The 112,829-nt window shown below is 55.7% G+C and carries 111 protein-coding genes; 102 read left to right on the top strand and 9 right to left on the bottom strand.

Going from position 1 to position 112,829, the window contains the following annotated elements:
* The first annotated feature begins 216 nt into the window (after positions 1 to 216).
* From KW843_RS25065 to KW843_RS24970, 20 genes are all read left to right on the top strand, one after another.
* On the top strand, positions 217 to 651 hold the full coding sequence (locus KW843_RS25065; RefSeq protein ID WP_121944217.1) for a lytic transglycosylase domain-containing protein: 435 nt from the start codon (positions 217 to 219) through the stop codon (positions 649 to 651).
* On the top strand, positions 648 to 4,421 hold the full coding sequence (locus KW843_RS26875) for a hypothetical protein (protein WP_255594941.1): 3,774 nt from the start codon (positions 648 to 650) through the stop codon (positions 4,419 to 4,421). Before KW843_RS25065 ends, KW843_RS26875 begins: the two co-directional genes overlap by 4 nt.
* A 151-nt stretch (positions 4,422 to 4,572) precedes the next feature.
* The gene (locus tag KW843_RS25055) at positions 4,573 to 5,178 is read left to right on the top strand and encodes a hypothetical protein (RefSeq protein WP_218297835.1); all 606 of its coding nucleotides are present in this window, start codon (positions 4,573 to 4,575) and stop codon (positions 5,176 to 5,178) included.
* On the top strand, positions 5,175 to 5,453 hold the full coding sequence (gene traL, locus KW843_RS25050; protein WP_121944218.1) for a type IV conjugative transfer system protein TraL: 279 nt from the start codon (positions 5,175 to 5,177) through the stop codon (positions 5,451 to 5,453). The genes KW843_RS25055 and traL overlap by 4 nt, the downstream gene beginning before the upstream one ends.
* A complete protein-coding gene (locus KW843_RS25045) occupies positions 5,450 to 6,256 on the top strand; it encodes a type IV conjugative transfer system protein TraE (protein ID WP_218297834.1) in 807 nt (268 codons plus the stop codon). The genes traL and KW843_RS25045 overlap by 4 nt, the downstream gene beginning before the upstream one ends.
* On the top strand, positions 6,256 to 7,371 hold the full coding sequence (locus tag KW843_RS25040) for a type-F conjugative transfer system secretin TraK (protein WP_218297833.1): 1,116 nt from the start codon (positions 6,256 to 6,258) through the stop codon (positions 7,369 to 7,371). The genes KW843_RS25045 and KW843_RS25040 overlap by 1 nt, the downstream gene beginning before the upstream one ends.
* The gene (locus KW843_RS25035; RefSeq protein WP_218297832.1) at positions 7,368 to 8,924 is read left to right on the top strand and encodes a TrbI/VirB10 family protein; all 1,557 of its coding nucleotides are present in this window, start codon (positions 7,368 to 7,370) and stop codon (positions 8,922 to 8,924) included. The genes KW843_RS25040 and KW843_RS25035 overlap by 4 nt, the downstream gene beginning before the upstream one ends.
* The gene (gene traV, locus KW843_RS25030; RefSeq protein ID WP_218297831.1) at positions 8,918 to 9,433 is read left to right on the top strand and encodes a type IV conjugative transfer system lipoprotein TraV; all 516 of its coding nucleotides are present in this window, start codon (positions 8,918 to 8,920) and stop codon (positions 9,431 to 9,433) included. Before KW843_RS25035 ends, traV begins: the two co-directional genes overlap by 7 nt.
* A 22-nt stretch (positions 9,434 to 9,455) precedes the next feature.
* The gene (gene traA / locus KW843_RS25025) at positions 9,456 to 9,836 is read left to right on the top strand and encodes a TraA family conjugative transfer protein (RefSeq protein WP_255594940.1); all 381 of its coding nucleotides are present in this window, start codon (positions 9,456 to 9,458) and stop codon (positions 9,834 to 9,836) included.
* Between the two features lie 34 nt (positions 9,837 to 9,870).
* A complete protein-coding gene (traC, locus tag KW843_RS25020) occupies positions 9,871 to 12,324 on the top strand; it encodes a type IV secretion system protein TraC (protein WP_255594939.1) in 2,454 nt (817 codons plus the stop codon).
* A gap of 3 nt (positions 12,325 to 12,327) precedes the next feature.
* Positions 12,328 to 12,792 (top strand): TrbI F-type domain-containing protein, encoded by a 465-nt coding sequence (locus KW843_RS25015; RefSeq protein WP_218297830.1) that lies wholly within the window; start codon positions 12,328 to 12,330, stop codon positions 12,790 to 12,792.
* Positions 12,793 to 12,801: 9 nt separating this feature from the next.
* The gene (gene lepB, locus KW843_RS25010; protein WP_255594938.1) at positions 12,802 to 13,368 is read left to right on the top strand and encodes a signal peptidase I; all 567 of its coding nucleotides are present in this window, start codon (positions 12,802 to 12,804) and stop codon (positions 13,366 to 13,368) included.
* A 166-nt stretch (positions 13,369 to 13,534) separates the two neighbouring features.
* Positions 13,535 to 14,515 carry a TrbC family F-type conjugative pilus assembly protein gene (locus tag KW843_RS25005; protein ID WP_255594937.1) on the top strand — a complete coding sequence of 327 codons (981 nt, stop codon included), beginning with the start codon at positions 13,535 to 13,537 and terminating at the stop codon, positions 14,513 to 14,515.
* A gap of 5 nt (positions 14,516 to 14,520) precedes the next feature.
* Complete coding sequence (locus KW843_RS25000) at positions 14,521 to 15,663, top strand: TraU family protein (protein WP_218297828.1); 1,143 nt, start codon at positions 14,521 to 14,523, stop codon at positions 15,661 to 15,663.
* The gene (locus KW843_RS24995; RefSeq protein ID WP_255594936.1) at positions 15,660 to 19,622 is read left to right on the top strand and encodes a conjugal transfer protein TraN; all 3,963 of its coding nucleotides are present in this window, start codon (positions 15,660 to 15,662) and stop codon (positions 19,620 to 19,622) included. Before KW843_RS25000 ends, KW843_RS24995 begins: the two co-directional genes overlap by 4 nt.
* Positions 19,623 to 19,856: 234 nt before the next feature.
* Entirely contained in the window at positions 19,857 to 20,135 is a 279-nt protein-coding gene (locus KW843_RS24990) for a hypothetical protein (RefSeq protein ID WP_218297827.1), read from the top strand.
* Complete coding sequence (locus KW843_RS24985; RefSeq protein WP_218297826.1) at positions 20,132 to 21,112, top strand: hypothetical protein; 981 nt, start codon at positions 20,132 to 20,134, stop codon at positions 21,110 to 21,112. The genes KW843_RS24990 and KW843_RS24985 overlap by 4 nt, the downstream gene beginning before the upstream one ends.
* Positions 21,100 to 22,089 carry a conjugal transfer protein TraF gene (traF, locus tag KW843_RS24980; RefSeq protein ID WP_218297825.1) on the top strand — a complete coding sequence of 330 codons (990 nt, stop codon included), beginning with the start codon at positions 21,100 to 21,102 and terminating at the stop codon, positions 22,087 to 22,089. Before KW843_RS24985 ends, traF begins: the two co-directional genes overlap by 13 nt.
* Positions 22,089 to 23,600, top strand: a complete 1,512-nt coding sequence (locus KW843_RS24975; RefSeq protein ID WP_218297824.1) for a conjugal transfer protein TraH — start codon at positions 22,089 to 22,091, stop codon at positions 23,598 to 23,600. The genes traF and KW843_RS24975 overlap by 1 nt, the downstream gene beginning before the upstream one ends.
* 12 nt (positions 23,601 to 23,612) lie before the next feature.
* The gene (locus KW843_RS24970) at positions 23,613 to 27,182 is read left to right on the top strand and encodes a conjugal transfer protein TraG N-terminal domain-containing protein (RefSeq protein WP_218297823.1); all 3,570 of its coding nucleotides are present in this window, start codon (positions 23,613 to 23,615) and stop codon (positions 27,180 to 27,182) included.
* Here the strand turns inward: KW843_RS24970 and KW843_RS24965 are convergent.
* Positions 27,179 to 27,349 (bottom strand): hypothetical protein, encoded by a 171-nt coding sequence (locus KW843_RS24965; protein ID WP_158605798.1) that lies wholly within the window; start codon positions 27,347 to 27,349, stop codon positions 27,179 to 27,181. The genes KW843_RS24970 and KW843_RS24965 overlap by 4 nt on opposite strands.
* 181 nt (positions 27,350 to 27,530) lie before the next feature.
* On the opposite strand from KW843_RS24965, the gene KW843_RS24960 reads away from it, so the two are divergent.
* The 5 genes from KW843_RS24960 (at position 27,531) to KW843_RS24940 (ending at position 33,412) form a co-directional block, all read left to right on the top strand.
* Positions 27,531 to 28,406 (top strand): tetratricopeptide repeat protein, encoded by an 876-nt coding sequence (locus KW843_RS24960; RefSeq protein ID WP_218297822.1) that lies wholly within the window; start codon positions 27,531 to 27,533, stop codon positions 28,404 to 28,406.
* Between the two features lie 21 nt (positions 28,407 to 28,427).
* On the top strand, positions 28,428 to 31,274 hold the full coding sequence (locus tag KW843_RS24955) for a fibronectin type III domain-containing protein (protein WP_218297821.1): 2,847 nt from the start codon (positions 28,428 to 28,430) through the stop codon (positions 31,272 to 31,274).
* A 14-nt stretch (positions 31,275 to 31,288) separates the two neighbouring features.
* Positions 31,289 to 31,978 (top strand): hypothetical protein, encoded by a 690-nt coding sequence (locus tag KW843_RS24950; protein WP_218297820.1) that lies wholly within the window; start codon positions 31,289 to 31,291, stop codon positions 31,976 to 31,978.
* A gap of 73 nt (positions 31,979 to 32,051) precedes the next feature.
* On the top strand, positions 32,052 to 32,837 hold the full coding sequence (locus KW843_RS24945; protein WP_218297819.1) for a DsbC family protein: 786 nt from the start codon (positions 32,052 to 32,054) through the stop codon (positions 32,835 to 32,837).
* Positions 32,838 to 33,067: 230 nt separating this feature from the next.
* A complete protein-coding gene (locus KW843_RS24940) occupies positions 33,068 to 33,412 on the top strand; it encodes a hypothetical protein (protein WP_218297818.1) in 345 nt (114 codons plus the stop codon).
* A 27-nt stretch (positions 33,413 to 33,439) separates the two neighbouring features.
* Here KW843_RS24940 and KW843_RS24935 read toward each other — a convergent pair whose 3' ends face one another.
* Genes KW843_RS24935 through KW843_RS24925 form a run of 3 tightly spaced genes read right to left on the bottom strand, consistent with a single transcriptional unit; the run spans position 33,440 to position 36,399 of the window.
* Positions 33,440 to 34,408, bottom strand: a complete 969-nt coding sequence (locus KW843_RS24935; RefSeq protein WP_218297817.1) for a hypothetical protein — start codon at positions 34,406 to 34,408, stop codon at positions 33,440 to 33,442.
* Positions 34,398 to 35,096 (bottom strand): hypothetical protein, encoded by a 699-nt coding sequence (locus tag KW843_RS24930; RefSeq protein WP_218297816.1) that lies wholly within the window; start codon positions 35,094 to 35,096, stop codon positions 34,398 to 34,400. The genes KW843_RS24935 and KW843_RS24930 overlap by 11 nt, the downstream gene beginning before the upstream one ends.
* Before the next feature lie 7 nt (positions 35,097 to 35,103).
* A complete protein-coding gene (locus KW843_RS24925; RefSeq protein ID WP_218297815.1) occupies positions 35,104 to 36,399 on the bottom strand; it encodes a GspE/PulE family protein in 1,296 nt (431 codons plus the stop codon).
* Positions 36,400 to 36,631: 232 nt separating this feature from the next.
* On the opposite strand from KW843_RS24925, the gene KW843_RS24920 reads away from it, so the two are divergent.
* From KW843_RS24920 to KW843_RS24905, 4 genes are all read left to right on the top strand, one after another.
* Positions 36,632 to 37,018 carry a hypothetical protein gene (locus tag KW843_RS24920; protein WP_218297814.1) on the top strand — a complete coding sequence of 129 codons (387 nt, stop codon included), beginning with the start codon at positions 36,632 to 36,634 and terminating at the stop codon, positions 37,016 to 37,018.
* 2 nt (positions 37,019 to 37,020) lie between these two features.
* Positions 37,021 to 37,890 carry a hypothetical protein gene (locus tag KW843_RS24915; protein WP_218297813.1) on the top strand — a complete coding sequence of 290 codons (870 nt, stop codon included), beginning with the start codon at positions 37,021 to 37,023 and terminating at the stop codon, positions 37,888 to 37,890.
* Positions 37,891 to 37,912: 22 nt separating this feature from the next.
* Positions 37,913 to 40,372 (top strand): hypothetical protein, encoded by a 2,460-nt coding sequence (locus KW843_RS24910; RefSeq protein ID WP_218297812.1) that lies wholly within the window; start codon positions 37,913 to 37,915, stop codon positions 40,370 to 40,372.
* Positions 40,373 to 40,596: 224 nt separating this feature from the next.
* Positions 40,597 to 41,121: an AAA domain-containing protein gene (locus KW843_RS24905; RefSeq protein ID WP_218297811.1), complete on the top strand. Its 525-nt coding sequence runs from the start codon at positions 40,597 to 40,599 to the stop codon at positions 41,119 to 41,121.
* Here the strand turns inward: KW843_RS24905 and KW843_RS24900 are convergent.
* Positions 41,118 to 41,672, bottom strand: coding sequence for a helix-turn-helix domain-containing protein (locus KW843_RS24900; protein WP_370628537.1), 555 nt, complete (start codon positions 41,670 to 41,672; stop codon positions 41,118 to 41,120). The two genes, KW843_RS24905 and KW843_RS24900, sit on opposite strands and share 4 nt — an antisense overlap.
* A gap of 111 nt (positions 41,673 to 41,783) precedes the next feature.
* Here KW843_RS24900 and KW843_RS24895 point away from each other — a divergent pair, with 111 nt between their 5' ends.
* The 3 genes from KW843_RS24895 to mobH are packed head-to-tail and all read left to right on the top strand — an operon-like array spanning position 41,784 to position 45,362.
* Complete coding sequence (locus tag KW843_RS24895) at positions 41,784 to 42,077, top strand: hypothetical protein (RefSeq protein ID WP_147455736.1); 294 nt, start codon at positions 41,784 to 41,786, stop codon at positions 42,075 to 42,077.
* Positions 42,078 to 42,092: 15 nt separating this feature from the next.
* Entirely contained in the window at positions 42,093 to 42,569 is a 477-nt protein-coding gene (locus KW843_RS24890; RefSeq protein ID WP_121944246.1) for a FlhC family transcriptional regulator, read from the top strand.
* Between the two features lie 3 nt (positions 42,570 to 42,572).
* Complete coding sequence (mobH, locus tag KW843_RS24885; RefSeq protein WP_218297809.1) at positions 42,573 to 45,362, top strand: MobH family relaxase; 2,790 nt, start codon at positions 42,573 to 42,575, stop codon at positions 45,360 to 45,362.
* 43 nt (positions 45,363 to 45,405) lie between these two features.
* On the opposite strand, the gene KW843_RS24880 is transcribed toward mobH, so the two are convergent.
* The 3 genes from KW843_RS24880 to KW843_RS24870 are packed head-to-tail and all read right to left on the bottom strand — an operon-like array spanning position 45,406 to position 48,608.
* Positions 45,406 to 45,846, bottom strand: a complete 441-nt coding sequence (locus tag KW843_RS24880; protein ID WP_218297808.1) for a transcriptional regulator — start codon at positions 45,844 to 45,846, stop codon at positions 45,406 to 45,408.
* Positions 45,847 to 45,906: 60 nt separating this feature from the next.
* Positions 45,907 to 47,619 carry an ATP-dependent helicase gene (locus KW843_RS24875; RefSeq protein WP_218297807.1) on the bottom strand — a complete coding sequence of 571 codons (1,713 nt, stop codon included), beginning with the start codon at positions 47,617 to 47,619 and terminating at the stop codon, positions 45,907 to 45,909.
* Between the two features lie 14 nt (positions 47,620 to 47,633).
* Positions 47,634 to 48,608: a hypothetical protein gene (locus tag KW843_RS24870; RefSeq protein WP_218297806.1), complete on the bottom strand. Its 975-nt coding sequence runs from the start codon at positions 48,606 to 48,608 to the stop codon at positions 47,634 to 47,636.
* A 1,076-nt stretch (positions 48,609 to 49,684) separates the two neighbouring features.
* Between KW843_RS24870 and KW843_RS24865 the strand changes: the two genes are divergently transcribed.
* From KW843_RS24865 to KW843_RS24640, 47 genes are all read left to right on the top strand, one after another.
* Positions 49,685 to 49,852, top strand: a complete 168-nt coding sequence (locus KW843_RS24865) for a hypothetical protein (protein WP_158605800.1) — start codon at positions 49,685 to 49,687, stop codon at positions 49,850 to 49,852.
* Positions 49,853 to 50,070: 218 nt separating this feature from the next.
* Complete coding sequence (locus KW843_RS24860) at positions 50,071 to 51,003, top strand: PD-(D/E)XK nuclease-like domain-containing protein (RefSeq protein ID WP_218297805.1); 933 nt, start codon at positions 50,071 to 50,073, stop codon at positions 51,001 to 51,003.
* Positions 51,004 to 51,095: 92 nt separating this feature from the next.
* Positions 51,096 to 52,316 (top strand): recombinase RecT, encoded by a 1,221-nt coding sequence (locus KW843_RS24855; RefSeq protein WP_218297804.1) that lies wholly within the window; start codon positions 51,096 to 51,098, stop codon positions 52,314 to 52,316.
* A 217-nt stretch (positions 52,317 to 52,533) separates the two neighbouring features.
* Complete coding sequence (locus tag KW843_RS24850) at positions 52,534 to 53,193, top strand: hypothetical protein (protein ID WP_218297803.1); 660 nt, start codon at positions 52,534 to 52,536, stop codon at positions 53,191 to 53,193.
* Positions 53,194 to 53,297: 104 nt separating this feature from the next.
* Positions 53,298 to 53,828, top strand: a complete 531-nt coding sequence (ssb, locus tag KW843_RS24845) for a single-stranded DNA-binding protein (RefSeq protein ID WP_218297802.1) — start codon at positions 53,298 to 53,300, stop codon at positions 53,826 to 53,828.
* A gap of 165 nt (positions 53,829 to 53,993) precedes the next feature.
* The gene (locus KW843_RS24840) at positions 53,994 to 55,136 is read left to right on the top strand and encodes a toprim domain-containing protein (protein ID WP_121944255.1); all 1,143 of its coding nucleotides are present in this window, start codon (positions 53,994 to 53,996) and stop codon (positions 55,134 to 55,136) included.
* Between the two features lie 600 nt (positions 55,137 to 55,736).
* Entirely contained in the window at positions 55,737 to 58,637 is a 2,901-nt protein-coding gene (locus KW843_RS24835) for an adenosylcobalamin-dependent ribonucleoside-diphosphate reductase (protein ID WP_255594934.1), read from the top strand.
* A gap of 252 nt (positions 58,638 to 58,889) precedes the next feature.
* On the top strand, positions 58,890 to 59,321 hold the full coding sequence (locus tag KW843_RS24830) for a hypothetical protein (protein WP_218297801.1): 432 nt from the start codon (positions 58,890 to 58,892) through the stop codon (positions 59,319 to 59,321).
* A 287-nt stretch (positions 59,322 to 59,608) separates the two neighbouring features.
* Positions 59,609 to 60,496, top strand: coding sequence for an ArdC-like ssDNA-binding domain-containing protein (locus KW843_RS24825; RefSeq protein WP_218297800.1), 888 nt, complete (start codon positions 59,609 to 59,611; stop codon positions 60,494 to 60,496).
* A 117-nt stretch (positions 60,497 to 60,613) separates the two neighbouring features.
* On the top strand, positions 60,614 to 60,808 hold the full coding sequence (locus KW843_RS24820; RefSeq protein WP_218297799.1) for a hypothetical protein: 195 nt from the start codon (positions 60,614 to 60,616) through the stop codon (positions 60,806 to 60,808).
* A gap of 74 nt (positions 60,809 to 60,882) precedes the next feature.
* Positions 60,883 to 61,284, top strand: coding sequence for a hypothetical protein (locus KW843_RS24815; RefSeq protein ID WP_218297798.1), 402 nt, complete (start codon positions 60,883 to 60,885; stop codon positions 61,282 to 61,284).
* Between the two features lie 423 nt (positions 61,285 to 61,707).
* Positions 61,708 to 62,028: a hypothetical protein gene (locus KW843_RS24810; protein ID WP_218297797.1), complete on the top strand. Its 321-nt coding sequence runs from the start codon at positions 61,708 to 61,710 to the stop codon at positions 62,026 to 62,028.
* Positions 62,029 to 62,098: 70 nt separating this feature from the next.
* Positions 62,099 to 62,626, top strand: a complete 528-nt coding sequence (locus KW843_RS24805) for a hypothetical protein (RefSeq protein WP_218297796.1) — start codon at positions 62,099 to 62,101, stop codon at positions 62,624 to 62,626.
* 237 nt (positions 62,627 to 62,863) lie between these two features.
* Positions 62,864 to 67,741 carry an SNF2-related protein gene (locus KW843_RS24800; protein WP_218297795.1) on the top strand — a complete coding sequence of 1,626 codons (4,878 nt, stop codon included), beginning with the start codon at positions 62,864 to 62,866 and terminating at the stop codon, positions 67,739 to 67,741.
* A 237-nt stretch (positions 67,742 to 67,978) separates the two neighbouring features.
* Positions 67,979 to 69,085 (top strand): phosphoadenosine phosphosulfate reductase family protein, encoded by a 1,107-nt coding sequence (locus KW843_RS24795; protein WP_255594933.1) that lies wholly within the window; start codon positions 67,979 to 67,981, stop codon positions 69,083 to 69,085.
* Between the two features lie 262 nt (positions 69,086 to 69,347).
* Positions 69,348 to 70,241 carry a hypothetical protein gene (locus tag KW843_RS24790; protein ID WP_218297794.1) on the top strand — a complete coding sequence of 298 codons (894 nt, stop codon included), beginning with the start codon at positions 69,348 to 69,350 and terminating at the stop codon, positions 70,239 to 70,241.
* Positions 70,242 to 70,301: 60 nt separating this feature from the next.
* Entirely contained in the window at positions 70,302 to 70,652 is a 351-nt protein-coding gene (locus KW843_RS24785) for a hypothetical protein (protein ID WP_121944262.1), read from the top strand.
* A 102-nt stretch (positions 70,653 to 70,754) separates the two neighbouring features.
* Complete coding sequence (locus KW843_RS24780) at positions 70,755 to 71,105, top strand: hypothetical protein (protein ID WP_218297793.1); 351 nt, start codon at positions 70,755 to 70,757, stop codon at positions 71,103 to 71,105.
* A 243-nt stretch (positions 71,106 to 71,348) separates the two neighbouring features.
* Positions 71,349 to 71,936: a hypothetical protein gene (locus KW843_RS24775; RefSeq protein ID WP_121944264.1), complete on the top strand. Its 588-nt coding sequence runs from the start codon at positions 71,349 to 71,351 to the stop codon at positions 71,934 to 71,936.
* A 9-nt stretch (positions 71,937 to 71,945) separates the two neighbouring features.
* The gene (locus KW843_RS24770; RefSeq protein ID WP_218297792.1) at positions 71,946 to 72,434 is read left to right on the top strand and encodes a hypothetical protein; all 489 of its coding nucleotides are present in this window, start codon (positions 71,946 to 71,948) and stop codon (positions 72,432 to 72,434) included.
* Positions 72,435 to 72,867: 433 nt separating this feature from the next.
* Entirely contained in the window at positions 72,868 to 73,200 is a 333-nt protein-coding gene (locus tag KW843_RS24765) for a hypothetical protein (protein ID WP_121944266.1), read from the top strand.
* A gap of 240 nt (positions 73,201 to 73,440) precedes the next feature.
* Positions 73,441 to 74,889, top strand: a complete 1,449-nt coding sequence (locus tag KW843_RS24760; protein WP_121944328.1) for a DNA cytosine methyltransferase — start codon at positions 73,441 to 73,443, stop codon at positions 74,887 to 74,889.
* Positions 74,890 to 74,993: 104 nt separating this feature from the next.
* A complete protein-coding gene (locus tag KW843_RS24755; protein WP_218297791.1) occupies positions 74,994 to 75,410 on the top strand; it encodes a hypothetical protein in 417 nt (138 codons plus the stop codon).
* A 264-nt stretch (positions 75,411 to 75,674) separates the two neighbouring features.
* On the top strand, positions 75,675 to 76,640 hold the full coding sequence (locus KW843_RS24750; protein WP_218297790.1) for a hypothetical protein: 966 nt from the start codon (positions 75,675 to 75,677) through the stop codon (positions 76,638 to 76,640).
* Between the two features lie 120 nt (positions 76,641 to 76,760).
* The gene (locus KW843_RS24745) at positions 76,761 to 77,036 is read left to right on the top strand and encodes a hypothetical protein (protein WP_218297789.1); all 276 of its coding nucleotides are present in this window, start codon (positions 76,761 to 76,763) and stop codon (positions 77,034 to 77,036) included.
* Between the two features lie 48 nt (positions 77,037 to 77,084).
* Positions 77,085 to 77,216, top strand: a complete 132-nt coding sequence (locus KW843_RS26870; protein ID WP_255424930.1) for a hypothetical protein — start codon at positions 77,085 to 77,087, stop codon at positions 77,214 to 77,216.
* 321 nt (positions 77,217 to 77,537) lie between these two features.
* Complete coding sequence (locus KW843_RS24740; protein WP_218297788.1) at positions 77,538 to 78,293, top strand: hypothetical protein; 756 nt, start codon at positions 77,538 to 77,540, stop codon at positions 78,291 to 78,293.
* Positions 78,294 to 78,389: 96 nt separating this feature from the next.
* Entirely contained in the window at positions 78,390 to 78,602 is a 213-nt protein-coding gene (locus tag KW843_RS24735) for a hypothetical protein (RefSeq protein WP_218297787.1), read from the top strand.
* Positions 78,589 to 78,807, top strand: a complete 219-nt coding sequence (locus KW843_RS24730; protein WP_218297786.1) for a hypothetical protein — start codon at positions 78,589 to 78,591, stop codon at positions 78,805 to 78,807. Before KW843_RS24735 ends, KW843_RS24730 begins: the two co-directional genes overlap by 14 nt.
* 102 nt (positions 78,808 to 78,909) lie before the next feature.
* The gene (locus tag KW843_RS24725; RefSeq protein ID WP_218297785.1) at positions 78,910 to 79,377 is read left to right on the top strand and encodes a hypothetical protein; all 468 of its coding nucleotides are present in this window, start codon (positions 78,910 to 78,912) and stop codon (positions 79,375 to 79,377) included.
* A 232-nt stretch (positions 79,378 to 79,609) separates the two neighbouring features.
* Positions 79,610 to 79,963, top strand: a complete 354-nt coding sequence (locus tag KW843_RS24720) for a hypothetical protein (RefSeq protein ID WP_147455745.1) — start codon at positions 79,610 to 79,612, stop codon at positions 79,961 to 79,963.
* An 11-nt stretch (positions 79,964 to 79,974) separates the two neighbouring features.
* Positions 79,975 to 80,286 (top strand): hypothetical protein, encoded by a 312-nt coding sequence (locus KW843_RS24715; RefSeq protein WP_147455746.1) that lies wholly within the window; start codon positions 79,975 to 79,977, stop codon positions 80,284 to 80,286.
* Positions 80,287 to 80,357: 71 nt separating this feature from the next.
* Positions 80,358 to 80,906, top strand: a complete 549-nt coding sequence (locus KW843_RS24710) for a thymidine kinase (protein WP_255594932.1) — start codon at positions 80,358 to 80,360, stop codon at positions 80,904 to 80,906.
* Positions 80,866 to 81,963, top strand: coding sequence for a hypothetical protein (locus KW843_RS24705; protein WP_255594931.1), 1,098 nt, complete (start codon positions 80,866 to 80,868; stop codon positions 81,961 to 81,963). Before KW843_RS24710 ends, KW843_RS24705 begins: the two co-directional genes overlap by 41 nt.
* Positions 81,964 to 82,200: 237 nt before the next feature.
* Complete coding sequence (locus tag KW843_RS24700) at positions 82,201 to 82,884, top strand: hypothetical protein (protein ID WP_218297783.1); 684 nt, start codon at positions 82,201 to 82,203, stop codon at positions 82,882 to 82,884.
* On the top strand, positions 82,881 to 83,138 hold the full coding sequence (locus tag KW843_RS24695; RefSeq protein WP_218297782.1) for a hypothetical protein: 258 nt from the start codon (positions 82,881 to 82,883) through the stop codon (positions 83,136 to 83,138). Before KW843_RS24700 ends, KW843_RS24695 begins: the two co-directional genes overlap by 4 nt.
* Before the next feature lie 103 nt (positions 83,139 to 83,241).
* Complete coding sequence (locus KW843_RS24690; RefSeq protein WP_218297781.1) at positions 83,242 to 83,829, top strand: hypothetical protein; 588 nt, start codon at positions 83,242 to 83,244, stop codon at positions 83,827 to 83,829.
* Positions 83,830 to 83,891: 62 nt separating this feature from the next.
* Positions 83,892 to 84,128, top strand: a complete 237-nt coding sequence (locus tag KW843_RS24685; RefSeq protein ID WP_147455747.1) for a hypothetical protein — start codon at positions 83,892 to 83,894, stop codon at positions 84,126 to 84,128.
* A gap of 255 nt (positions 84,129 to 84,383) precedes the next feature.
* Complete coding sequence (locus KW843_RS24680) at positions 84,384 to 85,154, top strand: hypothetical protein (protein ID WP_218297780.1); 771 nt, start codon at positions 84,384 to 84,386, stop codon at positions 85,152 to 85,154.
* A gap of 126 nt (positions 85,155 to 85,280) precedes the next feature.
* The gene (locus KW843_RS24675; protein WP_147455748.1) at positions 85,281 to 85,730 is read left to right on the top strand and encodes a hypothetical protein; all 450 of its coding nucleotides are present in this window, start codon (positions 85,281 to 85,283) and stop codon (positions 85,728 to 85,730) included.
* Between the two features lie 228 nt (positions 85,731 to 85,958).
* Positions 85,959 to 86,561: a hypothetical protein gene (locus KW843_RS24670; RefSeq protein ID WP_147455749.1), complete on the top strand. Its 603-nt coding sequence runs from the start codon at positions 85,959 to 85,961 to the stop codon at positions 86,559 to 86,561.
* A 368-nt stretch (positions 86,562 to 86,929) separates the two neighbouring features.
* Positions 86,930 to 87,241: a hypothetical protein gene (locus KW843_RS24665; protein WP_147455750.1), complete on the top strand. Its 312-nt coding sequence runs from the start codon at positions 86,930 to 86,932 to the stop codon at positions 87,239 to 87,241.
* A 60-nt stretch (positions 87,242 to 87,301) separates the two neighbouring features.
* On the top strand, positions 87,302 to 87,583 hold the full coding sequence (locus KW843_RS24660) for a hypothetical protein (protein WP_147455751.1): 282 nt from the start codon (positions 87,302 to 87,304) through the stop codon (positions 87,581 to 87,583).
* A 312-nt stretch (positions 87,584 to 87,895) separates the two neighbouring features.
* Positions 87,896 to 88,804: a hypothetical protein gene (locus tag KW843_RS24655; protein WP_218297779.1), complete on the top strand. Its 909-nt coding sequence runs from the start codon at positions 87,896 to 87,898 to the stop codon at positions 88,802 to 88,804.
* Positions 88,801 to 89,187 (top strand): type II toxin-antitoxin system RelE/ParE family toxin, encoded by a 387-nt coding sequence (locus KW843_RS24650; RefSeq protein WP_121944284.1) that lies wholly within the window; start codon positions 88,801 to 88,803, stop codon positions 89,185 to 89,187. The genes KW843_RS24655 and KW843_RS24650 overlap by 4 nt, the downstream gene beginning before the upstream one ends.
* Positions 89,184 to 89,504 (top strand): helix-turn-helix domain-containing protein, encoded by a 321-nt coding sequence (locus tag KW843_RS24645; protein WP_121944285.1) that lies wholly within the window; start codon positions 89,184 to 89,186, stop codon positions 89,502 to 89,504. The genes KW843_RS24650 and KW843_RS24645 overlap by 4 nt, the downstream gene beginning before the upstream one ends.
* A gap of 636 nt (positions 89,505 to 90,140) precedes the next feature.
* Positions 90,141 to 91,958 (top strand): hypothetical protein, encoded by a 1,818-nt coding sequence (locus KW843_RS24640; protein WP_218297778.1) that lies wholly within the window; start codon positions 90,141 to 90,143, stop codon positions 91,956 to 91,958.
* Positions 91,959 to 92,022: 64 nt separating this feature from the next.
* Here the strand turns inward: KW843_RS24640 and KW843_RS24635 are convergent, their stop codons facing one another.
* Positions 92,023 to 92,808: a hypothetical protein gene (locus tag KW843_RS24635; RefSeq protein ID WP_121944287.1), complete on the bottom strand. Its 786-nt coding sequence runs from the start codon at positions 92,806 to 92,808 to the stop codon at positions 92,023 to 92,025.
* A 454-nt stretch (positions 92,809 to 93,262) separates the two neighbouring features.
* Between KW843_RS24635 and KW843_RS24630 the strand changes: the two genes are divergently transcribed.
* The 23 genes from KW843_RS24630 to KW843_RS24520 all read left to right on the top strand — a co-directional run bounded on the left by KW843_RS24630 (position 93,263) and on the right by KW843_RS24520 (position 112,124).
* Positions 93,263 to 94,450 (top strand): hypothetical protein, encoded by a 1,188-nt coding sequence (locus KW843_RS24630; protein ID WP_147455752.1) that lies wholly within the window; start codon positions 93,263 to 93,265, stop codon positions 94,448 to 94,450.
* A 664-nt stretch (positions 94,451 to 95,114) separates the two neighbouring features.
* Positions 95,115 to 95,894 carry a hypothetical protein gene (locus KW843_RS24625; RefSeq protein ID WP_218297777.1) on the top strand — a complete coding sequence of 260 codons (780 nt, stop codon included), beginning with the start codon at positions 95,115 to 95,117 and terminating at the stop codon, positions 95,892 to 95,894.
* Between the two features lie 284 nt (positions 95,895 to 96,178).
* Positions 96,179 to 96,946: a hypothetical protein gene (locus tag KW843_RS24620; protein ID WP_147455754.1), complete on the top strand. Its 768-nt coding sequence runs from the start codon at positions 96,179 to 96,181 to the stop codon at positions 96,944 to 96,946.
* A gap of 188 nt (positions 96,947 to 97,134) precedes the next feature.
* A complete protein-coding gene (locus KW843_RS24615) occupies positions 97,135 to 97,524 on the top strand; it encodes a hypothetical protein (protein WP_218297776.1) in 390 nt (129 codons plus the stop codon).
* 133 nt (positions 97,525 to 97,657) lie between these two features.
* A complete protein-coding gene (locus tag KW843_RS24610; protein WP_218297775.1) occupies positions 97,658 to 98,338 on the top strand; it encodes a site-specific integrase in 681 nt (226 codons plus the stop codon).
* A gap of 306 nt (positions 98,339 to 98,644) precedes the next feature.
* Complete coding sequence (locus KW843_RS24605) at positions 98,645 to 98,803, top strand: hypothetical protein (RefSeq protein ID WP_158605802.1); 159 nt, start codon at positions 98,645 to 98,647, stop codon at positions 98,801 to 98,803.
* Positions 98,804 to 99,354: 551 nt separating this feature from the next.
* Complete coding sequence (locus KW843_RS24600) at positions 99,355 to 99,663, top strand: hypothetical protein (protein WP_218297774.1); 309 nt, start codon at positions 99,355 to 99,357, stop codon at positions 99,661 to 99,663.
* A 16-nt stretch (positions 99,664 to 99,679) separates the two neighbouring features.
* Positions 99,680 to 99,877, top strand: a complete 198-nt coding sequence (locus tag KW843_RS24595) for a hypothetical protein (protein ID WP_218297773.1) — start codon at positions 99,680 to 99,682, stop codon at positions 99,875 to 99,877.
* 18 nt (positions 99,878 to 99,895) lie between these two features.
* Positions 99,896 to 100,099, top strand: coding sequence for a hypothetical protein (locus tag KW843_RS24590; protein WP_218297772.1), 204 nt, complete (start codon positions 99,896 to 99,898; stop codon positions 100,097 to 100,099).
* A gap of 16 nt (positions 100,100 to 100,115) precedes the next feature.
* A complete protein-coding gene (locus KW843_RS24585) occupies positions 100,116 to 100,313 on the top strand; it encodes a hypothetical protein (RefSeq protein WP_218297771.1) in 198 nt (65 codons plus the stop codon).
* A gap of 14 nt (positions 100,314 to 100,327) precedes the next feature.
* Complete coding sequence (locus KW843_RS24580; RefSeq protein WP_218297770.1) at positions 100,328 to 100,474, top strand: hypothetical protein; 147 nt, start codon at positions 100,328 to 100,330, stop codon at positions 100,472 to 100,474.
* Positions 100,475 to 100,490: 16 nt separating this feature from the next.
* Positions 100,491 to 100,685: a hypothetical protein gene (locus tag KW843_RS24575; protein ID WP_218297769.1), complete on the top strand. Its 195-nt coding sequence runs from the start codon at positions 100,491 to 100,493 to the stop codon at positions 100,683 to 100,685.
* A 1,309-nt stretch (positions 100,686 to 101,994) separates the two neighbouring features.
* On the top strand, positions 101,995 to 102,753 hold the full coding sequence (locus KW843_RS24570; RefSeq protein ID WP_218297768.1) for a hypothetical protein: 759 nt from the start codon (positions 101,995 to 101,997) through the stop codon (positions 102,751 to 102,753).
* Positions 102,754 to 102,772: 19 nt separating this feature from the next.
* Positions 102,773 to 103,909 carry a toxic anion resistance protein gene (locus tag KW843_RS24565; RefSeq protein ID WP_121944298.1) on the top strand — a complete coding sequence of 379 codons (1,137 nt, stop codon included), beginning with the start codon at positions 102,773 to 102,775 and terminating at the stop codon, positions 103,907 to 103,909.
* Positions 103,910 to 104,007: 98 nt separating this feature from the next.
* The gene (locus KW843_RS24560; protein WP_147455756.1) at positions 104,008 to 104,721 is read left to right on the top strand and encodes a hypothetical protein; all 714 of its coding nucleotides are present in this window, start codon (positions 104,008 to 104,010) and stop codon (positions 104,719 to 104,721) included.
* 399 nt (positions 104,722 to 105,120) lie between these two features.
* Positions 105,121 to 105,543: a hypothetical protein gene (locus KW843_RS24555; RefSeq protein WP_218297767.1), complete on the top strand. Its 423-nt coding sequence runs from the start codon at positions 105,121 to 105,123 to the stop codon at positions 105,541 to 105,543.
* Between the two features lie 466 nt (positions 105,544 to 106,009).
* Positions 106,010 to 106,516 carry a hypothetical protein gene (locus KW843_RS26865; protein WP_233584418.1) on the top strand — a complete coding sequence of 169 codons (507 nt, stop codon included), beginning with the start codon at positions 106,010 to 106,012 and terminating at the stop codon, positions 106,514 to 106,516.
* 693 nt (positions 106,517 to 107,209) lie between these two features.
* The gene (locus tag KW843_RS24545) at positions 107,210 to 107,518 is read left to right on the top strand and encodes a hypothetical protein (RefSeq protein WP_121944301.1); all 309 of its coding nucleotides are present in this window, start codon (positions 107,210 to 107,212) and stop codon (positions 107,516 to 107,518) included.
* Positions 107,519 to 107,589: 71 nt separating this feature from the next.
* Positions 107,590 to 109,482, top strand: a complete 1,893-nt coding sequence (locus tag KW843_RS24540) for a DUF4942 domain-containing protein (protein WP_218297766.1) — start codon at positions 107,590 to 107,592, stop codon at positions 109,480 to 109,482.
* A 293-nt stretch (positions 109,483 to 109,775) separates the two neighbouring features.
* The gene (locus KW843_RS24535; protein WP_218297765.1) at positions 109,776 to 110,444 is read left to right on the top strand and encodes a hypothetical protein; all 669 of its coding nucleotides are present in this window, start codon (positions 109,776 to 109,778) and stop codon (positions 110,442 to 110,444) included.
* Positions 110,445 to 110,516: 72 nt separating this feature from the next.
* On the top strand, positions 110,517 to 110,795 hold the full coding sequence (locus KW843_RS24530; RefSeq protein WP_218297764.1) for a hypothetical protein: 279 nt from the start codon (positions 110,517 to 110,519) through the stop codon (positions 110,793 to 110,795).
* On the top strand, positions 110,779 to 111,393 hold the full coding sequence (locus KW843_RS24525) for an AAA family ATPase (RefSeq protein ID WP_218297763.1): 615 nt from the start codon (positions 110,779 to 110,781) through the stop codon (positions 111,391 to 111,393). Before KW843_RS24530 ends, KW843_RS24525 begins: the two co-directional genes overlap by 17 nt.
* 98 nt (positions 111,394 to 111,491) lie before the next feature.
* Positions 111,492 to 112,124: a hypothetical protein gene (locus tag KW843_RS24520; protein ID WP_218297762.1), complete on the top strand. Its 633-nt coding sequence runs from the start codon at positions 111,492 to 111,494 to the stop codon at positions 112,122 to 112,124.
* Positions 112,125 to 112,829: the final 705 nt, after the last annotated feature.

Here is a 112,829-nt window from a genome sequence, read left to right as displayed (position 1 = left end):
TCGTCGGTGCACATCTCAGCCGCGTGACGGCGGCTGTTCACCGCGAGTCTATGGCAGCGTAAACCATGCGCTGGCGCGCACACCATCCATTCAAGTCAGGCGCAAGATGGGTTGGCCGAACGCATACGCATGAATCGCTCACAAAATCGAAAAGCTCGGATTTTGCTTACTTTTTAGGGGTGGTTTGAGGGGGGCGACTTCGTAGCATCAGATGCTATGAAATCGTGGTTCATCTCGTTCGCGCTCTTCTTTTTCTCGTTCGCCCACGCTGCCTGCTTTGAAGAGGCTGCGCAGCGGTATCAAATTCCGGTCGAACTCCTCAAGGCTATATCGACTGTCGAGTCGAATGGAAATGCAGGCGCCATCAACACGAACAAGAACGGTTCGGTTGACTACGGGCATATGCAAATCAACGACTGGTGGCTCCCGAAGCTGGAGCCATATGGAATCACCAAAGACAAGCTGGTTGAACCCTGCATCAACACCAATGTCGGTGCTTGGATCTTGGCTCAAAGCATTGCAACGCATGGCTTCACATGGAAGGCCATCGGTGCATACAACGCAAGCACTGGTTACAAGCGGCTGATCTACGCCCGCAAGGTCGAGCGCGTGCTGGAAAAGATCAACAGCGTTCAGGTAGCAAAGAAATGACCACCCACCGGGAGAAGTTCATGAAGCAAAGCCATCATCTGCGTGCAACCGCTGCAGCGGCCATCATCCTCTGCAGCGGATACATGTCGAGCGCGCAGGCCGCGCTCGTGTCTTCGGTCTGTGAAGTCAATGGCACCAACGTCTGTGATGCCGGTAATCCGACCATCACGCCATCTGGTGTCTTGACAATTCGTGGCTATGCATTCGACATGGCGACGGGTGACAGGCCAAGTGATCCTGTGACCGGATACGTGCTGCTACGGAATGACGATACGTTGGTCAACTACAAACTGCCAATTCAGCGCGTAGAGTCTCGACCAGATGTGATCGCGGACAAGATCACTGGTGAGTTCACGGAGGCCCAGTATCCCGTTCTCAATGCTGGCTTCGTGGCCCAGGTCATATCAGCATCTCTCCCTGCGGGGACCTACTCAGTCCAAGAGGTTCGTGTGGGTATGAAGCAAGGACTTGTCCAGAGCCTGCCCCTCGACCGTGCGGAAATCAAGGGCCGCTTCACGATCTCGGATGCTCAATCCCCCCTCAAACTCATACAAGGCGGGAATGAGATCCCACTGAAGATGGTGCGCGGGTCCAGTGGGGCGGTACTGGCGACAGGGTATCCTCCACTCCGCGATGGACCGATGACCATCAAGGCCACCGTGAATGCGGGCGCCACCGTGGCCGAAAGCTCTGTGAACTTCATATACAAGAGACCCGAGCTTGCGGTTCCAGTATCTCTCCCCATCGTCCAAGACTTTCCAGGCATCAGCACCCGCCTGGCACCGATCAATCCGTTGAACAATCGTTCGCTGGATGTCGCTGCTTTGCCTGTCGTTGTCGATTCCGGCAGCGTCGAAAGCTTAAAAGTCAATGGACAAGATGTGTCCCAATCTGCCGCCTTCGAGCTTCCTCGCCAAGCCAACGTGGCAGGGACCTATCCAGTGCTTGTGGGCGATTTAACCGATCAAGAAGCTGTACGCGATGTGCGACTGTGGGTCAATCTACCAGATGCACCTAACATCGTTTTGCAGACCACAGCGTGGAACCCTGCAAGCAAGATCAAGGTTTCTCAGTCTCACACGAGCGTGGCTATCAAGGTTCAAGACGCAGATGTGCAGGCAAAGCTTGAAGGCGCAAGCAAAGAGACTTGCAACACGTTGAGCATGATTCGCCCCGACTACATGCTGTCGCAGACGGCCGGTGTGAATTGCGCTATCCGCTTCGGCGCGCTTCCCGAAGGTATGAAGTACAACCCGTATGCTGCTAACGCGCTTCGCGGGTCGTTGCCTTTGGTGGGCGACAACACCATCGAGTACACACCGGGCGTCGTCTACACCAATCCAGCTACGCGCCAAACAGCCTTCTACCCCGTGAAGAGCGGATCTGGGTCAGTCACCATCGCAGGGACAACCCCAAGTCCCATAGCGCTGACATTCAAAAACGACAAGCTGCTTGATACCTTTTACGCCAAGAACTCGGCACAGTTCCCTGGAAAGATGTTTGCGACCGTTGACAAGTCGCAGCCCCGTTCACTGGGTATCGTGAACGTCAAGGCCGGTTATCGGGAGATCACAACGCGGGTCACTTATCCCGGCGACTCCGTAAAGGAGTTCAACAGCTCGATCCCTGAGTCCAACGTGGCGCTGGTCATGCAGGCTGATACGCCGTGGGCCGAAAGCAAGGTAAAGGTGGAGTCCTGGTACCAGCGTGCTCCTGAGTTCAAGACAGTGCAAGAGTTTGATTTCATTGGAGTACCGCAGGGCCCTCTGGTTGATTTCGAGAAGACCTTCACCTCACACGACCAGGCCGAAACAACCGTGAGTGGCTTTATCGGGATCGCTCGTGGTCAGACGGTGGTTTTTGAGCCCGAGTCGATGGGTCAATGGCAGGTCACCATCAAAGATGAGAAGTCTGGCGCATCCATGTCCACGGCAGTTCCAGTAGACGCCGCAGGAAAATTTAGCGTGAACCTTGGGCGCTTGACCGCTGGTACCCGTTTCATCGTGGCAGAGGCGCGCATGGTCAACGATGGCGCGGTCATCAACAGCGCGGTAACCTCTAAAAGCCGTGCCCTGGTGACTGCAGCAGGTGACGTTATCGAAGCGACTTTGACTGCACGGGCGACAAGCGGAAAAGTGCCTTTTGCGCAGACCCTGAATGCCAACGTCAAGAACGCCAAGATGCTTGCCAATGTGAAGGCAGTGGCATGGGAAGTGCTGGGCGAGGATGGCAACTGGACACGCGTCATGCGCACGGAAAGCATTGAGCAAACCGGGGTGAACTACACCGTCCGAATGGAGAGCGTGGGCAGTGCCACCTACCGTGCGGTCTTGGTCAACAAGTATTCCGGCGCTGAGTTCAAGACTGAACCGCTGACACTCACGGCATTCGATGTGCCCACTTTCACCGTCACCGCACCAGGCGTGGTGCTGGTTGGCCGTCCTGTTGAGTTGAAGGTTCAGGCTCAAGAGGGATTTGACGCCTCCTACCAGTGGCGGATCATCACCACTGGTGGTGTTGAGCAGGTTTCGGGTGAGAACACACCGACTCTGACTTTCACGCCTACCGAGATCAAGAACTACTCCATTGAAGTGCTGGGGCGTGCAGCGAGCGCGCCGGATAACCCAGCTGCTGACGTGAAAAAGACGATTGGGGTGAAAGCCGTCAATCCTCTGGCGGCCAGAGCCTCGTTGCAGGGGCCGTCTTACGTCGAGGCCGGAAAGCAATACACCTACAAGGCCATCATCAACGATGTGGTGCCCACTACTGCCGCCAAGTCCTACGAGGTTCTGGGCTACTGGATGCTTCCAGATGGAACGCGCGTTGACGGTACAGATCTGCTGTACACGCCAGCGCCAGGGGATAAGGTGATCAGCTACTACACCTATGTGAAGGGCTATCCAGAGGAGACCACGGCGGCTACCTTGAGCATCAAGACTTGGGCCTACAACTGGCCCAGCACTTGGAGGATTAAGTTGGTACCTCAAATCACGGATGTTCCAGCCGTTGTGAAGTATTACGTGGAAACTCCCGACTTCGACCTGAAGAGCCTCAACGGCGAGCCGCTGTCGTACACCTGGTCACTTCCACAAAATGTGACTCGCAGCAGTGGTAGCGATGTGGCGGGAAATCTGTCGATCACAAGCCAAGGAACTTACCAGCTTGCATTGCAAGTGAGTGACACCCGTGGGAATGTGACGAACGTTACTTCGGACGAGTTCACGATTCTGCCTCCTGCAAGCGTGCAGACACAGGCCTCCATCGTTTCGAAGTATCCGGGTCAGTTCTTTGCGCCTGGGTCCTATTACCTTGGCCTAAAAATCCTGGGCATGCCTCGGGGAGACTCCTTCCTGCGAAATGATGTGCTCATCAATCAGACAAAGGTTGGTGAATTCACCGGCACAGGCCACTACGTGAATTTCCAAACGCCTGGACAGTACGAGGTCACAGTCCGCACGATCACGCGCGCCGGGAACTATGGGGAGCAGGCGCTTCCCGTTGAAGTGAAAGACCCTCCGAAGCCTGTTTGCGTTGTGAAGCAAACGAGCACTTCCAGCGGTGTCCTGCTCACGCCAGAGTGCCAGGTCGATGCGGGCGTACTGCGCACTACGACTTGGAACTACACACTTGATGGAGTCGCCCAAAAGGCTACTTCCAAGTCTTTTGCTGTACCCAAGGCATGGCTGGGAACCACCAGGTTGACAGATCTGCGGGTGTCAGTTGATACCGACCTCGGCGCTATTACTGAGCAGCCAGTCACCATTCAATAGTCTTTGTAGACATAAAGCCGTCCTGGGATGGACGGCTCCCAGCAGGGGTGCTAAACGTCACGTTTTTGCGTGCTTTTCGCACCCCTTTTTGCATGTTCGGCCTCGTAATATCTGTGCTACCGCTCAATGAGCACATGCAGAGGATAGGCCGGTGAAACTTCGAATCTTGGGGCTGATTTTGGTAGCTGTCGCTGCCGTTGGCTGTGCCCCTCAATTCATTGATGTTCCGCCCACTCAGCGAAAAGCTATGTGGATTGAGCGGGATGCAATTACTACGCATGCCGCAATTGGCAATTCTGAGCAATCAGAAATTGTTCTGAGCAACGTGGCAAATGATCAGCGCCTCAACCCTGAAGAGCGCGTCATTTGGGTCTCTGGCGTCGATATGAAGAAGAGCAGGCTCCAACGCACTGTGGAGCGAATTGGCGATTCTGATGCAGAGAGCAATGCAATTCGAGTTGCGCAGAACTCGGCAATTGTTGAATCCCATTCTTTCACCATTGTTGGTTCTTCTCTTGGCGCTAAGGGCCAATTGAGTATTCAGAAGTTCAAAGCCAATGAAACCGGACGGTTTTATGTGGAATTTTTGAATGATGGGCCAATGACTGAAGAGCGTGTAAATCAAATGATGACCGCATGGCGTGAACTGGCTGCACGCCTGAAAGAGCGGGGATTGAATACCGCGAACGTAATCATGGGGGGCGCCAAATATGAGCAGCCCATTAATGCCATTGTGCTTGTGAAGGTTGGGAAATGACTGAAAAACCAATACCAAATCACGTTGACGACCAAATGCAGGTTTTCTTCTGGGAAATTGACGAGTTCTTCCCTGCGCTGGTGATTTTTGTTGTGCTCTTCATGTGGGACCAACTGATGTTGGGCCTCATCTCTACCTACGTGTTCGTGAAGCTGTTCGGCCGCTTCAAGAACGCACGTATGGATGGGGTTCTGTTCCACATGGCCTGGTGGGCAGGACTCATGTCGATGAACAAACGCTTCGACAGTGGCGCTATGCGCGAGGTGCATCAATGAAGTTCAAAGATGCAATGCGCAACATGCGCGAGCTGCAGCTGATGACGAAGGGATTGCTCCTTTCCAACATCATTCTTGGCGCGGGTTTTGTCTGGGCACTGGCGACTATTTCGGGCGAGCGCGAGCGCATTGTTCTGGTGCCCCCCATGCTTGATGCAAAGGCTGAGGTCGCATGGAATTCGGCCAACAAGGAATACATCAAGGGCTTCGGGATGTATATCGCCACGTTGGTGGGGAACATCCAGCCGAAGTCTTCGACGGTGGTATTGGATGCCGTTTCGGCATTCATGGACCCACAGATCTACACCGAGTTTCGCCGTCAGCTTCTGACGCTGATTGAAGACCCAGTTTTCAAGGCTTCGGGTTCGGTGATCACTTTTCAACCCAACTCGATTCAGTACGAGCCAGAAACGAACCGCGTATTCGTCACTGGAACCCTGATCACGGCCACCTCTGGTTCGCAAAAGTACCAGAAGCAGGTCACCTACGAGATGGGAATCACGATCCGCGAGGGGCGCCCGTGGGTTTCCCACTTCCTCTCCTATGAGGGAACCATTCCACGAACAGTGTCCTGGCACGTCAACCGCAGCTCGCGTGATGGTGTCGAGATACCCGAGTACGCCACTCCTGCGCGCTACCGCAAGAAGCAATCTGCTGCAGACAAAGCGAATGAGCAGCTTCTCGATCTCGACGGGATGAAGCCAGTTGGCACCCCCATCCCAGAGGGCACTGGTGCAGTGCAAGAAGTTGTTGAGGGCGTGTCCAAGCCCGCCAAGGAAACCGAATCTAAGGAGCAGAACTGATGCGATCAACGAAGGCGCGAGTCTCGGCGTTGCTGTTGGCCGTAACGGCTGGATTTGCATTCGCGAACGACGATGCTGCAAAGGCAAAGGATGCAGTTGCGCAGACGAAGGCAGCAATTGATGCTGAGCTTTCGAAGCCACTGACCAAGCCATTGGCTCCGACAGTCGTCCAAGAAGCTTCACGCATGGCCGGGGCAGAAGCACCTACAGGTTCCAACCGGTTTATCGAACGTCCCAACACAGGGGACTCGAAGTTGGTGCGCACAGCGCCTCCTGTTGTTCTTCCCAAGGGCCCACTTGGAAAGCCACCCATCGATCCCCTGAAGGCGATTGCAGAGGGGCAACGTGAGGGTGGTGTTGGGCTTGATGCGGTACAGCGCGAAATCAACCTCCCAGGCCTGAAGAAGGACGATCCGAGCCTCAAGCCATTTGTCATTCACACCCGCAACGGTGTCAATGAGATTGTTCGCATGTCGAGCAAGTTGCTCAACCGTATTGCCACACCCTTTGGCAAACCGGTGGTGATCGACACCTCGTCCTCCATGGCGAAGGTTGTTGGCAGTGATGTGTATTTCATCCCCAGCGGTGAGCAGCCAATCGGCCTCTTCATCGTGGACCAGGCCAACACCTCGCAATCCATCTCGCTCACGATCATTCCTTCCGGTGCCATCCCAGGTCAGTCGGTGATCGTCAAGCTGGAGGATCTGCGCGCTAGCAACAGTGTCGCCGCATTGAGTGAAGAAGAGGCAGAGATCACCACTCCTCGCGCCAGTGACTACATGGGCTTCATCCGGTCGCTGATGGCTCAGGCAGTACGCGGCAAGGTTCCTGGCTTCAACCCGGTTCCGTTGGAGGGCGGTGTAGCACGCATGGGCCCCCTGCAAGTGACTCCTGAAATCGCGTTTACCGGTGCATCTGTCGATCTGTATCGCTACCAGATCGTCAACAAGTCAGGTCAGAACGTGGACCTGACGGAGACAGCTTTCTACCGCAAGGGCATCAAAGCCGTTTCCTTCTTCCCCAACATTGCGCTGAAGCCTGAGCAATCGGGGTATGTCTTCCTGTTGGCGGACAAGCCCAAGTCTGCGGCGAACTTGGCAATGGAGGCGCAATGAGCATCACTCAATCGCTCAACAACCTGCAGCCCAAGACGCGCAGGATTGTCTTATCCGTTGCTGCTATCAGCGTGGTCGTAGGCGTGTCGTGGGTGCTGACCAACCTGACGGAGCGCAAAGCTGCTCGAACTCCCCGTGCGAACAAGCCGGAAGTAACGGTCGTTAGCCCGCAGCGCGCAACGGGAGTGGAGCAGTTCGGCGCACGGTTCGACGGAATGGAAAAGTCCTTCAAGGACATGCATACGACTTTTGAGCGCCGTCTGTCCAATCTCGAAGATTCGAAGAAGGCAAGGCCAGAGGGAGCGCCACCGGAAGAGGGGGGCGCGACACGTTCTTCTGAGCCGACTGTTCCCCCACTGGAGCCCGGTACGAGTGTCTTTGATGCTCCCGCCGCAAAGGCACCCACTCTGCCACCCCCGCCACCGGTAGCGCACTCTGCCCCTTCCATAGCGTCCCCATCGGGTGGCGTCCCCAGTGCGCCTGGAGCGCCAAGCGCAGAGCCAGCCAAGGCCGAAGTACCTGGTGCCGCAACCATTCGGCTCCTTGGCGAAGGCGGCGAGATGGACGAGCAGAAGGCTGAGTTGAAGCTGAACACTGCGGCGACCGATGCAAAGCCCAAGAAGCGCCGCGAGAACGAAACGGCATACATCCCTGGTGGATCTATGTTCCCCGGCGTTCTCCTGAATGGTATGGACGCACCAACGTCCTCGGTCTCGCAGAAGAACCCGACACCAGTGCTTATTCGGGTGAAGAAAGAAGCAGTCCTGCCGAACTTCGCGTCCATCGATGTCAGAGAGTGTTTCGTCATGGGCGCTGGTTTTGGCCAGCTCGCATCTGAACGCGCACTCATCCGCACTGAAAGCATTGCCTGCGTGCGCCATGACGGAAAGGTGTTCGACACCAAGCTGGAAGCGTATGTCGTCGGTACAGACGGCAAGGTTGGCATTCCAGGTCGCCTCGTCTCTAAGCAGGGTCAGATGATTGCGCAGTCGTTGCTTGCCGGTGCTTTGGGCGGCATCGGCCAGAGCCTGACGCGTTCAAAGGTGCCTGCGATCAACATCAATCCAGGCATGGACGCCAACTTGTACGAGTCCGACTCGCTCTCGTCCATCGCGCAAGGGGGGCTGGCTGGAGGTATCTCTTCCGCCACCAACATGATCGCCAAGTTCTATCTCGACATGGCGAAAGAGACATTCCCTGTGGTTGAGACACAGGCTGGTCAGGTGGCAACCGTCATCGTCACGCGCGGTATGAGTCTCCCCCTCAAGGGATCTACGTCGCTGGAACGGTATGTCGAACCCAACGGGCAAAACGGATCGCGGCCTGTCGCTGCCCGTGGTCAACGTGATGAAGACGATGACCACTCCGGCACCCCAACAGCCTTCCACAACGCACAGGCTGCTGCCAAGCAAGTTGGGGCCGGGTCCAACACGGCGACTCAGATCGGTGCGAACGCACAGGCTGCAACGGTAGTCGGCGCCCATCAAGTGCCGGTCGCAATCCCTGGTGTCAATGCGCCTGCCGCAAAGCCATCCACAAAAGCTCAATGGTGAAGCAAATGCTCAATTCATATCGCCCTGCGGCGCTCATTTCCTTGTTCGCGGTCGTTGGACTGACGGGATGTGCGAGCGCTTTGAACACAGCGTCCGAGTCCAAGTTCGCTTGTGACGCCTCCACCAACAACTGCCCGACCCCTCTGGAGGTCTACCAGGCCACGCACAACACGCCGAAAGCCATTCGTAATGGAAGAACGCCCGACGAGTGGAAAACGGGGGCCAAAGACAGCGGTCAGATCAAGCAGCAAGACCCCACTGAGGAGCTTGCACGCGACCTGACTGAAATCGCACCCTCATCACAACTCCTGACTGCGGCCGAGCCGCCTGCGCGCCCCATTCGTCAGGCCAGTCAAGTGATGCGGATATGGGTGGCTCCGTGGGTTGACAGCACCGACAACCTGAATTGGGCCACGCATATCTACACCGAGGTTACGCCGAAGCGCTGGAGCTACGGCGAACAAGAAGTGAGGCATCAAGGGATGCCCGCTGGATTCATCCCCCGTTAATTTTTCAACCATGAGGATTGCCATGTTCCCTTTTACTTTCAACAACGCTCTGCGCTTCCTGCCCGCTGCTACCGGCACGCAAACGCGCAAGACCCCCTCCGTCGAAAAGCTGCTGATGCTGGCGCTCTTCATCGGCTTCATGTTCAGCTCGATGAGCAGCATGGCCGGTGCGGGTGGTACGGAGTTCACCCAGGTCTATGACCAGATCACTGGCTGGGCAAACGGCACGCTGGGCAAAACACTCGGTGTCTCCGCTCTTCTGGTGGGTCTGGGTGTGGGCGTGATCAAGCAATCCGTGATCGCTGCGGTGGTTGCGGTCGCCATGGCTCTGACGGCGGGTTTCGGACCCGGCGTTATCGACGGCGTGATCTCGTCGGGTCTGACCATCGTCACCCCCATCTGAGCAGCCAGGCACGACTACACACAAGGGGGATTGAATGTCTGCTCTGCATCGCGCGATGAGTCGCGCCGCCGAACGCTACCGTCCGAATGACTACATTCCGGTCATAGCGCAGGACGCCGATACGGGGATTTTTCTCTGCAACGATGGCCACATCGGAGTGTGCTACTGGGGCAACCCGGTCAATGGAGCAGATGACACGACAGCGGAAATGCTCAAGGGAGCATTTTCGCTCCCTCTCCCTGAAGGCAGCTTTGTTCAGGTGAGCCTGTTTGCAATGCCTGACATCGATATCCCGCTGGGGCGATACGAGGCTCGCCGCGAGATGGGTATTCATCGGCTCCAGAACGCGACGACAAAGCAAGGGGTCGAGGCCTACTACAAGCGCCGCATCGAGTTCATGTCCAAAGCGCGCGAGCAATCGAACTTGCCCAGTTTCGGGACAAAGCTCTTGGACCGGTTCGTGGTCATCACGCTCAAGATGCCCTACAAGGGCGAAGAAGCGGACAAAGTTGAACTGGAGCTGCTGTCGGAAAGCGGGGCCAAGCTCGCCGAATCATTGCAAGCATGCGGGCTGTTCACCAAGCGAATGACGGACAAGGAATATGTGCGGTTGGCGCACCGGATTACGCATCCGTTCGAACCGCCAAAAGTCGATGACGTTCGCGAAGATCAACCGCTCTATGAGCAGGTATTTGTTCCCGGAGAGTGGATAGCCACTCATGAAGACCATCTGGAGTTCTCGGATGGCACATTGAATCAGATCCTGTCAGTTCAGCGTTGGCCGAAAGAAAACGCCTTGCACCTGATGGCGTTCATGATCGGTGACCCACAAGGCGCAAACAACCAGATCAAATTTCCGTACCACATCAACCTGACGATGCACTATCCAGCACAGCACAAGAAGACTTCTGCTGTGAAAACCAAAGCCGGGATGATCACCTACCAGGCCTTCGGTCCGCTCATCAAGTTCGTGCCGAAGCTGGGTGCAAAGAAGCAGGGCATGGACATCATGGTGTCGGCGATTGACACTGGTGCGACGGTCGTTGAGGCATCGCTCTCTGTTTCTGTCTATGCCAAAGAACGCGAGCCCCTATCGCGCCAGATGGCCGCGATGCGCACCTACCTCCAGGCGTTCCAGTTTGCAATGGGCGAAGAGAAGTTGGTCATGTGGCCAGTGTTCTGGAACGCCTTCCCAATGTTCCCTTCTGCAGAGAGCATCAAGAACACCTTCCGTTTCAAAACGATGGCCGTTGAACATGCGACAACGTTCTTGCCCATCCTGGGGGAGTGGAAGGGAAGCTCCCACCAGCTCAAAAAGGACAAGGGTTACGCGATGCTGCTGCAGAGTCGTCGTGGCCAAATCATGTCTTTGGACCTCCGGGATTCGAGTACCAATGCGAATGCAGTGATCTTTGCTGAATCTGGCGCCGGCAAGAGCTTTTTGACACAGGCCATGGTTGCCGAATATCTCTCAATGGGGGCGAAGGTATTCACCATCGATATCGGTCGGTCGTACTACAAGCTGTGTAAGTGGCTCGGTGGCGAATTCATCGAGTTCAACCCGGACTCAAGCCCATGCCTCAATCCCTTCACCCATGTCAAAGACATCGATGATGAGGTCGGCCTGATTCAATCGATCATTGAAAAAATGGCGGCGCCCGAAGATGGATTGGAGGACTATCACCGTTCGCGGATTGAGGAAGCTGTCAAGGCTGTTTTTGGTAGCAAGGGCAACTACTCAAACATCACCGATGTGGCCCAGTACATGCGCTCACTCGAAGGGGATGACAACCAGCGGGTCCGCGATATCGGCGACATGCTCTACCGGTACACGGATCACGGCTCTGAGGGACGTTGGTTCAACGGCACCGCCAATTTGGATCTGAACAAGGACTTCGTTTGTCTGGAACTGGAAGCACTCGGGCCCAAACCCGCGCTACAGCAGATCGTTCTCATGCAGATCATTGCCGCAATTCAGGCGGAGATCTACATGTCAAACGATGGCCGTCCACGCGTGGTGGTCATTGATGAGTCTTGGAACTTGCTTGACGACCCAATGGTTGCCCGCTTCATGGAGCACGCTTTCCGCCGCTTCCGTAAGTACAACGCGAGCGCCATCATCGTCACCCAATCCATCGCCGACCTCTACCAATCTGCTTCTGGAAAGGCCATTGCTGCCAATAGCGCATTCAAGCTGATCATGAAGCAGACCAGCGAAACTGTCGAGACGGTTGAGCGCGAGGGATACCTCTCTCTTGATCCGTACTCCTTCCAACAGATGCGCACCATTCACAGCGTTCAGGGTGCCTACTCTGAAGTGATGATCTATGCGAATGAGAGCGTCGGCATTGCCCGCCTCGTCGTGGACCGCTTCACCCAGGTTCTGTTTTCCACTTCAGACCCAGAGCGGTCGGAAATCATCAACGCCATTGAAAAGGGCGTCAATCCAGTTGAGGCCATCGAGAGCTTCATTGCCAAGCACGGGTGACACATGAGCGAAAACACAACTACAAACACCGGGGCGTCTAAAAAGGGGGGGGCGGCGTCAGGTTTGCTCTTTGATGCCATTCTGATAGCCATCATCTCCTGTCTCGTTGCTGTGTGCGTCGTGAGGTTCGGCGGTCCATATCTCTCAGCGCCAGCAGAGCGCAAGAGCATCGCCGTAGTGAACTTCGAGAAGCTGGTTCAGGAATACATCATGGGCCTGAGTGAACAGGTGTCCACTGGTGCCGTTCCAGTCGGCGAGATGACTGCGAAATCAGCGGCCTTTACGAGCGAGTTGCAGCAGCGCTTGCGCGCCCATGCGGACAACGGAACGACTGTATTGCGATCAGATGTGGTGATCGTTGCCCCAGACGATCTCGTAGACATCACGGACTCTTTGCGCGGCGAGTTGGTAGCGGCTGGATTCCTGCCCAAGGAGCCAGCCAAGACAGCTCAGCCACCTGCCAGATAGGGTAAGACCATGAGCATTTCAGATGCACGCCCCCCGGAGAAGCGGGGTGGCGCGGGGATGCGCTTTGTCCGCTCATTCGTGCGATTTCAACTCATCTCCACACCGATCTGCTTAGGGCTGATCTGTCTTGGACTTTGGCTCACCGGGATTCGGGTAGGCCTCGACGTTCAAAGACTCATAGGACAACCAGCCTGCATGCCTTCGCTGGTCTACCTGTGGAAGCCTGGAATGCCTCATCAGCCCAAGGTCGGCGACTACGTTCTCGCGCGAATGCCAAAGACGGGACTAGGAGTCGGCGCCAGAGAAGGTGACCGGATCGTGAAGAAGATTGCAGCGGTTGCTGGTGATTCTGTGAAGGTTGAAGGAACCGAACTTTGGATCAACGGAAAACACGCCGAAAGGCTTTGGCTGGCGAAGAGCATTCCTGGCAAGGCGCCCGGAGACTTCGACGCTGATTTCACGCTGCAGGAAGGCCAGCTCTTCCTGATGGGTACCACAAAAGAGAGTTTTGATTCCCGTTACTGGGGGGCTGTTAATCGTGAAGCATTCTTGGGCTACGCTATTCCTTTGTTCTAGTCTGCCGCTTCTGGCTGCAGCCCAAGCACCCGCAACCCGCGCGCCTTGGCAGGACAACCCGCACCAGGTCAGCAAGCCTGTTCAACTTCAGCAGCAGGCTCAGGGCACGCTCCGAGACTTCGGCGTCTCTGCCAATCCATCCACACCTGCGCCGTGGATGCATGACATGCGCGAGAGCTATTCGAAGCAAGTCTCGCCAGAAGGCGAAACAGCAACGAACGCCTTGGACTTCGATGTACAGATCTTCATTTCCTCAGGCATGCCTGAAGGTGTGTTGCGCTCACTCTTCCGGCAGGCATTGGACGAAGGCGCAAAGCGCGTTCGATTCGTAGTTAGAGGGTTCGAGCCCCAAAAGGTGGGCGAACTCCTGAAAAAGCTCAGGATGCTTTTACCTGACCCGTACAAGGATGATGTCCTTGTCGAGGTCGATCCAAACGCATTCCGTGCCTACAACGTGACTGAGGTCCCGGTGTACCTCGTCAAAAACAAAGACAAATGGTATTCCGTGAAGGGGACCGTGAGCATTGATGGTGCGCGCGAGCGCGCTCGAAAGGGCGGGAACTACAAGGCTGGCGAGTTGTATGCCATTGCCGAGCCCGACATTCTCTCGGTCATCGAGGAGCGCTCGAAGAAGTACGACTGGGAGAGCGCTTTTGCGCGTGCTCGTTCACGCGCTGCGCAGAACCTCAAGCCGAATTTCGATTTGCCCACAGTGGTGCAAGACTCCACGGATTTTTTTGTTCCCACATTCACTGTCCCTGAGGATGTGACTGGTCCAGGACCAGACGGCAAAGGCACAGTTGTGCTGGCAAAGGAAGGGCAAACCTTCCGACTCCTTGACCACACAAAGCTGCAGGTACCAGTGATCGCGGTTGACGCAACCGATGAGCGCCAGGTACGGCTTGTCCAATCGTGGCTGCGCAGGCCCGAATACAAAGGCGCTGACGTTTTCATTGTCGGCAGCACGATTCAAGCACCTGGTGGTGGCGTGGCCATGGAAGAGCTGGTGCGGAAGTTCAACAGACCCGTGTTCCCTCTCTTTAAGCGCCTCGGTGAGCGATTTGGTATTCAAGCAGTTCCTGCCATCGTTGAACAGGATGGCGACAGACTGCGCATCCGCTACTTCAACCCTCAAACCAAGGGCTGACTCCCATGTGGAAATCATTGAAATCCGTTCTCCTCGTGATCGGGATGCTTCTGGCTACCTCAGTCACTCCAGCCAATGCCGACCAGATGAAGCTGTCATGCAGCAGCTACAACCCCTTGGAAACCATGTTCAAGGATGTGTGCTGGTCTGGGATGTTCCCAATGAAGCTCATGGGCGCCACCATGATCCCCGGTAAGAGCGGGGAGCCAGCAGATCGAACAAACAAGATCATCTGCGCTTGCGGTGGTGACCTGACAAAGGGTCAGTTGCCCCGCATCGGCTTCACAGTTGGGTTCTGGGCTCCAGCGAAGATCTTGGATGTCACTCGCCGTCCATATTGCCTACCGTCCCTGGGTGGCATGGAGCTACCGTTTGCGAGCATCAACTTCTTGAATGGAGGGGCGAACCTCGGCCGCAGTGATCGCCATGAGGCTTTTGCCAACTGGACGCTTTACAGCTTTCCTCTCATCTACATGCTCCGTTTGATCGATGACGGCGCATGTCCACCTGACGGCCTCACGGAGTTCGACCTTCTGCAGTCGAGCCCTATGTTCCCAAACTGGAACGATGCGATTGGCCGCTACACCACGTTCATCAACCCCGAGATGCTGCTTTTCACGGGAGTAAACGCAATGTTCGCCATGCCTGTGGATGGGGCGTCATCTACCCTCGGCAAGCCGTTGAACAACCTGTTCTGGGTTGCTGGCACTTGGGGAAACATGTACCCAATCACCGGATTCTTCGGAAATGGTGTCGGGAAGATGGTTGACCCCGTGCAGTTCACGAGCTTGACGGGTGCACGGGCGCTCTCGCTTCTGCATCGTCTGGGAATGCTCAACGAGACAGTAGGCAATGACAATCTGTGTGAGCGCAACACGCGTTTCATCATTCGCAAGGATGCGTATCGGTGGCAGTTCCTAGCACCCTCACCTGAGGTCAACGGCAGGCTCCCCGGCGCCCCAGCTCCAGCTACTACCACCTCACAGGTTCAGGAAGTAAATCCTCCCCAACGCTTTGGGACATGTACCCATGCCACAGGGTCCAGCACTGCGGCCTGGGGCATGTGGAGAGACGTTCCCGCTACTGGCGAGGACCACAGCTATCTTTTGTTCCAGTGGACCGACTGCTGCTTCGGCATTACCCCATGATGATGAACCACCACATTGAAATGGTGCCCACAACCCGTGAACGCGTTGTCAAGGCTGTCGGTAGGGGCATGCTGGTATGGGCGGCGTTTGGCATGCCGTTCATGTCCTTTGCTGCCTACGCACAAGGACTCCCTGATCTGGACACCACCACACAGCAGCGTGAGGCTGCAGTTCAGGATAGGCGCGTTGATGACGCCACGAGCGATACGCTTATCAACCGCCGCGCGTCCAAGCTACTGACTGGCCGATATGGCGAAGCCACCCAAGTCCGTGGCCCTCGGATTGATTCGAACGAGCCACCGGTACGTGACCCCAAGATCATTGCAGATCCAGGTGCGGCAGCACAGGCCCAAAAACAGGCAGAGCGCGCCGGCACCCGTGCCGTACAGGAAATTGTGACGGGCGCAGAGGCCGGGGGAGCAATTGGTCGCTCGACCTTCCAGCGAGCCGACATGGCTAACCAGGTCAATAGCACCGACCGTGTTGAGCCTGGTTCCAATCAGACAACCGCAGGTCGCTCCAACCTAACGGAGGTGATGCCTGGCTTCAACAAGTCAGAAGCGGACCAATTGAGCAATCTGGGCAACACCCTTTACAACAACCCTGCTTTGGCAGGCGATGCAGCAGAGCAGAACCGCCGCAATCTGCGGCGTGATGGGTGCCGCAAGACAGAGTTTGTCCTCCGCGAAAGGCAGAACGTTGATTTGGCCGCGACAAGCCCGAATCACCGCATCCTGAAGGTGGAGTTCTTCGATTTGGTCAAGGAACCCATTCCAGGTACAAACCCTGTTGAGTATCAGACCATCACGAAGCCAAGCACACACAAGGGTGGACCTCTGAACCTGCAGGTTGCCACTCTTGGCGCGACGGCCAGCGTTTACTGGGAAAAGGTCAGTGACACCCACACGGTCAAGTACACGTACACACCGTTCACCAGCTCGAAGGGACGGAACTACTTCACGTACAACCACTGGTTGGGGTATTCAACGGGTGGTGGCGTCCAGCGCATCATCGGCCCCTTTGTCAGCTATGGCTCGCCTGCAGACGCGTTCAAGCCAGTCATCAACTACACCCTGCCCGTAGGCTCCACGGCTGTCTACCTCACGGCAGATCTGTATCAAACCAAAGTCACGTATACGGAACCCGCTGCAGGGACACCTTGCCCGTCTGATCCGCCCGAGGTGTGCGAAGTGGCATCCATCGGTGGAGACCCCATCCGCTGGTGCCCAGGTGCTTTGGGGGCCAATATTGCTTCGATGTACGACGATGTGCAGAACCCCAGTGCAGATCGCTACGGGAAGACGTTCAATGATCAGATTGCCGCGAATGGTGATCGCAAGGATTACAGCAGCGACCCGTCCATTCGGGCGGGTGTGATCGCGGGCGCAAACGCAAGCTCCAGCGCCAAGGCCAATGAGTTGGTGGGTCAATGCAGGCGTGATTCAGTTTCTCGCATTGAGGTCGTGCAGGGAGGCTCCTACGGGATTCCCAACATGCAGATGTGCTCAGAGACGCTGGTGAATCCCTTCCCAGACGGTTTCAAAGGCATCAAGCGCTCGTTTGGCCTTTCCTTCATCGGCGACCACAACTATCTGACAGTCAAGGCTTTCAACAAGATCAAGGTGCCCATCATTGATCCGATGACCGGAAAACAGGTCAAAGATGCAGATGGAAACCTGCTCTATACCTACAAGAAAGAGTTGGCCAACGTTCAAGGCCCCATTGATGTGAGTTTCCCCATCATGGGCGCTGCGCAGTGTCCTGGTCAGGGTCGATGCAGTACGGAGATTCCTGATGACCCGCTGGGCGGGAGTGAAGGCCGGTTCCTTGAATACATGCACTACCCGATGGGTGGGGACGCGAAATCCTATGCCTTTGACGGTGTTCGTGCTGAGTTGGGAGCTACCGGTGGCTTCACCAACTTCGGTTCCCCTTCACAGCAATGGTTGCCTTCAGGTACAGCCATTGGAGACGGCTCCCTTCATGAGATCCGGTTCATTGCCAAGGCCTATTCGGTCACCATCAACACGTTTGCAGGTGGCGAGAAATATATGGAGTACGTTGCGGACGGCTTCTGCAAGGGTGGAAAGTTGGTGTGTACCGATACGGCACCCACGCGAACCGTTGGTGGGGTCACTTTTGGACCTGGACTTCCCAATTCAGGCATCGTTGAGTTGCTGAAGAACTGGGGCACTGACGCCTCAGCGACGATGCCGACTGACTATGACAACGGTGTTGGTGCCGAGCCTGTGCCCAACGGTCCTGCCATCAAGATGATTGATGACCAGATGTGCTGGCAGGCCGACGCGGAGCCATTCACAAGCTGCTCGACCATGAACAACGAGGCAGGGACACTGCGCTCTTTCATGCGAGATGGCCAGCAATGGGCCACAGACTGCAACTTGGCAACCGATGATAAGGGTGTGCCCCTCGAAAACTCCACGAGTTGTAAGCGTGTTCCCTCCGCTGATGGCTGTGATACACGCTTCAAGGGCCCATTCACTGGTCAGTGCTACAACCCGACGATTGCTTACGACTGCGGTGAAACCAAGCAGTCGAACATCCCAGTGATCGTTGAGGAGCTGGGCGACTCATGCTCGGGTGCGATGCGGTGTCTGGGCACGCAATGCCATAGGCCGAATTTGGCTGGTTCGCACGGTGGTGACTTCGCGCGTGCAGTTGGTGCGATGGAGGCCGTCAACGCGATGATCGATGACATGGTGTGCCTCGAAACTGGCGAGAAGCCCACCAGCGTCACGCAGACTTGCACCCCCTACATCTTTGGCGGCAAAGCGATGTACTGCAAGATCCCGATTGGCAATGAGATCGGCCTTACACCCAACTGCTGCAAGGAAGCCCGTAAAGGTGCCTCTTCCGCACCTGGTTGGATGGAGTACCTGCAGGCAGCAATGACACTGGGCAAACTGGCTCAACGGATGGGCGTGATGGAAGCCATGCAAGGCGCTGACATCTACAACCAGGTCTCTCGGTTCTTCGGTGAAATCAAAGCACCTGTGGTGGATGCCTACACCAGTGCCTCCCAGTTCGTCACAGATAAATTCATCACCCCTTTCCGTGCTGGGTTCGACAACTTGTTTGGCGGGGGCGCATCTCCTGTTGGCATTGCTGATGCTCCCAAGGGGATGGGTGTTTCAAACCTGATCGATGGGTTCCAGCAGCAACTCATGTCAGGGCTGAATAACGTCCTCACCCAGGTTGGGGGGCAGGATTTGGCCAGCATGGTGATTCAGTCGGGACCAGGTGGGAAGCTGGAGTTCACTGCTGGGTTCCAGAACCTGATGCTCGCTTTCCAGATCTACAGCATTGCGCGCCTCATCGGTCACATCATCTTCGCGTGCAAGAAGGAGGAATACGAGTGGGGGATGAACGACAAGTGGCGTCTGTGCACCTTCGCTGATTCGTGCTGCAATAAGAAGGTGTTCCTACTTGGGTGTGTCGAGAAGAGACAGCTCTACTGCTGCTACAAATCGATAGCCGTGAGGGTGATTTCCACGCAGATCATCTCGAAGAACTTGGCGGGTTCTCGACCGCGTGGTTTCAGGTCGGCCAATGACGGCAGTACCCTTGGCGGATGCAACATCAACTGCGGCGGCTTTACAGCCTTTGAACTCGCTGCAGTGGACTGGTCGCAAGTCGATCTGACTGAGTGGACGGATGCGCTGATAGAGAGCGGACAGTTGAACCCATCAGATCCACGCACGAACTTCGGTGTGTCTCAGAACCAACTCAAGGAGACCATGGTCGTTGGCCGCGATGCGGATCCATCGGGCAACTACACGACGCAAGTACCGGCCATGAAATCGGCTGAGTTGCTGGGCCAGAATACGGACACGGTGATGGGCAATACCCAGACATTGCGTGATATGGGCGAAAACTGCTTTGACCTAGATCGACGCAAGATGCCGTTTACCTATCCCGGATGTAAAACAACTCATTAATCGACAACGATAACCCCCCCTTGAGGTCACCAGCAGGTGACCTCTTTTTTTTGGTTTCCTTAAACGTCACGGTTTTGCGTGCTTTTCACCACCCTTTTGAGGGGGGGCGCTTCGTACCATCAGTTGGATATTTGGGCCGGATTCGATTCCTTTAGGGCCTGTCTTTCAACTACGGAGAGTGTGGCACGTATGGGGTCAGGTAGCTTGCATCAATGGGTAGCGTGGGGCGCTGTCTTGATTGTTGTTGTTGTCATCTTCATCGCAGTGGCCGAGGAGAAGGGTAACAAACCCATCGCGAAGAACAAGGGCAAAAGAGGTTTTGACCCTGTTGCAGATACCAAGCGTTCAGCCCTGCCCGAAGCAGCGACCCAGAAGCCCAAGTCCGCCACGCCAGGTCAGGAAGAAGCGGCGCGGGATTTCGCTATTGCGCAGGCTACAAAGGTGTTGATCCCACCGCCAGGTGAAAAGCGTATCGAAGCTGTCGCGCCTCGGAACGGGGGGAAATTTCGATGAAGAGCAAATTCCGTTTTTCGGTAGTGGCAATTACTGCTTTGGTGTGCCTGCCCTCGATGGGTTCTGAAGGTGTGGTCCAAGCGGTACAGGAATCCGCGAAGGACAACAACCGTATCTCCGTCTGCATTCACCTGGCCAAGTCCAATGAGCCCACAACCAAAGCCAACGCCGAGGCCAAAAAGAAGTCGGTTGAACAGGTCCTCGCGAAACTGAAGATTGGTGATGCATTGATGCTTCGTGCGCGCGGCGACGTGGCGCGCAGGGGACTCTACGGCTACCCGAAGGATGAGGGTATGGCCCTGAGGATGTACGAACGCGCGCAGAAGTCTCCTGAAGCTGGATGGAATGCAGCCTTGATGCTGTACCAGTCAGCTACCGATGGTGTGAATCCCCAACTTGCACAACGGATCGTTGGGTTGCTGAACAGGTCTGGAGCCTCCTCGTTCAGCTCCCGTGGAGCAGTTGGTGCCCAGTCTCACTACCTGGCTGGCTTGCTCAAGGAAACCGGGGCCACGGGCAAGGTCGATGAGAAGCAGGCCTTTCTCCACTATCGCGCCTCAGCGCGGAATGCCTACATTCCGGGTGCCTACCACTACATGAGGCTCCTCACTCAATCCCTTTCGAAGCTATCTGAAGGTGAGCGTGCCGTTGCGCTGCATGAGGTGCGAATGATGTCCAACCGGTGGAAGTGGCAGTCGCCGGAAATCATGATGCTGACTGGCGACCTCCATGCTTCCCGCTGGTTCCCCGACGAAGAGAACTTCACTGCGCAGTACCACTGGCGTCTCTCAAAGCGCATGGCAGCACGCCTCGGTGGAGTAACCGAGACCACCGATTTCGAAGGGGCGATGCGCCAACGCATCAAGGCAATGCCGGCAGACAAGGAAAAGCGTCTTGAAGAGGCGGTGGAAGGGGGCATGAAGAACGCCACCACGACCAAACACGAACTGGAGTATTCCGATCTATGCATGGACTGAGCATTCGACGCGTCCTGTTGCCGATTTTGGCGGTGGCGTTGCTCGGCACGGCAGTCGCGCAGCAGCGCACCCCTGTGCGCAACGACAACATCTACAAGGCTCAAGAGGAGGGCTGGTTCTGGTACGAGCGCGAACCAGAAGCTCCCAAAGAAGAGAAAAAGGAGCCGCCGAAGAAGGCACCTCCGATGCCGTCCATCATCAAGCTGGAGGCACCGAAAGAGCAGAAGCCGCCAGAGATTGAGCCTCTTAGCGTGAAGTGGTTTCAGCAGGAGTATTTGAGTGTCATCAACACCGCCATCGATGACCCCTCGGAAGACAACGTGCGGAATTACCGCTATGCGACGCGCGTGATGCTCGACAAGGCGAGCAACTTCACCCGGCAGTTCCAGAAGCAGTCGCTGCTCGACCCCTTGTTGGATGAATCCGTGCGATCACCCTTTAGCTCTGGCATGCGGGGTAGCTTCCAGGGGTGGACCTTTGAGAGCAAGCGCAAGGCCACTCGCGCAATGAACAAGAAGGCTGGGCTGTGGGTGTTCCTCGACGACCAGTGTCCCTTTTGCGCGATGCAGTACCCCATCGTTTCTCGGATGGCGAAGGAACTCGATTTCGAAGTGTTCTACATCACGCCAGACGGAAACCGGCCGAGCTGGTTGATGGGCAACGCGCCCGTGCTCAAGGATGCAGGTCAGTCAAAAACCCTTCGCATTGGCATTCGTCCCGCTGTTGCGTTGGTGGTTCCGCCAGCAAAGATCACTGTTCTCACTCAGGGGCTGCTTTCACAGGATCTCCTGGAAGAGCGGCTTTTGGTCGCAGGTGATGCAGCGGGACTGATTACCGGTCAAGAACGCAAGAACGCATTCCCAGAAGAGCGCGGCATCTTGACCCCGGATGACATCAAGAGCTTGGGCTCTGAAATGGCGAAAGACAAGGGCGCGCTGACTCCCGGTGCGCAGAAACGAATCGAGCAGAGGTATTGATGATGAAAAAGAACCCATTGAAGAAGTGGTATGTCGGTACCGTCAACATGGTGCTGTCGGCGGCGCTGTTGGCTGGGGTCTGCACCCCTCGCGATGCTCAAGCGGGACTCAAAGACGCTTTGGGAGAGATGTTCTTGACCTCCGGCACCGAAGCCCAGTCCATCAACACACAGCGTCTGAGGGGCTTCTACGGCGGTTCTCTATCCCTGCGTTCTCCAGGTCGTTCATTTGAGATTGTCCAGTTTGCCGCGCCGAAGATTGATGCCGGATGTGGTGGCGTGGACATCTTCTTCGGATCGTTCTCTTTTATCAACGGTGCGCAGTTTGAGCAGCTGATCCGGGCCATCGCAGCGAATGCTGTGGGCTACGCCATCAAGCTTGCGATTCAGGCGATGTGCAGCCCTTGTGGCGCAATTCTTGAAACGCTGGAAGAGGCCATCCGGGATCTGAATGCGTTGGCGAAAAACACCTGCGCTATTTCGATGGCGTCGCTGACGCAGACGGCCGACAAGATGATGGAGCATGGTCGAAAGATCGGTGAAGCGCTCAGCGTTTCGGCCAATCGCAGCGCTGACGCGACCGCCGCTACCAACAAATCCCAGTCTGAGCGTCCGACACAGACTGCCACGGGTGGTGACGCAAATACAGCGAAAAGCAACCCCGTTCTTGGCAACATGGTGTGGCGAGCTGCCCAGCAGACGATGGACTCGGGCAATAACACTCTGCGCGCCTTCATGTCCTCGCGGGAAGTAACTGAGATGGTGCAGTCGATTTTCGGTACGGTGGTCGTTCGCAGCAAAGAAGCCTCGGACGGTGAATGCACTGCTGGTGCGTCCAGTGAGCGATGCGATAACAAGCCACTGGTAATCGGATCGGCTGTATCGCACTGGGACAAGCTTCTTCGTGCTCGATCTGCAAGTCCCCAAGGCGTGGGTATGTGGCGCTGCTCCAACTACAACGAGGGATGCACGCGCGTCGTGTCCTCCAAGATGACGTTGGCGGAGTGGGGCGGTGTCGAGGACATCGTGAACTTGGCGCTCTTTGGTACCACTGAGGCCTACAACTCTGCGGCCTACACGTCTGACTCGCTGATTGGTTCCTTCATTCACAAACAGGCCATCAACGAGAACGGCAGCAATCTTTCCGTGCGGGCACGTCAGATGGTAGCTGTCATCCCAATGCCCATCTTGCTCATGCTGATGGAGTTGCAAAAGACGCCCGGTGCTGCACAGACCCTTGGTCTGGTCCTTTCGCAACAACTCCCGAAGTATTTCGAGTACATCATTGCGATGGAGTTGTTGAACATTGCGGCCAACACGTTCACGAATCAAACCGAGGTCGATACCCCCGAGGATTTCAAGAAGCAGATCGAGATCATGACGGCCCAGCTCACGGCCATGCGTCCCCAATCACGAGATGTGATGGACATGATCGATGGAGCCTACAAGGTCATTCAGCAGTCGCAGACGCTGACCGTTTCGCCTGTCCGCTCCTCTAACAACCAGCGTTAAATCGGTATCGATATGGCATTCACCATTTATACGGTCTCCGACCCCGCTACCGTTGGGGCAGCTCTTCAGTCCATGGCCATGTTCTTTGGCCAGGATGGATGGGTCGGCTCAGCCATCAAGACAGGCTTGATGTTGTCTCTGCTCTTCATCCTCGCACAAGGGGTTACCCGTAATGGGCTCCGGCTGGATGTGATGCTGGTCCAGCTCCTTGTCGTGTGGGCAATGTTCATGCCCAAAACGACCGTCACTGTCGAACAGTTCGACAATGCCGCACCCCCAAGGGTCGTGGATGACGTTCCGTATGCGATTGCGCTTCCAGCGTCCATTGCAGGAGCTTTTGCGCTCTACATGACGAACAAGATTGAGGCTGTGATGGTCAACGTCGATGGGGATTACCTGTCGATCAGTGGCGGATCGCACCCATTTACGCCAGCCCGAGCATTGATGGCCATCACCATGTGCCCATCGGACCCGATGTCTTGCGTCGATCAGAACCTCGTGGAAACGATGCGCCTGGCGGCTCGTTTCTGCGCAGGCCGTGAACTGTCCACAATGGATTTCCGCGTCAAACCCGATGTGCTTGGTGCATTCGCTGACACGATGACACTTCAAGCCCAAGTTGTGATCTATGACTCGGCCAATCCCTACATTCCCGGTGGGGGAGGGGGGCGGGTTGCCTCATGCCCAGAGGCTGCTGCTCATCTCCGTGCAGTAGCTGAGGCTGAACGAGCTGGTACAGGAACCATCTCCAAAGCGATGAATGGCCTTGCCAATCGGTCCGAGATCAAGCGCTACAACTCCATCGCGCGTGCGCAGGACAACACAGAGCGCACTTGGGATGAGGCCCTGAATGACATCAACAAGCTCCGCGATTCCAACTCCAAGATGGATTCGCTGGCATTTGCGAATGTCACCCTGTATGCGCTGGCCGACACGATGAAGTACAGCGCCAGTGCGCCGATTGATCAGGCCATCACATTACGTCGCGATTCGAGTTTGTTCGAGTGGGCGAAAACGGAAGCGCACCAGAGCATGCTGGTGAGCACCACCGCGCCCAAGTTCATGGACATCCTGTTTTTCGTCTTCATCGCATCCACCCCGATTGTGATGTTTGTGGTTGCTGCCAACCCGGCTGGTGGCTTAAAGGTGGCTGGTTCATACGCTCTCTTCGGGCTGTGGACGCAGAGCTGGATTCCCATGATGGCCATTGTCATGTCCTGGTACCAAGGCGAGATCCGCAATATCTCAAGCCCGGTGGCCATGACACCGGAGTACATGGCATTTTTCATGCGGCATGCCTACACCTCGACTATTGCTGCGTCCAACATGATCCAGCAGGCACCCTACCTGATGTTTGCCATCATGACGGGGAGCATGTTCGCGCTCTCGGGCATGGTGTCGAAGGCAATGCCATCTGGCAAGGGTGATGCGTCTGGTGTGCTCAAGGGCGGCGGTGGTGGCGGTGGAGGTGGCTCGGATGTGATGAATCCTGGGGCGAAGGGGGGCATACCCGGCGCGGGCATGAAGCACGCGATATACGGCGGGCAGGCCGCGATGGCAGGTGGTATGACCTCATCAGCGGTGGGTATGTCCGGGGATGGTGGCGCAGCCTATCCAAGTTTGCCTTCACTGAGTGCGAGCGGTGCTGTGCAAAGTGGAGCAAGTCTCCAGAGTGAGCAAAGTGCGGCTGTCCGCAAACAGATGCAAACGCAGGCCCAACAAGCCTATTCCGAACTCGCCCAGACTGTTCAGAGCGCGGCTCAAAAAATGGGCGGCCAGCAACTGGCACAACGCATGACCGATGCCGGCGTCAAAACTTCTTTCGACGCCAAGACGGGCACATTGACAACTCAATATGGGTCTTTCGACGTGGGAGCATCCCAGTCAAATACAAAGGGACAGTCCGCGGCGGCAAGAGTTGGCCTTGAAGGCAGCGCTGGTTTTGAAGTGCTTGGAACAGGGGCCAAGGCTTCAGCATCTATTGCAGGCGCAGTTAATGAAGCTGTAAATCAAGAAGTTCGTGCCGGTAACGGAAAGGGAATGCGCAACGACAAATCGACTGGCACGACCGAAGGGACAAGTGTTTCTTCTGGTTCTACCGCCAGTTCTGGTGTTTCCGGTACGAACGGCTCCGAGTACGGCAACACTGCAAGCAAAGCCAAAAGTTTGCAAGACACCTTTTCGAAGATTGCTTCACAAGCGGAAGCCCTCGATAAAACGGACAAAGCAGTCACTCAAGCCGGACAAACAGCAGGATCACAGGTAGGACAGGAAGCCAAAGGTGGTGATGTGGTCACCAACTGGGCCTCGCAGGTCGGCAAAAAGTTTGGTCCCCCAACCAGTAACGATGGCGTCGCTTTGGATCGAGTTGCGAGCATTGCGCTGCAATCTCTAACGCCCGATCAAAAGGCGGCGTTTACGGATGCTGCAGCTCAAAAAATGAAGGCTTCCGATGCCATGGGTTCTTCCATAGGCCTCAGTCGTGACCAGGTTGCAATGGCCGCAGCCTGGTCAACCCTGTCCGATATGTCTGCCACTGCATCCACACCTCAACAGAAGATCTCTGCGCAGCTTGGAATGGCAGAGCTTTCAAAGGCAGCTGGTGGTGCCGATATGACTGCCGGTTTGAAAGCCGTCAAAAATGGCCTCGATAAAGTTTCAGAAGTTGCTTCTAATATCGCGGACATGGGCAAGAAAATAAATGGTGAAGTTGCCAATGCTGTCAGCGGGGCTGATGCGAAACTGAATCCCGCTGCAACAGACTCATTCGGCAAAAAGGTCGATTCTGATATTGCAGCCAACAAAAAACGTGCTGAAGGCCTCAATGCGAGCGCTCAAGGTGGCCTCGCTGCAGTTACGGCTGCAGGGGCGAAAGCCCAAGAAAATGCCGAAAACAATAATAGGCGTGAATCTGGAAAGCTATTGGATATGCAGCCGTTGGTTAATGCAACGGAACAAGGTTTGCGAAATCAATCTGGTGCGCCCCAAGCTCACGACATCTCACAATTTGGGGCTGGGAACAACACAAGCATCAACCATAAGCTCTTTGGTTCCCCAGAAGAAGGAAAAAACAATGGAGTTATGGGAGCGGAAGGTACCGGTGGCGTTGTTCCAGCAAAGACTCTGCCGAGTCTGATAGACGGGGCCGCGAAGGAAGGTCAGAAGGCTGCTGACGGCGCCATGCAATGGTTTTCTAACAGCAATAGCGGTAACAGCGGCGGTGGTTCAGTTGACAAGGCCGCAGGAATGGTGGGGGAGGCAGCAAAGGCGGCTGGCATCTCGTCACAGGGCGTCGTGGATAGAGCCGTCAGTATGGTGGGAGATGTATCGAAATCGACTGGAGGTTCGCCGTCCAATGCGGCGGGTGGGTCTAGCACTACCGTGGTAATGCAAGGCGGTGCCGAGGGTGGACTTCCGAAGCTCGGAATTGATGGTGGTATCAACCTGACGCCATCTGGTGGAGGTCATGCACCTGCGCCGACCAATTCATCCCAACCTACTTTGTCGAAGCCTTCGACTGCAAATCGTGGTGGGGGTGAGAAAAGCTCGCCAGGAGCAAAAACTCCCTCCCCAAAGCGTTAGAGATTCAGGTCGCCAACATCACGAATTTTTCCGTTGGCGTCCAGGTCCTTAAAAACTTGAATCTCAGAGTCAGCCTCAGTTGGATGAGGCTGGCTTGCGCCACCTTGGGACTTCTTGATAAAAAAGCCGATAACAAGCACAACACCAATGACGATCAGCAGTTCCATTTTCGATCCTTTATTTAATTGATTGTATTATAGCGATTATTAAATTAATTGTCAATTGCAATTCAATTGCAATTCGTGCAACTAGATCGAAACGTTCGGTTTTTGCTTGCTTTTTAGGGGTGTTTGCGGGGGTCGGTCTTCCTACCATCTTCTCATCTTCATTTTCAGATGAGTCAGAAGAATGGACAAGACCAAGGCTGTTCGAGCAGAGGTGATTCGCCGACTGCTGGCGGTTTCAGCGGTGTTCCTGCTTGGGGCCGGTGCGGCTCACGCCTGCTCAGCCAACCTGACCCAGGCACAGGTTGACCAGGCTAACCAACTCCTTGACCAGAACCGGTCGAAAGACGCTTTTGCTCTCATGTACCCACTATCAAAGCAGGGCAGTGGTGGCGCTAACCGCTTCCTGTCAGAGATGTACGAGAAGGGTAGGGGCGTCAAGCAAAGCTCATTCATGAAGCGGCATCTGAATTGGATGGGAGCCCAGGACAGTGACCCGGCCGCTATGTATCGGACCGCCGTTGACTTCTTTGAGCGAGGTCACCGCAAAGATGGCGAATACTGGGCCAAACGAGCTATTGAATGTGGCAGTTCTGAAGCATTGGTAATGCTGGCTGAGAGATATATCGATGGTGGGCGAATTGAGGAAGCTCGTCCTTTGATTGAAAACGGTTTGGATAAATCAATACCAAGAATTAAGTTCATTGTTGCTGAGCAGTATGAAAAAGGTGGAATGGGTCTCGAAATAAATCCCCATTTGGCATATACCTGGTATTACCTTGCCGCAAAAGATGGTGTTGCAGAGGCGATGACTGCAATTGGATACTTTTTCGCGCAGGGGATTCATGGCGTTCAAGATGATGTCGCAGCAGTTGAGTGGTATCACAGGGCTTCTCAAGCCGGTGACATTAAGGCAATTACAGCCTACGCCTGGATGGTGGAGAACGGTAAAGGCACTCAACCAGACCCGGAAAATGCGAGAAGGCTTTACGCCGTGGCTGCAAGTAAGGGAGATGTGAATGCGGCAGCGTTCATGTCCAAATTGGCAAAATCAAAGTAAACCGTCCAAGTCGAGGATAATATGAAGAAACTCTTCCAAAAAATTCTGCTCGCTTTTGGATTTTTGTGGTTTTCTACGTATGCGATTGCGTTTACTTCAATTGCAACGAATAAATCAACTAGCCCTGTCGCTATCAGGTTTTATGCCAACTCTAGCTCAGGTGGCGCAATGGTCCAGCAAGGTGGTGAAGTTACCTTGAATCCTGGCCAGTCAAGAAGCTTCACAGGTACGTATGCAGGTGAATATTACGTAAAAAATAACGGAATTGATACGGTTTTACCGGTTGTCGTAGACAGCAGTTATAACGAAATTTCCTATGGTGATCTTCCACAAGGAAATGGGGTGTATTCGGTCTTTATTGGTGGGGGGGCCAATCTAGAAATTCGGACCACTGCTCCCGCCCAATGCCCGGCATCGTCTGTAAGTTGGGGAACGGGAAATTTCTGTTCGGCGGTTCCGACCCAAACGAACTCAGGTGGGACTTTAAACTTAGTCAATGCTGTTGCCGGTGCCAACGGCACGGCCGTGGCATCTTGTTCTGCAGGTACATGGACTGTTACCAGTTCTGCTTGTACTGCGAACCTGACTACCCCTATTGGTCTTTTCGCTACGGACGGCGCAAACACTGGAAGCATAAGTATCAGTTGGGGTGCCGCATCTGGAGCTGCCACTTACCGCTTGCAGCAGCGCAAACAGGGAACCTCTACTTGGACTGATTTGGTGGCATCCGCCGCTACTACCTACAACTGGACTGGTCGAACCGACGAAAGTGTTTTTGAGTTTCAAGTGAGGGCAGAGAATGCCGTGGGCACATCGGCATGGAGTGCTATAGAAACTGGGTACATCAGGCCAGCGATGGCACCAGTATTTGTTTCACAAACCGGTATCCCCGCGAAAATTGGTATTGGTCAATCGTTCACGTTCTCGCAAGTCTGGAAAAACACCGGCTCAGAAACATGGACCGGCACCGCTTACGGTACATCGCATCACGCGACGAACGGCGCTATTCAATGGGGTGTAGGCTTCACCTCGTTCACTGGTTCTACTGCAACAAATGCCCAGGTCACGACAACAATGACCGGCACGGCGCCGTCTGCAGCCGGGACCTACACGCTGCAGCGAGTTATGCAGAAAAGTGGAACAAGCTACGGCGCTCCTTCCACTGCAGCAACGGTGGTTGTGTACGACACACCCAAATGCACGGCGGTGAATACCGATGTGTCCACGACATTCAATCCGACAGGAACTGTCACGGCAACCCTCGCTGGTGCTTCGTCAGTCGAGACGGCTGTGCTTCGAGTGTGGGGTGAGATCAAAGGGGAGTCCAATGGTGTCGATTACCCATTGAGCTTCAACGGTACTAACTGGGTTGCCACCTTCCCTGTTGCCCCACATCTTTCACCTGACGAGGTGAAGATCAACCTCAAGGCATCGGTATCGAACAGTGTTTTCGCATCGAGTGTTTGCGCCACGTCTACTCTCGTATATCAGCAGCTTCCGTTGCCTGCGGTCACATTGACACCCACATTCGGCACTTTTGGAGACGCTGCCCGCCAAGGCTTCGTGGTTAATCGAGCTGGTGGTGAGTTCGCGAAAATCAACGTCGATCTTGGTGCCTTCTCCAGCAGTCTCAAGGCCCGCGTCGAAGTGCTTGATCCTGCGGAAGGTCTGCTGAATGTCGCTTTGAACGGCATCAATGCGGGCCAGCAAACTTCAGTCCTCATGGCTTCGTCCACCCTGAACTCAACCCCATCATCTTGGCAGCAGGTGAACGCTTCTATCCGCGTTTCCTACGCTGATCCAGCCGCAGCAGCCCAAGGAAAAGTAGTCGTTGTGCCCATTGCTTGGACGGTCGCCCCCGCAGGGCTGACGGTGACGGCATCGGGAATCAAGGCTTCGACCCCCACGGTGAGTGCGTCGATTGCACCCTCCGGTGGCGCCTTCAGTTCTAGTCTTCATGGTGCCTTCAATGGCTACCTCAGGCTGGCCCCGAACGCAGGTACTGTTGGGGCCTCACAAGATGTCTCATCTGATGGCACTTGGACTATCGGTAACCTGGACTACGCCCAGCTGTATGCCGCCCAACTTGTTGCTGTCGCCAGAGCCGTCCCCCCTGCCGGAATCACCCTCTTCAATCCGCTCGAATTTGTCAGTCCCGCGTTCGGATTGCCCGTTCAGGCACCATTGACGGTTACAGCAACAGATGGAACTCGTGAGAACGATGTGCAGGTGATTTGGCCAGCCGTAGCGACTGGTAGCGCCATTCGATATCGTGTCTTTCGAGACGCAGCAGAGGTCACGCCCGCGACGGGTATTTCTGGTATCGAGTTCATCGACATACCGCCGACTCGGGGAACGACCTACACCTACACGGTCAAGACCATGATCAACAACGTGGTGAGCCAGAGCGAAGCGAGCGATACGGGATTCGTTCCTGCCTGCCGTGCGGCCCGCCTGATCGGCGCCAGCCTCAATGCCGACATGTCGGCCATCAATGGCCTCATTGAGCGCTGGGAGTGCCTGGAAGATGCTACAGGCTCGGGTGCGGTGGATGCCGGCACAGCATCCGCAGTGCCGATCACGGGTAGCGCCACCTACCGCAGCTTCAGCTACGTCCTGGACCCAGCCTTGGCCGATGGAGCGCACGTCCTGCACCTGGGTATCGATTCGAAGGGCGTGGTGATCAACGCGGCCCGCACCTACGACATCCCTTTCACGCTGGGTCGGTCCTCGATCTCGCTTAAGAGCCTGACGATCCTCTATGACGGGTCTACAGCGCAACCAGGCCTGGAAGCTTCGTCCATCGGTCGCTTCGGTGCCCGCATGGAGGGCGGTTCGGGCCTTGGCTTCGCCGAAGAGATCAAGTGAACGAGGGAATTTCTATGGACCAGATCGGCTTTAGCCGCCGAGTTTTTGTGCTGCTTGCGGGGATCACGGCGGTTCAGTCCCTTGCAAACGCGCAGCAAGCAAACGGTATTCGCGGTGGCGGAATGACGGAGCAGCAAAAAATGCTGATTCCGTCCCTGCCAGTCTTTCCATGGCTCAGTATTGCCGAGACCAAGAAGACGCAGGTGCGTTCTCCGATCCAATCTCTGATCAGCTCTCATCAGGGCTATGTCATGGTGACTGACGGCCAGTCGGTTGAGACTGGAGGCGCCTTCATCAATCTGGCCACCTCAAGCAAACAGGGCCTGCTCGGAATCGACGGTTGCTCAATGATCAACCTCGACTTTGGTCCCGATGAGAAAGCACAACTTGTGTCGTTGTCCATTGACCGTGGATGGCGGAACAAGAATGTCCAGCCCTTGATTTCAAGCCTTACTGGTCGCTACGCGGCGATCACTCCGCCCATCTTCATCCGTGATGGTGAAAGCGAGGCCACTGATGCAACCGTCCTTTTCGACATCGGGCGTTTCGTAGTCGAAGCCTTGATTCCTCAACACGGAACCCTGCTGACCGTGAATTTCACGACCAAGGATCTCCTGGCCAAGCTTCGGACGGCTGATCGCACCATAGACCTCATCAGGCCCTATCTCCAAATTCCATCACGGCCAACCTCTGCAAAAAGCTAGTTGAAACCTATTGAAATGCAATTCAAATGCATCTAACATTGCAATAGACAAACAATTAACAACAGCTAATTAAATGACAATGCTCAAGCAATTCAGAATCATTCTTGCATCCGCAGCACTGGCCGTGGCCACTCTCTCTGTGACTGCGCTTCCTGCTCATGCCTCAGGGGAGCGTGCTCCCCAAGTGGCGTCGAAGTCGGATGTGGATGCTCTTTCCGCGAAGCTGCGCAAGTCGATGCCGGGTTTGGTCATCGACTCGATCAAACCTGCCCACATCCCAGGCCTCTGGGAGCTGGTGTCGGGTGGGGATGTGGCGTATGTCACCCCTGATGGCGTCTACATGATTCAAGGGACCATGTTCAACGTCCAAGAACGCCGTAACCTGAGTGAGGACGCCTTGACGGATCAGCGGGTCAAGGCCATGGGCAGCATCAGCAAGGATGCGTTGATCGTGTATCCGGCGAAAGGCAAGGCCAAGCACACCATCACCGTTTTCACGGACCCTTCATGTCCGTTCTGCAAGCGCCTGCATTCGGAGGTGGCTAGCTTGAACGATCTGGGCATTACCGTTCAGTACGCCCCCTATGCCCGCTCTGGCAACGGAACCCTGACAAGCCGCCAGCTCCAAGAAGTGCTCTGCTCAGCAGATCCCCGCCAGACCATGGACGGGTTCATGGACGCGCCACATAAAAATGCGTCGGGCGCAGACTGCAAGGCCGCGCAGGAACTGGTCCAGATGTCCAAGGTGGCCAATCAAGTTGGTCTCAAGGGTACGCCTCACATCGTTGCCGACAATGGAAAGGCTTTTTCGGGCTACATGCCTGCCAAGGAACTGCTGGCGGCTTTACAGGCGAAGTAACCAAGAGTTCGCAATACGGACTTTTTTACTTGTTGGTAAATATCATTTAGGCCGATACTCAAATTTCCTCCGACCCTCCCGCCTCAGTTAGAGGCTTAGCCGCCCGAGAGGGCGGTTTTTTTTGCCGCGACTTCCTTAATTCATCATTAAGGAACGTATGTCGCCTCACTTCAACCAAATAAGTAATACAACTGATTACAAATTGGCTTGTATGCACGACAATTCATAGCATGATCGAATCAGGAAACCATCTTGATCTCTCATTCCGAATTCCTCCCAGCCTGTCCTTTGCGGACCTGCAGCTTCGGTGGGGATCGGATGGGCAGGTCCTTTTCGAATGGTCAGCCATTGAACAGCTATGCGAAGCCTCGGGTGTTGACGTAGACCTTTTTAAGTTGACTGACACGTCCAATGTTGCGCGTCTCATAAACCATTGGTACGAAATCCACCGGGGCAATGGCGGCGCCATTGATCTAGTGAAAGAAGAGGCTATGAGCTACGGTGCTCATCTTTCATGGCGGGCAGAGACGCCTCAATCCCCCTGTCCTCTCACCCAACAAAAAAGCGCCAGTTGATTGGCGCTTTTTAACGTTGGGTAAAACCTATTTGCTCGTCAGCAGCTTCTTCCATTCCGGCGCTGAAAGTGGCACCGGGACGTTGCTGGTTTTCCCACCGGAGCCTATGTAGATCAGGGGCAGGGTGTCCAGTTTGGCCAAGAGGGCTTGGGTCGAGTTTGTGTCCAGCTTGAAGATGCCAGTCCCCAGCATTTGCTTGGTGCCGGCGTCGTTCCCCAGTTTGCGTGGTTGGAGCCAAGCAGTCTTTTCGCCAGCCCGAGCGAACTCCACCAGGCGCGCAATACCATCACCACTCATGGCGTGAGAGCCATAGGCAATCGCCATTGCAGCGCCAGACAACTCGTTCTTGGCATTGGTCACCATGATGAACTTGACCGTGCGCGGGTTGTCACCAGACGCCATGAGCGACCTGTGCATCTGCACCACATTCAGGAAGCTGTCCCTCCCAGCTTGCGGCCCCAGATCGACCACGAATGTGAGGGGTGGGGCGTTCGTCTTCCCACCTGGCATGTCGATGCTGTGCATCTCCTCGGGCCGCAGCGCCTTCGCAGGGCTTTCCGCGAGCTGACCACGCAGGTAGCGTTCCAGATCCATGCTCACATCTCGGCCGCGCTTCATGTCGATGGCCATGCCAACGAAAAGGTATTCCTGAGCGGCGTCCGAGTAGAAGAAGTAGAGCTGCTGCTTCCCGTCTGGGTGATCGTCACTGAACTCCGTTCCCTCCACCACAAAGGCATCGAGGCCTGCAAACACCTTGCTGACCTTGTGGACGACTTTGGGGTTTTCGATGCGGACTTTGGCATCGGAGCCCAGCATGTCGTTGAGTTTGCGCGAATCCTTGAGCCACTGAGGGATCTCTTCGGCCGCAGGTGCCTGCAGTTTGGGGGGCTTGCCGTTGGAGCCCTTGAAATAGTCCGACAGGGGGGTGGTCTGGGCCACCGCCACGGACAGCGAGAGGCTTGCGACCAACAGGGATGCCAGCTTGTTAAAGCGCATGGGTGTCTCCTTGGACAACGCGGCTGACAATGCCGTTCAGAAGCAGCAGCATGTGCTGGGGATTGCCCTGTGAATGGTCGGGATTGACCACATAGCGACCGCCGATGGCCACGGAGGGGGTGGCGGTCAACTGGTAGGTTTTGATCGCGCTGACGTGGGCTGAAAGTTTCTTCTCGATGCCCTTGCCCTTGGTACGCAGAAACTGCTGCATCTCGCGCTGGTTGACCCCAGCCTGTACCAGGGCGTCCAGTACATCGTCCATCGTCATTTTCGAGCTGGGAAGGATGCTGGACATGGGGTCGCCCTGGATGGCCGTGTACATGGCGTAGTCAAAGGCGGGCAGGGACTTGGGAGCGAGGGATTGGCCGATCAGCCGTCCAACCACGGCCATCGCAACCTTCGGGTTTTCGCCGTCAGGGATGACGGGGTAAGCATCGAAAGTCACGCCAGATGGCAACGATGCACCCCAGCTCACGAGGCCGTTGTGATACCGCAAGCAGAAAGGGCAGTCGTAGGCAAAGAGTAGGCGAACGCGCTTGCGATCCCCCGCGATGGGCTGTGCAAGCACGTCATAGGGTTTCGCGTCAGGCGCTGGGGCCTGTGGTTGTGGAGCCTGGCTGCGCAGTTGAGCGAGGGCGGGAGCTGCAGCTGTTGCCGCCAGCAAAGACAGGATGGTTCTTCGTTGCATGGGTTTCCTAATCGGTAGCGTCTTCCGACACGACCATGGCTGAGCCGGTGACGGCCATGGCCTCTCCGACGCTGGTGATCCCTCTCGCAACGAGCCGGTAGGCATCGTGCGACAGGGTGCGGTACTGGGGCTGCAGGGCTGCTGCTGCCTTGAGTGCTTTGAGATCGCCGTGCTCGACGGCGATGCGGACTTCTGGGGTTGCCAGGATGATTTCAAACACAGGGGTACGGCTGAGCCATCCGTCATGGCAATGGCTGCACCCCGATGGGTTGTTGGTGTAGATCAGGCCAATGGCGTCGATTTCCTGCTCCGAAACGCCGGCTTCAATGATTTGGGAGCGGATATACCCGTCGAGAGGCTGCTGCTGGCGGCAATAGGGGCAAAGAGTCCTCACAAGCCGTTGGGCGAGAAAGCCTCCGAGAGCCGCTGAGAGAGCGTTTGGGTCCACCTCCAAGTCCAGCATCCGGTTCAGGGTCACTGTCGCGGAGTTGGCGTGCAAGGTGGAAAGGACAATGTGTCCAGTCAAGGCCGCTTGGGTGGCCAGGCCTGCCGTTTCTTCATCGCGGATTTCGCCCACCAGAATCACATCCGGGTCTTGGCGAAGCATGGCGCGCAAGGCCCGTGCAAATGTCAGCTTCAGGTTTGTTGCGGCCTGGACGATACCCTGGATGCGAAATTCAATCGGGTCCTCAATCGTCATAGTCTTGACGGCTGGGGAATTGATCTGTTTGAGGATGCCGTAGAGCGTCGTTGTCTTGCCGGAGCCCGTGGGCCCAGTGACTAAAAAGAGTCCTTGCGGCTGCGAAATGACATGCCGGATGGCTGAACGGATGTCCTCTGGCATTTGCAGCTCATCCAGAGTGACCAGATGGGCCGATTGATCAAGCAAACGGCAAACAACTGACTCGCCAGAGCCCAGCGGGAGCACGCTTACACGCACGTCCACCACCCGGCCGTCAACAGCGAAGGCAAATTTGCCGTCCAGCGGGGCCATCCGCTCCACGAGCGACATCTTGGACTTCATTCGGATTTTCGCGTTGAAGTCCGCTGACAGTTGCCTGCTCACCACATCAACGATCTCCAGGACACCTCGATTGCGAAAGCGGATGAAGCAGTTGTCTCCGCTGTCCTCGAAATGCACATCGCTCACACCCTCTCGTGCTGCGCGAGGGAAGAGTTCGTTGAGGTATTCCACCGCCTTCTTGTCGTTCCCGCCCGTCGAGATGAAGTGCAACGGTTCGTTGGAGTGATGTGGGTTCCCTCCCGCTGGTGATTTTTTGAGGACAGCATCAGCGAATGACATGTGTGAATTGCTCCATCGAGAAAGTGTAATTGTCTGTTGCAATGCGGCATCAAGTCAAGAAATTGAACTCTATACATGCAGAGTGTGAACTTAACTTGGTGCAATTGATAATTGTATAAATGCAATTGTCAATTGCAACTAAAGCAATTACAATGCAACTGCCCGCAATGAACCGGGGTCCAGCGAAAGTGCAAACATGACGAGAGCCCATACCGAGAGCCAGGCTTGCCAAGTGAGCGAACAGAGCGTCCTGAGAAAAATCTTTGGCGCCAAGAAGGTCTCGCGCATGGAGCGCGCCGCGCGTGCAAACCGAGTGCGAGAACTGTTGCTGTCGCTCAAGACGGCCGCGCTATCCATGGAACTATCCGAGCGTTTGGCCTTTGCGGAGTTGGTACAGCTGGCCAGGGACGAGCATCTGGCAGCGACAGAAGACGAGGGTGACGCTACGGAGGTTGAGTCGGTTTCGTTGCTGGTTCAAAAGATGGTGAGTGAACTAGACGCCTTGCGCGATGCGAACGCGAAAATGCATGCCATCGCCAAGCGACTGCAGGCAAAGGAATCAAGCTCACTGTGGACGCGACTTGTAGGCAAGATCGGCGTTCATAAAACCAAGGAATAAAAGTGTCAGTTCTCGCAGTCAGCACAGATCCAGTAGAGGGCGGTGACTTCATCACACGCTGGAAGTGGAAGACCAACCCGAACTCTCGCCCCATACAGGGGAGCCTCCGGGTGAGCGTGAATGAGGTGCATGCCTCTGACCGCGCGGCATTGGCTGAAATCCATGCCCTTCACTACTTGCTTGAAGTTCGCGAAATCCACGGCGAAAACAGGCTCGGCACGGACATGCGGGTATGCCTCTCATCCAGCGCTGTTCGCAAGGCGCTTTTGAAGGGATCGCTGAAGGTTCACGGAACTGGCAAGGCTGAGAGCGCCGCAGTGGGAGCTGCAGCAACCTTCTTGGCAACCAAATATTTCGAAGCGACCTACGAGGTGCAACGTTGGAAAGATGAAGAACCTAAGGCTGTAGAGCCTGAGATGCTTCTTTCTCTGGGGCCAAGGTTTCCGCGAGTGGAGCTGCAGTGCGGCTTGCTCAATCGCCCCGTCCAGATCACCAGGCACGCAATGCACCGCTGGGTTGGAAGAATCAGCGAAGGCCTCGACCGGTACTCGGAAAACGACCTGTCCAAGATACCGGATGCTCGATGGACCAAGGCCTGGCGCACTTTAGCTGGGGTGCTCAATCACAAAGGATTGCTTCGCGCAGATCTGCTGCCAGAGGTTGCAAGGAAGTATCAGCAGCGATACGGCATGTCCTGCGTCTATCTGCATTTCTCTGACGCGATGGCCGTATTTGTTCTGGCCGATGGTCCTCAGGGATTAGACCTTGTGACTGTCACCAAAACCAACCCACACACGCCCATTCTTTCGCAGCAACGGTTCATGGTGGGGCAGCAAATCAAAACGAGTCGCGGCACCATCGACACGCCTTGAGCGTGTAGTGAGGGGGAACACAGTGAATAGCAACGTACTGGAATTTTGGCAAGCCATTGAGGCGCTGACCCCGCAAGACGCATTGCGCGTCAATCCGAGTGACGTTGCTTGCCCCGTGTATGGCATCAAGCAATCCATAGACCACTCATTCCCGTGGAGAGACCCAGAACACCTTGCAAAGCCTATAGAGGCCAACATGGTCTGGGTCTACGACGCGCAATGTGGACTGTACGAGACCCATGCACTTTCGGCCCTTGTTGTCGAGGCGCTATCGCGCGATGTGGATGAGGAAGAAGGCGACAAGCGAGATGGAGTTGCACGACTCTTTGACCTCCGCTTTGATCACACCGGTATGCCGGTTGTGCAGTCGTTCTCCTTGTCTCTCTCGGCATGGGCGTCTGGCTTCATGTTGCGTGATGGGGCAACGTTGGACGAGTTGCTAGAAGGCGGTGAATGCGGTCACGATGATCTGCCAGAGCCGTCAAGTGAAGTCCAGAATCCACAAAGCGGTTTCACAGGTTTCAATGTGATCTCCATGGGCCTCTCGCAGTGGCTTGCTCATGAGGTTGAACGGTTCCATGAACACCAGGAGCAACCTTCCTGCCAGTGGCTGCATGCGCTCGTGATTAAGGTCGCTTCGCACCTGAATATCCCGCACCACGTAGTTCATCCAAACACGACTGCCCGTGTACGTGCCACGCGCACCCGCAAAGACCAGGCCCAGGACAGAAACGAATCTTCCGAGGGACTTTCAAGCTTCTATGCAGCGGATCTGCGGAAGATCACCGCAGCAGTGGAGCGTGGGGATTTCGGAAAGGGGCTGCGACAGTTTCTTGACGGTGGAGCGGTGGCAAAAATCCGCGCCCGCGTGGATGTTCGTGAGGAGGGGAACAACCATCTTCTTGCCGAAGCTCTGTCGCCCAAAAAGATGCCGAAAGGCCGGTGGCCCGCCGACCACGCACTGGCATTTAGCCAGCAGTTCGCGGTGAACAGCATTTTCTCTTCGCTAAGGAATGATGCTGGTCTCTTCTCTGTGAACGGCCCTCCAGGCACGGGCAAAACGACACTTCTGCGCGACATCGTTGCTGAGGTTGTCACCGAGCGTGCAAGCGTCCTGATGAAGCTTGGTGACGAGGCGTTTGGATCAAAGAGCATTGTCAAGATCGGTGAGATCGCGGCGCCCTTTTATCCACTGCACGAGAGTCTGCGGGGATTCTCGATTGTGGTGGCCACCAACGGAAACGGTGCTGCAGAAAATGTGACCTTGGAAATGCCTGGGCGAGACGCAGTGCCAGCTAGAGTTGCGGATCGTGGAAGTTACTTCCCCGAGCTTGCTGAGATCGTTTCCGGTAAATCGGCATGGGGACTTCTTGCCGCCCCCCTTGGCAACAGACGCAATCGCACTGACTTTGTGTCGCGTTTCTGGTGGGGTCAGCGAAGCAAGAGGCAAGAGGGTGCAGCAGCACAACCCATGCGCGAACACCTTCGCGGCCTTGTGAGTGGTGACATCGCACCTCGCATTGACTGGGGAACCGCTGTTGCCCGTTTCAAGGCCGCACTGAAGCATGAAGCCGCGTGCCGCAAGCGGGTGTCTGAAGCCGCTGAAATGCCAGCAAAGATTGCCCAGCTCGTGTCAGAAGCACAGCAGGCTGAGTGCAGTTTGCGAGATGCGGAAGTGGAGCAATTCGAATCTCGTGATTCGCTTTCAAAAGCTGAGATCCGTCTGTCTGAACTCAATGGTTCTCTTGCTAAGGCCGAGGAGCATGAATCACATGCCAGAGATGCCCTGGCACGGCATGAAGACTGCGCTCCCGGCCTGTGGCACACGCTGACTACCTTGGGTAAGGCGAGAGCCTTGTGGCGTTCCGACAGGGAGGGGCTGGTCACGAATCTCGATATCGCGAGGAGTTGGGTGACCCAATGGCGTGACCAATCTAGCCAATTGGAGCGCTTGATATTGGATCTGCGTGTCAGCGGAGCCCGTCTCAACTTGAGGGTTGGCGCTGCGACCGCCCATGCTTCAAAGCTCAGAACTCTTCGGGCGGAACTTGAGAGCGATCTTGGTCGGGCGATGAATCAACTCGGGGGCGCATGGCTTGATGTTGACATGGACCAGGAGCAGCGTGAGCACGTAACGCCTTGGGGCGAACCAAGATGGCTGGCAGCGCGCGAGGAAGTGTTCCTGGCGGCTCTTGAGCTTCATCGGGCTTTCTTCGAGGCGCACCCCGTACAGATGGCGGCCAATTTGGCTATCGCCTGTGACTGGCTGGCGGGCAAACGGGTTGACGGCAACCTCGTCGCCCCTGCACTTGAATCGCTCTGTCTGGTAGTTCCAGTCGTGTCCGCCACGTTCGCCTCCTTCCCTCGAATGTTTGCGAAGGCGCCCCGTGAATCCATTGGCTATGTGCTGGTTGATGAGGGCGGCAGGCCCAAGCTGCCCACGTTGCGTGCGCAGTGTGGCGGGCGCGTCGAACTGTCATAGTGGGAGATCCCCTGCAACTGGAGCCTGTTGTCACCGTACCCGAGGGCATAGAGTCAGAGCTTGCCCGCCACTATGGGGTGGACACGCCGTGGATGCCAAGCTGGAACTCGGCCCAGGGATTGGCGGATCTGTCCTCACGGTTCGGCACCTACCTTGGAACAGTGCCTGGAGACAGGCTGTGGGTCGGTTGCCCACTGCGTCTCCATCGGCGATGCGCTCCCGAAATGTTCCGTATCAGCAATGAGGTGGCCTACGATGGGCTGATGGTCTTCGGGACGCCCGCCCGAGGTGATGTGCCGTGGCCCGCTACGGCATGGTATGACGTGAAAGCTACGACCAGCGAAGGGCATTGGGTGGATGCTGAGGGCCAGTGCCTACAAACACTGATCGGGGATCTGCTGGAGCGGGGTGTAGCGAAAGACCAGGTGGCTTTGATTTCCCCATTCAGGGACTGTGCCGCTCGACTTCGCCGAATTGCCAGGGTCTTCGATCTGGATGCCGGTAAGGTAGGCACCGTCCATACGGCCCAAGGCAAAGAAGCTGATGTCGTGATCCTGATCTTGGGCGGAAACCCGAAGTCATCGGGTGCCAAGGCTTGGGCTGCAAGCAAGCCGAACCTGCTCAACGTTGCCGTGTCCCGTGGCAAGAAGCGGCTCTATGTGATCGGTGATCGAAGCCTGTGGCGCCAGCACAGCTATTTCAGTGTGATGGCGCATCAGCTTGCAGTTCAGGATGCGTGCGTCGCCTAGTCGTTCGTTTCGTCAGTTCTGACAGGCGGTGGCAAGTCGCTGAATGGCTTAGACGCATCGGGCAGCAGATCCATGATGTGGCTGTCCAACAGCTCCTGGAAACCCGATGGGGTAGGGGGCGGGAGTAGATCGACGGTATGGGGGGCTGCAGCAGCACGTTTGAGTTCTGCGTGCTCTCTTGCTTCAGCGCTGCGAGCGATGAACCCGCGAGCCAGCATTTCGTATTTTGAGGGGTCCAGGACGCGCAGCCTCTCCAGAGTCCTGCACAACTCTTCGAGCACGTCATCCTTGGCCCAGTCAGGGGGCTCGTCAAGAGTCCAGAGCATTGGCTCTAGTCCAGTCAGGAGCCAATTGATGTTGACACCATGATTGCAGGCGGCTGCAAGAACTGCTGCGCCTGGAGCATTCATTCCAAGCTCGTATTTCCGATAGGTCGTCTTGTTGACTGACAACTTGTGGGCCATGTCATCCTGGGTCAAATGGACGGACCGACGCCACAAACGCAAACGCTTCCCAATCGCATCAGAGAGTTCTTTATTAGGGTTTTCCACAACTGAAAGATAGCTTATTTGCAACTTTTTGCCGTGTCTGGGTAGCAAAAAGGCGTGTTTCTTCGAACATTACGATACACTGCGAGCAAGATTTGTGAGTAAAGGTGAATCGTGACCCCAATCAAGGACGTTGCAGCATTGAACCGGATGTTCTTGCTGACCGCACAGCGCGTAGCTCGCTCTGGAACTGTCAATCTTGGCCCTATGGTGACTGGTATGTCCGAAGGTTTGCTAGAAAAAATCTCGACTATGAGCTTGGAAGAAATCGACAAACTCGCCAACGCTACGCCCATCACATTTTTCACAATGCGATTGGATGAAGAGTCGATGAAGCAAGTTTTGGACACGCCACCTTCAGCGGTGGGTGCATTGAGCGTTTCGGCGCTCGCCATGTCTGGTCGCTGATTCATTTTTTGCCCAATGCAACTCGCAAAGCTGGAGCAACTGCAGTACGCAAGAGAGCTGATTCAGGCAAAACTCAGACTCTCGATTGTTGCAGCGCTGACGGACCTCACACTCGAACCACTGCGCAAAATGTGGAAGGAAATCCACGGTGAGCGATCACCGAATGGAAAGCTGCCCGAATCAGCCCTTTCCTATGTGAAAACAGTGCAAATGGTGAGGAATTTGTCAGCAATTGTGCTTCTGCACCAGCGACTGCACAAGACAAAAGAAATACAGCCGCGAACACTGTTGCAGACTTGGCATGCTCACAACGCGCTTCTGGGCCAAGTAGATCCTTCCAACGTTCTCGACATAAATGCCGCGTACTACGCGCTCCGAGACGTTCGCTCTAACTTGCTGACTGTCATGCAGTGCAATAACTGCCGCATCAGCTATATCTATGACCGAGAGTTGAGCCTGACCTCTCACTGTCCGTATTGCAAGGGCGAGTAGGCGATGCAGTGGTTCAAGAGTCTCTTCACCCCTAAGGCCCCCGTCACTCCCAAAGCAACCCCGATACCGGCTGCAGTCGATTTCGAAGTGCCCCGCTATCCGCCCTTTATGAAGGGGTTGCCGACCATCGAGCCAGAGAGGTTGCTTGCGCAGCATCCTGAAATCCTGGCGCACTACAAGCGTAGCGTCATCGTCACTCCTGAACAGTACGAGCAGTTTTACATCGGGGCTCTGCGACGATTCGCTGCTTACGCACACCTCCTGCCCGCGTCCCAGACCCATCACCATCGTGGTGCTGGGGGGCTCTTGCGCCATTCGATGGAAGTCGCTCTGTGGTCGCTCCAGGGCGCGGACAACATGCTGCTCAGCATGGGGAAATCGCCAGCCCAGCGAAGAGCCATAGAGCCACGCTGGCAACTCACCGCATTTCTGGCAGGCCTATGCCATGACGTAGGCAAGCCCGCGACCGACATGACGATCACGGATAGTGATCGCAACATCACATGGAAGCCCCTCACTGAAGATCTCTATGAGTGGGCAAAGCGGAACAGCCTCAAGGCCTATTTCCTCGACTGGCGACCTGGCCGGGGAAAGCAGCATGTGTCTCTGTCGAATTTATTGGCCGAGCGAATCATCGGGCCCGAAGCCCTGCAGTGGATCGATGAGGGGGGCACAGAACTGGTCGTGTGGCTGATGGAAGCCCTGAGCGGGAATCCTGGCGCGACCAATCCACTGTATGACCTGGTGATCAGGGCCGACTCATCTAGTACCGAGCGCGATCTCAAGACCATGGGTGTAGCAATGGCTGGCTACGAACTGGGAGTGCCCATCGAGCGCCATCTGATGGATATCATGCGCCGCCTGATCAAAGAGGGCATCTGGCAAGTCAACGAGTTGGGTGCGCGCGTCTGGAACATCAATGGTGGCATCTACCTTGTCTGGCCAGCCTCTGGTGAAGAAATTGCAGCCAAGGTGCGCTCCGATGATCTGAAGGGGTTCCCCAGAACTCCTGACGGCATTCTCGACATGCTGCTCGAACGAGGCCTTGCCTTCGTCCGTGAGACCGGGGAGGAGAGATTCTGGAGAATTGTTCCTGCGGAACTTGAAGCCAAGATCCCCAACAAGTCTCTGGTCTGCATTCGATTGCGCGATGACGCAATGATCTCGTCTACCCCGATTGCCGCTGTAGCAGGGCGGCTACTCAATGGCGAGGATGAAGAGCCCAGCGGGGGGGGCGCACAAGCTGATGCCCCAGAAGAACCCACCTCACCAGTGCATGCAAGGGCCAAGCAGGACGCTGCAGGAGCAGTTCGCGATCCTCTGGCACCCCCACCAGACGGTCAGGCCAATGGCGCTGCGGGATCTGTAAAAACCTCAGTAGAGGCAATCAGAACTGCCACCAAGTCCACGCCCGACTCACCAGCGGAATTGACCACGGCAGCTGCACCAGCACCAGCCGAAGACTGCGAGACCCCCAAGCCACCTCTGCGTAAGCTGGACATCGACCCCGAAACTGGGGAGATTCTTGGAGTCGAAGCAAGCCCTGGTGAAGGTGGTAAGAAGCAACCGAAGGTGCGCCAGGTGCAAAAAGTCGGTTCGACCGATTCGCCAATGGCCATTTCGAAGCCAGTTGGAGTGAAGCTGAAATCAGCTGCAACCGAAGGTGCGGAAAGGGTTCCTGAGTTAACTGCACCCGACGAAGCCACTGCTCCTGAAGCCAACGGCACTGAATCGACAAAGAAGAAAAAGCGCAAGAAGGGCAACTTCACCCAACCACCTGAACTGGAGTTCTCCGGCTCAGTTGGCGAACTGTTCTTGGCTCTTGCAGACGATCTGCAGACAGGTGCGAAACAGTGGGGTGTCGATGTACGCGTGGACGAGCAAGAGATGGTTCTTCTGCGCTGGCCAGGCTGCTTCGCAAATTACGGTTTGACAGCAAAGACCATCCTTGACGAGTGCGGAAAGAATGGCTGGATCTGGGTTGACCAGGACATGCCGTTCGTCAAACTCGTGGACTCCAAATTTCAGGGTGAAGACAGCAAGGCCTTGCGGTTGATGCCAGAACCTGGTGACGCTCTGCTTTATCACGCGAAGTACAACCCCGATCTACACAGCAACCCTTCCGTGAAGGGGCGGGCCGAACGTCAGGATTCCCCAGGCGAGGCAGATGCGCTTCCACCAGTTGAAACAAATGAGGCTGCGCCCTCCGAGCACGATCAGTTTGAAAAGATGTCTGCACGACACTCGGAGCCCCAGGTGCAGGCCAAGGAAAAGGTCGTGTCTCGACCAGAGAGTTCCGGTCAACTCCCATTGTTGGACGGTTCGAAATCTGAAGATCGCAAAGAAGCGCGGTCAGAGAAGTCACCTGCAACTCCAAAGCCGCGAAAGGCTGCTCAAGCAAAAGCCGAAATCGCTTCCAATCAAGCGCGAATCGCGGCAAGTGCTCCGCAATCAATGGCTCCCAAGAGCCAGGCAACGGTCAAGCCAACCTCCCGTCAGCAGGTCACACCTGAAGATGCAATCCCCGATGATTCTGCTTCACCACTTGGCACTCTCGATCCGCGCGTTGCGGCAGTCTTTGGAGTTCTGGACGGATGCGCGGCGGACAAAGTGGAAGATGGGTGGCGCTACATCGACCGGATAGAGATGCGTAGCGCGGCACTCGCCGCTGGGATTGCGAAGGACCGGAAGGGTCTCAACGTCATCATTGAAGCCAACGCCAAAATATTCCAGGTGAAAGGGCAGCACATTCGCTACAAGCCCGCAGCCGCAGGATCGGCTGTGCAGGCCTGAGATTTGGGCGAGGGAGAACTACCCCACCCAGATCTAAGAGCCTCTATTCGGGGCTTTCACCTTCAGTCAACAGGCGCTTTGCTTGCCGTTTGCCCAAAGCCAAGACGGCATGAATGCGCTCATGGTGCATTTTTCGAGGGAATGCTTCCTGAGCCTCCCATCGACGCAGGGTCAATGGGCTCACGTTGAGCAGAATAGCCATCTCCGCGACCGTTAGGGACAGAGCCTCACGTTTGGCCACCAGCGCCTCAGTCGAAACGCCTTTGCTTTTTGTTGCGACCTTCGGTTGCTTTGGTTCTGGTGCTGGAAGACGGCGAACAGTCAGCTTCACTGTTCGTTCCAGCTCGTGCAAGGAGCGTTTCAGTGAAGCAATTTCCGACCGCTGAGAACTGACAGCTTTCCGCAGATGGTCCAATTCCTTCTTGGATTCCTTGCGGGCAATGCGTGCAATTTCAGTTCGGAATGCCTCGTTGAAGGCTGTCATGTGCGGTCCTTTGCAGTTTGGGACCACATCTTAGCGAAATGGTAGTGCGCGGATCGGGTGTCAGAGCCCCGCCTCTTCCAGGAACCGCGACTCCATACCGTCTTCCATTGAGCTGGAGAGGATGAGCCGGGATCGGGCGCGCGTCATGCCGACATACATCAGGCGCCGCTCTTCCTCTTCAGTGGAATCAGTGTGGGGAAGGTTGCCTTCCTCGCATCCAACGATCCATACATTGTCGAACTCCAAGCCTTTCGAGGAGTGCAAGGTGATGAGCTGGACAACGCCACTTTCGACAACCTCTTCGGTAGCCTGGGCCCGCTGCAGCCTGGAGATCCTCTGGGCCAATGTGCCTGTTACACGCTTGTCCGTAAGACTCGACTTCACTGATTCCAACATCTTCTTCAGTGACTCTCGGGAGTTGTCGCGCACGAAGTCGAGCACGCCACAGATGGCAAGATTTACCCGTTGTCTGCTGGACTGGTACTGCCAAGAAATCATCCCCTCACGAAGAGCCAAAGTCTTCTTCCGGGCGTGGTCATCAGGTGCTGATTCATATGCCTCCGTGAGCTTTTCAATGCATGTCCCGCGCTTTGCTGAAAACCCGTTCAACCAGGAAAGTGATACACCGCAATGCGCGAGTGCTTGGCTTGCGCCTAACCACGAGTTGTTGTCAACGGAGCGAAGGAGCGATAGCACGACAAGCCCAACGCCATGTTCCCAAAAGCTCTTCCCACCGCTTCTGGTGGTGCTGATGCCGGCACTGTTGAGGCACATCTCAATTTCATCCAGCATGCCGTTGGTACGAGCTAAAACGGCCCACTCCCCCATCGGCTGCAGCGCCTTGAGGAATTCGGCAATCGCTTTCCCCTCATCAGGGCGAGTCGGGTAACGGCTCACAGATATCTCGCCTGGCACTTCCTTGTGAGCCTTGATGTTCTTGTTAGCCCTATCCTTGTTGCGGCGAATCAGCTTCGCAGCGTGTTCAAGGATGTTCGGCGCGCACCGGTAGTTGACAGGTAGAGTCAGCTCAATCGAACCAAGTGCCTCAGTGACCGCGACGAGGCCCTTGTAGCCCAGTGCCATGCGAAAAGAATAGAGGCTTTGGTCGTCATCACCGACGAGCGTAATGTGAGTGCCATTTCGGCCGTGCTCCAAGATCCATTCTTTCTGCACGAGGTCCATATCCTGGCCTTCGTCCACGAGCATCCACGCACATGGCAGCGGCTTCAGGGTTCCGTTTCGCATTCCACGTACAGAGCGCAGCAGAATGTCCGCGAAGTCCATGGTGTTGTCTGCCGCGAGGGTCGCCTCATACGCGCGAAAGACATCCTCAATGCGAGGGTCCTCGAATACATGCCCATCCACCTTGGATTTGCACATATCGACCTCACGCAGAATCTCTTCATAGGTGAGCTTGGGGGCAATGGACTTCCAGCAGCTCTTGAGGATCATTCCTCGCTCGCCATCGTTGAGCAGCCTGGGCATCTTGCCGTTGTTGCTTCGACGTTCCTGTTCGAGCCCCAGAGAGTGAAAAGTGCCTACTGCGATACGGCGCGTGTGTTGGGGGCCGCACGACGCAAGGATTCTGTTGCGCAACTCTGTCGCTGCATCACGCGTGAACGTCACGGCGCAGAGGCGACCGATTTCGTGCTCGTTGATCAGGTGGGCGGCGCGGGACGAGAGGACGCGTGTTTTACCGGAGCCGGGACATGCAAGAACGGTGAGATGCCCCGGCGTGGTTACTGCACGCGCCTGAAACGGATTGAAATCCAAGGTGCAGCTTGCGATTAAGCCGCTTCTGCGACAGCCTGTTCCTGGGCCGCAGCAGCTTCGCCTGTGTCTTCAGGTGAACCAACGTTGGGCGCCTGCGCTTCGGTCTTTGCTGCGTTCGGATCAAGGATAGTGCCGACGCGTGGATCGGCCGCGTCAGGCGCCCCCGCACGCTGCGAAGAAGCCTGTGCCCGATACACGAGTGTGCGGACGCGGTTGACCATGCGGATGATCTGGCGCTTGGCTTCGTAGGGAATTTGGCTGCGGTTGCGATCCGTGACAAGAGTGAAGTACCACATCTTGTCGATGAGGTCACACATCTTGTCCAGTTCTTGCAGCAGGGTATGGAAACGGAACTCGCGGGGCGAAAGCACCTGAAGCTTGTAGCTTGCAGGCTTGGAATATTGTGTCTCCATATCGTCCACTTCAAGGCCTTGAGCTTCTGCAAGCTTATCCAGGCGTGCGATGTTGGTCTTGATGTGGCCGAACGACTCATCGAGGAGCCGATCCACCGCAGCATCGACTTCAACGCACTGGTCCTCAGGTTTGAAATTACGCATGGTCTCGGAGAGCGTAATCATCGCCTCAGACCACTGTTTGCCGGTGCGTTCCAGAATGTCCTGGGCATGGTGGGATTTCAGCGTCACAGACTTGATGAGAATAGGGAACGACTGGTTTGCGCGATTGCGCAAGGTGCGCTCGGTGCGATCAACAAACCACGGTGTCGTCTTTTTCTTCTTCCCGTCCGCAGGCGTTCCAGCTTTCGGAGCTGTCACTGCGGCAGGCGCCTGATCCTTCGCGGCCGCAGCAGCGTCAGCAGCTGTTGCTGCAGGCTCGGAGAGAGGGCCGGTGCCGCTCTCGTTGCTTGCCGCATCGCTGACGGGCACAGCCACTGCTTTCGGCTTCTTGGTTTTGGTTGTGGGGGATGAGGGGGCGGGTGCGCCCAAAGCCTCAGCCTGAGTTGACGCGATATCGCTTGGCACTGCAGCCATGAAAAACCTCCATAGGTGTGGACAACGGTGGATTCATGGTATGGACCGGCCCCCTTCAAAACACCCTTGAAAAGCACGGAAAACTCGAACCTTTCGATTTCTGAGGGTGTCGTGCAGGGGGGCTTGGCAATTTTTTCGCGCGAAGGCTTGACGGCTGCAAAGTCCTGTCGCTAAGATTCGAGCCACTTGGAGTGATGTGCGTAACGCCATCCCCTAGCAAGCGGAGCTGGTCCTCTTTTCTCAACCAGTAGTTGTGCTGCGTGCGCAACCAGTCAGCTTAGGCTGTTCTGTGAACTTTTTTTTGAACGCCTTGCGCGTTCCCTAGATGCCAAAGCATCTGATTGGAGCGAAGCTCCCAACCCCCACACTGCGGGTCATTGCAGTTGGATTGGGCGCCCGTGTAAGACCTGAACTCTTCCCCGTTGGGGCTGAGCTGGGCAACCCGCTGCAATCTGTGCCGTATTGGCATTTCTGAAGGAATCGACCCCGAAAGGGCTTTTCTTTCCGCCCCGCGCGATGCGGGCCGTTTTTCACACTCAATGAACTCTGATGCCGTAGTGGTATTGGTGCTTGATTGCGTGTGCAGAACATTGTTCAGCCTCAACGGCTGTGCAGTGCAAGTGCCTCACGAAAGTGAGGTTTTCAACATCCTTGGGATACACAACTCCCAAGGGGGATTGGTGTGCCCAAGGACAACTTTGGAGTTCACCATGATCGTTGTTTTTGCATGTGCTGCTGTTGCTGGCGTTCTTTACAAGACTGGTTTCGTCACAGCCCTGGCTGAGCTGAGCCGTCTTCAGTAAGTAATCCGTTTCAGTCCCCCAACTCACGTTGGGGGGCTGAAGCCGTTTGTGGTTCATCCCGCAGGCCAAATTGCTTTCTCCGAGAGCCCTTTGGCCTGCGGGGTGCCACGGACATTTCATGTCATGTGAGCACTTCGCAGGTTTCAACAACCTGCCGAAGGAGCCATCATGAGTTTTGCTGTTTTGTCCGTCTGTGTCTTCACCGGTGTATTGATTTCCAAGCACGTAATCGCTGCAAAGCGTCGTGTCTGGGGTTGAGCCAAGGGGATAGACATGAGCAATCAAACACTTCAGCGAGTTCTTAATGCCATTCCCTTCCGAGATGCAGGCAACCTGCACAATCAATTGCGCCAGGAGCCAGACCGCGTGTCTGCCCAAACGCGAACGATGGTGCGCAATGCGCTGCGTTCTGCGGGCATGGTGGCAAAAAAGACCGCTTGAGAGAGCCCGCCGTTGTTAACTCAATGGCGGGGTCTTTCAAATGCATTGCGTACAGAGTGCATCTGAAAGATTTCCACCCTTCCTGGTAATCGGGGAGAGTCGATGGGTTAGCTGACCCGCTTCAAGCGAATAGCAATGCCGTCACGAAAGTGACTTTTTAACCCTCGCGGGACGCCAGTTCCGCAGGGGATTGGTGTCTCCGTTAATAGGAGATTCCAATGAAGGAAGTTGATGGATTTGTCGGCCTCCAGGCTGACAGGCTCCCAGCCATTGCGACTGCCAGCACAGGCGCTGTCGCCATGCGAGAGGTTGATGTTTTCATCGACATCTCAGCGGAGGAGTATCACGCGGACAAAGGGATCGTCGGCCACTCTGGCCTGGTACGAATTCTTCGTTCGCCTGAGCACTTCAAGCACTACATGACAGCTCCTTTCAAGGAGACTGACACCCTGAAGTTCGGGACCGCGCTTCACTGCGCATACCTGGAGCCAGAACGATTCAAGGATGCCTACATGGAGGTCCCGAAGATCGATAAGCGCACCAAGGAAGGCAAGCTTAAAGCCGAGGAGTACGAAAAGGCAGCTCAGGGCAAAGTCCTGCTGGACTCGGATGACATGCACGCGGTTCAGGCGATCTTGAAAAAGATCGGTGAGCACGTCAAAGCAACATCGTTGCGCATCCAGTCGGTCACAGAAAAAAGCTACTTTTGGAGCGACGAAGACACCGGCATCATGTGCCGTATTCGTTGCGACATGGTAGTGGTTGATGAGAACGGGCAAATTGTCGCGATCATTGACCTCAAGACCACCGCAGACGCCTCGAAGGCAGCATTTCGCAGATCCCTTGATGACTACGGTTACGACCTGCAAGCTGCGTTCTACACGGACGCAGTGAAGCTCGCGATTGGACGCGAAGTACCGTTCTATTTCTTGACGGTCGAGTCAGCTGCGCCACACAGTGTCGCGCTCTACCGAATGGGCCAGGAAAGCATCGAGGTAGGGCGCCGGAAGTACCGGATGGCTCTCCAGTTGCTGGAGTGGTGCAGCAAGAACGATAGCTGGCCAGGCTATCAACCACAGCCATTCTGTGAAGAAGAGGTGATCGATCTCCCTGAGTGGAGTATCAAACGAGCAAGGCTTGAATACGCCTGAGCTTCAACCAGGCTAAGCCTGATTTTCTGCAACCCACGCGGGGACCATATCCCCGTAGTGGGGTGGTGTCTCTGCAAATTTTGGAGTTCACCATGAGTCAGACAATGCAAAACATCCGCAACAGCGGTGGGGAGTCGCTGAGCGCGCAGCTCAATGCGATTCCATTTCCCGAACTGCTGGAAGAGAACCGAGGAGCGGTGCTGAAAGCACTGCCCAAGCATCTGGATGTTGATCGCATCATGCGAATCGCTCTCACCGCGTTCCGACGCAGTGATAGCCTTCAAAAGTGCGAACCTCTGAGCATCCTTGCTGCGGTGGTCCAGGCCTCCCAGTTGGGGCTTGAGATCGGACAGAACGGTGAAGCGTTCTTGGTTCCCTTCAAGAAGGAGTGTCAATTGGTCCCCGGCTACAAGGGGCTTATGAAGCTCGTCCTGCAAGGGCGGCACGCCATCGACATCTACGCCCAGGAAGTTCGACAGAACGACCGCTTCATCCAGACCTACGGTCTGCGACGCGAATTCATCCATGAGCCCCTGTGCCATAACGGGTTTCTCGCATCGGATGAGGAGCGGGGCCTGGTGACAGGCTTCTACGCGGTAGCAGCACTGAAGTCGGGTGAACGGACCTACGTGACCATGAGCGAGGGCCAGGTCAACAAGATCCGTGACGAAAGCTCCGGCTTCAAAGCAGCCATGCAGTTCGGGCGTCCCTCGCCTTGGATTGATGACTATGTGCCGATGGGACTCAAGACGGTTCTTCGCTCCTTGTGCAACAAGCTGCCCATGTCTACGGATCTGAGCACCGCTTTGGCCTTGGATACCGCAGCCAATCTGGGTGTTTCGCAGTCGCTGACACTCAAGCAGGCGGCCGATGGCACCTACGAGCCCCCGAACTTTGGTGATGCATACGAGCAGCAGGCTGCTGCACGCAATGCTCCTCAAAGTCCCGAGCAGCCTCGCCAGCAAGGCCCACGGCCAAGCGCTGCGCCTCGAAGCACGCCGCGACCCACTGCAAGCCCTCAGGCTCCAGCAGCGGGAAGTGGTACTGCTGCAAAGGCGACTACAGCACCATCTCCGCAGGCTTCGTCACCAGCGGCGCCAGCAAAAGCTGCCAGCAAGCAAACTGCCTCAAGCAAGAGCCTGCAGGACCTCCTCGCAGAAATGCGAATTGCCACGACGGAGACGGTTATCAGTGATCTGTATTTGAAAGCCAAGCCTCTGTGCTCTGGTCGAGAAGAAGATGACCTGAACTACCAGTACGACATGGCGATCAAGCGGATCGAAGAACAGTCTCAGGAGTTATTTCCGAGCTGATCTCTGACCGTTGATGTTGTGAGACACCCCCAGCTTCGGCTGGGTGTGTTTTCCAGTGGGATTCGATGATCCCAGCGGAAAACACAGTTTTATCTTTCAGCCGTAATGGATGAAAGTAAAGGAGGTCGTCGCCTCATTCAAACGACGCATTTATTTAACCCATAGGGGGCATGTTTCCCCGTTGGGTGACATGCCTCCGCATTCATTCGGAGATCACATGTTTTTCAATACTTCAGCAGCGCCAAAAACCAAAGATGGCATTGCGAAATTCCTTACCGGCCACCCTCGTTACCAAACGAATTCCGGGGTTCATCCGCTGACCAGCTACTCCCACTGCGTCAAGCTCCATCGCCTGGGGCTCAACCGCAGCGAAAGCGAGAAAGCCGTTTCCATCATGCAGTCTGACGACTACTGGCGGGAGCTTCGTGGATGTCTCCGTGGATTTCAGGATGACATGCAGGGCCGCTACCAAATCAGTCCGATGGGGCGGAACTCTGGCCACCTTGTGCTGTTTGAGGCTGAGGTCTATGACCCTGGTTACAAGAGCACTTGCCGTCAATGCGGCCATCTGAGCAATCAGCTGGTGTCGCCACAGTCGAGCCATTGCGGTGAATGTGGTGGGCTTCGCTCAAACCTGAAAAAGCCGCTGTCGTGGTCTCGGGTCATTGGTTCTGGCATCGACCACGGGGTGACCTATCGGGACATGCTGGACTGGTCCATGGACGATCTGCGAGATCGACTGGACCTGGTGCGTGCATTTGACTCGGCCTGCGACATAACGCGTAGCGCCTTCATCCGCCTTCTGAATGAGTTCATGTTGATCGAACAGGTCGTCATGGTTCCTCAGACGGTGAAGCGTCTTGAACGCATCTGCTAGTCGGCTTCGGGAAAGCCAATCAATTGACCCTGTGCGTAGTGCCAGGTCATAACCCAGCGACAACCAACCCGCTGGGTCGGATGTCGCGCAATCTGGAGAACGATATGAAAGCAGTGAATAGAGTTGTGCTTTTGGGGAACATGGGCAACCCGCCTGAGTTCCGCACCTTTCCTAGCGGCGACAGGGTGGCGCACTTCTCCGTCTGTACCACTGAAAAGTGGAAAGACCGTGAATCGGGTGAGTTGAAAGAGCGGTCCGAGTGGAACAAGGTTCAGGTCCGTGACAAGAGCACCGTGGACTTCCTGGATCGCTATGCTCAAACTGGTACCAAGGTGTACGTCGAAGGCACTCTTCGCACCCGAAAGGTCCCCGCGACCAACGGTGGCGATGATCGGTGGTTCACCGAAGTTGATGCCACGCTCGTGAATCTGTTGGACCGCATGCGCGAGAGCGAGAGCGGTTCTAGCCAATCGGAGCAACGGGCGACACCCGTACCAGCTGAAAAGCCAGCGTCACGTCCTCGTGCAGTCCGCTCACAGCCTACTGGTGAAGATCGGAGCCCTCGACGCAACGTGCAGCAAGAGCCCAACGGGTTCGAAACTGACGATGCTCTCAAGGACAAACCGCGCTTCTAGCCTTTGAAGCGTATTTTGCTGCGGTAGTCGCAGATCACAGCCCCAGCCGGGAACCTCCGGTTGGGGGTTCTCAGTTGGTTCGCCCAACCCTGTGCCGGGGCATTCCTGAGTGTCCCAGCTGGGGCTCTGAGGTATGCCCCGTCCGGGGTGTTCAAGGAGAGTCGAATGAGAACAGATGGTGAATGGACGCAGGAACAATGGAATCTGTGGTGGGAAGAGCGCTGGAAGACGGCGCGTAACCTCGCAGCTGGGCGTTGGGATCACATTCTCTACGCCCTAGCTCCGCGCCTTCATCCAGCACTTGACCGCCGCTCGAAAGGGCATGTCGGTTGTCCTGTGCATGGAGGTAAAGACGGCTATCGCATGATGCCGTCATACGCGGAAGATGGCCGCTCTTTTTGCAACACATGTGGCAACAAGAGCGATGGATTCGCAACGCTGATGTGGGTCAACGGATGGACTGCGAGAGAAACTCTGGAGGAAGTGCTGAAGCACTTGACCGGAGATTCGCGCGGTATCGCTCTGACTCCTCGGATGCAGGCGATTCAGCCCACCAAGACTGTCCAGAAGGACAATGAAAAGGTGGTGCGGTCCCTCAATCGTGTGATGGATGGTTGTGTTCACATGAACCACCATAGCGCGGAACTTGGTCGGCTCTATCTTGCCCGCAGGGGCTTGAAACGGCCTATGACCGGGGGCTTGTACTTTCACCCCAGGCTTGCCTACTACGACCCCTCCAAGGGGGAGATTACGGGCTACCACGGGGCGATAGTTGCACCAGTGCTTGCGCCTGACGGCCGACCCATTACCTTGCACCGGACTTATCTCGATGAGTTCGGAAACAAGCTTGATGTGGAGGCCCCGAAGAAGATGATGGCCTACCCAGAAGATCGCAACATCCTTGGTGGAGCGATTCGACTGGCCAAGCCAGCACGCGTTTTCGGCGCTGCAGAGGGCATCGAAACAGGGCTTGCTGCGATGGAAGGAACAGGTATTCCAGTGTGGGCAACGGTAAATGCCACGCTGATGGAGTACATGGAAATTCCCTCGGAAGTTGAGCTGCTGGTGGTGTTTTCTGACAAAGACCGTCCCTCGAAGGAACATCCCAAGGGGCACGGCCAGGAAGCAGCGCAAAAACTCGTGGAGCGTGCAATTTCAATGGGCAAGCAGGCCATTGCAATTACCCCTCAGGGGGAGATCCTGCCCGGTGAGAAATCACTGGATTGGATGGACGTTCTTCGGGTCCATGGTCCCCATGGATTTCCGACGATGCCATCCATTCGGCGGGCCCTTCTGAAGGTCGCTTGAGGCACGGACCATGAGGTACGGAGTCATCAACCACAAGGTGTTGGATACCAACCCTGGATCAGGCGGGCCGTTTGCGCCCCCTGAGAACTTCGAAGAACTCAAATGCACTTATCGGCGCTACATGGTCCGACAACTGCGAGATGACTTCGGGGTGAGACAGCATGTTGCTGTCGTGGCCAGGCGCTTGAAGTCGTCCGAGCCCCCAGTCTTCATCGGTCCATTTGCGGCTGATGCGGAAAGGGTGGCTTGGGACGTACTCCCGCGTCTTGCTGCACCGCCTCGTATTGACGACGAGGAGTAAGGAATCTCGCCCCCTCGGGGGCGGGCTTTCCAGATCGCATTCGAAGTGCGATGTGGAAAGTCTTGATATCTCGTGTCTATGACCGGGATTCATCTTCTTTTCTGGAGAAGTCAAAACCAGACGTAGCCAGCGGTTCCCACCGGCTGGCTTTTGCGCTTGCGCAATAGCTTTTGCTCCTGGTGTGGTGTCGAGGACAGCACGACCCATTCAGGGCTTCCCGAAGGTCTCTTTCAAGAGGTTTTCGGGAAGCCCTGATGGGTTTGTTCTCAGCCTCACACAAAAAGGAGTCGATGATGGAAATGGAAACAGTCACCCGCATGGGTGTGCAGATTCAAGACTACTCGCTCGCGTTGCTGCTCGAAAAGTATGCTCGCGGCGAAGAGGCAACACCCGAACAGGTGCTCGACCGTATTGCAAAGGCACTCGCCAAAAACGAGGCTGAACCCGATGTGTACGAACCTCTGTTCCGGGATGCCCTCAATTACACGATTCTCGGTGGACGCATCAACGCCTCTGCCGGGATCGAAGGAACACGGACCACTTGGGTGAACTGCTTTGTTCAACCGATTGGTGACTCCATGACCGAAGAGGTTGACGGAGTTCCGAGCATCATGGGCGCTCTTGCTCAGGCAGCAGAAACAATGCGCCTGGGTGGTGGCGTCGGATACGACTTCAGCAGAATCCGCCCGAAGGGCTCTTGGATCAATGGAACCCAGAGCTTGGCCAGCGGTCCGCTGAGCTACATGGACACCTTCAACTCCATGTGCGGTACCGTGATTTCTGCAGGTGCGCGACGTGGGGCTCAAATGGGCATCCTGCGATGCGATCACCCAGACATTCTGGACTTCATTGACTGCAAGAAGGTCGATGATCCAAACATCCCGTACAACCGTAGGCCAATGAGCAACTTCAACCTCTCAGTGGGGATGACAGATGCACTGATGCACGCGGTTGTTCACGACAAGCCATTTGACCTGGTGCATTCCGCCAAGCCATCACCTGTGCAGATTGCCGCTGGTGCTTATCAGCGCGATGACGGGAAGTGGGTATACCGGACCATTCAGGCCAAAGAGCTGTATGGAAAGATCATGCTCGCCACGTACACACGGGCTGAGCCAGGTGTGGTTTTCATTGACCACATGAACACGGACAACAACCTTCGCTATTGTGAGCGGATCGAAGCCACAAACCCCTGTGGTGAAGAGCCGTTACCGGCGTATGGGTGCTGTGATCTTGGGCATCTCCTGCTGCCACGCTTCGTCAAGTCAACCATCTGGGATGGTGTTGTCGAGTTCGACTGGGAGAAGTTCAAGCAAGTGACCGGGGTTCTGGTGCGCATGTTGGACAATGTGCTCGACCTGACCCCTTGGCCGTTGCCCCAACAGGAGCAAGAGGCCTTGAACAAGCGTCGAATCGGCTGTGGCTTCACAGGCCTCGGTGACGCGCTCATCATGCAGGGCATTCGCTACTCTTCGGAAGAAGGGCGGGAGTTTGCCGCGCAGATGATGGAAACCATGCGAGATGCGGCCTATGAGGCATCTGTGGGGCTCGCTTTGGAGCGGGGGGCTTTCCCTCTGTTCGATGCGGACAAGTACCTGGAAGGCGTTACGGCCGACTCCGAGGGTACCTTCGCAAGCCGTCTCCCGGAAAAGCTCAAGAGTCAAATCCGCAAAATCGGCATCCGCAACAGCCACCTGCTGGCGCTGGCGCCGACAGGCACAGGAAGTCTGACGTTTGGGAACAATTGCTCAAGCGGTGCGGAGCCTGTGTTCAGCATGAAGTATTCCCGTAAGGTGCTGCAGGCGGATGGGTCCCACAAAGACATCGTGGTTCTCAACCCCGCGTACATGCTGTATTCGCTCATCAGCGGCAACAGTACCGAGCTGCCAGACTACTTCGAAACAGCCCAGACCCTTGATGCCGAGGCGCATCTGGAGATGATCAAGGCTCTCGCTCCCTTCGTGGACGCGGCGATCAGCAAGACGGTGAATTTGCCGGCGAGCTATGCTTTTGATGATTTCGAGTCGCTGTACTTGGACGCGTGGGCCGCAGGGCTGAAGGGGCTCACCACTTACCGACCAAACGCAGAGGTTGGCCAGATCCTCACGTCTCTTGATGACGAGGAAAAGCCAGCGGACTTTGCAAAGGCCGTCGAAGTGGTTGAAATCGACCCGGACCGCCGCGTAAGCATCAACGCATTACCGCAGCCGGTGATGAGTGCCTTGCGCTGGTTGGAAAGGCCGCAAATGCTGGATGGCAATCCAGCCGTCACCTACATGGTGGAGAACCCCCAAGGCGATTTCGCTGTGATGGTGGGGCATTACATGAATGGGGTGACCCATCCGTTCGAAACCTGGGTCAACGGGGCAGATGTTCCAAGGGGCCTTGGCGCTATTGCCAAGACTCTTTCGGTCGATATGCGCTCATACGATGCCGGGTGGCTGAAGATGAAGCTGGAATCCCTAAAGCGCTGCCAAGGGGAGCCATTCGAGATGGCAATGCCGCCCACTGGTGAAATCCGCACAATGCCCAGCGTGGTGTCTGCCTTCGCGCAGATCCTGCTGCACCACACCGACAAGATCGGGTGGTTGGCCAACGACAGCGACTCCAGCCTGGTCAACGCGATGATGTTCCGCAAGGAGCCGAAGGCGGGACCCGATGGCACGTTGTCCTGGTCGGTAAGTGTCAAGAATCCTGCAACTGGCGACGATTTCGAGTTGTTCGTCAAAGAGCTGGATTTGCCTGATGGAAGTCACCGGCCCTACAGTGTCTGGATGGCGGGCGAGTTTCCAGCCGCATACAACGGGTTGTGCAAGCTCCTGTCTTTCGACATGAGAATCATCGACCCTGCGTGGATTGGCATGAAGTTGCGCAAGCTCAGGACCTACAAGGAGCCTCAAGGGGACTTCCTTGCACAGGTGCCAGGCACCGTCAAGCAGGCCTCTTATCCATCGACTGTTGCCTACATCGCAGATCTCCTGCTTTACAGGTACCAGCGTCTCGGCATCCTTGCTGAGAACGGGCGTCTTGTGACGGCCAGCGCCTTCTTGAAGCCAGAAGTGGCCCAGGATGATGTAGAGGCTCGATTTGCAGGCAAGGCAATAGGCGGGCGAAAGTGCCCGGAATGCGGGCTCCAGCTCGTGAAATACAACGGCGGCGAACAGTGCAGCAGTTGTGGCTATAGTGGGTCGTGCGGCTAGCGCTGCCGCCCAGAATGGAACTCCTGCCCGTTGAGGGCGGGAGTTTTTCAAAGGACCCTGAATGACAAGATCCTTTGATAAACTCAAGTTCCTTGCTCGACTCCGTAATGGTGTTGACTTGAAGAGGTTGCTGTCCCTCGCCCGCAAGGCGAATCAGCGTTTATCACGTCAACATCGTTGGCGTTTTTTCAACCCAGTGGGGCATCAACCCCCATTGGGGAATGGTGCCTCCGCAGCATGTGGAGATTCACCATGTACGAGAAGATCTTGTTTTTGATGGCCTTGGCAGGTTCTGCGGTCTATCTGCTTGAGTGGCTTGTTACGAAAGTGCAAGCAATGTTCCCCAAGCGGCCTGCAGTGATTCCAGTCACCAAGTCCCAAAAGCTCGAAGAGAGTTCCAAGAAGGAACCCTCGCTTGAGAGCCCCACCAAGCCCGATGATCTGAAAGCGCTGATCGAGCTGTTGGCGGCTCAAGGGGAGGAAATGGCGAACATGTCGCGTCTCATCGCAGAAGCGAATGACCGTCTTGCCGCCCTCGAAACCCCCAAGACAAAGGCCCCACGCAAGGCGCCTGCAAAGGCAGCTTCGCATGCCCCAGGCCTCGGTGCTTTGCCAACTGCACCAGATACCGAAGGGTATGGCGCACTTCCTCCAGTCACTGGTGGATTTGAGCCGGTGCATTGACGCTATTGCGTAGGGCTTCGCCCTGCACATAGCTTGAAACAAACCCCATGTGAAGCTTCGGCTTCACTGGGGCTCGTTCCCCATCTTTTCCCATGGCCTCTCCATCAGAGTTCATCGGAAAAGACGGTTTTTTGACCTTGCCGTAATGGCTAGGACAAGAGAGGCCGCTGCACTCGTCGCAAGACAAAGCAGCATTCAACACGTCAGCAATCGCTGCCGTAAATCAACCCATGCGGGGATGCACTCTCCGCTGGGGGAGGTGTCTCCGCGTTTTTTCGGAGATCACCATGGAAAAGAAAGAAGTAACGCGCCCTGACTGGATGGAATTGCTGGAGACGATCCTGACAAAACCAGGCCTGTTGGGCGACTACTACAGCGCCTTCCACAACTACAGCGTTGGCAACCAGATCATTGCTGTTCTGCAGCTTCTGGAGCGTGGTGTGCCCATTGGGCCCATCGCGTCCTTCAACGCTTGGAAGAAGAAGGGTCGCTCGGTTATGAAGGGCCAGAAGGCCATTGGACTGTGGATGCCGATCACTGTGAACGGCAAAGGCAAGTCCAAGGACGATGATGACGAGCCTACCCCTCCAGGTATGCCCCGACGCATCTTTGTGATGCGCAACAACTGGTTTTCCTTGGCCCAGACTCAACCTGACCCGCGCGCAGCGGAGCAAGGGGAGTCTTCTGGTGCCGTGGAAGAGCAGGCCGAAACAGAGATTCAGTGGGACCAATCGCTGGCGCTACGAAATCTCTCGGTGACGATGGAGCCATTCGAAAAAGTGAATGGCAACGTCCAGGGATATGCATACAGTTCCGAACGCCGTGTTGCGGTCTCACCCATCGCCGCATTTCCCCACAAGACACTCTTCCATGAACTCGCACACTGTGAGCTGCATGGGGATGTCGTGGAGGGTTTCGTGTGTGAGGATGACCTGACACAGGCCGTCAAGGAAGTGGAGGCAGAGTCTGTCGCATTTATCTGCTGCGCTTCGTTGAACCTGCCAGGTCTCGACTACTCGCGCGGATATGTGCAGCACTGGCTTGCACATGCGGGTTCTCGCGATGTGCTCAAGAAAAGTGCGGGCCGCATCTTCTCTGCAGCCGACCGCATCTTGAAGGCTGGGTTTGCCCAGCCGGAAAAGGTCGCGGCCGAACCTGAGTCAGCAAACGCGTAGTGCGTAGCTGATCCGGCAAACTACCCCTGGTAGCCATGGTGGCACCAGGGGGTTACAACCCAGCCGGGATATCACCTCTGCTGGGGTGACGATCCGGCGCAATTGCAAGGAACTCACATGATCTCGTTTCAAAAACACAAGGATGCTGGTTTGACCTACGTGCAGCCGATCCCTCGTGGTTTGGATGTCGTTCTCCCCAAGCCGGGAAATTTTCGCAATCGTCTGAACCACGTGTTTGGGTCGTTCGCACAGAAAGCAATGCCCATCACGAAGGTGATGGTGTCGGACGTGCCAATGACTGGTCAGAACTGAAGACCAATTTTTCAACCCTCGGGGCCAACTGTCCCGATGGGGAGGTGGCCTCACTTTCCTTCAACGGAGAATCCATGGCCTACCTCGCAACTTTGCAACTGCTCATCGACGCTGAATCCGAAAGCGCAGCGACTGTGATGTCTTCTGACATTGCAAGTCATCTCCAAGCGGACGGGCAGGTGCTCGACTGGAGCGTCAGTGACGCACGCGCAGTCAATGAAACCATTCGCGATTCCATCGTCAATGAGACCTACGTCTCGGGCGAATGCTTCGGCGAATACATCGTTGTCAGCACCACCAAGCGTCCTCAAGACGCGTCCTTTTGGTCCAATACCTACGGGTGGACCGCATACGACCTGGCTACCCGCTTCGATGCAACGGTGGCAGACCTCCCCAAAGCGGTGCAGCACGAAAGTGCCGCATTCTTCCTCGACCGGGGCCCTGCTTCCATGCTCGCAATGGTGTCGGCCAGATAAGGTCACGCGGGGCTCTCCTCGTGGCCACAGATCCATCCTTCAGGCCTTCGGGCCTGAAGTAGGGGACTGCCTAAAAAGTCAACTCCGTTGGCTTACCAAAAGGACCACCTTTCGGTAAACTCACAGAATTCAACGAGGCAGTTATCTGGCCTGTAGATCTCCTAGCTGGGGAGTCAATCAGCAATTCACTGGCAGCTTGTCTGTCTTTCTTCAACCCACGCGGGGCCTAGTCCCGCATGGGTCATGGCCTCCAACAGGAGACCTTCCGCCATCTGGCGCACCCCATTCCGGGGCTCTTGGCATAGTCGCCTTTTTCCCGATTGATCCTCGTCTGTTCGCAGCGTAGATCCGTCCATTCTTTTTTCCCACCGGGGCTCTTGATCCCGATGGGGACGGGTGCCCCATCTTCTTTGGAGCACCACCATGAACGTTTCTGAAACCACCGGCACCCGTGTCCTCACAACGAAGGAGCTGGTCAGCCGGTTCCATTCTCACGAGGATGTGCACCTCTCCACCGTGGCCCCCCAGTTCAACACTGGCGTGATCGATGTGGAGTTGTTGAAATCCGCTGGCCTGTATGTACCCGACTCCCTTCTGGAATGTCATGTGGTCGGCGTGAAGTACGCGGCAACCACAAGAAATATGCTTTCAGGCAAGCCAGAAGCAGTGTTCGATGCCCGTGACTCCTTCGGGAAGTACATCGGCACCTACTTTGCCAACTGCTTTGTGTCATTGAAGCGCTGACAACTCATTCAACCCCAGGGGGACATATCCCCTTGTGGGGGTGTCTCCCACCAACCTTTAGGAGATACCCATGTCTGCATATCCCAACGGATTCACTGCAAAGATGATCGAAGCCGCCGAACGCGTTTTGGTGGCACAGGCATTTGAAATGCATGTTCGGCCGGTGGTCACTGCCTACGAAGCGGAGATCCTGCAACGTTTGCAGCTTCGCTCTGACCCTCGTTTCAAGGTTCTCGGTATCAACCGCGTGATCCTGGATCGCAAGGAAACCTTCCTGCTTGGCGAAGCTGACCGTGAACTGTTCCTTCAGGAAACGTTCAAGGCCCGCGATGCAGCGAAGTTGATCGTTTCCAAACCTGAAAACTGTCCACTGTCCGAGGCTTTGACATTGCGTCTTGCTGCGGAACGGGAGCTGCTGCTGTCGCTGGCAGAACACCCGAAGTTCTCCAGCGTCGCGAAAGCTGCTGAATCGGGCACTCTGACGGTTGATGAGCGTAACAAGGTGATTGACCTCACTACTCGGTTGCTCTCCCCCTATATGCGCAATGCCAAAGATCTCCTCAATGACCTGATGAAAGGCCCTGAGTTGAACGACTGACGCACAGCGCTTCACGCACTCCTGACTTCGGTCAGGGTGCTTTCTCAAGTGGTCCAGCGGACCATTTCAGAAAGCGATTTCGACACCACTGCGTAGTGCTTTGGTGAAAAAACTCCGAGCTGCCGGAGACAAAAACAGCAATCCACGTCGCGAAAGCGGCTTTTTCAACCTGCCTGCGGGGCACCATCCCCGCAGTGGGGTTGGTGCGTCTGCAGGAGTCATCCTGGAGGCGTATTTATGAAGATCAAACCCGTCGCGCACGCGTGCATGTGGTTACCGGGTTTCGGCCCAGATGAAGATCCTATTGAAGTTCTTGGAACGCTCGCCTCATCCACTGTGGCGGCTCACGAGATCGTTCAAGAAGTCCAGCAACAGGCCCACTGGCCCAAGCTGGATGCAATGCATCACGCTTCGATCAGCACCCCGGTGCCGAAGTACGACGCAAACATCGCTGCCATCAAACTCCTGCGCAAGTTGGAGCAAGAAGGCCGCGCCGCAAACGCTGAAGAGCATGCCATTCTCAGCCTGTACACAGGTTGGGGCGGTCTGGTCAAGGCGCTCGATGGGGCCACCAGCGACACGGCTTGGCTGGCCAGGCATGAGGAGCTGAAGAGCCTCCTCACGCCTGAGGAGTTCGAATCGGCAACTGCCAGTTCGCTCAACGCCTACTACACACCACTGATGGTGGTGGAAGCCATTTGGAAAGCTATCCAGCGTTTGGGTTTCAAGGGTGGCAACATCCTGGAGCCTTCCTGTGGGTCTGGCTTTTTCATCGGTGGTATGCCGCAAGAACTGGCTCGCAAGAGTCGCGTCACGGCGGTTGAACTGGATGACGTATCTGCACGCATGACGAAGGTCATGTATTCGCAATACGGTGTGAAGGTTCACCAAGGTGAGTTCGAGCGTGCACGGTTGCCTGCCGGGTCCTATGACCTGGTGATAGGCAATCCACCATTTGGCAACGAAAAATCGGCCGAGCTGCGCAACGTGCCTTTTGCCAACTTCTCGCTGCACAACTACTTCATCGCGAAAGCGCTGGAGATGGTGCGGCCTGGGGGGCTCGTCGTGTTCATTACATCGACCGGAACCCTGGACTCGCACGGAAGTGGGCACCGGGCATACATGCACTCGCAAGCAAAGCTGGTGAGTGCGGTGCGCCTGCCTCGTGGCACGTTCAAGGAAATTGCTGGCACATCCGTCACAACGGATTTGCTGATATTCCAGAAACGTGAGGAGCGCGCTCCTAAGGCTGAAGAAGCTCGTTGGGGTGAGATCGTCCGTGTGCCGTCTGCTTCGAAGATCTACGGTGGGTATTCCGATGCCATCTACGCCAATGAGTTCTTCGTAAGCCGACCAGAGAATGTGATCGGCAAGTTGCGAACACAGACAGGCCCTCACGGGATGTCTGTCTACTGCGAATTCGACGGTGACCTGGGCACCGCTCTGCAGGAGCGTGTTGCATTAATTCCAGAAGGCATCTACACGGCACGGGCGCAAGCCCCCCGTGAAGCGGGCAAGAAGGAAGTCGAGGTGACGCTCTCTGAAGTGCGTCGTCCGGGGCTGGTAGTCATCGAAGGCAAGGTGTACGAGGTAGAAGGCGACAAGGCCAAACCTCTTGCCATCACCGGCAAAACGCTCCAGCGGACGCTGGGTCTGATCGAGGTTCGGGATTGCCTGCGCAGTCTCATTTCAGCGCAAGCTGGAAAGACCCCTGACGATCTGCTCACGCGATTGAGAATCGGTCTGAACATCGCTTACGACCGGCATGTGAAAGAGTTCGGCTACCTGAGCGAAAGCGTCAACAAACGCGCGTTCTCTGCTGATCCTGATCTGCCGCTGTTGCTGTCGATTGAGGAGTGGGATGCGGAGACGCAGACTGCTTCGAAGGCTCCGATTTTTGAGCGCAACACGCTGGCACCTGCTACTCGCGTCCAGCGGTGCGAGAGCACCAAGGAAGCGCTGCAGGTGTCTCTGGGTGAAGCGGGAAGGGTGATCCCTTCGAGGATTGCTGAGCTTTGCGGACGCCCGGTAGACGAGGTGATGGCTGAACTGCAGTCTGATGAGCTGGTGTACCTGGACCCGGAAACGGCGAATTGGGAATCAGCGGATAGCTATCTGTCGGGAAATGTGCGTCGCAAGCTCGAAATCGCCTCCGTGGCTGGTGACGAGTACCAACGCAACGCTCAAGCCCTTCAGGCGGTAATGCCAAAGCAACTGCAACCTGGTGAGATCAACGCACGGATGGGCTCAACGTGGATTCCGGCAAGGGTATACACGCAGTTCTTGGACGAGACGTTTAGCTGTAACGGCAACAACGTTGAGTTTGACGAGCGTGCCGGCGCCTGGACTGTCAAGACGGTCTGGGCGGTCCAGAGTGGGGTTGCGGCAACGCAAACCTACGGCACCGACCGTGTGAATGCTGCTGATCTATTTGAGATGGAGCTGAACCAGCGAAAGCCGACTGTCTACGACACGTTCAAAGACAAGCGAGTGGTTAACCCTCGTGAAACGGTAGTGGCCCGCGAGAAGCAACACCTGCTGAAAGAGGCGTTCGTTGAGTGGCTATGGAAGGACAGCGAGCGAGCAGAAATGCTTGCGAGTCAGTACAACCTGTTGTTCCGCTCGGTGGTCGCACAGAAGTTCGACGGGAGTCATCTGGTTCTGCCTGGCATGTCCGGCGTGTACACGCTGCGCACGCATCAGCGTGATGCTGTGTGGCGGGTTATCTCCAGTCGGTACAACACGCTCTTGGCCCATGCGGTCGGAGCGGGGAAGACCTTGGAGATGATCTGCGCCGGTATGGAGCTTCGGCGACTGGGGATGGCGAAGAAGGTGATGTTTGTGGTGCCAAACCACATGTTGCTGGACTTTGCCAACGGCTTCATGAAGGCCTACCCTGCAGCGAAAGTGCTGGCTGCGTCGAAAGACGATTTGTCCGGTGCAAAGCGCAAACTGATGCTCTCGCGGATTGCAACCCATGACTGGGATGCTGTCATCGTGACGCACGCAACGTTCGAGTCGATCAAGGTGAGCGACAGCTACATGCGGTCGTACATTGAAGAAGAGCTTGAATCGATTGAGTCAGCGCTGCGCGAGCGGTCGAGCTATGAAAAGGGCTCCATCGTCAAGGAATTGGCGAAGGCAAAGAAGGCGTGGAAGACACGGCTTGAGAAGATCAGCAAGCAGTCCGCAAAGGATGATCTGCTGAGTTTTGAAGAGCTGGGGATCGACTACATTGCATATGATGAGGCACACGTCGCAAAGAACTTGTGGCGCTTCACGAAGATGGACCGGGTAGCGGGATTGCCTAACAGCAACTCGCAGCGCGCGTTCGATGTTTTCGTGAAAACTCAGTATGTGCAGCGTTCACGCGCTGACGGCAAGGGCCTGATTTTGGCCACGGCAACGCCCATCAGTAATACGATGGCTGAGCTATGGACCATGATGCGCTACCTGCAAGCTGACATGCTTGAAGAGTTTGGCGTGCAGCACTTCGACGCTTGGGCTTCGAACTTTGGTGAGACGGTCACGGCTTTGGAGCTTGCTCCTGACGGTAGTGGCTATCGCATGCAAACACGATTCAGCCGCTTTCTCAACGTCCCTGAACTGATGAGCATGTTCCGCCTCGTCGCGGACATTCGCACACCAGAGATGCTGGATCTGCCGGTACCAACTGCCGTAAGGGAGACGGTGACGGTGGAGCCATCAGAAGACCTGCGCGACTACGTGCAGGAGCTGGTGGAGCGAGCAGGGAAGATCCGTGGGGGTGGTGTCCAGCCGAAGGACGACAACATGCTGAAGGTGACCGGGGATGGCCGCAAGGCTGCTCTCGATGTTCGCCTGGTGGGTCTACCCGACCCGCATGACAAGAGTGGAAAGATCTACGCGTGCGCACGCAACGTGCACCGCCTCTGGGTTGACTACGCCGAAAGCAAAGCTGCGCAGATCGTCTTTTGCGATCTGTCAACGCCAAGCTCTACCGGTGAGTTCACTGCTTACAACGAGTTGCGAAAGGAACTCGTTGAGCTGGGGATTCCTGATTCTGAAATTGCGTTTATCCACGACTACGACAGTGACGCCCGCAAGGACGAACTGTTCCAGGCCGTGCGGCGCGGGACCATTCGCGTCTTGATGGGAAGCACGTCAAAGTTGGGCATGGGCACCAACGTGCAGGACCGGTTGATCGCTCTGCATCATCTCGATATCCCATGGCGCACCAGCGACATGGAGCAGCGGGAAGGGCGGATCGTTCGTCAAGGCAACATGTTCTCGAAGGTGTTCATCTTCACGTACCTCACCAGTGCATCGTTCGACGCTTACATGGCTCAATTGCTTCACGGCAAGGCCAAGTTCATCGCGCAAGTGATGGTCGGCAACGACGAGATTCGCACTCTGGAGGATGTGGAAGCAGCAACGCTGTCGTATGCGGAAATCAAGGCCATCGCCTCGGGCAACCCGATGGTGCTTGAGAAGATGTCGGTTGACGCTGAATTGACCAAGCTCGCAGTGATGCGCCAAGCATGGGAGAGACAGCAACATGACAACCGCACATCGATCACCTATCTACCGGCACAGATTGAAGCCACTTATCGCTCCATTGCCAACATCGAAGCAGATATTGCTGCGGTGAACGCACCAGGACGCGAGACTGGGGTAACGATTGATGGGGTGACCCATGTACGAGAGGAAGATGCTAAGCGGGCCGTCTCGCTGGCATTGCATCTGGCGAAGCCAGATTTTCAGCTCATTGGCTCGGCCGCAGGGTTCAAACTCTGGGTTCGGCGTGCCGGTGAAGGTGAATGGTCTGCCCGTATGGAAGGAATGCACACCTATCACATTGGCCTGGTCGAATCGACGGCTCAGCTGCTCAATGGAGTGACAAGGACCCTGAAAAAGCTGGACGAAAGTCTCGCAACAGCAAGGGGCCGTGTTGCACACATGGAGCGTAACCTTGCCGATTTGAAGGTCGAGGTGTTGAAGCCGTTTGCCCAGCAGGATCGTTTTCTTGCGCTCGTGAAGCGCCAGAACGAAATCGAGACTGAGTTGGAGTTGACCGCAGGTGACGTGGCCGCAATGGACGAAACGGAGCAATCCGAGGAAGCCGTTGCTGCCTGATCTCGAAACCCCTTCTCGTGCCCCACCAGGGCGCGGGAAGGAGGTTTTCTAAAGCGTCTTTTTCACGAGGGCGTTTCAGACAACCGTTTCAACCTGCCTGCGTAATGCATGCAGTGATGAGGGGATGCTGCCCCGCCATATGGCACCAGCGATTCACGGGCCCAGAGCCCATTTTTCAACCCACGCGGGGCTCAACTCCCGCTTGGGTGTCGGCCTTGCTTGATATAGGAGGTCGATATGTTGATGCCCCTTGCGCGAGCGAGCGGTGATGGGGAACTACCCCTCGTGCAGAGCGACATGTTCCAGGACGAAATGGAACTGGAGCTGGCTGCGAACCCACCGTCGAAGGCGCACAAAGAGCCCATAGACGTTATGAGCTATGACCGCTACATCGTGGCGATGAGCGGAGGTAAGGACTCAATTGCATGTCTGCTGCATCTGCTGGAGTGTGGGGTCCCAAAAGACCGCATCGAGGTCCACCACCACTGTGTGGATGGTGAGCCAACAGGTGAGGATGGCTTGATGGATTGGCCTGTCACGACAGACTACTGCCGGAAGGTTGCTGAGGCCTTTGGTCTCAGGTTCTCTCTGAGTTGGCGTCATGGCGGAATAGAGCGCGAGTTGATGCGGAACAACCAGCCCACGGCGCCTGTGTCCATCCCCTACTTGGTCGATGGCAAGCGCATGGATGTCGGTGGCCAGGGCAAGCCGAATACGCGCCTGAAGTTTCCACAGCAGTCCTCGAATCTGTCTGTCAGGTGGTGTTCATCCGTTGCGAAGATTTCTCTCATGGACGCGTGGATCTCCAACGATCCGCAGTTCCTTGAAGGTCGCACTTTGGTAATCACCGGGGAGCGTGCGGAGGAATCGACTTCCAGGGCTCATTACCATGAGTTTGAGCCCCACCGTAAGGACAACCGAAATGGGGCCCGTGTGCGCCGTTTGGTGGACCATTGGAGGCCTATCCACAAATGGACTGAGCAGCAAGTCTGGGACATCATCAAGCGATTTCGGCTGCTCGTACATCCAGGGTACCGGCTGGGATTTTCCCGGCTTTCATGTCGTTGCTGTGTCTTCGCCGATAAGGACCAATGGGCAACGGTCAAGTTCATTGCCCTCCCACAGTTCAAACGAGTTTCCTCACTTGAGGGATTCACTGGTTTGACAATTCACCGCACGAAGTCTGTCGAGGATCTGGCCTCGTGCGGCCGTGTGTACGCTGCGTCCGTAGACCACCATGAGCTGATCGACGTGGCCAACAACCATGTCTACACACTTGAGGTTTTCACGGATAATTGGGTCATGCCCGCTGGGGCTTTTGGTAAAGCCTCTGGGCCCACCTGACAAACGCGATTGACAGAACCTTCTGGTTCCGGTGCAATCGCTTCACTCCCTGCTTTCGAGCGGGGGGTTTCTCAAGCATCCTCCCAAGTGTGCTTCAGAAACTGAATTCAAACCTTCCCCGTAATGGAGTTGGTTGATACGGCGGCTGTCCGTGCTTCGGCAAGCAGCTTTTCCCAGTACCTTCGGGTGCTAATTTTTTACCCACCGGGGATGCGAAGTCCCCGCTGGGCTTCGCTCTTCGGGTTTCCTTTTGGAGATCTTGATGAGTGTTCTTTCTTTTCCCGAGCGTGGCCCTTGGGGTGATCCGAAGTGGCGCGGCAACTGCTCTGGCTACATCTACAAGTCGCTTTTCGAGCAGTTGAGGCCCAAGGTTTTTGTTGATCCCATGTGCGGATCAGGCACCTCGATTGAGGTTGCGCGTGAGATGCATATTGAGGCTTACGGTCTTGATCTGCACCAGGGCCACAACATCCTCCGCGATAGCATTCTGTTGGCCGTTGGTAAGCCAGCCGACCTTTGCCTCTCGCACCCGCCCTATGGCGACATGGTGGTCTACAGTGGCGAGGTTTGGGGCACGCCTCACGCGGATGATCTCTCTCGCTGTAACAGCGAAGATGACTTCCACGAGAAGCTGCACATCGCACTGCTCAATCAACGCGATGCGACCAAGCCTGGTGGTTACTACGGGACCATCATCGGCGATAAGCGCTCGAAGGGAACTTACGTCTCCTACCAGGCAGAAGCCATCGCGCGGATGCCAGCATCTGAGTTGGCCGCAGTGCTGATCAAGCATCAGCACAACGTGATGTCCAACTCGCGTTCCTACCCAGGAATGAAACTGCCGCGTGTGAGTCACGAATTCATCCTACTGTGGCGTCGCCCAGAGGTGATCACATCGTTCCTCTCCGATCTCGCTGGCATGGCCAAGCAGCAGTCGGCTCGGCTTACCTCAACGTGGAAAGCATTGGTCCGCACGGTGTTGGTGAGCCTCGGCGGGCAGGCGAGCCTTTCCCAGATCTATGAGAAGGTGGCCAAGAACGCTCCAGAGCGTCTCGCAGCCAATCCTCATTGGCAAGCAAAGGTCCGGCAGACCCTGAATCAAAACCAGTCGTTCTTTGCTCCCATCGAGCGTGGTGTCTGGTCATTGGCAAGCTGATTTCAACCCTGTGGGGGCTCGTCCCCGATGGGGATGGCCACCCGAAACACGGAGAGACCTATGAAAACCAGTGCCGAAACCGGCCAGGTGTGGGCCCGCAATGTTGCAGACGCTCTCACCAAGAAGCTCAACTCCTTCGATTGCCCTTTCTACTGGGCAAAAGCAGGCGAAGACATTCTGAAAAAAGAGCCCACATGCGTGTGGCCTAAGGACCCCCAGTACCTGTATCAGGTAGAGGAGGGCACCAATGAAGGCCTGTATGTGGAGGTGCTGCACCGAGACGCGAACGGTAAATCCGTTCAACTCCTCGTGGTGAAGTTCCTCACCAGCATCAAAGCAGCCGGGGCGTGCCTTGGGTATGTGTCGGAGTTCCTTGAGTCCTTCGATCCAGAGCAACTGCGCACGGCGTGATGCCGCTGCAGAAGCACAGCAGCTGGGTAACCAGCAATCTTCAACCCTTGGGGGCCATCGCTCCCATGGGGGCGTGGTCTCCGTTTCTTGATGGAGATATTCATGCAAACGCAATCACGTCATAGCACTGTCTGGGCACGGCAAGTTGCCAGGGCTCTGTCGAAGCATCTTGACCGGTTCGACTGTGATTTCAACTGGGCTCTGGCCCATGAGGACAACCTGAGCAAGACTCCGACTCGCGCCTGGCCAGCTAACCCTTGGTTGGTGTTCCAGGTCGATGAAGGTCCTGCTTCCGGTATTCACATCCATGTGCTCAATCGCGCCGGATGTCTGACCCCTGAGCCCCTCGTTACGCTCAAGTTCAAGGCTCCTCTCCAGGAGGCCAAGAGCTGTGTTGGCCTGGTGTCCAGCTTCCTCGAAAACCTCGATCCAAGGCTCCTGCCTTCGGCTTGAGTTGAGGCCTCCCATCGTTTATCGATGGGGGCTTTTCACAGCCTCTTTCACCAGGGGGCTATGAAAAGCGTATTTGGTCGTTCCTGAGTAATTCAGGCACCGATGCTCCAACCTGCAGGAGGATAAGCAAGCAGCAAGGCGTTCTTTGGAATGCCACTCACAGGGTCTTCAAAGACCCAGCATCAACCCTTGCGGGGCTCAACCTCCGCATGGGGGTGTGCTTCGCAAACTCGGAGTACATCAATGGTCAATGAAAGAGATCACGTCAAGCTCGGTTTCGCAGAGCTTGCTCGGGTGAACGTGGCTGATCAGTGGTTGCAATACCACTTCAACTCAGTCGATGACGTATGGATCGTTTTCGCTCTCGAAGAGCGCGACGGCCAACCGCCGAAATGGCGCCGAATCCATGCCTCTTGGGGCCATGGTGAAGCGGCCATGTACGGCGCATACAAGAAGGGCGCAGCATGGGAAGTGCATACCGGACAGCGCAAGCTGCGTGGCAAGACACTGCCCGTTGAGAAGTACCTGGCAGAGATTGCCAAGCTCCCGACCAAGCAGCTTTCGGATATTGGGGCCCTTCGCCCTATGTGCCGGAAGTCTGTCGAAGGTCATGGGCTTGAGTACATCGACCGCTACTACGGGCACGAGTGGGACAAATCCTCCTGGGACATGAGCGAGGCTGGGCCGACAGGTCCATTCCTCATCCCACTGTCCACCCGTCAGAACATGGCCTTTCTGCAACGCGTAGATGGTTCGTCCGATGTGTATCTCGCATCGGCTACGGGCTCCATCAAAGTGCTGCCGACTGACACGTTGGATCTTTTCGCGTAAGGGGCGCCCATGTCAGTGCAGATCTTTTATGACATCGCGGTGTTTCGGATTCCGTCCAAAGCGTTGGACACACCCGAGGACGTTTACGGTTTGTGTTTCCTCTCGGGGGATTCCAGGACGTACACCCATAGCGGTCAGCGTGAGCGGCGGTGGACCTGTCCAATCGTCGGCTTCTACGATGACGTGATCGCCCACCAGCTCACATGGGTCAATTACCAGGTCTATTGGAAGACGAACGGCGCCTCTGGTGCCACCCGCGACTTTCAGTGGCTGGCCAAGATTCGCAAGAGCTTGGACACTGCCACTGAGGTCGGTAGCTTGTCTGTCGATTTTGTTGGCATGCAAGTGGGTGACCTCAGTGTTGAGCCCCATCGACGCTGTAAGGGGATGACTATCCGCGAAGCCATCAGTAACTCGATGGCGTTGCGATCAGACCCGAAGACGGCCGGTGATTCGGACTGGGATGCTTTACGCATCCTGGGGCCTGGATCAAACTAACTTTTAACCCTTGCGGGGCACTTTCCCGCATGGGGTTGTGCTTCGCTCTCTTTGGAGTTCGCAGCATGAATGAATCAGAAAACACAGGCGTTCGCCTGGCAGGCTCTGTCGAGCATGTCATCGGCTATGCCTACCCCAGCAGCCCACTCGCAGTGCAACTCGGCTACTCGAAGTCGGGTTGTTTCACTGTCGAGGTCGCAGGGAAGACAACCCCTGCAAAGTCTTACGGTGACGCGAAAGCGAGCGTTGGCCGCTTGGGTACTGTTCCGGGGCGATGGTCTTGGGATCACCCTTGCAACAGTCATCTCCGGGTTCAACCTAGCGAGGTGCAAGTTGCACGCAGCCCGGTAACGGTCTGATCGCCAGTCAATTCAAAACCCCGTGGGGACGCCAAGTCCCACGGGCGGGTGTCTCCACAATTCAGGAGAACATCATGTCAACCAAACCAATCTACGCGCGGGCTGTAGCAGAAGCGCTGTTGAAGCACTTACAGGCATGCAAGCTGCCGGTTTACTGGGTCACTGAAAAGGGCCGTCAGTGGCCGTATGCGCCCAGCACCCGCTGGCCCGAGCAACCCTCTCTTGACTTCCACATCAGGAATGACAGTGACGGATTTGTGGTGCGTGTGATCCAGAACAATGACTTCAATCCACTCGCAGGCGAAATCCTGTTGGCGGTCAAGTTTGAAGCCAGCCTGATTCACGCAGGTGCTTGCATCGAGGCCTTGGCCAAGTTCTTCCGAGACTTGGACGTTTCCACCTTGTAGGCTCATTTCGAAGCCCCCATCCAAGCGGATGGGGTGCTTTCCATAGGTCCCGTCAGTGGGGGCTATGGCAAGCATTTCGACGCTCTGAGTAATTCAGACGCCGGGTCTCCGCGCTGCGGGAGGGTAATGCGCAGCACCAGGTCATCTGACCTTCCACTACCGGGAAACCGGATTTTTCAACCCATGCGGGGCACTTTGTCCCGCTGGGGACTGTGCTTCGCGATTTGTCAGGAGCACAACATGAAAGCATACGAGTCAGCCCGTATCGGTGAGAACCGTGGTCGGCCGCGACTGTGGCTGGAGGGATTCAAAGCATCCCTTGCTGGGTTCATGCCTGGTATCCGCTTCAAGATCCGCAAGGACGAGGAGCGAACGATGCTGGTTTTGGAGCAGGACGTGCACGGTGATCGCATCGTGTCCAGAAAGCTGAAGGGGGGCAAAGAGATCCCCGTCATCGACATCAACTCTTCTGAGGTCCTGTCAATCTTTGATGGCTACAACGCTGTTCGCGTGGTCGTTCAAGGCAGTCGCATTCGCATCCTTCCCCTTGCGGTGGAGATTGCGAAGCGCGAGCGCCTGCAGCGACTCAAGAACAAGCTTGCCAACGGGGAGCCACTGGACTGCGGTTCGGTGTCTCACGGTGGTGGTGTCCTTGATCACGCGCTGCACAAGGGGCTTGAAGAGGCGGGGATTCAGACCCGCCTTGCGTTCGCGAATGAGATCCGCCCTGAACTGCTGGAGCACACGCGAGAGCAGAACGACATTTGGTCGAAAGAGACGATCTCGTTGGCCGCGCCGCTGCAAGAGCTTGCGTTTGACCACTGGGCTATGTCCGCGCTACCGAAAGTCGAGGCCCTGTTCGCTGGGTTGCCCTGTTCGGGTGCTAGCGTTGCGGGAAAAGCCAAGAACGGCGCGGGTCATGCAGAGGCCCACCCCGAGGTTGGCCATCTCGTTGTGGCCTTCCTGGCAGTGATTGCCAAAGTGAATCCGGCCTTGGTTGTCCTAGAAAACGTCAAGCCCTATTCTTCGAGTGCCTCCATGTGCATCCTGAGGAACCAGCTCCGAGACTTTGGCTTCACCGTCCACGAGACGGTTCTGAAGGCACAGGACTGGAACGCACTGGAACACCGGGAGCGCATGTGCATGGTCGCTGTCACTGAGGGCATGGAGTTCGATTTCGAATCGCTCGTGAGACCTCCAAAGGTTGAGCGAACGATCTCCGAGATACTTGACCCCGTGCCCGATGACTCCGATCTTTGGAGCCCCATGCAGGGGCTCAAGGACAAAGAGTTGCGGGACGCGGCTGCTGGTAAGAACTTCATGATGCAAATCGTGACTGCTTCCAGCGCGAAGTGCCCCACAGTGACGAAGGGCTACTCAAAGGCGCGCAGCACGGACCCCAAGCTGCAGCACCCTACGAACCCGGACTTGCTTCGGCACTTCACGCCGGCAGAGCATGCGCGTCTCAAGCAGATACCTCCGCACCTCATCGAGGGGCTGGGTTTGACACTTGCGCACGAACTGCTTGGTCAGAGCATTTGCTATGAGCCCTTCAAGGCTGTTGGCCGGTGCATTGCAAAGTCTGTGCTGTCTGTGAATCAAGCTGTTTTGAGCTGCATCGCGAAAGCGATGGAGACATCGAAGCGGCCTGAAGTGCAGCAGAACATGTCGATGGCATTGTTCGCCTGAGAGTGCTTCCTCGCTCTCCCATCTCGGGGTAATTCACCCGATCAACCCACATGGGGCTCCTCCTTGTGGGGGGTCTCATGTGTTCACCATTTGATGAGGACAACATGACGAATTTGGATCTCTACAACGCACGCGAGCAGCTTGCTGATGTGGCTGAGTGGCTTGGTTGGCAAGACGAATGCCTTGCTTTCGGCTTGGTCAATGCCTACGACGCGCTGCGCCTCTATGACTACGCCCAGGCCCACCCGGAACTGCCAGAGATGGCTGAGGACTGGGAGCCTGAGCACCGCGTTGAAGCGCTGGGGTATGACCCTCTCGATTTGCCTGAAGCGCTGAAGGGGCGGCATGTCACTGAAACGGGGGCAGCTAAGGCTCACGAGGCATTGGGCGCTTCGCGGGTGCTGTTGGACTCGGTGGCATTTGTTGCCACCGTGGGCGACACCCAACCTGTCATCGATCTGATTGATGCAGTGATGCCTCAACCTGTCATCGATTTGATCGATGCAGTGATGCATTCTTGACAGGCACTTGGACTGGGGGGCTCTCCCACCGTCCTTCTTTCTGAAACCCCAGTCCTTTGCGGCTGGGTTTTCCTAAGCGCTCCCAGCGGGTGCTCTTTGGAAAACAGGTTTCTTCGCTATGGCTACGCCATACGGGATGCTCCTTGCTGCAGGAGGATAAAACGCAGCGTTCCATCTCCGAAAGGAGTTTTTAACCATCCGCTACGGGTGCATCGGCCCGTAGTGGGTGATGCATTTGCAGTGGGCTTCCATAAGGAAATTGCCATGTCGAATGTTGAAACCAAAGTCCTGACCTCTTTCAAAGCTCAGGCTGCTAACGGCGCTGAAACCGGCGTCAAGAAAACGGACATGTTCCGTGTGCCTCCCAAAGACCTCTTCGAGGAGGATGGCTTCAACCAGCGTGACTACGACTCTCCCGAGTGTGTTGCGCAGATTGAGGGCTTTGCCAAGGCCTATGCTGCCGGCGAGTACGTGCCACCGCTGGTGGTTCGCATCGACCCTTCGAATGGACGCAAGTTCATCGTGGAAGGGCATCAGCGCAAGCTCGGGGCTTTGCTCGCGATCTCGCGCGGCGTGGATCTGCCGCATCTCGACTGTCTGCCCTTCCGGGGTAATGACGTGGATCGAGTTGTCGTGCAGGCGCGTTCGGAGCGCGGTCTGAAGCTCACGCCTTTGGGCCTGAGCAAGCTGTACCAGATGTTGCATCGCAAGGGCCTCAAAAACTCTGAAATTGCAACCCGCATGGATGTGTCGGTGACGACCGTCGAGTCGATGTTGACCCTTGCTGATGCATCCAGCGATGTCCAGGCGATGGTCAAGGACGGCACTGTGGCTGCGAGCGTTGCGATTGATGCTGTGCGCAAGCACGGTGACAAGGCAGCGGAAATGCTGGCCGCAAAGCTGCAGGATGCCAAGGCAAAGGGTAAGACCTCAGTCAAGGCATCTGCTGTCAAGGAATGGGCACCACCCCGCAAGGTGTCGCTCAACCTTTTCAGCTCAATCACTCCAGTGTTCAAGGCCGTGGCCGAGGACGCGGGTTTGAAAGAGCTGCTGGCTCGAACTGACGATATCGACCCTGCCGAACTGGAAGGGAAGACCGTCACGCTGAGTGCTGCGAGTGTTTTGGCTCTGTGCCGCAATTTCCAAGTTGCTGACCAGCTCAAGAACAAGCGCACCGGGTCCACGCCCGAATCCCATCCTGGTGATGGGGAGCAGGCTGACGAAGCCTGATTGATCCGGCCTTCACTCCAATGAAGGCCATATGTCGCGTTCTTCTGAGCGCGGAATTCAACCCTGCTGGGACTACCCTCCCAGCGGGGGCGGTTCCGGCGCATTTTTAGGAGATCGCTTATGGATCGACACAGCATAGTCTGGCTATGCATCCCTCTCGCCTTTCCCCTTCTGGTGGTAGTAGGTTGGCTGATCGCCAAAGTGACCACGGCATTCGCGAAATCGCGTGTGGCGTGGATCGCTTCAGCCCTCGTGCTCCCACACTTCGCTTCGAAGTTGATGGACGGAATCTATGACGCAGTGCTTGCTGGGAAATACGCCTATGCAGCACAATTGGCCGGTGCTCTCTTGCTCGTTATCGCGGGCCTGAGCAGCCTCTTGAATACTCGTCGCTGAACTTTCTGCGGCGGTTTGTTGTCCAACACAGGACGCAAGGAATTGACAATGAACGAGTTTTTCAACAACCCTGTAGCAGTAGGGATGAGCCTCTTGGGGCTCCTGCTGCTCGTGGGTTCTGGCTTTGCGAAGTGGCAAGCGAGCTGGGAGCGCAAGCACCAGCGTAACCACGATCACTGATCAAATTCACTTCCGAAAAGGGCTGGCCACTTCCTGTGGCTGGCTCTTTGTTTTTCAGCTGCCGGTTTTCCCCGCAGCTCGTGTCCCTGCCAGGTAACTGGACGGACTTTTGTCAAAGATGCTGAGGCGTCTTTGCATGCGCTCTGGCACAATGGAGCGCACGCAAAGACACTTTTGTGTGAGGCCGGGTAATCTGGCTTCCTCATGCTCGAAGCCACCGAGTTATTTGTGGCACTTCAGTAGGGTTCGCCCTGCTTTTTCAACCCCTGACGGGCATCCAATGCCCAGGGGGTGGATGCCTGTCTCTTCAGGAGATAGCGCATGCTTTTTGAACTCGATACCGATGAGGTGTCAGCACCGGTTCAGCCACCGGTTTCCCAACGGCCAAAACCCGAGCCCCGAACCCTCCACGTTCCAGCTCAGGAGTGGGAGGAGTGGTCCGCCATCGTCTGCTGCGCCAAGATGGCTGAGTCCAAACCTGGTGAAGTCGTGGGTGTACCTGTCGTTGAACATGGCGGGTACCTCCATTGCGCTTTTTCAGCGATGTATGGCGGCCGAAGCGGTAACAACGTGGTTGATGCTTGGCAGCTCATTCCAGCTGACCTCTACGAGGGGCAGACCTGGACATACCATGCCCAGGACTTCACCGTGCGTGAACGCGGGGACTACACCGGTCTTCGGGTATCTGTACGGGGCTCCCATGTGGTCTGTACGAAACCTGTATCGGTTGTCCGCACCTACCCGACGATTCGTCCGATCTCAATGCAAGATGCCTTGAAGTACGACGATTCCGCAAGGTCGTATGGATGGCGCGCGATGGGCTTCCGTGGGGCTAAACGCTCGTGGAAGCTTCTCCATGGCCACCCCGTGGCGGTCTACCACGGTGCTGACGAGGTGGAGGACGGTAGCACTGCTGTGCTCCTCTGGAAGTACAAAGGTCGCATCCTGGACTACTACCTTGGATCTCCCGAATTTTTGGAAAATTTGCAAGATTTCCAAGAAACCAGTGTGAGTTCTGTACGTACAGAAGTTCTCTGTAAACCTCAGACCGTGCCGCTTCAGGCAGCGTTGTTCTGAGGCTCCGTCCTTTCCTTTCAACCCTGGCGGGTCTTCCCGTCATGGGGGGCCTGCCGTTTTGTCCAGCTTGACTGGCAGTCCGCAGAAGGAGGTTTTATGAAGACATTTGTAAATGCTTCGGCAGTGAAGGTAGGGGATACCCTATGTTTCACCAATCCAGCACAGCAAGTCACGGTTGAGCGCATCAGTGAGTCGCGTGGCGATGGATCGATTGGGTTCCACGGTAAAGACGACACCTGGTCGAGTTTCTATCGGCCACAAAACCGCGTTCGAATCCTCAAGCAGGATGCTCCAAATGCAGCAGGCTGACGCTTGCCAAGAGATCAGCGAGATGAACCATGTTGCAGCGCTCTTGCGCCGCCACGGGTACACCTTCAGTGATCGTGGTGCCTGGTTGGTGGTGAACGATCCCGTTCATTCCCTCCAGGGGGGCAGGGCGGTTCCCACTGGTACGCAACAGATCGTGATTCGCGGCCTCAAGCAGGCTCGCAAATTCATCGCCGAGCGCTCCTGAGTTAGCTCAACGGTCCCATTCACGGGGGCCAATTTTTCAAACCCGGATGGGCACTCGCAGCCCCAACCGGGGACAGTGCCTGTCTCCTTTATCGGAGTTGTCATGAATTCTCAAAACGTTTTCCCGGTGTTCGATCCCGAAATGCTTGCGACGCTTGTTTCTTGCGCTCTCCAGCATGTGGAGGACGTTGAGTCGGGGGTCGAGGACGGGACCTACAGCGCTGCCGAAAACGAGGATCTTCCTCGCAAGCGCTTGGCGGTCGATACCTTCGCTTCCATGCTCGCTCAAGAGGGTGCGGGAGTTACTGCGCAGCGGACTCTCGCAAGCGTCGCTGGTGCAGCTTTACCTGGTCATGTTGCTGACCAGGTGGCTCAGGCCGGCGAGTTGCTCATCCGAGCAGCTGCATCGTTGGGCTCACTCACCGCGTCCGAACAGGATCTGGTGTCCAAGTCGGATGGTGGTTTGCTCGCACAGGGCATCGCAACGGCGCTTGGTGCGTGCAAGGCGATCAGCCCTGCCATCGCCCAGAGCCTTCAGAACCACCCGCCACGGGGCTTTATCGCGCCGTAGTGGGGATTGAAGGGGTAACCCCTTCATCCAGCGAAAACCTCCCTCAGGGGGCGTTTTCCAAAGCGGCCTGCGCTTTGGAAAGCGAATTTCAATCCTCAGCCTGGTGCTGCAGGAACGATGCGGCGACTGGCCGAGCTGTAGTGGCAACCAGTCAATTCCCGGCGAAAGCCGTTTTCAACCCTTGGGGCCACTATCTCCGAGGGGGGTAGGGCTCCATTTTTCGGAGCCTTTTATGAACACAACTCTCAGCAGTGTTGAGCCCTCCAAATTGCTGTCCCCTGAACGGATCTGGAACATCCTTGCCGATCAGGACGAGACATGCGATGAGCGACGGGTTTGCTACTACCCGGACATCGAGACCCTCGCGCGGCAAGTGCGTTCCTCGAAGTGCTGGACCATGGGTGAGGTCTTCGTGTACGTCGAATCGGCCCACCGTTTCATCGTCATGAAGCAGATCGCACCGTCAAGCTGCGAAATGCTGACCATCTGCCAGGCCGGATATTGCGACGTGCTTACGGCTTATCGCTATACGCAGGAAGAGCTGGTGGCCAGCCTGAATGAGTATCTTGCCCGCGCCTCACGTTAAGGAGCCAGTTCATGGACAAGCAAAAACTTGAACCAGGCCTGGACGGTTGGGTGGAGAAAAAGCGAGCGGAATGGAGCGCTCGGGGTACGCCCGATCCGATCAGCATGATCGTTATTGAGTATTGGGGACATGGCGATGCAGCCTTTGGTGGTAGCGGTGATGACCGCGCACTGGGGCCGGATGGCTTGATTCTTACTACACAGATGCGCATGAGGTCTGATCCGGTGCAGTTCGCGAGTCTTGAAGAGGCTCACGAGGCCTGCAAAGGGATCAAGAATCGCCGCCCCCAATCACTGCTTGGTATCGCGCCACGTTGGCGTTGAATTGGCTGTACTGCGCATGGAGAGGGGACCTCTCGGCCATGCGCGACAGCACCACACAACAGGAACCCAGCATGCTCGACTTCTACTACAGCACGATGCAGGGCGGGAAAAGTACCGCGCTGCTGCAGCGGCGTTACAACCTCACCTCGATTGGACAGCGGGTACTGGTCATGACCAGTGCGCTCGATGACCGATACGGAGTGGGCAAGGTCACCTCCAGAATGGGGCCTCAGTGCGAAGCGGTTCTCTTCAACAAAGAAACCGTGTTCGACCCCGCATTGGGACTTGACCAGATTGATGAACTTCTCATCGATGAAAGTCAGTTTCTGACGCGGGCCCAGGTCAAGCAGATTCACCAGAGGCTATGCGTTGGCATGGCGCTTCGAGTGTCGTGCTACGGCTTGCGGACGGACTTCAAAGGGGACGCCTTCGAGGGCGCTTCTGCGCTCCTGGCCTTGGCAGATTCATTGCACGAAATCAGCACGCTTTGCCGCTGCGGAGAGAAGGCAACGATGAACCAGCGGATAGGCCTCAATGGGGCTCCAGAGCGAACAGGAGAGGTGGTGGAAATCGGTGGCGATGTTCGCTACCGACCCGTTTGCCCAAATTGTTTCTACTGAGGCCTTCGACCACGAAGAGATCCAATTTTTCAACCCTATGTGGGCACCGAGTGCCCAGTGGGGCAGGGTGCTCCGTTTTGACGGACCAAAAATGCACCAAAAAAATATGCCCCAAGGGCAAGTGAATGCATACCTCGCGGATGGGCTTCAGATGCGTGTCGGTGTTCCTCACCGAGGCGGAAAGCTTGCGTTCCATGCCTTCAATGAAGGCTTCAGCGCGATGGTTTCGGCTTCTGCTTTCTGGAACCCTGCAAAAAGTGTCTTTGTGATTCCTGAGGCATCCGATCTCTACGAGATCGACTGGGCGCTGGACTCCGCTGGTTTCACCGCAGTGAAGGGGTGGCAGGCAAAAGGAACACAACCCGGCATGGCTGGGATCTACCCCTGGAGCCTCGCGGCATACGTCGAGGCAGCATCGCTGCTTCGGCCGAGCTGGTGGTCTGCCCCCGACTTGTGCAACGAAATGCAGGTTGCTGCGAACCCCGACGAGGTGCGTCACCGCATCAACGTCACGGCAACGTTGCTTGAAGGCACGCTGCAGATCATCTACGAGTGGCAGAACGAGCTTGCTCGAACCTGCAACTCCACGGTGGTTCAGGACCTGGTGCGCCCACCAGTGCCCATCATCCAAGGGTGGACCCGCGATACCTATCTTTACAGCCTTGATCTGACGATGGAGGTCTGGCGTCGATGGGAACCATGGCTTGCCAGTCCAGCCTTGATGGGGCTCGGATCGGTGTGCCGCCGCGATACGTCGCATCCAGAGCACGGGCTCTACGCGATCCTTCAGGCCTTGGATGGAAAGCTACCAAGCGATACCCGGCTGCACCTCTTTGGTGTGAAGGGTTCCAGTCTTGCGCAAGTGAAGAAGCTACCGTGGATTGCGAGTACCGATTCCATGGCGTGGGACTTTTCAGCGCGGATCAACGCACGCAAGAGCGGCCAGTCCAACACAATGGATCACCGCGCAAGCGAGATGACACGATGGATGCAGTCTGCTTCCAAGCGTGTCGCGGTCAAGCTTGGCGATCAGCAGGAGCTATGCCTTTTGGCATGAACCTGCGCATAGATTGGAAGTTCTGATCCCCATGGGGCTCAGGACTTTCCACAGCGTCTCCTCTAGGGGCGCTTTGGAAAGTGATTTCTTCCCTTCAGCCTACGGCTGTATGGAAACGGACGCTGCCCGTACCTGCAATGGGTGAAACAGCAAACAACCGGCGCAAGCCAATTTCAACCCTCTGGGGCGTCACATGCCCTATTGGGCTGTGGTGCTCCTCCTTTCGGAGAAGAAACCATGAACATTACCAAGGTCACTGTCGCGATGACAGTTGTCAGACCTAACGGCCCATTCAAATCCGAGGCAAGCATGCTCGACTGGATGAGTCTCTGCCTCAACTGCAACACGAACAATGCTGCCGTTGTGCTGGAAAAAATCTCTCCCCCTTCTAAGGCTGCTGGAGGGTTGTGGCGTATCAATGACGCCTTCGAGTCGGTCAACAAGTTGCTCGATGCATCGGGGGCTCTGGACAACGCAGAACTGCAGTTTGCGGTCTACGTGCTCCGTCTCTCGATTGCTCGTGCCGCAGGCGATACGGCCCGATGTGAAGCTGCAGAAAAGAGCTTGCAGGAGCTGAGCCCGGCGATTGCTGAGTTTGACCTTGCGACCTTTGACGGCTGGGTGGGAGCGGCGAAAGCACTCCTTGCTGACAAACCGCCTGGGACGGCTCTGGACGATTCAGCCTTTCAAGGCTATCTGGTGCTTGAACAAGGTACCTTGTACGCGATCCCCAAGCACGCGGTGGAAAACAACAAGGTCGTAACCGAGTGGGGGGTGCCTGTTGATGCCTACGAGCCTGATCAATCCATCTGGAGCGATGAGCACAAGGCATGGGAGGCCCATGACCCGATGACCAATCGCGATGTACTGTTGATGCCCAAATTCGTGAAATACGAAAAATCGGAGTTGACTTCATCATGAGCATCTCCAACACCTTGCAAGAATCACCAGCGAAGCACATCATGGTTTGGACCTTGACCAATTGCCCTCACGGGGAAAAAGTCATCGTCAAAACGCGTGTGCCCCTCAAAGCCACCGATGATGATTTCAGCATGGAGATCGCGGCCGGGGAGCGTCAATTGACATCCAAGGGATACACGGTCTATGGCTCCTTTCTGGAGTCCGATCCCGCATCTCAACTGGTCGATTTGGAGGCGTGTCAGCTTGTCGTTTGACGAGATGTAGACAGCGCCTTCACAAATACAACTTTCAACAACCCCATCGGGCACAGCATCCCCGATGGGGGGCTGGTGTCCGATTTCTATTTAGGAGTCAGACATGCAGAACAACGCACAGGTTGAAAAGCCTATTGTTCCTGGGTACGGTACAAAAGAAGAGCCCTTGTCGATTGACCAGGCGCGGGCAAAAGTCCGTGAAGATTTCCTGAAGTTGGCCGAGCTCGTGATGAGCCAGGTCAGCTTGCCTCCTGGGCATGGTTACCGAAACACGCCAGCCCTTGGATTGGAAAGTCAATTACGTTGGGCAGGCTGCGAAGTGGAAGCCTCGGAGTATGGGTTGAGCATCCACGCAGGTCTTGTTCCCGGCGACTGCAACGACAAATCGCAGCTTTTGATAGAAGTTCGGTATTTCCATCCTGAGTTGCATTTTCGCGATGGTCGCCGCAAGGCACAGGTCTCCCGAAGGTACAACGATTGCTACTCTGCTCACCTCTGGGTGGAACAGGGCAGACCGTTTTGGGGCCAGCACGTTTCACTCATCCAGGGGAATGAGTTTTGCCGCGACTTCACGTCCATCGAATCTCTCGCTGAATCGATTGTTGAACGTTTGAAAAAGGCGATTGAAGCCAGAAAGCCAGTTTCGAATGAGTGCATGGTGAACACCGCCGAATCTGAGGCGTTGGCATGAGTCAGAGATCCCTAAACTCAAGCGAGAGCAGAAGCCTTCGCGAGGATCAGAAGGCCTACCTGATGAAGCATCGCCACATCGTGACGCTCGAACCCCATGTTCCTGCTTCAGAGGCGCTGTACAGGACACATCGTCATGGTGCAGTGACTATTGATCGTGCAATGGAGCTTGATGCCATTCACGATACCTACCAGGCCCAGCAAGCTCGACTGAGTAAACCTGGGCCACAGTTCGACGCTTACTCGGTCGCCGAAGGTCGTTTTATCGATCAGCACGGTATGTCAAGTCAGCTCGACTAAATGCCACTCCAGAACCCGCCATTCGGCTGGTTCTGGATGTGATGCTTTTATGGAAAAAAAGAGTCTTTTCCAAAGCACCAGTTCTGGCGCTTTGGAACATGCTTTTCACCCTCTTGCTTATGCAGAGGATGCAAACGGCTGCTGACCGTGCTTTCATGGCAATCAGTATTTCAACTGGCGCAAGCCTTTTTTCAACCCATACGGGCACGAGTTGCCCATTGGGCCCGTGCTCGTTTTCCTATTTGGAGATCAGATATGACAAACAGCACCACGCAACAACACTTGGAGCATGAAACTTCAAGTTTGAGCCTTGATAAATTGACCTTCCAATTGGAGTTTTCAACCATGAACGATTTACCCGAAATTGGTGTTAGCTCCCATGGCGTTTTCGTTACCAATCCCCAATACGATGCCGGTATGACTCAGAAGGTCGATCCGGTGGAATGCTGGGGTATTTCTCATGCTCACGCCCGGTTCATCGTTGACCTCAACGAAGAGCTTGCTGAAGCAGTTGAGGATGCATTGAACACTGCATGTCTGAGACTGCAGAAGATTGCTGGTATCGAGGATGGTGGCTTTGCAGGCACATTCTTCAGTGGGCATCCTATTCGCCGTGATCTGATGAACGTGCTGGCCGAATACATTACGGCTGATGTGAATAGTTACCGCTCAGAAGCGAAGGGTTTCCATTTGACCAAGGAAATGATCGCCGAGGCCATCGGTGGCAAAGACCTCAAAACTTACGATGGATGGCTCGAAGCTGCGAAGGCGCTGCTTGCCGATGCCCCGTCATGGACAGCTATCCAACAACCGTGCGGTCTATTCGCGGTCAAGATATCGGATGGCGCACTCGCGGGGGTCTTCTGGTGCGCAGATCATGGTGATGTCAGCTATGTCTATCGTGAGGATGAACTCGCAGACTTTGATCGCAGTGCGTGGGCCGGTGATAGCTGGGACGGATTGTCGTCTCAGGATAACGAGGCCTGTCTGCGCAATCCTGTTTTCGTAGCTCTTCGCCACATTTGATCTCGAAACGGTTGCTGTCCGTGCCTGCCATGGCAATACAGCAGTTCGGGCGAATGCCAACACCAACCCTGACGGGCACCAGCTGCCCATATGGGCCTGTGCCTGTCTTTCCAAAGAAAGCGCACCATGAATCATCTTGATCACATCGATCAGAAGTATCTCGACACAGCGTCCCTCTTGCGAAGCCAGATATCGGCTCCTCTCATGGGCGATTTCGTTCTGTTTCCTACCGGCGAACTTGAACGCTTCAGCCACGACATGGGTGATGCCATTCAGACATCGCCAGGAGGTTCCTTCTACCTAAACGCCGATGGTCGCTCCTCGCTTAGCTGCGGGGGGCTCCATCCACCCATTCCCACCGACTCGATTGAGGTGATTGATGGAGTGTCTCTTCAAGGGCGCTTTTGGTTTTTTCAACACCAGCAAGCCGGTGCAGGGCGAGGTGTCTATGTTGACTGTGCATGCCGCGTCTTCAGGACCTCCAGTCCATTCGACGGTTTTCTCGGGAAAGACTTCATGAATCCCCTTCGGGATGAACTGAAGGCTTTGCTAGAAGCACAGTTGAAGCTTGCCTGATTTCTGCACCCGGTTACCGGGGTGTAGAGCTTTCTCAAGAGTCTCCTCCATATCGAGGGGGCTCTTCGGAAAGTGATTTCATGACTGTTCGCGTAATGCGACTGTTTGAAGCGGACACTGGCCGCGCCTCTCAAGGCAACCCAGTACGCCAGGCGAAAGCCTTTTTTAACCCTGACGGGCATGATGCCCGTTAGGGCATGTGACCGTCGCTCTCATGGAGACCGACACATGACAACAACCCTATCAAACGCAATCGTGGCTTTTGAAAGTCCAAATGCGTTCAATAGCAATCCTTCCGCGCGAGAGTTTTGGAATTCCCATGTCAGATCGCGCGTAAATGGCTGGGGACTCATTGATCTTGAGTCACACAGAATTAGCGCAATCAAGGGCAATTCCATTGTTCATTTTGCGCCAGGTGGGAGTGACTTCAACAACCCAGAACCCCTGAGCAGTGAAGTGCTGTCATCGGCGCGTCTAACCGCCAAGGCGTGGTGCCGCGCCAATCAATGCTCAGTCACGAGGGAATCGATCCTTGCGTCGATTTCTGAGGAGATGAAAGTGACTGTTCGCAAGATTGCGTCCCTCCGAAAGAACGTATTTGAGGCTGAAAGCCTTGACGACAAAGTTCTGGCGCACGGGCGGATGAAAGAACAGGAGGCCCAGCTGGAGAAGCAGCGTCTGAATCATTTCGCTGCAGAAGATGCAGTTGATGAATGCATCCGTGGCGGCGCCGTTGATCCGTTTGCCTCCCTGGCTCATCTTTATCCGAATGTGGTTTTGTTGATCAAGCAGTTGCTGAAGAAGCAATCTGTAGTGGTCGCTGAACACTGATCGTTCAATCCCTGACGGGCACCTGCTTGCCCGATAGGGCCGGTGCTTGTCTCATTCTCTGGAGAACAAGTAATGCCTCGACATCAAGTAGTGAAGTACACCGCCCATGGTCAATTTGTTGCAATCGTCGCAGGTCTCGGCCGTCATGCCGGCACATGGGATAGTGACCACAGTAAGCGTGCCGCGCAGCGTCATGCAAGCTCACTCCGTAAACAGGATGCAACCCACATCTTCAAGGTTGAGTCCATGAACTGAGCAAACTGGCGAAGCCTTCGGGGTTGCCAGTCTTTCAAACATATCTTTTTATCAATCCCTGACGGGCCCTATCCCGTTAGGGGTTGGTCCGTCTTCGCCCGTGGAGTCGGAACATGCTGAACCCTCAGTACCAATGTCTTACACCTTCCCAACTGGATTCAGATCGCATCCCGCGCTGCCCCAAACCGGGAGAAATTGAGCGTCTCTTCGAGCAACGCGATCTTTTGATTGGAACACTCGTTTCGAAGGGCGCCATAGAGGCAAAGGATCTTGATAACCTGGAGCGCAGTGGCAAGTGCATCGTGGCAAACGAACACTGGCACCTGTGTACCAAGGATGCGCGCGATGCGCTGCACAACGACGGTCACCATTTTGTTCGCTCGTGTGCTTCTATCGCTGCGACAAAAGGCGTGCATCGCTTGTAGTTCACACCCTGCCGGGTAGCCCCCGGTCTGGGGGATGCCTGGCGTTTTCAAGGAAACGTCATGTCACATGCATCTGTTGAGCGCCCTGTGCGTACTCACCGACTCAAGTTGGTGGTGGACCACGATGAGCGGGGAATTTTTCGAGCCCATGTTGAGGACGAGTTTGGCAAGTCCATCTTCGAATTCAGCAATGAGGACGATGATGGCTCCCCAAGTGTCGAGGGCCTTTGGCTTATCGAATTCGGGTACATGCGCCATGCCCGTGACGCCCACGGCCTGATGGAATACCTGCAGGAAATGGGCATTGCGAGATCGAGCGCAACGTTGAGCGTTGAAGGTTGACTCCATGCCTGGTTTTGAGTTCTTCAACGAATTTCCACCGTCGAGTTCTCTTGACTGAAATCCACACCAGCACCGACCTCACCAGGTTGGTTCTGGTCGTGACGATTTGCCCTCCTAAAGAGCAGATTCCCAAGAGCCAGTTATTGGCCTTTGGGAATTTGTTTTCACCCTCTTGCGTACTGCAAAGGTTGCAAACGGTTGCTGACCGTGCCCTCAAGGCGAATCAGCGTTGCAGGCGAAAGCCTTTTTTAACCCTGACGGGCACTTGTTGCCCGCTGGGCCGGTGTCCGTCTCTTTCGCAGGAGAACGGAAATGCTCGGAAACGGGTCGAATTACATTGAGCAGCCTACCAAGTCTCATGACAAGGTAACTACTCTCAAAAACGCGATTGGCCAAGATGCTGCGAAGCCTTTCTACATCTGGGCCAACGACGACTGCGCAAACAAGTGCGAGAGCTTCGAGGAGGCCAAGGCCATTCGCTTGTCGCTGTTCAACGAAGGTGGCGAATTCGTCCACATTGTTGATGCCGATGGAGTCGAAGTGGTTGACTCAGAAATCGAGGCCCACGAGGCGCTTGCCAAGGCTGGCTACTTTGTCGGAACTCGCAATCCTGAAGTGAAGCCCGAGGTACCTGGCGCGTTCATGGTGAACGATCCCCAAGACCCGGATGGCTTTGCAATCGTCGGCGACGACATTGCTTCGCTCATCCTGGAGGCAAGGGATCATCTGCTTGATCCTGCGCCAGGCGGGGGAGATGTGAATTGCGTTGATCCGTCCACCTCAACAGCCGAAGCCGGATCATCCCTTGTGGATGGTGAGGTACTAGGCCAGGATGCCGATGGTGGCTTGGTCCAATGGAACAGCACGGATGGCGTTTCCTACAACTCTGGCCAGACAGTCGAAGACTTCGGCGCTAGCAACTTGACTGAGGCTGAACTGAAGCGACTGAATCTGTCCACTTCCTTTGAGCACCCTTCAGGGGGCAAGACTGGCAATTTAGCAGCGAGGTATGGACAACACGCAGAGCGTGACGGTCAACACTTCACACTGCTGGGGGCCGTTGATCCAAAAACCTACGACTCCCACGAGTGTGGACCGATGTACAGCATTCGTTTCGTCGATGGCGTCGAAATCGAGGCTTGGCCAGAAGAGGTGGCATCGGCGGGGCTGGCACAGAGTCAGGTTGACCCTTTATGCCAATCTGGGCATAATCCAACATGATTCAGCCCCCACGCAAACCCATCAAGTGGATGGGCTCATCCAAGAAGGATCTCAAGGAAATGCCTGAAGACGTTCAAGACGTTTTCGGGTTTGCCTTGGGGCTTGCTCAGGCTGGGCAAAAACATGATGCCGCGAAGCCTCTGAAAGGCTTTGGATCGGCTGGCGTGCTGGAGGTGGTGGAAAGCGATGAAGGGGGGACCTATCGTGCCGTTTATACGGTTCGATTGGACCACTGGATCTACGTTCTGCACTGCTTCCAAAAAAAATCGACCAAAGGCATAGAAACACCTAAACAAGACATCGACCTGATTAAGTCACGGTTGAAGGATGCGCAGGAGGATCATGCCGCTTGGTCACAACAGGCTAAAGGAGTCAGAAAATGACTGTCGAAATTGAAGTTGGTAGCACCAATGTGTACGCCGACCTTGGCTATTCTGACGCCGCAGAAATGCAGCGCAAAGCTACTCTTGCGGCAGAAATCGCGAGGGCAATCAAAGCCCGTCGCCTGACCCAAGAAGCAGCGGCCACTTTGCTTGGTATCGATCAGGCGAAAGTGTCAAAAATCACTCGCGGTCAATTCCGTGGAGTGAGTGAAGCAAAGATGCTTGAGCTGGTCGCTCGGCTTGGCCACGATGTAACCATCATCGTGGGCAAGACAAAGCGGCAAGGCTCTGGCAAGATTGAGCTGTCATTCGCTTAATCGCCGAACAAAGAAGCCCCCACTCCGCAAGGACTGGGGGCTTTTTCATTGGTGCATCCGAATTGTTTATTCCATGTGCTGAGTCACCCTGCGGCCTAAGCAGCATTTCCGTGTTTCACCTTAACTCCTGGCACCTGTGGTGGCCGTATCCGACGCACCTTTTACTCGGTTATATAAATGTTAGGCAGAGCAGAGAAGATGCTGCAATAGAAAGTACAGCGGCGGCTGCGATAGCGAGCATCAGAGCGATGAGGCGAGCGAGAAATAGCGTGGTATTGCGCATGAGCGGTCCCTGGTTAGCATGCGCAGACAAGAGCGTCTGCCAGTCGTATAGCTAGCAAACCAATACACTGCCGCCTGAATGTCACCTTTGAGACAGGTGTGGCAGCTACCACCGGGACTACACGCACGAAGCTCACAATAGTCAAATAACGAAAACGTCTTTCTGTTCTTTCCAAGAATCGCAGGCCATACGCCTCGATTCGGTTGTAGTTCTGCTTTGGGCTACGATTGGATTCGAGCATTAAATCCGCGATTCGGGCGTTGATAAAGTCGTAGGTGAAATTCACGCGGCCAGAATGCTGAATATCTGCCTCTTAGAGCACTCTGGCAATCGAAGGCTAACCAAAAATCACCATGGATCACGAAAGATTTACCTACTTCAGAGAGCACCCCGAAGAGGTCCCGATTCCTGAATATTTGGCCCTGGCGATCCCAGTGACGATGGAGGACGTTTCCTCCGGCCAACTCGCTCACCTAATGAGCGAGTTGAGCACGCACCCTGGGTTCAGGGAGATGCCTGCGCAGCAACTTCAGGCCTGCCTCGCAGCAGGGTTTGGGTATGCCTCGTGGGGGGCACTGGTCGCATTGGACGGCAGGATGGCTGATGAGCGCCAGCTTCCCAAAAATAGTCAGAAGCTGGAAGACGCCATCGCATGGCGAATGTTTGTCGCGGGCTTTGTTGGACTCTACGACGCGCTAGAGGCGGTATATGCGTCGTGGAAATCAGCATTGCTGACCGTGAGACGCACTTACGGCGACTCGGGCTTCCTAGACACTCAAGCCCGAAGCATGGCGGACGACTTCTACGAACGCCGCGTTCGAGGTTTGGAGGCAAATTGGCAAGAGTGGGAAAACCTTGAAAAGATAGGGCCGGGGATAGTGCGCGTTAAATGGGCTGCTGAGTTTGCTTGGGAGGTTGCCAACATGTTTTGGTCCCCAGACTGCGGCATCACCCTGGAGAAATTGATGGCGGACATCGAGAGCGGTGCCTACATGTCCACGCGGTCTTTGACAGAGAGATCATGGGGGCTCATGTACTCATGGCCCACTGGTCTGCAGCCTTTGCAGTTCGCGAATACTGATGGCTCGCATGCAGGATATGGCTGGGCTTGGCCAGAACTCGGGCTTGTCCATGGAAGTGTTTTTTCAACACCCGCAGACCTCAGGGAGTCGGCGGTAGCACTCTGGGAGCGACAGCCGACACAGGATTACGCGCTGAAAACGCTGCCTGAGAAGCTAGTACAGGTGAATTTTCAAAACCCATGGCGGCCCAGCTACGTGCGAGTCGCCATGAATTCTGGGGCCGGTCTTGAAGATCCCTACTCGCAGGGCCCACTGTTAGAGCTGCTACCAACGCGCAATGGCCGGTTATTTCTTGGTCGTGAGTTGACGATAGACGGCGAGTTCTGGAGCGGTCCAGTGCGGCTCATGCAGGCAGATCAGCTGGAGTGCCTGTTGGGCTTGCAGCTTCCATCGGTAGAGGAAGCAAAGCAAAAATTGCAAGGTGAATGCGATTGGATGCTGGAGAAGGTCCCTTACGCTTTTGATCAGAGCACCTTTGAGACAGTCCTTCAATTTGCGGTGGCTATCACTGAGCTAGCTGAAAGTGAGCGGCAGTGGATCGACCTAGAACCTACCGCGCTCGAATCCTTGAGCAAGCTTCTTGCTTTGTCTGCACTCCACGCCAATCCAGTTGCTTCGGAGGAGGCGCAGTATGCGATGGAAGACCCTTGGGTTCGCTCGGTTGATGCCCCTAATGCCGCACGAGAAATGATCAAAACCTACCCAGAACTCAGTCGCTTAACTGCTCAAGTTTTGGGCGACTATGGTCTGGCCTTCTATGGCAAGAATGGTTTGCGCAATAGCCGAAAGCACCTGCATCGCGACCCAGAATTCATGGTCTACTGCGTGTTGCGCAATCTTGGTTCAGCTCCTCGAATACAGACCCATACGGATATCGTTGCACTCTTCCGCTTGGTGAGGCTGCACACCCATCGCAAGGAAGCTATGTGGCTGGACTCGACCCAGCGAGATACCCTGTCGAATCAGACGCGGGACCTCTGTACTCAGTTCCTGTCTTTGGAGTCAATGTTTAACGACCTCGACAACAGTCTCAGTTCCTCCAGGTTGAGTTTGGTGGACGCCGGTTCCGGCTCTTCCAAAAAAATTTGACTTGATGCCCAAATAGGGAAGGGTAATGGGCACAGTCGGAACCCCTGCCTGTAACCCCTCATGATCAACCTGGTGGCATGAGCAGGTCAGGCACATTCGCGCTGTCCCACATCCAGGCTGGCCAAGATCGCGCGCCGTCCGAATTCCTTATCTCGCCCATGCGTAAGGCACCGGCAGCGACACCGGCACCGAAAGCCTCCAGCGGAAGCCTCAGGAAGGGTTCGGGACGATCAGTCGGATAGACCACGACCCTTTGCCCTTCTTCATCGCCTACGGGCCCAACCAGGGGCATGCATGGCATGTCCTCAAGGGCCCGGTTCATGGCCTCATCGATGGACCAGCCCTGCGTCATCAAGAATCGAATCCTGCTGTTCCCCAGAGCTTTGAAGTGAGCATCCCGCACCAGCCACACGACAGATACCCCACTGGCTCGGTAGCGCGCGGTCCTGCTCCGGTAGTCGTCCCAGTGCTGTTGGGCCAATTGCACTTCGACAGCAAGAGGCCCGCGTGTCGTCTGCACCAAAACGTCTGCCTGCCATTCCTCGCCCGATGGTGTCGCGCCAGGCTGCTCGACCCTGGCTTGGTGGCCAGCGGCCCGCATCCCGAGCACCAGTTTGATCTTGGCGATTTGGTGCTCGACGGATTCTGGGGCTGTAACCCCGGCCATGCCTGGTGCAGCAGCAAAGAACTGGAGACCACGCACGCTGCGCTTGAGAATGGCCGGTATGCGGTGGCGGCCGATGACAAAAGTGCCTATAGGCAGCTTGCGCCATTTAGCCCAGACATCCGAGGTGGTGGTGAACGACTCGACTTCCAGGCCTGTCGCCGCGACGGTTGCGATGAGAGTCATGCGGTGATTGTCTTCCTGCAGGCCACGTAGAGGTAGAGTGTATTGCTCGGAAACGGCGCTTGAAGTGCGTAGATATGGCCAAGTGACGTTCGCCTGGATTTACGTGGCGAATGACTCTCATGGAACGGGCACGTCCCCCATCACCAAAGCACTTGGTGTCAATTGCAAAAACCAGATGCACTTGACCACCGAGTCCGCTGCCTTTGTCGTAGCAGCACAGCCAACCATCACAGCATGAGGTTATCGACAGGGCTCTGTTCCTTGTTGCCAGCTCCTAACAGTCTCACTATGATTCGTGCTTCGGTCCAGGAGACCGAAGCGGACTTAGGGGCCGCTGCGCTGGCGTGCAGAATCTTGACGAGAACCCCAAAGAATTGCTTCCCCACACCCTCTCCACGATTCATCCTCCCTCGTGGTGATAGCCAGCGTCACCGCGATAACCAGGAAGAATCGCATGGCTATCCCCGCTTTCGTCTTTTCGTCTGGAAACCTGCCCAAGCTCAAAGCCAAGCAGCTTTCGAAGGCATTCCCCCATCTCAAACTTTCGGCCGCACAAGAAGCGACAGCTCTGGCCTTGGGCTATTCATCATGGTTTGAATGCTCGCAACGTGGGCTGCTAGGCCAGCCGAGCCCCTCCGATCAGGATGCAGGGTTGACTGTGCGTGTGGCCAGGTACTACCACCAGGCAGGTGTGCTCATGAAGATCGGCATCACGCCAAGCGAGGCTGATCGCTGGGTGCGCACATGGGGACTGACAGGTCAATCGACCTTGGCCCCTGAATACGGGCGCCCAAGGTACTGTGTTTGGAACGAAGCACTTGAGCGATTTGAGCGCGGTGAAATTGACGAGTCCCTTCTTCTAGAAGAGTTCGGCGAGCAGTGCTACTCAAAGTATCCCGAAATTGATCGCCCCCAGCGAGTCTGTCCGGGGGTCATCTTAGGCCCCATGGGAAAGTACCCGCACTATGTCGTTGACCCCGCAATAGCCGCGCAGATTCCAATCTATCTGCGCGGTCCCCATAGCAACTTTCACTACGAAGATGATGGCGACGTGTTGGCGATGTGCGTTCCTGGCTTCCCGGCTGGTAAAGCAATGGAAAAGATTTTCCCCAGGCTCAATCGCATTCAACATGAATGGCACTTTGGAACCAAGCATCCAGAAGCAAGCGATAAGTCCATCTCCAAACTGGTTGCAGCAGCAATGGCGCGCCCTGATGAACTCATGGTGGTATCCCAACGCTGGATGCCTACGCCAGGTGGGGAATACGACCACAGTCGATATGCATTGGCTTGCCTTCGAGGATCTGATTTCGCGGCATTCTTAAATACAAAAGGGGTCATTGATCCATCTTCTGTCATCTGGTTTCGCGACGTGGAACTGTCCAGGCACTTCGAAGAATGGAGCGATTGGTTGGATGGCTTTGTGTGGGGACCAGAGCTTCCGCCGTTGCCCGTGTTCGAGGGGGCAAGGAAACACCAACCCAGCGTTCCACTGTATAGCTATCCCTTCATGAAAGCTCCCATGTCGGGAGATGAGTATGGCGGGAATTCAGAGCATCATTGTCTGCTCCCTCTGGATGAAGACTACGACGATGAGTACGCGACTGATGAAGCCGATTTCGTTGGGGAAGTGAATGGTTGAAAGCAAGACCCCTGTTCAAGGGTTTGGTGAGGCTGCAGAGGCAGATGTTCTCCACCAGATACCTGAAGACGAGCGAGTATGGTTCGCCGACCGTGAGAGGTTGGGATGGGTGTTCTGCGTGGGCTTGTCGCGCTACGCGTCGGAGAGGTCTGGGCGAAAGACTGGGGCTATGTTTAGACTGGTCACGCCGGCAACTGGAAAGCCAAACTTCGAGTGCCGGTTGCAGTGCTCGGTGGGCTCCAAGTCTGTGACACTGACCTCAGGGCCATGTGGATCTTCACGCGAAGCTTTCGAGCGCGCTATGGGCCAAGCAGCGGGGCTTCCGTTTCATGATGAATTGAACTGGCAGGAGGCACTTCGTGAAAAGGTGCCTTTCGATGGCATGAGGGCTCCTAAGTTTGTGAACTCGGTTGCAATCGGCATGCCTGCAATCGTCTGTTCTCTGCACTGGGGCAATAGGGAGCACTCTCGTGAGGTGCATTCAAGCAGCCATGTCAGTCGCGTGGATGCCTTCAACGACGCTATTGAACTAGCACTGGCCATGGGCCCTGCGCCCGCAGCGTCCCTGGCATCAGTTAAGCAAGTGCCCAGTGCCCGACCCATTGCTTGGGTTTCTGCTGTTCGATCTCAAACGGGAGATCGGCTAGGTGGAGCCCAGGTGTCCGTGGACTTTCTTGCCGCTGGAGCCGATGTGATTTGCCGAATCGATTGGGGTAATGCGTCACGTCGCAGTGTTCAGTCCCAGCCAAAGGCGACCCGCGTGGTAGCGTTCGATCAAGCCATGTTGCTCTTGAAGCGCACATTGGTCGAGTCTACAAATCAAGATCCGCCCGTGGTTGTCCCACGACCAAAGTCGGGACCCATGGGGGCGCAGGACAGAGCATTGCTCTCTGAGGCGAAGGAGCGCTGGGGCGTTGAGCGCGCCTGGTTGATGAGGCTCCACAATCCTTCCACTGCGCAGATCCAGCGGCTCCATGACTTGAACACATTTCAGGTTTTGCTTGACAGCTTGCGGTGCTACGAAATTGATCGCGGGGCTCGCGATGTAGCGTTGGGCCGCATCACCAGGGAGCTGCAGCGCATTCATGGTGAACAGACCGATTCGGCAAAGCGTATTCGGTTCGCTGCCAGTTTGCGAGCGCTACTTGGAAAGCGTTTTGCTGAGGCTGGAGAGGCGGTTACCTTGACGCCATCTTTCGCCAACCAGGTCATGTCTCGTGGGTATCCGCCAGACATTGTTATTCAGGAGCTGGTGAAAGAGCAGTTGCTCAGACTGACGCCTACGGGCACTTTGTCAGTGTCAACGCTCGGGGCGAATCTACTTGAACGCCATATCGGTATAGACGTGAGTCCCGGTAGCGTGGGGTCGAGTTTGCCGCAGGGAGTCATGAGGATGCTCCTGGAACTCAAGGACGCAAAAGCCGAAGGCGCAGCGTGGATATAGAACACCCTTGAAGTGGCCCCGGAAAGAAGCGGGTTACGGGTAACCCTTTCCGATATTCCTCGATATCGAGGCTGCATGCGGCCTGGCGTGCCAAATCGGGGGCTCATCCATCCTCTCTAGCTCCTGCGCTCACGCACGCACCTCGCGCATGCATTTGTAGCTGACACGCCACATGTTTTTCACCTCAGGAAACAGCGTTGCAACGGGTGAAAGAACCCCTTGCCTTTGCCTCTGGACCGCCCCAGACTGGTCATGTTCTGACAGAAAGGCATGTGATGGGGGGCTTGGAAAAATCTCTGGTGGACAAGTGCCTCAGGCGTGCGCTCGATCCGAGCGGCATGCCCTATACGGAGCACCGCCTGGTTGAGCGGTGTTCGCTGGACATCTCCTATCATGGCCAGGAAGCTCGGACCTCAGTCCGAATGAAGGGCGTGCGAGGGTATGGGCTCAAGAAATGCAGGCGACTCTTGCCATCGGGCCCGCCGGGTGAGATCAAGCATGCCACTTCTGGGCTGCTCCACATCGACTTCCCCTCGGTTGCATTGTTGGCCGCATTGCGTGGCCAGTCGGTCGCTCATCATGCGCTCGCGGGTTTCTACATGGGCTATTCAGGTGCTCGGTATCCGCAGCAGATGCCAGTGGAATTGGGCGGGCAGTTTGCGCAGCAGCACCTCGAAGTAGAGATTGACCTTGATGTCGTTGAAGCGCTCATCCAGAACAATCCCCCAGGCCCCTTTGGGAACTCCCGACAGGTCATCTTCGATTTGCTGGAGGTCGAGCACATCGCTCGCAAACGGCGCTGGAAGCGCGTGGATCTGGCCAAGTGGCGTTCGGCTGGCTTGACGTGGCCATTGGTTCGCTTGGAACGGGCACCCCCAGTAGCACCAAGGCCCTTGGTGGCCACCTACCGAGTGTCCGAGCGTCACGCACGGTTGTTGCGTCTGTTTGACCAGGCCGACGAAGCGGGCAAGGGGCGCATCGAGCAGGCTGCGGAATCTGCTGTGTCTGCTGCGTTTGCCGTGTCTGCTGAATCGGGTATTAGCGCGCTATGAAGTTTGCAGGGCGACTTTTGCGTCAAGTGAGCGTCTCCGGCAGTGGAGCGGGCTGGAGCTTGGATGCTGAAACTTGGATCTACCGAGCCACGAGCTGGACTGATGAAGCCCTGGAGCATTTGGGGCCTTGCCCAGATCCTGTGAGGGTGGTCATGGATGCACCGGGGAGGCGGGCGACCCGTGTATCGGTGTATGACCGCAATCTGCTGCTTGTGACGATGGAGCGCCCCCCGCTGGCCGCAAGGGATGATGGCTTCTTCTGGCGTTCAGTGCGTGTCGAGTGGCGGGCCCGCATTGCGGGAGATCGCCGGCACTTGGCGACATCTTTGATGATGCATGTCGGCGGTAACCCAAGCATCCATGACACGCATGGTGCAACACACATCGGCTACTCCTACGATCACGAGCGACCGGGCAAGACTTTTGTTTATCCTGAGTGGCCACCCAAGACCGCAGTGCTTTTCCAGCGAATCGAGCGCGCACACGAGCCCCGCGAAGCCATCATCGACATATCGCCAACAGCGGCGCGATGGGGCGAGGTGATCGCCCCCACCATCAGTCTGCAGTTTGTGCCGTAGCCAGTGATCTGGGGGCAGGCCCCGCCTTCCGTCTTTCCTCTATGTCGAGGAACTGCGCGGGATATGATCGAAAAAGAGCCTGCACCGGTCTCTCTCTGCTTTTCGTCCACACCATCGAATTACAGAGAGCCGCATGACCGAGATCACTCGCGCAAAGACCCTGCACCAAGGGCAATTCACCCGCCTCATCAAAATCACCCAGGCCACCTCTCGGTACCCGGAACGTGATGTTCTTGTGCTGATGCTGGGGCACCACTGCGGCATGCGCATCACCGAGATTTCGCGCCTGACCGTGGCCGATGTGATGCATGCGTCTGGCAAGCTGCGCAGCGAGATCAGCATGCGCGAAGCGATCACAAAGGGGTGTCGCCAGCGATGCGCGTACCTGGCCTCCAAGCCAGCCATCCACGCCCTGGAGGCCTACCTGAAGTACCGGATCGAGCGCGGCATCGGCACAGTCGTCGGCTCAGGTCCGTACAGTGGCTTGCTGCCGCATCAGCCGTTGATCTACAGCAGCCGGGGCGACGGTATGTCCCAGAACACCAAGCGGCGAGTGCTTGAGACTGGCGAAGAAAAAGCCTACCGGGCATGCGACTCGCTGCAGGCACATGTGACCAGGCTGTACCAGCGCGCAGGCATCAAGGGCGGTTCCAGCCATTCTGGTCGCCGCACGTTCGCCAGCAGAGTGCTGGCCACAACGGGCGACATGGAGGCCGTTGCCCAACTCCTTGGGCACTCCAGCATCGACTGCTCACAGCGATACGTGGATATCAATGAGGAGACCATCTGCGACATGTTCGCGAATGCTGTTTAGCTTAACGGCTGGATGTGTATCATCGGGGCTATGAACAAACACCAGTTTGATTTTCTTGCACGCAAGCTGCGATCAAAGGAGCCAGCGATCAGCGCTGCGCGGCTCGTTCTTCTTCACGGAGTTCCCCCAGCAGAGGCCGCAAAGTCCACCGGCATCAGCATTCAGTCGCTTTCACGCAGTCTGAAGTCGTTTAGGGAGATGCACACGGAGATTGTGAATCTCTACTGTGAGCCATCAAAAGATGCTTGACACTTAACGGCTAGAGGATAACAATAGAGCCTCAAACGCAGTCTAGGACATCAGACCATGAAGCCAACAACACTGACCAAGAGCGAATGCGTTCGCCGCGCTCGCAACCTGAACCAGCAGGCGGTTTCATACCGCTTGGGCGGCCAGATGAAGTGGGCTCGTGAACTGGTGCAGAAGCGCAAGCAGTACATGGCCGCAGCGCGGCTTTTTGCTTAACCGAGGCAAGGACGCTAACCATGATTCGGACCAAAGAGCAGCTGGTCACAGCCCTTGGCAACGGGAAGCGCTTGCATGGACATGCGGGTTCGCGTCCTTCGGCTCCATGGAGATACGAGGTTGATGGCGTGACTGTCCATGGGAACGCATTCCACGCTGCGGACAAGGCTGGTTTGCTTGCCTGCGTGGTAAGGCACTGGAACCACAGCACATACCGCGCAAAGCGCGCCCCAAAGGCCACGGCCTGAACCAAGGAAAGACATGGGACAAATCCACACTCTTACGGTTTCGACATGCAGGCTTGATGCCGGTTGTAGAGCCACGTTGACGACAATGCTGAACAATGGGTGGACCAAGGCGCACACGCCGTATACGACAACCCAAAATGTTCTCTCGCTCGCTGAACTGGGCCACTTACTCCAGCACGGTGGGTTGCCTTTGCAATCGGGGCCCATTTCAACGCTTCAGAGCTACTCATCTCCACGGTTTGGCCCCGGCGCTGGCACCGATGTTTCCTTCCAACTGAACGTTGATCTTGTATAGGAAACCAAATGAATAGCACTATCTGGGTTCCATTGGTTGGAATTTGGTTGTTGGGGATGTTTGCAGCGGCAATAGTCGTGCGCACGCGAAGCATTCGCTATTGGCTGACAACCGCTGTCGATCTGGCGGTTTTTGCGGGCTTGTGCATTGCCGTGGTGGCGGGCATGACAACGATCTCTGAGAGATCGCAAGAGTTGCTTGGCGTTCCGACCGCTTGGGTGAACTTTGCCTGGTGCCTGGTTTGTCTGCGTGGATTGCTGATCCTAAAGAATTGGCACGAGCACGGCAAGGCTAGAGCCATAGCAGACGCGACCTGAAACCGAGGTAAAAGCAGTGAGACCCGAACCGCGCAGAAGCGTCAACCGACGCAAACTCAAGAAGATCGCCCGCCGCTGCTGCGACTCTGTGGCTACTGATGCGCTGGACCGTGCGATTGCCCGTGGTGTCGTCAGCAAGTCAACGGTGCAGCGCATCGCTCAACGCTGCAGTGATCACCATGCGACCGATGCGCTCGATGCGCTGATCGCCTAGTCGAGGAAAGCTGCTGAGATGAACGAACTGACCGATGGCGGGTACGAGATGCTTCGGGCCGCAGTCAACGCTGCGCGGCAGTTCCATTGCCAGAGCGTCAAGATACTGAAGGACCGCCTCCTGCTGGCCTTTCCCGGCCGTGAAGTCGAGATCAACGAGGCCATCCAATTTTGGGCTGAAAGCGTGCGCCAACGTCACCCCAACGGCGTATCTGCCAACTAAATCGGAAACCGCAGACATGAAGCTCAGTGAACCTCAAGACTTGCTTGTCCAGAAGATGAAGGGCGGGGCGGAGTTACAACACCATTTGGACACCGGGCTGTTCCGGCTGCGTGATGCCATCACAACCCGCACCGTCCACCCCGCTACGGTGGAGTCTCTTGTGCGCTCGGGCGTGATCATCAAGTCGCTTGATGGTTCGTGCCGACTGGCCTGAAAGGAAAAAGCCGCATGACACACGACCAAGCGAGGGCGGTCCTGGCGGACGCCGAGGCCACTATCATGGTGGACGAAGAGGCGGGCACGGCGACGATCAGCGGTACGGTGACCATCGAAGAGTTGCAGGCTATTTCACAGCTGCTTGAGTACGCCGCCTAACTTAAGCAAACGACCCATGATGACATCTGACCCGCAGACAAGAGAAGAAGTCGAAGCATTCTTGCGCGCCAAGCTGGCTTCTGATGAAGTGGCACCAGGCCTTTATGACCTGGGCTTAGGATATGTCGCTGTGGATCTCGTAGGCGCTGATGTGAGATTCAGATGGTTCGATGAAGCCATAAACTTCAACGATCTGTTGTTGACGAACTGAGCACGGAATAGGTATGGACACATCAGCTGTCGCCGCGAATCTGGCAGGTCTTGCCCCTTTTTCCGTTCTAGCTTGGTTCTTGGTACTTCCGCGAAAAGGTGAATCACTCCTGAGCAGGATCGGCTGGTGGCCTTTAGCTGCCGTAGTGATCGTCCCACTTGGGGGATTCCTTGCTGCGGCAGTGGGCCTCGCGTTTGATGAGCCGCTTCGGTTGGCTCCCTTCTCGTGGATTGATCGGCCGCTGTTCGCCATCAAAGTGATATTGGCGTGTGCTGTTGTGGGGGCTGGCTGGAGCTACGGCATTACATGTCTTGTCGCTCAGGTACTGCACCGCCACGGTTGGACAAAAATTCCACCAAACCTTTTGGCCAGTACATCTAGATCCTCTCAGGTCTCCAACTGAACGGGAAGCTGTCATGAAGTGTCAGTACGGTTTCGGTCTTTTGAGCGCACTGCTGGTCGCTTTTTTGGCCGTGGTCGCAGCGACCACTGTCTATGCAACCTGGGGACCGGTGTACGAAGTGCAATGCGTAGAGCCATCGGTCCATGAGCTTGAGGGGGCCAAGAGAATCAACGAACTGGTGTCCAGTCCGTTTGGTGACGAGTACATGCCGAAACCGAAATGCTCAAAGGTATTTGTACGTTGAGTCAATGGAAATCACGGTTAGAGAGTATGAAAAAAAACAGTCTTGCACGGTGGAGGGCTTGGTACTGGCTTACATGCGCGTCTCTAGGGGCTGATTTGCGCCTGTCGAGTAGTTAGGCCGAAGAATGCGCGTAACACTTTACATATGCATAGTGACTCCCTTCATTCCGACGATCTGATCCAGGTAAGTGCTGATGGAAAGACGGTTTGGATTCACTCGCCAAATGATGGGTCCACCGTGGGTCGGTTTTCAAAAAAATTCGGCATGGATGTTCACACAACCGTTTCAGAGCAACTTCAAGGAGCAGGTCAATGTCTATGCTGTACCCACGAACCTCCTACTAAATACGAGTGGGAGCATTTCGTTCGGCTGATGCACGAGCATCACGGGATCATCGTTCCTACTGATCTGATCGATTTCCAATAATGAGTATCTTGATCAGCACATGGCAATGCTGATGACGTGTCAGATCCCCCTTGAGGAATCGGACGCGCGAGTCTAAACGTCACGTTTTTCCTTGCTTTTCGCCCCCCTTTCGCAGGGTCTGGCTCTTCACAATCCTCTTTACTGCATCGGCGGGACAGCACGCAGCAGGACCTTCAGCACTGTCGGTCGGCGGTGGTCTGCTAGACCGAAGCCCAAAGTTCGACTGGAGCTAGAGAATGGAAATAGAAGAACTGAAGAGTGTTGTTCTGCCAGCGCTTTTCGACCAGCCAACCAAAATTGGAGAGTACGGCGCGACGGAAAGTAATGTTGAAGTCCTGAATGACATCTCAAACCTCATGGAAAGCGGGGCGGTTGGAGCCCTAGCCGGTCATATCTCCGAAATCGTTTCAAAGCTGACAGACGCTGACCCAGAGAAAGTGGCCAAAAAGACGAATTGGCTTGGGAAGTTTTTGGGCAACGAAGTTGAACGCCAGGTTCGCTACCAAGTCGCGCGTAAAGCGCTGGACGAACTGCTCTTGGATGCTGAGGTCGTGGCTCAACGAGTCAAGGACACACTGACCTCTATAGAAGTGCTCATAAAGAGCCACGGAATGGAGACGCAACGTCTTCGCAGGCTCATTCAAGCTGGCCGTGAATATCTCGATGAAAACCCACAAGTTGGAGTAGCGAACACAGGCGAACTCCAATTTGATAAGCCACGCGAGCGATTTGCCCGGAAGCTGGCCAACCTAGCAACGCTCCTTGCCTCGCACGAGATGAGCGTGACACAGATGATGCTCACGCGTGCCCAAGCGGTGGACATGCTCGATAGATTCACTGAGACCTCTAGTGTCTTGGTGCCCGTCTGGCGCCAGCACACCCTCGCCCTCATCTCAACGAAAAGCATGAGCCCATCGATGGTGGCTGAGGCAAGCAAAGCGCACCAGGCCTTGATGCGCAGCCTTTCTCAGAGCCTCGAAGGCATTGAACACTAAACAGACTCAGGATTCGACTATGACCAACGCCCTTCAGACCGCTTCATCCGAAAAATTCCAACTCAGCGCCACCACTCTCAAGGAACTCGGCCTTCAAGACTCCGACGCTGGTGACGTTCGCCAGGTGGCCCAGAAGATTCAACCATCAAATCCAGCGTCAGTTTCTGAATTTGGACGTGCAGTTGCAGAGCACACTTCGCGCTACGCAGACAGCCTGCTCGATCAGGTGCGTAATCGGGATCTGGATGAAGCTGGTGTGAAGTTAACTCAGGTCGTAAACATAGCTCGCTCGTTGAATGTCGGCCCGCTCTCGGATAAGCGATCACGACTGCCGGTAATTGGACCTCTGCTCGATAAATTCCGACTTCGCACATCGAATCTGATGAGTCAATTTGACACTACTCGTAGTCAAATTGAAGCGTTGATTGAAGAGGTTAAAACCACACAAACTAATATTCAACAGCGTAATGCTGGCCTCGAAGACATGTTCTCTTCAGTGCGAGATGAGCACAGGCTGCTAGGTATTCATATTGCTGCTGGACGCTTACGCCTTGATGAATTGCGCGAATTGGCCCAAGAGCAGCGCAGCGACATTGGGAATGATCCTGGACGAGTCCAGGCTTTGTCAGATCTGGACGCTGTGATCGCAAATCTGGACAAGCGCATTGGAGACTTGGTGGCGCTCCAGCACTCTGCGATGCAGAGCTTGCCGACCATTCGCATGGTTCAAGCGGCGAACACGATGCTGGTTGATAAATTTCACACTATTCGTGAAATTACTGTTCCGGCGTGGAAAAGGCAGTTCATGCTTTCATTGACACTGAATGAGCAAAAGAATGCCGTTCAGTTGGCAACCCATATTGATAATACGACAAACGATCTTTTGAAAAGAAATGCTGAGTTACTTCATCGCAATTCTGTCGAAACAGCCAAAGCTAACCAGCGCCTTGTTATCGACGTTGAAACGCTGAAGGATGTGCAGAACACTCTGATCAAAACTGTCGAGGATGTCATAAAAATTCAACAGAGTGGCGTAGATCAGCGAAAGAATGCAGAGCGTCAAATCGAAGCGATGCGAGCCGATCTGCGCGCTCGATTGACCCGCAATCCTGGCAAGGAGCAAATTGCCTCCGAGGTCACCGATGAGCGTATTTGATCCGGTAGTTGCGCAACAAATTGATGTTTTGCGGCAAAGCAATGCAAATGTGAAAAGAATCGTGAAGCTTACTGCGCGCAGAAACCGGATTATATAAAATGCCTAGAAAGAAACGCAAAAGCCCACCAGTTTCCTTTCGCGAAATTCTGCATACCGGCTCCGGGATTAAAAATGCCACCATAGCGAAGCAACTGGAATGGTTGGATCTGCGTGGTGCATATCTTCAGCGTGCTGGTTGGTTCGGGTTCGCCTTGATCGCGTTGGCGATTGCATTTACCTTACTGCATCGTGAATGGGTCCCAGGCGAAACGACCAAAATCTACTATCCAGCACCGCTGCAAGTCTTGTTTAATGTTGAGCTTGCGCATGGTGTGCGGAGGCCCACCGAAAACCTCATCAGGCGCGCAGAGGCTGGTGATGTAAGTGATGTCAAAGCAATACTTTCCGAAAAGAAGCTCCTGGCGCAAGGGTATGCTCATTTGCTTCTCTTTCAAGTGGCTAAACAATCAAATTCTTCACTTGCCGGGATAGATCTGCCTCTTGCAGCTAAATATGCCTTTGACAATAAGGAGGTGCCAACTGAAGTACAGATAAACATTGAGTTGGCTGCATTTGGCGAGGTTAAAAGTGTGCGTGCCATAGATAGGTACAAAGAGCTAAAAGAAGTTGTTGATTCAAAAGTATATCGAAAAAGGAACGCAATCATCTTTTCATCAGTAGGCGGAATTGTCTCACTTTTACTTCTATTGGTTGGGGGTTTGCTTCAATTCAAATCTCGCAGGATTTCAACTCTTCTCAAAGCCTTGCAGTGAAGAAAGATCAGAAATGAAAATCGAAGCTAGTGTCACGCTGTAAGAATTTGAAGAAATGGAGACTGATGCAGATAGGTTGTCTTAATCAATCCGCTATGTGATTGAGGGGGGTATAAAAGATGAGACAGGTACCTTGTATTTGTCGGGGGTGGCCCTTGCTGTTCACGTTAAGAATGATCAATAGATTCATCAAAACTGCTCGCAACTGCGAAAACCCGTCTACTGCTTACTTGTGCTGGCACTGCCGTAAGGGGGGCTGCTTGTGGATTTCTGGAGTCCTTCGCAGACCTCCTCTCTCTTGGCTGTATAGTCAAAAGTTCGTGACAGATGTAGGCTGAAATGTAGGCGGGCTCTAGTCGGACCATCCTATCGAATTTATAACCACCAAAGGGGACTGCAGTGAGCGCTGAAAATAAAGTATCAACAGAGTCTGTTTTGCAAGATGCGCTGCTTCTTTTGGATGAGGTGTCGTCGTATCTGAAACGGCTTCCTACCGTTCCTGTTACTCTGCAATTGGCCCGGAAGGTGGATGGTTTCACCGCAGATCCTCACCGAAGAACGGCCATCCGAATTGCAAAAGAGACTGCATCGGAGCTTGAGATGAGGAGTCAGACGCGCTCTGCTGTAACATTCACCCCGGCCGGGTTGCCATTGATTAAAGTCGCAGTGAATGGTGATGTCGTCAGGATTTCCCTTGCAGAAACTTTTGCAAAACATGCCGATGTTGGGAGCAATATAGACAATGGATTAGTCAATACTGCCATACGTCAACTTGAGTCTGGAGTCGAACTAACACTTGATCAGAAGAAGCTTGATTTCTGACCGAGACAATTCAAATTCAAAATGGTCAATAGGATTTACTGCGATAGAGATGGTCTTGCCCATCCATGCAGGGCAGGGCAGTTTTGACGCCAACCGACGCTTCAGGTGGAGGATCACTTGCAGACAGCGGGCTCGGCCAGAAGTACCAGGGTGTGCGTGGCGTAGAACGCCCCAGGCGATCTGGAAGGTCGTTACACCGATTGCTACCTTGCTTCGGTGGACATCCACTACCCCTCGGATACAATGAGGAACGGTCCATGGGGCCCATGAAAAGTGACTTCGAAAGCTGAGCATCCTTCGATGCTTCCGAAGACACTTTTTTGGTGAACGGGGTAATCCTGTCCATCTTGAACCTCGCAACCACCGAGGAAAACGTGGCCATCAGTGAGGTTCGCCTCACAAACTTCAACCTTCGCGGGGCACTTCCCCGTGTGGGTGTGCTCCGCGCTAACGCTAGGAGCACTTTATGGAAATCCGTTACTGGTTTCAGGCCGCAGGCCTTCAATACGAGGACTATCGCCATAGTCCTATCTATCGCGCACATTGCGTGACAGCCAACTTTATGGCGCGCTGCCTGCGAGACCGGGGAGAGCGCTTGAATGCTTGGATGCCAGACAACGCTGCGTCACGCTTTCGAATGCTTCGCCCTCATCGCACCGATGGGGCAAATGCATTGCGCCGGCAAGTAGCTGCCATGGTCCGCGCTGAGCGACGCAGAATCCGTCAATACGGCCATGTGATGCGAAGCCTTCCTCCTGAAGCAAATAGCGCCTACCTGGCAGCTCATGCTGAGGCATCGAAGGCTTTAGCGCGTGGCGAAATCCGCGCCTTCTCTGTTTGCAATGATGTGGCCCTCGGCCGCGTGATTCACTACGAGACACACCAAGGCTGGATGCCAGATCCCGTCTACAGCGATCTGCATGACGACAGCACGCAGCAAGAAGCTGTGTTCGAGTCTTCAGCTGGGTTCTGATTCCTGAGCACTTCACCTGCTTTCTGAGCGCCCTGGTCGATGACTGGGGCTTTTCAGTCGGCTGTCTCCCTCAACGGGCCTATACCGCCTTTGAGGGGGTGTAGGCCATCTGTCCTACGCCATATGGAAGTTCTCGATCTCAATCCAGCCATGCTTGTTCGTGCCCCCTCCACAACCTCTGCAGAGGAGCATCCCGATGCTTCCCAGAAAGTGGCCATTCTGAAGTGCTGCTGCTGCGGCGGTTTCACGCGCGGTCGCCAATTCAGCAACCAAGATCTGGGCTTCGGCCTTGGCTCTTGCTGCGTCGAATTTGTGAGGCCTCGTGTAGATGACATGGAGGCAACCTATGGAGTCCTTGGAGTCCACTACTTTGCAGCCGTGCCCGCGCCAACGCCCGCACCACTTCCACCAGAACCCCTGCGCCGATAGGCCCATGTAGCGCCCCTTGGCTACCTGGTGCGCATCGGCTCACTCTGGTTTTCAAGTCAAAGAAGCTCAGGCTTCTTTGCATGCCACCTTCGATGAGGAGGGCATGCAAAGACGCTTTGAACGGCAACAGGTAATCTGTTCCGACAAACCTCTGAGCTGTGGAGGACATCACAGCATCCAAAGCAGAACTTGTTCTGCGACATCAACCCTGACGGGCGTTCGCTGCCCGAGGGGTCAGCACGTCTGTCTCATTCAGGAGGCAGTATGCAAATTTCGGAATCTCGATCCATCGAAGACGCCAAGCGCATCGTTGCGCAGCTATCTTTTGGCGCCCGTATCACCCCTTGGGAGGCAAGCAATGCACCCCAGTGGGAATACGCTGATTTCATCGTTGGTGATCACACCCTGCGTGTCGGTGTTTCGACTGGGGGAGTGATTTCTTTCAACGGTGACCCTTTCACTCTGTCGAAGCGCCAGATGTGTGTGACCTACGAGACTGCTCGTCAGTCTCTTGCGGAACGTCTTGCCCAAAAGGTCCTGCAGAGCAGGCCTGTTGGCGCGGCAATTCAGTAATCATTTTTCCAACCCCTGCGGGACCTTCTTCCCGCATTGGGGGGTGGTCTCGCTTACCCAAGGAGATCACCATGAGAGATCAGCTTCAGTATTACCCCACTGGCGTGCGCACTGCAGCAAAGGCCTGGGCCAAGTTTCGACGGCCTGTCCGTCACCTGTGCGACCCGAGCGCCGGCAAAGGGCACCTGATTCGCCATGCCCAAGAGGGCTTCCCTGGCGTACCCGACGATGAGTTGCCATGGGTAGCTGAGATCGAGGACACCGAGTTACAGGAGGGTCGATTTAGAACGCGCCTGCGCGACTACGCGCGGATGAAGTTCTCCAACCTGAAAGAGGTATCTGCGATTGAGATTGACATGCAGCATCACTCGTCGCTGAAGGAGTTGGGCGCCAAGATCATTGGCTACGACTTCCTTCAGGTCAGTAGCCTGGCAACGGTGTCAAATCTGATCATGAACCCCCCATTCCAGCAGGGATGTGCTCATGTGCTTCACGCTTGGGATGTCCTCTACGACGCTGAGTTGGTGGCCATCATCAACGCAGAGACCATTCGAAATCCGTTCTCCCAAGATCGGCAGCGCCTCTGCTCTTTGATTGAAAGCCATGGGTCCGTGGAGTTTCTTCAAGACGAGTTCACTGACGAGGTTGAGAGAACGACCAGCGTTGAAATCGCGCTGATCTACTTGGAGAAGATTCCCGGCCAGTACCTGGATGTCGATGCGTTGATGGGAAACCTGAAGCGGGGAGACAACCGGTACAGCGAGATCGATGTGGACACCTGCAATGCACTCGCACTGCCAGGAAATTTCATCCAAGACACATGCTTTCGCTTTGAACAAGCGGTTGCAGCAGCACGCCGCGCGAGTGAAGCTATCGCCATTTCCGATCACCTATCCGCAGGGTTGGGTGTGACCTTGGAGGAGATGCAAACCAAGGGTGTGGGAAGCGACTTCCGAGAGGTCTCTGGATCGATACGAGAAGCCGCCAACAATGACTTCAAAGTCCGGTATGACGACCTCAAAAAACGGGCGTGGGCGCAAATTCTGCGATCAACGTTGTTGACTGACAAGCTGAGCAATCAGGCGCGTCGCAAGGTCGAGGCCTCCTCTCAAGAGATCTACAACCTGGAGTTCAACGCGGCCAACATCCACGGCTTTTTGAGTGGGGTTGCACAGTCTCTCGGCGACATCTACCAGGAGATGATCCTGATGCTGTTTGACAGCATCATCGAGCGCTCTTCGGACAACGCGGTTTTCTACAAGAGCTGGAAGTCAAATCAGAAGCATCGGATTGGGATGAGGCTGCGCAAAACGCGTTTCATTCTTCCAAGGTTTCGGGTCGGCTTCTCAAAAAACTTGGACTATGAAGACGAGCGGTTTTTGGCCGACATCGACAAAGCCTTTCACTACCTCCATGGTGGGGTAGGGGAGTTCGACGGTTTGGTTCAAGCGTGTCGAAAGAATCCTCTTGGAACGGGTGAGCGCTTTAGTTCTCGGTACTTCGAGTTTCGCCACTACAAAGCCGGGACCATGCACTTCTACCCTAAATCGGAGGAGGTCATGAACAAGCTCAACCGCTTTGTCGGCAGGCTCAGGAACTGGCTACCAGGCGACATGGAGGAGGCCAACAGTGACTTCAAAAAGCAGTACGAGAAGGGTGAGTCCTTTACGGAGGAGTATCTGGCGGCTTGCCGAAAGGCTCGCACCAGTATTTACGACCGGGACAACCAGGCGTACAAGCTACTGCGAAGCGTGCAGGGCAAGGATTTCGGCGAGGGAACTCCTGAGCTGGATCGACTTGAACAGGCCATTGACCTGATTCACGAAAAGCATGGTTTGCACTGTGGTCCTGCCCTTACCGGCTCGACCGCTTCTACGGCCATCGCTTACCAACCGCAAATTGAAGAAGGTGCTACTCGCTCTACTACGAACGAGCCTGAGCAACTGCTTCTTTTGGCGGCTTGACCCTTACAGCCTAGAGATAGGCTGATTTCCGGCGCAGATGATCACCTCACGGTGGGCGTCTGCGGCTGGGCCTCCTCAATCGAGAGGAGGGTTTTCAGAGGGCTCCACGAGTCCTGTGAAAACCTGATTTTTCACCCTAGCGTAATGCTCAGGTGCAAAGCGGAGTTGACCGCGCCATTCCGGCAATCAACATCACCGTCCTGATTCAGGGCATTTCACCCTCAAACGAGGGTTTCACCGTCCGCAAGGTACTTCCCTTGTGGGGGACCTGGCGGCTCACCTGTGAGGTTCCTATGACGATTTATCTTGGCTCCACGCCATGCGAAGAAGAGTGCGCTTCCGTTGGCGATGAACACTACCAATCAGATGCTCGCATCGAGATCGGTGCGTACATCGACCAACTCAATCGGACCTTCCATTTCCACCGCAGTGATCTGGGGATCACCTTTCGGAAGAAACGTGAGTCACATGATTTCGGCGGCTACTACGAGGTAGTCGTGGATTTCGAAGGCTTCAACTGGCTCAGCTCACCGCTGGCCTATGTCATCGAAGAGCACACGCCGACAGAGTGGGATGTGATTGCCCTGCAGGAGATCATCTTGCGGACAATCTCGACCCATTTCCAACCGGAAGATCTTGGCCTTGACGGGCCTCTTGCTTGGATGAAGACGCCTGTGGTCTCTGTGCCGCAAGGGCGTCGGATGCTGGACCTTGTTCGCAAGGTCCGTACTGGGCGCTCTGTCTCCACCAATGAAGTGTCGGCAAACCTTGCGCTAGATCCAGAAGAGGAGACCTCGGAGCAAGCAGGCACACTGCAATTTGTTGTGGTGCTTGACGACCGCTCTGAGCGGCATTCCTTAACTGAGTTCGAATGCACTGCGCCTAGCGCCGAGCTGGCTATCGAACAGGCGAAATCCACTCATCCAAGCAATGAAGTGCTGATGCACTTTACGCGCGGATAAACCATCTCTCATCACCCCAACGGGCACACAGTCCGTTGGGACTGGTGCCTTCATTTTTGAAGGAGCTACATGATGAATATCCTGCTTGAGCGAGGGATCACCTTGACCAGGAGACCCAAACGGCTTACTCTGCACCGCATGAGCAAAGCACAACCAACGGCTTTCGGTTTGAACACCGCCCAATTGGCAGACCTTGCCAAACAGGCTGTTCGCGAAGCCGTGGCCAAGAACGTCCAGGCGGGCGTTCCAACGACCATTCTGCTGGATGGCCGAGTGCAGACGCTCGATGCGACTGACCCACGGCTGATACCGCTCGTGACTGGTCGGAGCGTCAATGTCCGCGCGTCGTAGCGGACCAAAAGAACCCCCTGTACTCACCGTTTTTGCTGGGCCGAATGGCTCAGGAAAATCAACTCTGACCAGCAAGCTTGTGTCTCAGTCTCGCATTGGCATTCTTGTCAACGCGGATGAGATTGCAGCGCGCATGGCTAGCGATGCAGGACTCTTGTCTGCTTCGGCCGACATGCAGTACAAAGCCGCTGTTGCGGCCGAGGCAATGCGCTGGTCATTGCTAGAGCAGGGGGTTTCGTTCACCACCGAAACGGTCATGTCAGATGAATCCCGATGGCTCAAGTTCTTTGTGAAGGCGCGCTCGTGCGGCTTCTTCATGAACCTGTTCTTCGTCACTACATCTGACCCGGCCATCAATGTGCATCGTGTCGCCGAGCGTGTTCTCCATGGGGGACATTCGGTAGATGCGGAGAAAATCGTGTCGCGCTATCACAAGACGCACGCTTTCCTTCCTCATGCACTTGCGTTGTTTGACCAGGCCTGGCTGTTTGACAACAGTCTTGAACCTGACCTGGTTCTTCAAAAAACAGTTGAGGAAGGGCTCACGGCGGTTGTTCCACGCGAACAGTTGCCAGCATGGGCCAACACCTTGATTTAGGCCCTACTGGGCTTTCCTGGGCCCTTCGCGGCCCAATCACAACCCTTGCGGGCGTGCATCCCGCTGGGGTTGCCGCTCGCTCCTTCTTGGAGATTTCAATGAGCATTTCAAACTATCACCTTCCCGCCGACCCCTACACTGACTGGAAGGGCAGCGAGGCGCCTGGCTACGTGCCAACGGTTCGCCAGCAACCGCTTCTCGATGCTTTTGCATCCGCGCGTGCTTCGGGACTGCGCTACACCGCAGATATCGCTCAGTTTGTAAGCAAGCACCTTTGCTTGACTGCTGAGGTCCTTGGACGGAACACGACCAATGTAGATGGTGGCGACTTCGGGCATGACCTGTTTTATGCCCGCTCGTGCTATGAGGCCATGCGTAAGCGTCAGAGCCAGATCGATGCCGCTGCTGTCATGGGCAACCTGCCAGTGGATTTGCCTCTGGGCGTCCTGGTCTTCAATGACCATAAACGCACCACTGGGGTGGTCGTCGTTGATTCCTCCGATCCTGAGCACATCCGACTGCGTGGCACACGCGGTAAATTGCGCCTGGAGTTCACCACTGATGCTGTCAGCATCAAGGGTGCCATAGAGCGCGCAGCTAGCAAGGGCTTGCGCAAGGACTCATTTGAGGTCTTTGTTGCAGGCCTGGCCACATCGGCTTCAGTTGAAGCTGATTTTGTGAAATGTGCGGAATCGGCACCCTCCGATTGCGACCTTTTCGCCACCTGCTGAGGCTCGGATATGAAGAAGTCCCCTGCCTCTCTCACTTACCGCAAGGCCCTGGACCGTGCCAAGACTTGCTTGTACATCGGGAGACCGGTCGAAGGTGATGATTTCAGTCCTCTTGAGATCGCAGTCGCTCAGATGCTCATTCATCAGCGACGACACCCGGACGTTTTGCAGCTTCGCCTGTCAGGATTCACTCCTGACTCTCGCTCACGCATTCGCCTCTATCCCTTGCTTGCGAGGTGATTGAGTCACTGCGTTGACCTAACCCCTCGTGCTTGGCACGGGGGGCTTTCCACAGCACCCTTTGTGGATGCTCTGGAAAGCCAGAATTAGCCCCCCCGCGTAATGCTGGAGGGATATGCGGTCACTGCCCGCGCCATTGGCAAAGCAGCTTCGGCGTAAGCCATAACCCACCCATTCGGGGCACCAGCTCCGAGGGGAGAGGTGTCTCGGTTTCATTACGGAGGCACCTATGCAAACTCTAGATCTCTTCGAGGTCGAAAAAGCGGCCGACACTCAACACTCATTGGTCCAGTTCTCACGAGAACAGCCAATGGACCGCGCTATGCGGCTCATCCGCGGTAAGCGGCCGGCGAACTCATCTTGAAGGACCTGCTGTGGTTGAGCACGATCGTGTGCACGCAAACGAGAGTGGACACGATGCTCAAAGACCCTCAGACACCCCGCTATGCGGTGCGGCGCACGCAC

Source organism: Acidovorax sp. sif1233, assembly GCF_019218755.1.
Lineage (GTDB): Bacteria > Pseudomonadota > Gammaproteobacteria > Burkholderiales > Burkholderiaceae_C > Acidovorax.
This window is presented reverse-complemented; position numbering and strand designations above follow the sequence as displayed.

Excerpts from the sequence above, each read along its gene's own strand:
- KW843_RS25065 (WP_121944217.1), top strand. The coding sequence starts at position 217 with ATGAAATCGTGGTTCATCTCGTTCGCGCTCTTCTTTTTCTCGTTCGCC.
- KW843_RS26875 (WP_255594941.1), top strand. The coding sequence starts at position 648 with ATGACCACCCACCGGGAGAAGTTCATGAAGCAAAGCCATCATCTGCGT.
- traL (WP_121944218.1), top strand. The coding sequence starts at position 5,175 with ATGACTGAAAAACCAATACCAAATCACGTTGACGACCAAATGCAGGTT.
- KW843_RS25045 (WP_218297834.1), top strand. The coding sequence starts at position 5,450 with ATGAAGTTCAAAGATGCAATGCGCAACATGCGCGAGCTGCAGCTGATG.
- KW843_RS25040 (WP_218297833.1), top strand. The coding sequence starts at position 6,256 with ATGCGATCAACGAAGGCGCGAGTCTCGGCGTTGCTGTTGGCCGTAACG.
- KW843_RS25035 (WP_218297832.1), top strand. The coding sequence starts at position 7,368 with ATGAGCATCACTCAATCGCTCAACAACCTGCAGCCCAAGACGCGCAGG.
- traV (WP_218297831.1), top strand. The coding sequence starts at position 8,918 with ATGGTGAAGCAAATGCTCAATTCATATCGCCCTGCGGCGCTCATTTCC.
- traA (WP_255594940.1), top strand. The coding sequence starts at position 9,456 with ATGTTCCCTTTTACTTTCAACAACGCTCTGCGCTTCCTGCCCGCTGCT.
- traC (WP_255594939.1), top strand. The coding sequence starts at position 9,871 with ATGTCTGCTCTGCATCGCGCGATGAGTCGCGCCGCCGAACGCTACCGT.
- KW843_RS25015 (WP_218297830.1), top strand. The coding sequence starts at position 12,328 with ATGAGCGAAAACACAACTACAAACACCGGGGCGTCTAAAAAGGGGGGG.
- lepB (WP_255594938.1), top strand. The coding sequence starts at position 12,802 with ATGAGCATTTCAGATGCACGCCCCCCGGAGAAGCGGGGTGGCGCGGGG.
- KW843_RS25005 (WP_255594937.1), top strand. The coding sequence starts at position 13,535 with ATGCGCGAGAGCTATTCGAAGCAAGTCTCGCCAGAAGGCGAAACAGCA.
- KW843_RS25000 (WP_218297828.1), top strand. The coding sequence starts at position 14,521 with ATGTGGAAATCATTGAAATCCGTTCTCCTCGTGATCGGGATGCTTCTG.
- KW843_RS24995 (WP_255594936.1), top strand. The coding sequence starts at position 15,660 with ATGATGATGAACCACCACATTGAAATGGTGCCCACAACCCGTGAACGC.
- KW843_RS24985 (WP_218297826.1), top strand. The coding sequence starts at position 20,132 with ATGAAGAGCAAATTCCGTTTTTCGGTAGTGGCAATTACTGCTTTGGTG.
- traF (WP_218297825.1), top strand. The coding sequence starts at position 21,100 with ATGCATGGACTGAGCATTCGACGCGTCCTGTTGCCGATTTTGGCGGTG.
- KW843_RS24975 (WP_218297824.1), top strand. The coding sequence starts at position 22,089 with ATGATGAAAAAGAACCCATTGAAGAAGTGGTATGTCGGTACCGTCAAC.
- KW843_RS24970 (WP_218297823.1), top strand. The coding sequence starts at position 23,613 with ATGGCATTCACCATTTATACGGTCTCCGACCCCGCTACCGTTGGGGCA.
- KW843_RS24965 (WP_158605798.1), bottom strand. The coding sequence starts at position 27,349 with ATGGAACTGCTGATCGTCATTGGTGTTGTGCTTGTTATCGGCTTTTTT.
- KW843_RS24960 (WP_218297822.1), top strand. The coding sequence starts at position 27,531 with ATGGACAAGACCAAGGCTGTTCGAGCAGAGGTGATTCGCCGACTGCTG.
- KW843_RS24955 (WP_218297821.1), top strand. The coding sequence starts at position 28,428 with ATGAAGAAACTCTTCCAAAAAATTCTGCTCGCTTTTGGATTTTTGTGG.
- KW843_RS24950 (WP_218297820.1), top strand. The coding sequence starts at position 31,289 with ATGGACCAGATCGGCTTTAGCCGCCGAGTTTTTGTGCTGCTTGCGGGG.
- KW843_RS24945 (WP_218297819.1), top strand. The coding sequence starts at position 32,052 with ATGACAATGCTCAAGCAATTCAGAATCATTCTTGCATCCGCAGCACTG.
- KW843_RS24940 (WP_218297818.1), top strand. The coding sequence starts at position 33,068 with ATGATCGAATCAGGAAACCATCTTGATCTCTCATTCCGAATTCCTCCC.
- KW843_RS24935 (WP_218297817.1), bottom strand. The coding sequence starts at position 34,408 with ATGCGCTTTAACAAGCTGGCATCCCTGTTGGTCGCAAGCCTCTCGCTG.
- KW843_RS24930 (WP_218297816.1), bottom strand. The coding sequence starts at position 35,096 with ATGCAACGAAGAACCATCCTGTCTTTGCTGGCGGCAACAGCTGCAGCT.
- KW843_RS24925 (WP_218297815.1), bottom strand. The coding sequence starts at position 36,399 with ATGTCATTCGCTGATGCTGTCCTCAAAAAATCACCAGCGGGAGGGAAC.
- KW843_RS24905 (WP_218297811.1), top strand. The coding sequence starts at position 40,597 with ATGTTCCGTATCAGCAATGAGGTGGCCTACGATGGGCTGATGGTCTTC.
- KW843_RS24890 (WP_121944246.1), top strand. The coding sequence starts at position 42,093 with ATGCAACTCGCAAAGCTGGAGCAACTGCAGTACGCAAGAGAGCTGATT.
- mobH (WP_218297809.1), top strand. The coding sequence starts at position 42,573 with ATGCAGTGGTTCAAGAGTCTCTTCACCCCTAAGGCCCCCGTCACTCCC.
- KW843_RS24880 (WP_218297808.1), bottom strand. The coding sequence starts at position 45,846 with ATGACAGCCTTCAACGAGGCATTCCGAACTGAAATTGCACGCATTGCC.
- KW843_RS24870 (WP_218297806.1), bottom strand. The coding sequence starts at position 48,608 with ATGGCTGCAGTGCCAAGCGATATCGCGTCAACTCAGGCTGAGGCTTTG.
- KW843_RS24865 (WP_158605800.1), top strand. The coding sequence starts at position 49,685 with ATGAGCAATCAAACACTTCAGCGAGTTCTTAATGCCATTCCCTTCCGA.
- KW843_RS24860 (WP_218297805.1), top strand. The coding sequence starts at position 50,071 with ATGAAGGAAGTTGATGGATTTGTCGGCCTCCAGGCTGACAGGCTCCCA.
- KW843_RS24855 (WP_218297804.1), top strand. The coding sequence starts at position 51,096 with ATGAGTCAGACAATGCAAAACATCCGCAACAGCGGTGGGGAGTCGCTG.
- KW843_RS24850 (WP_218297803.1), top strand. The coding sequence starts at position 52,534 with ATGTTTTTCAATACTTCAGCAGCGCCAAAAACCAAAGATGGCATTGCG.
- ssb (WP_218297802.1), top strand. The coding sequence starts at position 53,298 with ATGAAAGCAGTGAATAGAGTTGTGCTTTTGGGGAACATGGGCAACCCG.
- KW843_RS24840 (WP_121944255.1), top strand. The coding sequence starts at position 53,994 with ATGAGAACAGATGGTGAATGGACGCAGGAACAATGGAATCTGTGGTGG.
- KW843_RS24835 (WP_255594934.1), top strand. The coding sequence starts at position 55,737 with ATGGAAACAGTCACCCGCATGGGTGTGCAGATTCAAGACTACTCGCTC.
- KW843_RS24830 (WP_218297801.1), top strand. The coding sequence starts at position 58,890 with ATGTACGAGAAGATCTTGTTTTTGATGGCCTTGGCAGGTTCTGCGGTC.
- KW843_RS24825 (WP_218297800.1), top strand. The coding sequence starts at position 59,609 with ATGGAAAAGAAAGAAGTAACGCGCCCTGACTGGATGGAATTGCTGGAG.
- KW843_RS24820 (WP_218297799.1), top strand. The coding sequence starts at position 60,614 with ATGATCTCGTTTCAAAAACACAAGGATGCTGGTTTGACCTACGTGCAG.
- KW843_RS24815 (WP_218297798.1), top strand. The coding sequence starts at position 60,883 with ATGGCCTACCTCGCAACTTTGCAACTGCTCATCGACGCTGAATCCGAA.
- KW843_RS24810 (WP_218297797.1), top strand. The coding sequence starts at position 61,708 with ATGAACGTTTCTGAAACCACCGGCACCCGTGTCCTCACAACGAAGGAG.
- KW843_RS24805 (WP_218297796.1), top strand. The coding sequence starts at position 62,099 with ATGTCTGCATATCCCAACGGATTCACTGCAAAGATGATCGAAGCCGCC.
- KW843_RS24800 (WP_218297795.1), top strand. The coding sequence starts at position 62,864 with ATGAAGATCAAACCCGTCGCGCACGCGTGCATGTGGTTACCGGGTTTC.
- KW843_RS24795 (WP_255594933.1), top strand. The coding sequence starts at position 67,979 with ATGTTGATGCCCCTTGCGCGAGCGAGCGGTGATGGGGAACTACCCCTC.
- KW843_RS24790 (WP_218297794.1), top strand. The coding sequence starts at position 69,348 with ATGAGTGTTCTTTCTTTTCCCGAGCGTGGCCCTTGGGGTGATCCGAAG.
- KW843_RS24785 (WP_121944262.1), top strand. The coding sequence starts at position 70,302 with ATGAAAACCAGTGCCGAAACCGGCCAGGTGTGGGCCCGCAATGTTGCA.
- KW843_RS24780 (WP_218297793.1), top strand. The coding sequence starts at position 70,755 with ATGCAAACGCAATCACGTCATAGCACTGTCTGGGCACGGCAAGTTGCC.
- KW843_RS24775 (WP_121944264.1), top strand. The coding sequence starts at position 71,349 with ATGGTCAATGAAAGAGATCACGTCAAGCTCGGTTTCGCAGAGCTTGCT.
- KW843_RS24770 (WP_218297792.1), top strand. The coding sequence starts at position 71,946 with ATGTCAGTGCAGATCTTTTATGACATCGCGGTGTTTCGGATTCCGTCC.
- KW843_RS24765 (WP_121944266.1), top strand. The coding sequence starts at position 72,868 with ATGTCAACCAAACCAATCTACGCGCGGGCTGTAGCAGAAGCGCTGTTG.
- KW843_RS24760 (WP_121944328.1), top strand. The coding sequence starts at position 73,441 with ATGAAAGCATACGAGTCAGCCCGTATCGGTGAGAACCGTGGTCGGCCG.
- KW843_RS24755 (WP_218297791.1), top strand. The coding sequence starts at position 74,994 with ATGACGAATTTGGATCTCTACAACGCACGCGAGCAGCTTGCTGATGTG.
- KW843_RS24750 (WP_218297790.1), top strand. The coding sequence starts at position 75,675 with ATGTCGAATGTTGAAACCAAAGTCCTGACCTCTTTCAAAGCTCAGGCT.
- KW843_RS24745 (WP_218297789.1), top strand. The coding sequence starts at position 76,761 with ATGGATCGACACAGCATAGTCTGGCTATGCATCCCTCTCGCCTTTCCC.
- KW843_RS26870 (WP_255424930.1), top strand. The coding sequence starts at position 77,085 with ATGAACGAGTTTTTCAACAACCCTGTAGCAGTAGGGATGAGCCTCTTG.
- KW843_RS24740 (WP_218297788.1), top strand. The coding sequence starts at position 77,538 with ATGCTTTTTGAACTCGATACCGATGAGGTGTCAGCACCGGTTCAGCCA.
- KW843_RS24735 (WP_218297787.1), top strand. The coding sequence starts at position 78,390 with ATGAAGACATTTGTAAATGCTTCGGCAGTGAAGGTAGGGGATACCCTA.
- KW843_RS24730 (WP_218297786.1), top strand. The coding sequence starts at position 78,589 with ATGCAGCAGGCTGACGCTTGCCAAGAGATCAGCGAGATGAACCATGTT.
- KW843_RS24725 (WP_218297785.1), top strand. The coding sequence starts at position 78,910 with ATGAATTCTCAAAACGTTTTCCCGGTGTTCGATCCCGAAATGCTTGCG.
- KW843_RS24720 (WP_147455745.1), top strand. The coding sequence starts at position 79,610 with ATGAACACAACTCTCAGCAGTGTTGAGCCCTCCAAATTGCTGTCCCCT.
- KW843_RS24715 (WP_147455746.1), top strand. The coding sequence starts at position 79,975 with ATGGACAAGCAAAAACTTGAACCAGGCCTGGACGGTTGGGTGGAGAAA.
- KW843_RS24710 (WP_255594932.1), top strand. The coding sequence starts at position 80,358 with ATGCTCGACTTCTACTACAGCACGATGCAGGGCGGGAAAAGTACCGCG.
- KW843_RS24705 (WP_255594931.1), top strand. The coding sequence starts at position 80,866 with ATGTTCGCTACCGACCCGTTTGCCCAAATTGTTTCTACTGAGGCCTTC.
- KW843_RS24700 (WP_218297783.1), top strand. The coding sequence starts at position 82,201 with ATGAACATTACCAAGGTCACTGTCGCGATGACAGTTGTCAGACCTAAC.
- KW843_RS24695 (WP_218297782.1), top strand. The coding sequence starts at position 82,881 with ATGAGCATCTCCAACACCTTGCAAGAATCACCAGCGAAGCACATCATG.
- KW843_RS24690 (WP_218297781.1), top strand. The coding sequence starts at position 83,242 with ATGCAGAACAACGCACAGGTTGAAAAGCCTATTGTTCCTGGGTACGGT.
- KW843_RS24685 (WP_147455747.1), top strand. The coding sequence starts at position 83,892 with ATGAAGCATCGCCACATCGTGACGCTCGAACCCCATGTTCCTGCTTCA.
- KW843_RS24680 (WP_218297780.1), top strand. The coding sequence starts at position 84,384 with ATGACAAACAGCACCACGCAACAACACTTGGAGCATGAAACTTCAAGT.
- KW843_RS24675 (WP_147455748.1), top strand. The coding sequence starts at position 85,281 with ATGAATCATCTTGATCACATCGATCAGAAGTATCTCGACACAGCGTCC.
- KW843_RS24670 (WP_147455749.1), top strand. The coding sequence starts at position 85,959 with ATGACAACAACCCTATCAAACGCAATCGTGGCTTTTGAAAGTCCAAAT.
- KW843_RS24665 (WP_147455750.1), top strand. The coding sequence starts at position 86,930 with ATGCTGAACCCTCAGTACCAATGTCTTACACCTTCCCAACTGGATTCA.
- KW843_RS24660 (WP_147455751.1), top strand. The coding sequence starts at position 87,302 with ATGTCACATGCATCTGTTGAGCGCCCTGTGCGTACTCACCGACTCAAG.
- KW843_RS24655 (WP_218297779.1), top strand. The coding sequence starts at position 87,896 with ATGCTCGGAAACGGGTCGAATTACATTGAGCAGCCTACCAAGTCTCAT.
- KW843_RS24650 (WP_121944284.1), top strand. The coding sequence starts at position 88,801 with ATGATTCAGCCCCCACGCAAACCCATCAAGTGGATGGGCTCATCCAAG.
- KW843_RS24645 (WP_121944285.1), top strand. The coding sequence starts at position 89,184 with ATGACTGTCGAAATTGAAGTTGGTAGCACCAATGTGTACGCCGACCTT.
- KW843_RS24640 (WP_218297778.1), top strand. The coding sequence starts at position 90,141 with ATGGATCACGAAAGATTTACCTACTTCAGAGAGCACCCCGAAGAGGTC.
- KW843_RS24635 (WP_121944287.1), bottom strand. The coding sequence starts at position 92,808 with ATGACTCTCATCGCAACCGTCGCGGCGACAGGCCTGGAAGTCGAGTCG.
- KW843_RS24630 (WP_147455752.1), top strand. The coding sequence starts at position 93,263 with ATGGCTATCCCCGCTTTCGTCTTTTCGTCTGGAAACCTGCCCAAGCTC.
- KW843_RS24610 (WP_218297775.1), top strand. The coding sequence starts at position 97,658 with ATGACCGAGATCACTCGCGCAAAGACCCTGCACCAAGGGCAATTCACC.
- KW843_RS24605 (WP_158605802.1), top strand. The coding sequence starts at position 98,645 with ATGAAGCCAACAACACTGACCAAGAGCGAATGCGTTCGCCGCGCTCGC.
- KW843_RS24600 (WP_218297774.1), top strand. The coding sequence starts at position 99,355 with ATGAATAGCACTATCTGGGTTCCATTGGTTGGAATTTGGTTGTTGGGG.
- KW843_RS24590 (WP_218297772.1), top strand. The coding sequence starts at position 99,896 with ATGAACGAACTGACCGATGGCGGGTACGAGATGCTTCGGGCCGCAGTC.
- KW843_RS24585 (WP_218297771.1), top strand. The coding sequence starts at position 100,116 with ATGAAGCTCAGTGAACCTCAAGACTTGCTTGTCCAGAAGATGAAGGGC.
- KW843_RS24580 (WP_218297770.1), top strand. The coding sequence starts at position 100,328 with ATGACACACGACCAAGCGAGGGCGGTCCTGGCGGACGCCGAGGCCACT.
- KW843_RS24575 (WP_218297769.1), top strand. The coding sequence starts at position 100,491 with ATGATGACATCTGACCCGCAGACAAGAGAAGAAGTCGAAGCATTCTTG.
- KW843_RS24570 (WP_218297768.1), top strand. The coding sequence starts at position 101,995 with ATGGAAATAGAAGAACTGAAGAGTGTTGTTCTGCCAGCGCTTTTCGAC.
- KW843_RS24565 (WP_121944298.1), top strand. The coding sequence starts at position 102,773 with ATGACCAACGCCCTTCAGACCGCTTCATCCGAAAAATTCCAACTCAGC.
- KW843_RS24560 (WP_147455756.1), top strand. The coding sequence starts at position 104,008 with ATGCCTAGAAAGAAACGCAAAAGCCCACCAGTTTCCTTTCGCGAAATT.
- KW843_RS26865 (WP_233584418.1), top strand. The coding sequence starts at position 106,010 with ATGGAAATCCGTTACTGGTTTCAGGCCGCAGGCCTTCAATACGAGGAC.
- KW843_RS24545 (WP_121944301.1), top strand. The coding sequence starts at position 107,210 with ATGCAAATTTCGGAATCTCGATCCATCGAAGACGCCAAGCGCATCGTT.
- KW843_RS24540 (WP_218297766.1), top strand. The coding sequence starts at position 107,590 with ATGAGAGATCAGCTTCAGTATTACCCCACTGGCGTGCGCACTGCAGCA.
- KW843_RS24535 (WP_218297765.1), top strand. The coding sequence starts at position 109,776 with ATGACGATTTATCTTGGCTCCACGCCATGCGAAGAAGAGTGCGCTTCC.
- KW843_RS24530 (WP_218297764.1), top strand. The coding sequence starts at position 110,517 with ATGAATATCCTGCTTGAGCGAGGGATCACCTTGACCAGGAGACCCAAA.
- KW843_RS24525 (WP_218297763.1), top strand. The coding sequence starts at position 110,779 with ATGTCCGCGCGTCGTAGCGGACCAAAAGAACCCCCTGTACTCACCGTT.
- KW843_RS24520 (WP_218297762.1), top strand. The coding sequence starts at position 111,492 with ATGAGCATTTCAAACTATCACCTTCCCGCCGACCCCTACACTGACTGG.